Source organism: Flammeovirga yaeyamensis, assembly GCF_018736045.1.
Taxonomy (GTDB): Bacteria; Bacteroidota; Bacteroidia; order Cytophagales; family Flammeovirgaceae; genus Flammeovirga; species Flammeovirga yaeyamensis.
Map to the genome: position 1 here is coordinate 3,745,731 of NZ_CP076132.1, position 115,343 is coordinate 3,861,073.

A 115,343-nucleotide genomic window follows, 5' to 3' on the forward strand; every position below is an offset into this window, starting at 1 on the left:
AGAGGGTGCAAGGCTTGATGGAAAACAATGAATCCATCATCCCATGTCATGAAAATGCCTTTGATACTGACCACCATAGAATGGTAACGCATTTAGTCATTGATCCTAGTTTAGATAGCAAAGTGATGAGTGAAGAAGTTTTTGGGCCTTTACTTCCTATCATCACTTATAGAGATATTACCAAAGCACTCCAAATTATTCTTGACCGACCGAAACCGTTAGCTTTATATATTTTTTCTACCCACCAATCCCTCATACAAGAAGTCGAGCAAAACATGTTTTCTGGTGGACTGTGTGTGAATGATACGATTTTCCAAGCGGCCGTTGACGATGCTCCCTTTGGAGGGGTTGGCTTTTCGGGTATGGGACACTACCATGGCATCGAAGGTTTTTATACTTTTTCCCATGCTAAGACAGTCCTTGAAACGGGTGATAATTACCAAATGCAACACCTATTTACTCCTGGGAATAATCCTTTAAAAGACTCTATTTTTCAAACAATAAGTCAATAAGCGATGAAAGTAATAAAAGGAAAAACAGTGCTTATTACTGGTGGAGCTCAAGGAATGGGTAAAGCCTATTTGGATAAAGCGGTAGAGGAAGGTGCAACAAATGTAATTATTTGGGACGTAAATGAGGCTGCAATGCGTAAGGTTGATGAGGAATATAAGTACCATTCCACTCGCGTCTATACTTATAAAGTAGATGTGACTAATACAGGTTTGATATATTCCACTGCTCATGAGGTACTACTTGAAATTGGCCCCGTAGATTTATTAATTAATAATGCAGGTATCGTTGATTCCGACTACTTCCAGGATCAAACCAAAGAAAAAATTGATCTAACAATGCAAATCAACAGTATTGCTCCTATGCATATTGCTCGTGCTTTTATTGAAAGTATGGCTAGCTTAGAGGAAGCGCATATTGTAAACATTGCCTCTGGTGCCGCCTATATCTATTGTCCGAAAATCATTACGTATTGTGCGAGTAAGTGGGCCATTTTGGGTTGGTCGGAAGGTTTAAATGTAGAATTAAAAGAAACCTGTCCATCTATTAAAGTAACTACTGTAACGCCAGGACATATTGATACGGGAATGTTTGACGGAGCCCATTTTTTCTTAATGCCAAAAATCCCTACCGAAGAGATGGTCAATGCTGTTTGGCAAGGTATCAAGAAGAATAAGACGCTTATTTCTAGACCTAAAAGACTGAGTTTCATCCCCGCTTTTAAAGCATTTTTAGGTAGATCAAAATGGAATTGGATTGCTAAGAGATCGGGGTTAAACGATTTCATGGCTCATTAATTAAAGAAAAATTATTCGCATATGTTTTTTAGTAAACACCTTAAACTATTCCTCCTTATTGGAGGGATAGTTACTATGTTGGCCTCCTTTTATTTTATCAATCCCGCACTTGCCTTATCAATGTTCAACAAACTCCCTTATGATGGTAAATATCTATTTATCATCAGACACTGGGGAGTAATGGTAGGTGTTATGGGCTTTATGATTGTACTTTCGGCCTACCTCCCCTCTTGGAGAAAACCCATTATGATTTTCTCATTTATTGAAAAATCGGGAATGGTTTTTCTTTACATCGAGAATTCTTTCCAAACTGAAACAGCATTTTTAAACGCCTACTTTATTCCTTTTGCTTTAACCGATATCCTAATAGTCACCTATACAATTTTCTATTGGAAAGAACTATTAGTCGACAAGCCTTTAATGATTAAATCAATACTTAAAAAATTATGAAGAAAATCTACATTATTCTCCCATTATTTCTGATGCTCTTTTCTGGCTGTAGTTTACTTCAACAGAAAGATCAGATTAATCGACCTAATATTGTTTTAATTATAGCAGATGATCTAGGGTTTAGTGATTTAGGTATCTATGGAAGTGAAATACAAACACCAAACATCGATTTATTAGCATCTTCTGGAGTTCAGTTTACAAATTTCCACGCCGGTGCAGCATGTTCGCCAACAAGAACAATGTTGCTTACTGGAGTAGATAATCACTTGGCTGGTCTTGGAAATATGTTAGAAATTCAATCCGAAAATCAATTGGGTAAATCGGGTTATGAGGGTCATTTAAACCAAAATGTAACCACTATTGCAAGTTGGTTAAATCAAAGTGGTTATCATACGTATATGGCTGGAAAATGGCACTTGGGCAAAATACCTCAAACAAGACCTTATGCTCAAGGTTTTGATCAATCTTTTGCCTTAATGGAAAGCGGAGCTGATAATTGGGAATTAAAATCATATGCTCCTCTTTATCAAGAAATTCATTTTTATGAAAACAAGAAACGCATCAATGAACTACCTGAGGACTATTTTTCATCCGATTATTTCACTTCAAAAGTGATTGAATACATTTCTAAACAAGAAGACAATTCTCCTTTTTTCGCCTACTTAAGTTTTCAGGCCGTTCACATGCCGCATCAAGCGCCAAAATCGTATATTGATAAATATAATGGTGTATACGATAAGGGTTGGGAACAGGTAAGGAGAAACCGTTTACAGAAACAAATAGAGAACAATGTGGTGTTACCTTCCACAACATTAAATGCTACATTTGAAGAAACTACGCAACCTAATTGGAAATTAAGTCCTTGGAACAAACTAAGTGATAGAGAGAAGAAATATAGTGCTAGACAAATGCAAACCTATGCCGGCATGGTCGACAACATGGACTATAATATCGGTCGATTGGTGTCTTATCTTAAAGAAACAGGACAGTATGAAAATACCATTTTCATCTTTATGTCAGATAATGGAGCAGACCCAAATGACCTTTCAAAAAATGAGGCATTTTCCAAATGGTACAAACAGCAATATGAATATGTTTCTATAGACGATTACGATGAAACCTTTTCTCAGATTGGACAAAAAGGATCATATTCTGCTTATGGACCTAATTGGGCTGCCACAGCCAATACTCCCACAAGTTACTTTAAAACATTTTCCAGCGAAGGTGGAATGAGAGTCCCACTAATTATATCTCATCCTAAAGGTTTTAAAAGAAATAAAATAAGTAATGAGTTCATTTATGTGAAAGACATTGCCCCAACTATTTTAGAATTTGCTCAAGTCAATATTGAGCATCAAATAGAAGACAAATTTGAAATCTCTGGGATAAGTCTTCTTGATTACATCCATGGAGATAAAGACTTTGTTCATGAGGAAACCGAATATATTGGATATGAACTCTCTGGAAGTGCTGCCATTTTTAAAGGAGATTTTAAGCTTGCAAATAATCCTGCACCAAAAGGCGATGGCACTTGGAAATTATTCAATATCAAAAATGATCCATCAGAACAAACTGACTTAAGTACCTACTACCCCCAACTCAAAGCGGAAATGCTCATTGCATTTAATAACTATCAAACAGAAAATGGAGTAATTCCAGTACCAAAGGATTACAATCCCATAAAACAGTTAATCATAAACAGTACTAGGTGAGTCTATTAATCACCTAAGTTTTTTTCGATAATAAAACTACTTTTCTTTGAGGAGTAGTTTTTCTTTTTCTGCAAAAATAAGAAAATAAAAAAAGTCAGTCTCCTTAAGGAAACTGACTTTTGTATGTCTTTGGTAAAAAAGCAAAGATAAAAGATTAGAATCTTTTCTCTCTAACTTTAGCAGCCTTACCATAACGACCACGTAAGTAGAATAATCTTGCTCTTCTTACTTTACCTTTTCTCAATACCTCGATCTTGTCGATGTTTGGTGAGTTTAAAGGGAAGATACGCTCTACACCAATACCGTTAGAGATCTTACGTACAGTGAAAGTTTCACCTAAAGAACCCTTGTTACGACGTTGGATAACTGTACCTTGGAACTTTTGAACACGCTCCTTGTTACCCTCTTTAATTTTTACGTATACGTCTACCGTATCACCTGCGCCGAAAGCGGGATGTTTCTCCATGTTGGATGAAAAATCCTTTTCAACTTTTTTAATTAAATCCATTGTTTGATAAAATTTATCGTACAAAATTTTCGAAATGCAAAGATAGAAAAGATAATTTAGAAAAGAAATAAAACTTTGATATTTACTTCGTTAATGAAGCATTATGTTTTTTAAGGTAGCAGGTAGCAGGTAGCAAATTTAACGCTCCTATAAAAAAATATCTTTAGCTAGAACCCATTCTTTGAGTTAGACCACAAAAAGAGGTGGTGCAACCCCTCTTTAATTAACAATTAAGAACTTATTGATTTAATACTATAACTATATCTCAACCACCTCAAGCTACCACTCTTCCCCAAGGAGGGGTGCAACCCCTCCGAGATTCATCGATCCATAGCTATATTCCCATATAGACGTAAGGGCGAATCGCATTCGCCCCAATATTAGACTTCTAATACATTGATAATCAATAAATAAAAGGAAACACCACTTTCCTATCCTTCGGAAAATCATCAAACTTTTTGATATACCACTCGTAATGATCTCTTGCTCTTGGTAACAAATTAGCGAGGGTCCATATCAAGAAACTAAGTGATGCATAGTTAGGTACAATGAGAAAAAAGCCGGTCCATTCTATAATTTCTCCAAATAGGTTGGGAGAAGCTACTTTATCAAATAAAAATCCTTTAGGAATAACGTAATGACTCTCTCCTGGCTTTCTTAATGACAGAAGTATATTATCAGATTTTATATTGATGTACATTCCCAAGATAAAGAGGACTACCCCTACCCAAATCCACCAATCGGTCATCACATTTGTTTCATGGAATGATAAAAATATCCCGTTCAAAGATCCATTGATAATGTTAAAGAAAACAGCGGACGACATGATAATGACGGGCATTTTCTTTTTATTATTTTGCATTCTAAATGGAAAAACACATGCTCTATTATAATAGTGAATGCTCCAAAGAAACATTGCGATATAAGACCAAGAATTAAATATAGGTGTATGATTGCTTCCCCATAAAAAACCAATCCATAAAAATACAGGAGATATTATTTCCATAATAAACCACCCCCAACTATTGGAAATCAAAGGGCCCCAATCTGATCTAGTGTGTCGACCAAAAGGAGCGGTTACTCTACCAAAAAATAAGCATAGAAATGTAATGATTCCTAAAATAATCCATCCATAAGAAATAAAGAAAAAGGTATCGAATGAGGAGAGGGTGTTTAAAAAAATCATGAATATAACTTTGCTTTTAATGTTTGTTATCATGTAAATGTAATAAATATTGAATATACTTATATTGCATTCAGAAGATCACAAAAACTAAATGCATTCGTGAGAACTATGTTCTTACTTAGCTATAATTCGAATTAAAAATAGTAGTCTTGATACAAGAAATCATTACGAAAGATCAGTTCGAGGAGATGTTTAGAGCACAATATCCTAAGCTTTGTGCCTATGCAAATACGTTCCTTAAAGACATGCAAGCATCAGAAGATGTGGTTCATGATGTATTAATTAAGCTTTGGGAACAAAGAGAACAAATTGATATTGACCTCTCTTTAGATGCTTATCTTTTTCGAGCTGTAAGAAATAAATGTCTGAATGTTATTAGACACTCTGAAGTGAAAGAGAATTATAAAGTTCAAATGGAACATAATTCCTCTTCACAACATGTAGAAGAAGACCTTGAAGCTTCAGAATTGGATACTAAAATCCAATCAGCAATACAAAGCATGCCTGATAAAAGGAAGAATATCTTTTTATTAAGCAGGTTTGAAGGGCTCAAGTATTCTGAAATTGCCGATCAATTAAATATTAGTGTGAAGACGGTTGAAAACCAAATGTCGTCCGCTTTAAAGTATTTAAAATCAGAACTTTCCTCATTTATATCTATAATTATCGCATTTTTCATCATTTTTTTTGATTAAAGAATAGGGGGAAAAGAATAATGAGGTGTCATAAAAGTAACTATGGAAGAGAACCAAAAAATAGAAGATATATTAATCGCTAAACACTTGGCAGGTGATATTTCCTTTGAGGAGGAATTACAGCTGGATGCTTGGGTGAAGAAAAGCGAAGAAAACCAACTTCATTTCGAAGGAATGAAAGCGGTTTGGGAAGCAACACAGCCCGGAAAAGTTTCGGCAGCTGTTGATGTGGACAAAGCTTGGAATAAGTTTTCTGAGGAAATTGAGACTAAAAAGGGGAAAACAATTCAGTTTACTCCTTGGCAAATGGTATCGGCGGCTGTTGCTGCAATGCTTGTTATATTTTTCGGAGTACGCTTTTTCCAACAATCCAATACAACGGTTGTGGATGATGTACAACGTTTCGCCACAACTACCTCTACCCTATTGGATACTTTAAATGATGGATCTGTCATCACTTTAAATCAGGAAAGTGCATTGGCCGTACAATCTTTTGATGGTAACTCCAGAGAAATGACTTTGGATGGAGAAGCTTATTTTGAAGTGGCTCACAACGAAGATCAACCATTTATTGTTCATACTAAGTATGGAGACGTTACTGTTTTGGGAACTAAATTCAACGTAAATACTTTAGACAACAAAGTAACAGTTACAGTAACCGATGGACTAGTAAAACTAACCGCTCCAAACAAAAAGTATGTTTTACTTCCAAAAGGGAAACAAGGTATTTACGCTTCAGGACAAGCCGTTCCTCTCAAAAATGAAGTGAATGTAGTCAATGAAATGTTCTGGAAACATCAAAAATTAGAATTTAAAAACGCAGAATTTCAAGAGGTCGTAAAATCAATTGAAAAAGCTTATGATGTGAAAATTGAGGTGAATAACGAAAACCTTTACCATAAAGAAGTTACAAGTTCATTTGACCATGAATCCATAGAGGGTGTTTTACAAGTAATGGAAGCAACCTTAAACTTGAGAGTACAGAAAACAGCAGACAAACAATATTTAATTGATTAATGAAAAACAAGATATTTAGACTATTAACTTTCTTTATTTTCATTTCTACTTCAATAATTGCTGCAGATACTGAAAGTTTATTAAATAGAGTCATAAGCATAAACATAAGAAATGAACCAATAGAGGATGCACTTGAAATTATCAGTGATAAAGGAGGTTTTTTGTTTTCTTACAACTCTTCTATCATCGATAAAAATCAATTGATCTCTAAAAGGATTCAGAACAAAACTATTGAGAATATTCTTTATGATATACTTGGAGATTCCTATGAGTTTAGACAAGTAGGAAATTCTCATATCATCATAAGGGAAGCATTTACACTAACAATTCGCCCTATGGAGGATCGAAAGCGATTAACTCCTGCGGAACAAGAAAGACTTAAAGAAGACATTCCTCTTATAGGTAAAGTACTTGATGAAAAAACAGGTAAAGGAATCGAAAATGTAGTCGTATACGATAGTAGAAGAAAACTACTTACCTTAACTGATTCCACTGGTTATTATCGCTTAGATATTCCTGTCGAACAACTAAATGAAGGGGTCTTTTTTAGAGGTCGTGGGTATTACGATACCATGGTACAATTTGACCCTGACAAAGAAGCCAAGTTTATAAAATACAATGTTAACCTTACTCCTTATCTAGACCAACCTGGCCCTATTGATAAGGATTTTACGCTTACTGCAACAAACCCTCATACTTTAGGTTTAGTTCAGAAATTAGTTCCGACTAAAGTCGATGTTATTTCCAATAATATCGAGCAAGTGGAAACTAGGGTATTTCAATTTACCTTCGTTCCATTTTTAAGCAATACCAATTTCTTAGGTGGTTCTTACGAAAACCGTTTATCAATAAATACATTTGTAGGCTATTCTGCAGGTGTAAAAGGACTTGAAATCGGCGGTTTTGTGAACATCAATCGATTCAATATGAGAGGTATGCAAGTCGGTGGCTTGGTCAATATTGTAGGGGGTAATGTCAACGGTTTTCAAGTAGGCGGTATCTCTAACTATAACCTAGGTAAAGTAAACGGTGTAAACTTTGGTGGTATTCTGAATGTTGCAAAAGACACTGTATTAGGTATACACGTAGGTGGTATTGCCGATTTAACCTTAAAGAAAACAACCGGAATCCAAATTGGAGGTATTGTATCCACCTCTGTCGAGGAAACTAATGGTATTCAAATTGGCGGTATATATTCTTATGCTGAAAAATTCAATGGTATTCAAATAGGTGGTATTACCAACACAACAATAAAAAATTCGAACGGCATGCAGATGTCGGGTATCTACAACTATGGACAAAAACTAAGAGGAATGCAGGTTGCTGGTATTTCAAATACAGTAACTGATACCATTAGTGGTGTTCAATTAGCCGGAATTTACAATTACGCCAAGAATATGAATGGTGTACAAATTGGTTTGGTCAACTCTGCAAAACGAGGAAAGAACGCTTTCCCTATTGGACTTTTTGCGTGGTATGACGATGGGTATCACTCTGCCGGTATAGAAGTAGACGAAACCACTTGGGCCAATTTCTATTTCCGTTCAGGATCAAGAAAGCTGTATAATTACTTTCAAGTGAAATACAACTTTGGAAACGAATACCACCCTGAAGGTATAGGTGTAGGTTATGGCTTTGGTACATTCCTTATGAAAAGATTAAACTTCGAAGCGGGTGCCGTATTTAGCATGACTACAGATTATGATGATTGGACTTCCTTCTATGTAAATACTAAAATTAGATACGTTCAACCTATCGGAAAACACTTCAATATTTTAGTTGGCCCTACAGTAAATTGGAGTCCAGAAATAGATGGAAGAAGAATGACTGTGCCTCCTCACCTTTGGAAAAATGAATTCGAAAGCGGGCCGTTGTGGATATCGGCGAACTTTGGATTGCAGTTTACGTGGTAGGCAAAGTCTGGTGAGGAATATGGTATTCTGATAAAATATTAATACCCTAGGGTTTCTACTCTGGGGTTGTTTTTTTTAAAGTAAGAGGGAATAAGTAATAACTAATAAAGAAAGCTGGCGCAAATGTTAAGCGAAGCGACATTTGTGCCTAATAACGTTAGAGGTCTCCTGATCTCGGTTTTAATTAAGAGTTAGGAATTAGCAGTTAGGAGCTAGGAATTAGGAGTTGCTGAATTTACGCTCCCTCTACATTACGTGAGCACAAGTTTGGAAACATACTCTAGTCATCAAAAAAATCTTATTTAAACCCATACTATCCTTCACGAACCACTAACATTTCACGTTTTTCATTTTTAACTTTTCATTTTTAATTTTAAAAATCGCTATTCACTTTTACCCCTATCTCAACATTTCACATCTCTCATTTTTAACTTTTCATTTTTTCTTAAAAAAATCTGACTTTAAAATAGGGGTAAACCTCTTCCAAAGGGTCATGTTATTGAAAGCACGATAAAAATCCACTTTTAATAAGTTATTTGATGAAAAATAAAAGAAAAAATACCACTTATAGATATCAATCATTATTTGAAATTGCTCAAAAGAATTTCACTAAAGTAGAGAAAGAAGAGTTTCAAAAAACGTATCAATCTATTCTAAAACAAATCGAAATCTGTTCATAACATCTAATTATAAATTGACAAACTAATGAAAAAGCTATATACATACCTATCCATTTTCACGATATTCTTCCTTTCAAGTTGTGGAGTAGTCACTAAAAAAGCTGAGGGACCTATTATTGAAAAACAATTATTCTTAGATGCATTCGAAAGCATTAATGTAAAAGGGTCTATGAATGTTTTTGTGACCTACGGTGAAGAAGTGGAAGTTAGAGTCACAGGAGAAGAAGAAGCAGTAAATTCTTTAAATACTTCTGTATCAGGTAAAAATTGGGATATTCAATTTGGAAGACTTTTTAGTGATCACTCAGTAAAAGTATATATCACCTCTCCATTTTTAAAGAAAGCTTCAATTAGCAGTTCAGGAGATCTTGATATTGATAGAGTGGTCCAACCTTATTTTACAGTTAATTCATCTTCTAGTGGACAAATAAGAATTCAAGATGTTTCAGATGTTTCCGAAGAGTTGAGTGTTAAGACTACTTCGTCTGGAAATATTGAAATCGAAAATGTTACTGCAGAAAAAGTAAATGCAGAGATTAGTAGCAGTGGCAGTATCACATTATATGGTAAGTCACAGCAACTAACGGGTGCACTTTCATCTTCAGGAAGACTAAAAGCTGAAAACCTTGAGGTGGATCATGGTAAATTTACGATCTCATCTTCAGGAAGTGTATATACACATACCAATAAAACTTTAATTGGTCGATTATCATCAAGTGGTAGTTTGTATTACAGAGGTAACCCAAGTTTTGATGTAAACACATCCTCATCGGGAAGTTTGAAAAAAATGGATTAGAAAATAATTCTTTAAAATTGAAGTTATCAACATAGTTTATTCACATATGTTGATAACTTCAATTCATATTACAACAAATGTGAATAACTTATTTGATTTTATACTGTTCCACCATCGACTTAGGAGAAACACCATAAAAGTTTTTAAACGCATCCGAGAATTTTGATAAGCCTTTATAGCCTAAATTTTGTGACACTTCGGTGACAGTCAGCCCTTTCTCTACCAAAAGCTCTCTCGCATTCTGCATTCTCATTTTATTATAAAACTGATATACAGGAACCCCAAATTCGGTTTTAAAATCACGAATCAATTTAGAGCGGCTTAAACCAAACTCCTTGCAGATATCTTCTAATGTAGGAGGATTTGATAAATCACTACAAATATATTCCTTCACCTCAAACATTCTTTTAGTATCTTGACTAGACAAGTTATTTACGTCTTCGAAGTTACGGTTGGACATATGTTTTAACACTTCTCCCACCAAATCGATTGCATTTCCGTAGATTTTAAAATTACGGAATTGGTATTCTTCAGTTTGACTAAAAATGTCATGAAGGGCTTGAGAAATGGTATAATTCACCGGTTCAAACAATAGCCAAGGTTTATCGGATAATAAAAACTCTTTAAAACCTTTAGGTACCTCTTCTAATAACTCTAATATGAATGATTTTTTAACGACTAAACTTACCCACTCTGATTTAATATTTTTTTCTCCAATGTTAGTCAATGAGTTCATAAAGTTTGTGATCACCACCCCTTGATGACTGTCTTTCCCAAATAAAGAAATTGTCTCTTCGTTTTTAAACATATGATGTACCGCCCCGCTTTTGTGGATCACAAAGAATATATAATTTTTCTGTACATCACTGGGTATATGTTCAACACTTACTTTTTCGTTTAAATTACACCTTTGAACGACCAATCTTAATTGATCGAAATGTGTAAATCGATGAAAAAGCACATCGCCTACGCGATTATGTATTTTAAGTACTTTTTCGTTATGCAGCAGTTCTCCTCCTGCCTGATTCATTAATTGTTCAAAGAAAGTGTAGTTATCTTTATGGTCTATCGTATAATGATATTTAATATCTTGATCTGTAGACATAGAGTATTATCAGGGTATGTATATTTGTATTTTAGGTATGTGTCGTAAAATTAAGAATTTCTACAATGAAAGAAGATAAATTAATAGTATTTGATAAAATCATCCATCGAAAACCTAAGAAAAATCCTAAGACTCCTACCGACAAATTAACAAAGCTATGGCAAGAGGTTGAAAAGAAAAACAGAAGAAATAAACGACTTTATAATGATTTTAAATCACTTTTAAAGGAATATAATCAGTTTGTTAGTACCTCTCATAAGACCTATATAGAACAAATTAAATCTACTTTAGAGCATTTATTTTTTATCAAAAAGACGACCACTCTAAGTAATAAGCAATTCGAGATCTATCAATTAATTACTCAAAATTTAATGATGTCTGCTTTATCTTCTCCTTATGTTTATGAAACTAATGTTCACCGCTTAATCCCGGAATATTATCAATCTATAGAAAGTAATCAACACAGTAGAAGTAAATCTCAATTGATGAAAGAGTTGAAGCAAAGTATACTATATGAATTAAAATTCAGATCAAGATCAATCGACAATATAGAAGATTATATTACTGCTCAGGATTGGGAGTATTTGATAGAAAACCCAGATAAAGTGGATGCATTCTACGAAAAAAAAATCGCCCCGATTCTAATAGAAAAAGAAAAAAACAAGGCCATAAAAAGGCATAAAGAAGAAGAAAAATCAGTAACAAAGCGTACAACTATATATATCGATTCTTTAAATAAAATCTATAAAGCCTTGGCAAAAAAATTGCATCCTGATTTGGTACAAGACGATAATGTAAAACAGGATAGGCATCTTAAGATGTCAGAAATTATTAAAGCAAAAAATAACAACGACCTGTTTACACTCATCGTTTTTTATCAGAAATACGTTGCAGATGCAATAAATATTGGTCAACATGAAATAGAGCATATTTTGGAATCCTTGCAATCTAAATCTGATACTTTAGATCGTGAAAAAGAAGAGTTTCTTCATAGTAAGTTAGAGCAATATGTCTTTTCAAACTATACCGGATTACATGGGAATGGAATTCGAAAACATTCTTTGGCTATGAAAGAGAAGTTTCAGAAATCTACTTATCAACTACGACAACTAAAAGATAAAACTTCTTCCGATCACGAATTGAAGCAATATCTACAGACTTTAATGTAATTTTTTTAATAATAAAATCAGCTTGTCAGTTCCCCTTAAAATTGAACATTTAGCAGAAACAGATGAGTTTCTGCCAATAATAAGTAACATTTAATATGTTTATTGGAATTTTAAACTAACAAAAACAGTTTTCTAAGTACTGTAACTATTATTCTATTCAATTTTAGCTGACAACCTAATTTAGATTAGTGTTGTTTAACGTATGCACAATTCAGAAGTAAAAAAAATATTGATCACCGGTCCTGAATCGACAGGGAAAAGTACGTTGGCTCATCAACTTGCAGAGTGGTACGACACTCTTTGGGTGAATGAATATGCAAGAGATTATCTTGAGCAATTAAACCGGCCATATGTACAAAAAGATTTGGTTGTTATCGCTAAAAAGCAATTTGAGATTCAGAATATCAACTTCGAATTGGCCAATCGATTTTTATTCTGCGATACTGGCTTAGAAGTCATCAAAGTATGGTCGGAATTTAAATATCAACAATGTGATTTTTGGATTCTAGATCATTTAGACCAACAAAAATTTGATGCTGTATTTTTAATGGATGTCGATCTGCCATGGGAATATGATGAATACAGAGAAACACCAAACATAGAAACTAGAAAACAGCTACTAGAAAGCTATAAAGAAGAATTAAAAAATACTTATGGAGTATATCACCTCATCAATGGTAACATGATTGAACGATTTGAGAAGATGAAGGACATTTTGCATAAGCTTTAATAAAAAGGGTTGAATCATATTATTAGTCTTGTATGGACGTTTTACTACAACGTCCAAATACGAGAATAATTTTTGATTCAACCCTTTATACTGTATATAAAAATATAATTACGCTACAGGAGCAGTCGCTTTAAATAAAACGGCCTTATCTGTTGTTGTAATTGTATAATCAGCATCTACTAATAAAAGAACAACTTCTCCTCTCTTAATAATTACAGAAGTATCTCCTTCCGTCACTGTCGCCTCTCCTTCAGAAACAATAATAATCTGAGCTGTTTTCGCTACGCTCTTGTAATCATCACCTGCTGAAATAGCTACTCTACTTAATTCAAAGTCAGGAGCTGGAGATTTGTAGATTCTTTCGAAACCATCTTCTTGAAGTTCACCTTTCATAATATTAGGAATAGTTTCCTCGAAAGTAACGTGCTTCAATAATTCAGGTACATCAATATGTTTTGGTGTTAAACCTCCTCTTAATACGTTATCAGAGTTGGCCATTAATTCCATATTCTGACCTTCCATGTAAGCGTGTGGTAAACCTGCATCTTGGAAGATAGCATCTCCGATATCTGCTCTAACAATATTAAAGAAGTAGATCGAATAGATACCTCTATCTAAATCTGCTCCTTCTGGATTTAAAGCTACTGATTTAGCCGTCCAGTAATCAGGAGAAGATTTTTCAATTTTATTTTCGTTATATAATGGCATCACACGGTCAACCAACGAACGAAGTTTTTCGTTAATAGTTTCCGCAGAATATTCCATTACTGTTTTGTATAAACCATAATAACCTTCGGCATCAAAGATCTCTACTAAGTCGTTAAACTCTGGTACAGTCACTAATGTCTCTCTTAATTCAGCTTTTGGTTTGAAACCGTGTAATAACCAGAATTCACTTAACGCTACCATAATTTCTGGTTTATGGTTATCGTCTTTGTAATTTCTATGAGAGGCTGTTACAGGAATACCTTCAGCATTTTCTCTAGCAAAACCTTTTTCAGCTTCTACTTTTGTAGGGTGTACTTGAATTGAAAGCACATCCTTAACATCAAGAACTTTAAATAAGAAAGGTAAACGACCGAATTTATCGTTAATATATTTACCAATAGTAGCCTCTGGATTAGACTTAATCATTTCATTTAAGAATTGATCATCGCCCACTTTCGCTGGAGCATTATCATGTGCGCCCATCCAATATTCTGCATATGGTTGATCTTCTTTCTCAATACCGATCATTTCAGGAATAAAATTGGCACCGCCCCAAGCATAGTTTTGTACTTTTCCTTTAATAGGAAATAATTTTGTAGTAGACATTATTTTGACTGTTGATTTATTTACAATCACTAGAATTGTTATTGTTCTAGCATATAGTTAAGTAGTAATTCTGAATTTGGTGAAAGTTAATTTTGATAATGAGACGAGATGTCCTTATCGAATTAGTCACTGCATTCGGTTGCAAAAATAATAATAATAACGTATCAAACTATTTAACAAAACCTTATAACTCGGAAATATTCTATCGATTTAAAAAATCCTATAATTTAAATTTCATTTCAAATTCTTGATGCTTTGTTAAGTTCCTCAAAAAATAAGAATGGAATAAAGGATTTAAATTTGTTTTTTGGGATATTGAAAATGTAGTTCGTTTTATAATTTCAAATTGATGAGTAAGTACGCCTTATTTCAGTTTAAAGAGTTTTCTGTGAATCAGGAAAAATGTGCAATGAAAATTGGAACAGACGCCATTCTGTTAGGTGCTTGGGCAACAAGTTCTATGGAAAATCCAAAAGTATTAGATATTGGTTGTGGTTCTGGATTAATCAGTTTGATGTTAGCACAGAGATTTAAAGATGCAGAAGTGACAGGGATAGATATTGATGAGGGAGCCTTCGAACAATCGAAAGAAAACTTTATGAATAGTCCTTGGAGTAATCGACTTGATGCTCAAATAGGTGATTTTAGAACCGCTGCTTTTTCTACTTCTTTTGATTTAATAGTTTCCAATCCACCTTATTTTGAAAATGCATTAAAAGCAGAAACAAAAGAACGTAATCTAGCTAGACACACAGATAGTCTTAGTTTACATCAGTTAATCGAAAAGGTAAGTAAATTACTCTCTAACGATGGAACATTTTGTATGGTCTACCCTATCGAGGCTTTGGATGAAATTATTTCTTTAGCAGAATTACATCAATTAAATATTTCTGATTTAAGAATTGTCCATCATAATGCTCACAAAAAAGCGAAACGTTTATTGATTGCTTTACAGAAAAAAGCCATCAATAATAAAATAGAAGGAAAACCTTTTTATATAAGAGCGAATCACAACAACGATTACTCGGAAGAATATCAAAACCTCACCAAAAGTTTTCATCCTTTCCTATGAAAAAAGATAATAAAAGAATCTTGTATTTCGATTCTACAAGTTTCGATCGAACGTATTCTAAACTTCAAAAAGACCTTGGAGGAGAACTTCTTGAGCGTCAATTTATATTGAATGATCCTGAGATTGGACAGATGTATCTAGAGTATTTTGATATAGGAGCACCTTTTCAATTAAGTATTAATTATTGTCATATAACACAAGATCTATATGTAAAGGATACGAATGAATCCGAAACTACTCAATTGTTTATATTATTCATGAGAAAAAACTCTAGCATAAAAATTAGTGATTATGCTAGTGATGAAATGCATTTAGGGGCTAGAGGTGTAAAATACAATATCATGCTTCGTCAGAATCAGAAGGATGTTTTTATTGACATTGATAAAGATGAAGAAATGTTCTGGATTGGCATGAGGATGGACTTGGACAAAATAGGTCCACTTATCAATATTAATAAGAAAGATTCTGATGAGTTTATAGATTACTTATTAAACCAAAACTATTACGAGGAAAGTAATACTGAACTGGAAAGTATTGTTGAAGAACTGTTTCATGCACAAAAACTGACAATTGGAAGAAATGCTATTATTGGAGGACTAGGTCTACAATTAATGGGTAAACTTCTGATAAAGCTATTTGAACATAAAAAAAAGAAGCTAGAGAATAAGATTTCAGAAGAAACCCTCACAAAATATTTCGAGATTAAAGACTATATCTTGAGCGATTATAACAATATACCTACTACCAAGGATATTGCTTTAAAATTCGGTATTGGAGAGACTAAACTAAAAGAAGATTTTAAAAAAGTATTCGATCAATCTATTTTCTCATTTATAACCAGCCATAGAATGATGGATGCTCACCGTTTATTAAGAAGTACCGATGATTTAATTGGTGACATCTCTAAAGAAGTGGGTTATAGTCATTTATCAAAATTCACAGGTGCTTTCAAAAAATATTATGGGTATACACCTTCAGAATTAAGGGGATCGAAGCGAATTAAACATTTTTAATATCATCCGACAAAATTGGTAAACATTACGACCGAATTAGTAAATCCAAACCAAAACATTGCCGTTTTCAGTATTGTGTTTAGAGCAAAACAATAAAATGCTCACCTAATCATAAAAACAAAACTGAGAATATAATGAAATTTTTACACAACTTATCTGCACTTTTCATCGCTATGGTCGTTTTTGCTTCATGCTCAAACAATAACGACGAAGTAGATGCAACTCCAGAATTTGCAACAATCGACATCACAAACGTAGAAGATGGACAGATGTTCACAATTGGAGAAGAGGCCGTTATCGAAACTACCTTATATATCCCTGAAGGTACAATCGAAACACCTCAATTAGTTTTCACTTATGCTGAAACTAATGAAACTGTAACTGTTGACTTAATTGGTCAAATCCCAGAAATTGCAGGTGAACAAACTGTAAACCTTTCTGCTACTATTACACCATCTGCAGCAGGTATGTATGAATTACAAGCACAATTCTATCACTCAAGTGATGCAGAAGGTGCTCAAAATATTATTACATCTGAGGAGTATAATGTTGCTTCAGGCGCATTCCTTCCAGTAGAGTAATCAAAGATTAAAATCAGGGTTATTAAATTATAGTGAATTAAGATATAGACCTAGCAGTATTACTGTCTAGGTCTTTTTTCTTTTTATATCCAAGTAAGTACAGTTGCAATAGAGCTTACTTGTTATAAATAGTATCATTAGGTAAGGACGTTTCATTGAAACGTCCTTTCTTGTATTAGTACGTTCGTTATAGAGAATACAAAGACGAACTTTCCAAGTTGATATTATGTACAGTTATTTTACCTATGTAAAATGTACGGACATTTTACTAAACGCCTCCTCTAGTATTTTTCTACTAAATAAAACCCGCAAGTCGTTACAAAATTTCTTACCCAAGGTATATCTCCTAAAATAGGAATCTTCTTTCTTGGTTTTAATCCAAATTTATACTCATAAATAGGATTGATAAAATAATGAGTTTTCTCTTTCACTTTAAATTGCTGACGTTTACAAATTCTTTCGAAACGCTCTAAAGAAATTCCCGTGGCTTTTATATCCATCAGTTCTTTTACCAACCCTTTACTCACATCTCCATTATCTAAAATGAATTTGTAAAGAAAAGAAGGTAATAAATGATAGTAAGGTAGTTTTGATAGCAATTTGCTTTCAACAATTTGTTGATGACCTCCGAAAGGCATTTGCCAAGGTGGAAAACCGAAAAAGATTTTTCCGTGCTCTTTTAAAAAGGAACGGAAATAATGGATAATTTTTTCCTGATCAGGAATATGTTCGATGACATCTTTAAGAACAATTAAATCGAATTTTTCTCCGAAATCTTTTTCTACATCAATATCATAAACATTCTTACCAATAATTTGTGCCTGACCTTTATCAATAAAGTCTTTTAGAAAAACATTGGCTAACTCCACTCTAGGCATGCTGAGTTCAACACCTACACCAAAACATCCTTTTTCTAAAAAGGCTTTCAGAACGCCACCTTCACCACATCCAACCTCAAGTACTCTTAAATTGGGTGTAATTTTTAGCGATTGCTCAATAAATGGAAGTACATATTTATTGGCATTATCAGTTTGTATATTAAAATAGACTTCTTTGTCCTTATGAAAATCAAAAGCCATTGTTGTTTGTTCTAATTAATTATTTGGAGATACTTCTGTTTCGGTTAAAAACCCAAAATATTCACCAAAGTAAAAGATAGCTATATTCATTATGATCCCCCAAAATACGGCACTCATAAACATATAAGTGATGATTTTTCTCTTTTTTTCTCCAAAAGATAAAGCGATGAGCATACCTATGGGCGGACCAAATAAAATTGGAGTAAAAAATGCCACTCCTTTCATTCCATAATTTTGCCAAATACGAACAATCATACGGTTTCTCTTAGTAAATAGCTTTTTTGATTTACCTCTATTTAACCATAAAAGTAGTTTTTTTCTGGCCTCAGTACCTGCATAAGTAAGTGAAACTACTGTAATCATCATTCCTACAATGGTAAGAATAGTGGTTTCTACAATAGTTAAACCAGCTCCGTAGCCTACAATAGGACCAAAAAGGAACTTTAAAGCACTTGTAATTAAAGTTGATATGTATCTGGTTAAATCCAAGGTATAAATAGTTTACAAAGAAAAAACAAAAGTTACATAGTATAAGATTCTTGTCATAATAAAATTACCATCATTACTTTAAGGAAGTAAATTCTGTCATGACCTTAGGTCTTTAAACTGTTAAATATATGTATATGATAATCAGTTATTAACATAAATCAATAATAATACTAATAACATTTTGTACATTTACGATATAACTAAAAGAAAAAACGATTTAACAAATGGACTTCAGTTTCAAATCATTAATCATAGTGATCACGCTGCTATGCATTAATTTTACTAACACAACTGCTACTGATAGAGTCAAAGAAGCTCACGTTGGTGAGACCACCAATGAATTAATTCTTTCGTTATATCAAAAGGCGAAGTTACAAGATTATGGTTTATCTTTTCAAGCTTTTGCAAAAGGATTAACAGGATATTTAAATCTTTTAAATAAAGGAGAAATAAAAAACACCCGAATTCTAAGTATTGTCGATTTCTCACAGCCTTCCACAAACAAACGTTTATACATTATAGATATCAAAAGAGGAGTTTTATTAATGAACACTCTAGTGGCTCACGGAAGAAATTCAGGAACTTTATATGCTGATAACTTCAGCAACATTTTGAACTCTAAACAATCGAGCTGTGGTTTTTTTAAAGCATCAGAAACCTATTTTGGTAAGTATGGCCTATCTCTAAAGTTAGATGGATTACAAAAAAACATCAACAACAAAGCTAGAGAAAGAGCTATTGTTATCCACCCTGCCAAATATGTATCGGAAACTTTCGTACAACAAAATGGTTACCTCGGACGTAGTTTCGGGTGCCCTGCCCTATCCTATAAAGATCACAAACAAGTAATCAATACTATTAAAGGTGGATCTGTGTTTTTTATCTATTCCAACAAAAATACTTCATCTGATGACAAACTTGACGAAATTCCTAACAACGCTTTAGAGCTACTTTCGAATTATACTTCTTCGACTCCTTCGATGATGGAAAGGGATATTCCTTCGCCGAAACATGAAGTGAGGGGGGAATTAAAAATGAAAAGTTAAAAGTGAAAAACGTGAAATGTTAGATGGTTCGTGGGGGTAGTAAGTACGGGTTTAAATAAGATTTTTTTGATGACTAGAGCATGTTTCCAAACTTGTGCCCACGTAATGTAGAGGGAGCGTAAATTCAGCAACTCTTAGTTCCTCACTTCTAATTCCTAACTTCTTTATCCTAATTTATAAATCGAGGTCGGGAGACCTCTAACGTCTTTAGGCACAAATGTCGCTACGCTTAACATTTGCGCCAGTTTTGCCCCTATTAGTTATTACTTATTCCCTATTACCTTAAATAACATCCGCAGAATGAAAATTCTAGGTTTTCGCAAAACCGCTTAGTTTCTTAGTTCCTTAGTTCCTTAATTCTTTGTTGTATAAAAAAACGAGACAGATTTCTCCATCTCGTTGATAATATTTTAAAAATAATAAACTTCTTTATTTTAGCGATGTAACAGAAAGCCCATCATTTACCACAAACCCAAGTTCTGTCGCTTTCTCCAAATCCTTCTGTGCTTTTTCTTCTTTGCCTAATTTAGAGAATGTCAAAGATCTGAAATATACCAAACGTTTATCCTCTGGATTTAATTTGATAGCCGAGTTAAGGCATTTTAATGCTTTCTTATAGTTCTTCTGATTGTAAGCCACAATACCTTTTACACCGATTAGTTCTGGTGTATCTTTTTGAAGCTTTTCAATCTCTATGATTTTTTGTTGTGCTTTTGCGTTATTCCCCATCACTGCATAGTTGAAACCTAATAACAAGTGAGCAGAAGAATAGTTAGGATATTTATTGATGGCTTTTTCAAGTACATCATTTGATTTGATCAACATCCCTTTTTCCATATAGGCTACGCTTTTACCGTAAAGGTCTACATATTTTGATTTACCGATATTGTCTAACTTTTGGAAATCATGCAAAGCTTCATCGTATTGATTATTCTTAATGAATGCCCATGCTCTTTGATGTAGTACGTATGAAAAGTCAGGATACAAAGCTAGTGCCTTTGAGTAATCCTTCATTCCTTTATTAAATTCTCCTTTCGCCATATATACATCTCCACGGTATGAATATACTTTAGCAGTGTTTGAAGATAGCATAATGGATTGATTTAAGTCGGTTAACGCTAAATCAAAATCTTTCAACAAGAAGTTAACATACCCTCTTTGCTGTAATGCATACCCATATTTAGGTGATAATGCAATGGCTTTTGAGAATGCCTCTTGTGATTCTTTGTATTCTTTCTTGGCTAAATGTGCATTACCTAAAATCGTGTATAAGTAAGCCTCATTTGGATTGATTTCTTTGGCTTTTTCGAGAGTAGCTATACAGTCATCTAATTCTCTGATAGCAAGATTAGATTTTGCTTTCTCTAGTAAAGCTGAATAATAGTTAGGAGTATAAATCAATGCTGAATCAAAGTCTGAAATTGCAGATACATATCTTTTTTGATACGCATGCAATAATCCTCTTTGATAAAAAGCATAACTATATTTAGGAGCTAATTTAACGGCTTTATCAAAATCTTTTTCTGCTTGATGTAGCTTACCTGTTTTTATATTCAACTCTCCTCTTCTACAATGAGCATAAGCATAATTCGGTTGAATTTGGATAGCCCTATTGTAAGCAAAATAGGCATCTTCATAATTTAAGGCATGCACAAAAGTATCTCCTTGTAAGCTTAATAATTTGATATTATCTGGATTTACAATCAATCCTTTATCAATCACTACAATTGCTGAATCAAAACTGTTTTGTTGTACATAGATTTCAGCTAAGTGGGTATAAGCATCAATTAATCCTACCTCAAATAATGTTGCTTTTGAAAAATCTTGTTTGGCTTCCTCAATTTTACCCATACGGAATTCTACCAACGCTCTTCTGTGATAGTACATTCCTACATTTGGCTCTAATTTTAAAACTGTATCAAAATCTGCTAAACTTTTAGGCATGTTGCCAATATTGGAATAGGCCTCTGCTCTAAAAACATAAGCATTGATGTAATTTTCATCTAAATCAATAGCTGCTGAGAAATTATTAATTGCATCGGCATTTTTACCTTTGGCTAGGTCGATGTATCCTTTTAAATAATAACCTGCCGGATGCACCGCATTTAGAGATAATGCTTGATCTACATCTTCACTTGCTTTATCATATTCCCCTTTTGAAATATATAATTTCGCTCTCTCTAAGTAGGCGATATCGTTCATTAAATTGAAATCGATCTCTTTACTAAAAGATGCTATTGCTTTATCTATTTCTCCATTTTGAGATTGTTGCATTGCATCTCCCATCCAATTTTGGGAAAAGGCAACTTGACTTATTAAAAGTAGGGTGGTAAGATATAGAAATAATAATTTCATACAGTTTTGTTTTGAGGTAGGTTATACATTAGTATTAACCCTGTTAGTCGTCTATTCGATGAACTCGTTAATGTTTATTACAATATATTTAACTTACTTTAATTAGGGAAAAGAAAGTTGACGAGTAACTAATTGATCGAGTAAACTACATATTATTTTATTTATTCGTTATTCAGTACAAATTACAATATAGTATTTTTTGGGGAAGATGAGAAGCTTGTATAAGGTTTGGGTGGGTTTAGAATAAAAAGTAGACTGAAGTGATTATTATTATTGGTATTGATTTTCTTTTTGAGCTCTATTAAACAAAAGTTAGTTCTAATAATCAAACCATTCATCTACCATAAATGTGATTGATAAAGCTTCTCTTCATCTTCTGAAAAATCATCTTAATGTTCATTTAATTATCTAGTATTTCTTCCACTTTTTTTATTTTATATAGGTTTAATTTTTAAATCAGTTGAGAACAATTATAAAACAGTTTTAATATTAATATTTTTCATATTAAGAATGCTTTGAAATTCATCATAGTTTAATTTATTTGATCTAATCACCTTTATTTCATTATCATATTTTTTAATTGAATCTGGTAATTCATAGTATTCCATTAATTCAATATCCCATAAACCTACATCACTATATTCATAACTAACTCCTATTGTAGTTTTTATTGTTTCATTTTGATTAAAATAAAAATAATCTATCTCTCTTGAAAGAATACCATAATCACTTTGAATTTGCTTGAACCCATGATAATTTCCAGAATTTATTTCGATAGTATCATTATTAGTCCATTTTTGTGAATTCCAACTAAATTTTCCTTTACACTCCCAATCATTTGGTATAACTGGCACGCCTAATTCTTCCCTTTTTGAATTATAACTTAACCCATAATCTGGTTTTAGATAATAAAAAAATAAAACCGTTAATAGTATTTTTATTACATTTTTGAATGTTTTCATTATTAATCAAATAACGTAATTGAACAATCATAAAACATTGGTGCAGCATTTTAACAGCATCATTTTTTGAATTTCTTAATGATCTTTCAAAACCTAAATATATACATTTATCACTACCTTTACCCAACATCCAATAGTTATCATGAAAAAAGAAATCGAAAATAGAGAGGACATTATAGTATTGGTCAATAGCTTTTACGACAAAGTGAGACAGCACCCTACTTTAGGTCCTTTTTTTAATGAAGAAATCAAAATTAATTGGGATACTCATCTACCTATTATGTACGACTTTTGGGAAAGTAATCTTTTCTCTGTAAATAAATACAAGGGAAACCCCGTAGTAACTCATCAAAGTGTGGATAAGGTAAGTCCGATTGAACAAAAACATTTTGGACATTGGCTGCAGCTTTGGTTCAATACCTTGGATGAACATTTTGAAGGTCAAAATGCAGACACATTAAAGTCGAGAGCAAGAAATATGTCCCATATGTTATTTATGAAAATCTTTCAGGGAAGAATGTAAATCTTGGAATAATTTTAACGAATTGTTCTTCCAACGACATTTTTAAGATAGGTAACTTTGTCAATTCTAATTTTATCTTTAAACTCGTATTGAAATTATGAGAATTAAAGTAAAGACGTACATAAAAACTAGCATTGTCCTTGGCATACTTTCATTTTTTCTTACCCTATACATCAATAGCTATGTAAGTGAGAAAAGTAGTCCGTATATCTTGGAACACGACAACATGACGGTTTCTTGTAAAACTGGGTTACTCCTAGGTACAAGTAACTATCTTAGAAGTGGGGCACCAAACCCTTATTTTACGAACAGAATTGATGCTGCTACTAAACTACTTAAAGAACACGATATTGAATTTGTTATTGTAAGTGGTGATAATAATACCAACGATTATAACGAACCAAAAAAAATGTATCAGGCCTTAGTGAAACAAGGTGTGAATAAAAAAAATATTGTCTTAGACTATGCTGGGTTTAGAACATTAGATTCAGTCATAAGAGCAAAAGAGGTATTTGGTCAAGATCGATTTATTATCATCTCCCAAAAGTTTCATATTGAAAGAGCCATCTTTATTGCAAGATATCATGGCATTGAAGCCTATGGCTATGCTGCGGAAGATGTTCCCTTCGAAAAGGGATATTGGGTAAAATATCGTGAAGTACTCGCTCGAGTAAAAATGATGCTTGATCTCTATGTACTAAAGACCTCTCCTAAGTTTTTAGGGAAGGAAGAAAAAGTGGGGGAAGAATAATCTAAGATGTTCCGTGAGGACGTTTTGGTAAACCTCCGTACATATGAACTTTCTCCAAAACTTCAGAAAATACGCTCATATAAAAAATAGCCATCATTAAAATGATGGCTATTTTTATATTCTCTATGAACCAAATGCCATAGATTTTAATTCGAAGTTAAATCCTTGTGAGATCAACTCGTCGTATTTACCTTCTTCGAAAACATAATAGTAGGCCCCTTTCTTGGACACACCTTTTTGTTTTTCGTCTAATTTTTTAAGTAACCCAGTAGCTAAAATTTTCTTTCTGAAGTTACGCTTATCGAATTGCTTTTGGTGAATAGCTTCGTAAAGCGATTGTAATTCAGGTAAAGTAAACTTCTCTGGTAATAATTCGAAACCGATAGGTTGGTATCTCGACTTTCTTCTCAATTTACCCCATGACATTTGAATCATTGTTTCATGATCAAACATTAATTTTGGTAAAGCTGTAATCGGGAACCATTGTGCTTGGTTTCTTTCAAGAATTTCTTCGTCTTGGCTATCAACTTTAATCAATGCGTAATACACTAATGAAATTACACGTGCCACAGGGTCACGGTCTACTTCACCAAATGTACTTAATTGATCCATATAGATTCTATCTAAACCTGTCTGCTTTTTTAAGACACGTTCTGCAGCGTAATCTAAAGATTCTCCATAATGAAGGAAACCTGTTGCTAGACCCCAAGCACCTTTGAAAGGTTCTACTTTTCTTCTAGTCAAGAGGACTTTTAATTCTCCATCTTCGTATCCAAAAATTACACAATCTATAGCTAAGAGTGGTTTATATGCACTGTTATAATATTCGTTCATATCTTGTATGTATCTTCTACTGTAATCAGTCTATTAATCAGATATTAAGTTTCGTAGTATCAAATTATGGTGTAAAGTTGGTATTTACAACCCATCTATGATAGTATTAAATGTAAATATATAATTTTATTACAAATTTATATTATAAAGGTGTCTTAATCAATTCAAATAGTAATAACATTCAGAATATGTTAATTTTTATTTACATTTGTATCTAATTCTCTATATTTATACCTCAAAATCTAAAATACTCAAGCTTCTAGATCTACTATGATGAAGATTTACACTACTTTTCTTCTTTGCTGTCTATTCTTTATTTTAACTGCTACACCGTCTAAAGCAGATCGCGTGAACGATAAAATCGACAATCTTTTAAAGATTAGTCAGAAATATGCAGACGATGGTGAATATAAAAAGGCCTTAGAATGGAACGATAAGGCGATAGAAATTGCCAAAAAACGAGACTCTGCGTTAATCGATTTATTGTATTACCGTGCAAAGTATCAATTAGTACTTTCTAATCTACAAGAATTTGAAGAAACAACTGCTGCATTTTTAGAAATCTCTAAAAAACGAAAAAATGCTTCTTTTGGCTATGCCTATAATTTACTACGTGCCTCTTCTTTATATTTAGAATATAGTGATGTAGTAACAGCACAAGGTATGTATCAAAAAGCCATCGAAATACTTGATAATGATCCTAAGTTAATAAAATTAGCAGAGAGAGGTAAAGATGACGATCTACTGAGGGCTAAAGTCAAAACCGAGCTATATTTATCATTAGGTTATTACGATAGTGCTCAAACTTCTTTAACTCACTATCAGTTGACTGCCGAAGAATTTTATAAAAGTAGCGGTCAAACTATTTATCAATCAAGATCGAATAAACACCAAGACGTTAAATTCTCGAGTAGAGAGAAGAAACGTCTAAAAAGAGAATATGCTTTTTCTAAAACATTAGAAGGAAAGCTTTATCGCTTAATTGGCGATTACAATATGGCCGATAGTGTGCTTCTATCTACTGAAACTTGGATTGAAACCAATATCCGTAAAGACGATGAAAGCTATATCAGTAACTTTCATGAACGTACTTTAAATATAATCGAAAGTAAAATCGACCCTATCCTTCCTAAAAAGATGTTAGAAAAAAACATCTATAGAGCGGAAAGAGTGTTAGGAATCAGTCATCAGTTGTACTTTAAGATTCAAGAAGATTTAGTAGACTATTACGCTTGGCAACGTTTTCATTTTAAAGGTGAAAAAACGCAATGGGATTTTGATACCAACACTTCATTATACTTTGGTAAAAACAGTATTCAGCAAGCTTGTTCCAATCGTTTAGCTGCAAAGGACGATTATTTGAGAGGAAATTTTGAGCGTGCTGGAAAAATACTAGAAGAAGTTTTCAACGAAGGTCAACTTCCTAAAAATCATAAAGAATACATCTTGGCAAATCAGTTACTTTATAAAGTAGCTTTAGCTTTAGAAGAGGAAGAAGTTGCTCAGAAAGCTTTGGACAATTATGTATTACACACAGAAAAGAATTACGGTAAAGAGTCACTTGCTTATCACATTGCAAAAGTTGATGAAGCGACCTATTTGACCATGCATTCTGATAAATTTGAAAAAGCAGACGAACTTTTCACTGAACACCTTCCAGTAATAAAGGAGCGTTTGAGTCCTCATCATTACAAAAGATTACAAGCGGAAAAAGAAAGAGCTAATTATTATGCTTTAATGGGCGATACTCAAAAAGCGGCTGAGTTAAGTGCTTCAATCAAAAAAGCTTATGCCGATTATTACGGTACCGACCATTTAGAATACATTAATGGCCTTCAAGGTACAGCTGCTTTTGCAATTGATTTGGGTGAATATGCAGATGCTGATGCTCAGATTACTGAAATGTTGAATTTATATGATAGTCATACTTACCGTAAAGGCACTCAAAACGTTGTTCATGCTACAGCTTTAGAAACAGCGGCAAGATTTCAGGTACTTACCGGGCAATATGATATCGCTTCCCAGAACTTGAGTAAAGCCAATCGTTTATCAAAGAATTCTCCCGATAAAGTGGCTTCATCTTCTTTCGATGACACTCAGGCTCAGATTTACCTAAAGAAAGAATACTTCTCTAATGCAGAGAGAATCATCAATAAATCAATTGAACATAGAACAGCAAGATTTGGTGATCACAGCCGTTTGCTCATAGTTCCATACACTCAGTTGGCCCGACTCTCCTACCTTAAAGGTGATTACATAAAAGCGGATTCGATTGCCCAAAGTGCACACGAAATCAGTATTGAAATCTTTGGAGAGGATACCAAGCAAGACATAGAACCACTTGAGGTGAAAGCAGAAATTGCCATTGCTATGGGTAACTATGAATTGGCGCAAGAGTACACTCAAAAGAAATTAGAGATTACCAAAAAGGTCTATGGCGAACGTCACACTGAAGTGGCAAAAGGCTACACTAACCTAGCTTTAATTGGTCTATACATGGGCTACCCTGCCGAAGAGGTAATGCACCTCTTTAAAGATGCAGTGAACATTGTAGCCATTCAACTAGGAAAAGACAACCCGGTATTTGCTATTACCTTAAAGAACTTGGCTTTAGCAAAAATTGAGGTGGGCGAATATGCAGAAGCTGAAGATCTACTAAAAGAAGCCAATAAGATTTGGATCGATAAATTAAAAACAGAAAACAATACAAATACTGCCGAAATCACTTTACTATTAGGTGATTTAGAAATGAAACGTGAGTTTTATGGACAAGCAGAAGATCATTATAATTTATCTCAAAAGATTTACAGTAAGATCTTTACTAAAGATCATCCACTTTATGTAAAATCTACATTAAAGAGATCTCAAGCTTATTATGCGGCAGGTTCTTATAACAAAGCCTTAAAATATGCGAGTATTGCACTTGATCAGAATGAAATTTTCATCAGAGAATATTTCCCTACTTTAAGTGCTAAAGAGAAGGCTAAATATTGGAAATCGATTCAAAACGATTACAACTATTTTTACTCTCTAACAAACACTTATCAGAAGAAGAAACTTTATGGTAAGATGTACGACTATGCACTTCAAACTAAACCTTTGTTGTTAAGTAGCTCGGTAAAAATCCGTACTCAAATTCAAAATAGTGGTGATTCAACCCTCATTAAAGACTTTGAAAATTGGGTAGAGAAAAAAGAGTTGTTGACGAAGGTGTTTGCCATGTCTATCGAACAACGTTTAGAAGAGGGAATCAATATTAAAAACCTCGAAAAAGAAATTAATGTCCTTGAAAAGGAATTAAGTGCTCGCTCAAGTGTATTTAACAATAGAATTTCAGAACGTATTTCGTGGAAGGATATTCAGAAAAACCTTGCAGATGGTGAAGCAGCTGTAGAGATTGTCCGATTTAGAAACTTCACGAATGTATTTACCGATTCGGTAATGTATGCGGCACTTATTCTTACTCCGAAAACAAAAACGGCTCCTGTCTTTAAAATCATCCCTAATGGCAATATGATAGAAACGGAGGGCTTAGGTTACTATAAAACCAACTTAATTTTTGGTTTCCCAGATGAGGAATCTTATGCTGCATTCTGGAAACCAATTAATGAGGTTGTGGGTGATGGTACTAAAGTGTATTTCTCTTCTGATGGGGTATATAATCAAATAAACTTAGAGTCTATTCCTGTTAACCTTGATAAAGGAACCTACATCATCGACCAAAACAATATTGTACTTACAAGTTCTACGGCTGAAATTCTTTCAGAACAAGAAGATAAAAAAGACAATATGAATGTTTCGTTGTTTGGTAACCCTGTTTTCTACAAAGACCTAACACCTGATCAATATAATCAGTATACTGTTCGTCCGATTACACAGCTTCCTGGTACTTATAAGGAAGTAAAAGCATTGGATAAACTGTTATCATCTGAGGATCATACAAACGATCAAGTATTCTTAAATAAAGACGCAACAGAGACAGCTGTAAAGGGATTAACATCACCTAGAGTGTTCCATATTGCCACTCACGGTTTCTTCTTGGATGACTTGGAAAGTAATAACACAAAATCGCTTTTCAATACGCAACAAGACATCAACCCTTTATTAAGATCGGGTCTATTACTTACCAATGCAGGTGATCTAATGGATACTGATAATGTGTATGCTTTCAACAAAGAAGAAGGTGTATTAACTGCCTACGAAGCAATGAACCTTAATTTCGATGAAACTGAATTGGTCGTATTATCTGCCTGTGAAACAGGTAAAGGTGATAATAAAGTAGGTGAAGGTGTTTATGGTCTTCAAAGAGCCTTTTTAGTAGCGGGTGCTGACAATATTATCATGAGTTTGTTCGAAGTATCTGATGAAGCCACTCAGAAATTAATGATAAGCTTCTATCACCTTTGGCTAAAAGAAGGACATAACAAAAGAGATGCATTTGCTCTTGCCAAAAAACAACTAAGAGAAGAATACCCTGAACCAAAATATTGGGGTGCCTTTATTATGATTGGTAAGATCTAAAGATAAACAATAATACTTCTAAAGGCTATTATTGACTAACTGCTAGAGGCCGTCGCTTAATTGTGGCGGTCTTTTTTTGATCTTATGTTGTTATAAAACAAACTGAATTTATCAATTTCGTTACTATCAACTACTTACTTTAAATATCTTATAAATTATTGATCAAATAATTTAAATATTAAAAAATATCCTCTAAGTTTGAATAGTTTTTTAGAAGTAGACTTTACATACATCTAAACACAGTTTTAGAAGATTAATAAATCATCCTAGACAATGGCTTCACTAACAAAAAAAGAATTACAGAAAAAGTACGAAGAGTACAAAGCACAAGGACTAGCCTTAGACATGACAAGAGGTAAGCCGGGTGTTGAACAATTAGACCTATCGTTACCAATGTTAGACTTGGTAACATCGAAAGATTACAAAACTGTAGCGGGTGCTGATACGCGTAACTACGGTGGTCTTGATGGTATTCCAGAAATGAAAGAAATCTTTAAAGATTTCTTAGAAGTTTCTTCTACTGATGAAGTAATTGTTGGAGGTAACTCTTCTTTAACTTTAATGCATGATACAATTTCTCATGCAGTTACTCACGGTTTCCCAGAAAGTAAAAAACCTTGGGGTGAGCAAAAGGTAAAATTCCTTTGTCCTTCTCCTGGTTACGATCGTCACTTCTCTATCTGTGAGCACTTCGGAATTGAAATGGTTACTGTTCCAATGACATCAAAAGGTCCGGACATGGACGTTGTGGAGAAATTGGTAGCAGAAGATAAATCGATTAAAGGTATTTGGGTTGTTCCAAAATACTCTAACCCTACGGGTATCACTTGTTCTAAGAAAACTGTAAAACGTTTGGCGACAATGAAAACGGCGGCAAAAGACTTCCGTATCATGTACGATAATGCTTATACTGTTCACCACTTATCGAAAGAACAAGACGAATTAGCAAACATCTTAGAGTTAGCCAAAGAAGCAGGTACTGAGAATAGAGTTTTGATCTTCGGTTCATTCTCTAAAATCTCATTTGCTGGTGCAGGTGTTGCTGCTATGGGTGCTGCCAAAGTAAATATCGACTGGATGAAAGGTCATTTATCGATGTCTACAATTGGTCCTGATAAATTAAACCAAATCAGACACACTCGTTTCTTCAAGGATATGAAAGGTGTTGAAAAACACATGAAGAAGCACGCTAAGATTATTGCTCCGAAATTCGAAGCAGTAATCGAAATCTTAGAAAAAGAGCTAGGTGATAAAGGTATCGCTACTTGGACAAATCCAAACGGTGGTTACTTCATCTCATTAGATGTTCCAAAAGGATGTGCAAAAGAAGTAGTACGTTTAGCTGCTGAAGCTGGCGTGAAGTTAACTGCTGCAGGTGCAACGTTCCCATACAAAAACGATCCTAAAGACGAAAATATCAGAATTGCTCCAACTCTTCCTTCAATGGGCGAGATCAAATTAGCAACAAGAGTTCTAGCTGTATGTGTACAGTTGGCTGCTGCTAAGAAGTAATTCTAATTGATATAGAATAAAAGGCTGTACCAAAACAGGTTGAATCTGTTTTGGTACAGCCTTTAAGTTTATGTAGGGTTACTTTACTTATTCTTAGTATTGTATCTCCCTTATATCTCGAGGGGTTGTCACCCCTCGTTGGGGAAGATGAGTATACAGATAGAACTATGAAGAAAATGATATTTTATACGATAGAAATGTGATCGGTAAAATCGAGGGGTTACACCACCTCTCTCGTTACAACTTAGATTTACTAACTTAATTCCTTAGTTCCTTAGTTAAAAAACGAGCGTAAATTCAGCAACTCCTAATTCCTAGTTCCTAAATCCTCACTTTAATTCCCAAATTTCTCCCTATTAGTTATTACTTATTACCTACCCCAGCTTTCCAAAATAGCTATCCAAAAGTTCTTTATATTCCGCCAAGTTCTCCTCAATATGCGGATCTTTCATCACATCATAAAAGTGGTAAGAGAATGCACCGCTAATTCCGATAAACTGATTCATTTTATGAAAACCAAACATTGGGCCTGCATCTACAGATTGTTCTTCGAAGAACTCATTTTTTAAGGTAAATGCTTCTTCTGGAGCATTCCATGATGTCGTCAAAATGTATTCTTTTCCTTTTAGTAATCCACCTGTTCCATAATTTAATTTTGGATCAACACGGTGTCTCCCATCACTATTGTAAATTTTTCCTTCACCATTTGTGAGGATTTCATCCAAGTACTTTTTAAAAGCGAATGGAATAGAGAACCACCATATTGGAGTATGGTAAATGATTACATCCGCCCAAACGAATTTTTCTACTTCCTCTTGGATATCATAGCCTAGATCTATATTCGTCACCTTCACTTCTGTGTTTGGGTGATTCTTTAAATAGTCTTCGGAAAACTGTGTAATATGGATATTGAGGGATCCTTTAGAGTGCATAAACTTTTGGGATCCGTTGATTACTAAAACTTTTTTCATGAGATATAATTTGATATTCTTTCAATAAGATTACCGAAAAAAATGTACAAATGTTCTCTATTCTCTTAAGATTTAGTAAGTATTCACAAAGTGTACGCTTATCATTTTTTTATTACCTTTGTTGCTGTTCCCCAACAAAATCTAAATAACAAACAACGATTCGATATGAATCCTATTAATCATTACTTTCAAATCATACTTTCATTCTCAAAGAAACATTGGAAGCTTCTACTCGTCTCTTTTTTAGGGTTGATGGGTATTGGTATTCTTTTACTTACACTGTTTTTAGGAGGATATTTTGGCCCTACTTATTCGGATGAAGAAATCTTAAGTTTCCAGAATGATGAAGCTTCTGAAGTTTTTTCTGAAGATAGAGTATTGTTAGGAAAATATTTTTCAGAAAATAGAACAAATGCACAGTTCGAAGACCTCCCAGATTATTTGATACAGGCCCTTGTAGCCACAGAAGATGCTCGTTATTTCGAACACGAAGGTGTCGATTCTCGAAGCGTTTTAAGAGTGATGGTGAAAAGTGTCTTGTTAGGCGATAAAAGTAGTGGAGGTGGCAGTACGATAACCCAACAATTGGCCAAAAATATGTTTGGCCGTAAAGACTACGGTATTTTCTCTATGCTCATTAATAAATCTGGAGAAATTAAAACGGCCCAACAATTAGAGCGACTCTATTCTAAAAACGAAATATTAGCCCTTTACCTTAATACTATTCCTTTTGGAGAAAGTATCTATGGTATTGAAACGGCTTCACAACGTTTCTTCAATAAAAAAGTAAACGATTTGAGAATTGAAGAGGCGGCTGTTCTTATTGGGATGTTGAAGGCCAATACCTATTACAACCCCAGAAAATATCCTGAACATGCTTTGGAAAGACGTAATGTCGTTTTACATCAAATGATGAAATACGACTACATTACAAAATCACAATACGACTCATTAAGTAAACTCCCCATATCACTTGATTATGCCAATAAAGAAAATAATGGGATTGCTGACTACTTTTTATCAAGAGTAAAAATTAAGGCTCAATCTATTATCACGGAGTACAATCAGAAAAATGGAACACACTATGATATTGAGGCGGATGGATTAAAAATTCATACCACATTAAATTCCCAGCTTCAAAAATACGCTATCGAAGCAGTTGAACGTCAATTAAAAGAAAAGCAAGAAGCCTTACTTCAGCAGTATAAAATGCAGAAATATAAAACGGAGCTCCAGCAGATTATTGACAGAAAATTCAATCAACTAAATGTTGAGAATACGGTAAGTAAGCAGGAATATTTTACTTGGGAAGGAAATAAAGTCGATGATCTCTCGGTAAAAGATAGTATTAGAAATGAGTTGCTATTATTGCATGCTGGATATTTGGCGATACATCCTCAAAATGGAGAAGTGAAAGCCTATGTTGGTGGTATAGATTTCCAATCTCATCCATATGATCAAGTAATGGCGAAACGACAATTGGCTTCTACCTTTAAACCTATTTTATATGCTGTAGGACTTGAAAATGGATATTATCCTTGTAAATACATCAAAAATGAATTAGATGAAAATGAGGAAGGATGGAAGCCTAGTAACTATAGTAAGACTTCGGGAGGAATGTACAGTATGGCAGCTGCTTTAGCTAAATCATTAAACATTCCAACGGTAAGAATCTATAATAAAGTTCCATTTGATGATCTCAAAGAACTATGGGACAACCTTCAATTCGAAGAAGAAATAAAAGATTTCCCTTCTACTGCATTGGGTACCACAGATGCAAGTATTTGGGAACTATCCGAAGCATATGCCTCTTTTGCTAATGGCGGTTTTTATGTACAACCAAGCATGATTACTGAAATTATAGCGGCTGATGGCACGGTCTTATATACAGCTCCAAAAGTACCTTACTCACATCGAGTAATGCAAGAAAGTACGGCTATACAAATGACGGCCATGTTGCAAAAAGTAATGAACGAAGGTACGGGAGTAGGAATGAGAAGTAGATATGGTGTCACTTTACCATTAGCGGGTAAAACAGGTACTTCACAAAACTATGGAGATGCTTGGTTTGCTACCTACAATCCTAATTTAGTGATTATATCAAGAGTTGGTGCCTCGACCAATCAAATCCATTTTTCTTCTGGAAGAAATGGATCCGGTAGTGCATTGGCATTACCTATCACCGCTTATAGCTTGCAAAAAGTACAGAAGGATCGTCAGTTAAAACATTGGTTTATTCCATTTGATGCTACCCCTTCTTATTTATCAAATGCTATGAATTGTGAAGATTACAAAGAAGGAACTGACGTTGAGATGTTCTTTAAAAATATCTTCAAACCTAAATCCAAAGAAGAAAAACAAAAACGAAAGGAATTAAGAAAGGAAAAAAGGCAAAAAAGAAAGGAAAAACGAGGGATTTGATTAATATTACTATTCGAAATAAGCACACGCTCATAACCTTATAAAATGAACAAAATGGATTTTAAAGATCTGACCCATAAAGTGGTAAAACTAACAGAAACTGTAGGAGAATTTATTGCTATCGAAAGACAAAACTTCGATAGTTCTAAAATAGAATACAAAGGCCTTAACGATTTGGTATCTTATGTAGATAAAACTGCAGAGAAAAAACTTGTCGAAGGATTGACTACCCTTTTACCAGAAGCTGGTTTTATTGGTGAAGAAGGTACTAATAAACCTTCACAGAATGGTTTAACTTGGATTATCGATCCTTTAGATGGTACAACCAACTTTATTCATGGTGTGCCTATTTTCTCTATCAGTATCGCCTTAGTTTCTGAAAACGACTATTGTTTAGGCGTTGTTAGAGAAGTGAATCTAAACGAATGTTTTTATGCCTGGAAAGATGGTGGTGCATTTATGAATGGTGCCCCTATTCACGTTTCTAAGCAAACTAATTTGAAATCCGGCTTAATAGCAACTGGATTTCCTTATTACGATTTCAAAAAAATGCCTCAGTACATCAATATTTTAAAAGGTATGATGGAAGGGTCTCATGGTTTACGTAGAATGGGGTCTGCAGCTGTAGACTTAGCCTATGTTGCTTGTGGTCGTTTCGAAGGTTTTTTCGAGTACAACCTTAATCCTTGGGATGTAGCTGGAGGGGGAATTATTGTAAAAGAAGCTGGTGGAGTAGTCTCTACTTTTAGCAACAACGATAGTTACATAGAAGACAGAGAAATTATTGCTGCTGCTCCTTCTATCCATAAAGAAATGCAATCGATTATATACAAAAAGTGGAATAGTTAATTAACTATTCCACATTGGTAGAATCTAATTCATCTAGATACCCGTCTGTATATAACAAATATGTATCTGCATTCGAAGTTTCATCTTCAAATAATGTTTTGAACTCTAGTAAATATAATGTTGCACTGTCAAGATCGTTAAACTCTAAATCTCTACTAAGTACATTATCTTGAATTGTCAATTCATTGTATGGAACCGACGTTTGCTCTACAATTTGTGAAGTAGAATCGTTTATCAATAGATAATTCAAAGTGTAAGACGATCTCTTATCTCTATTCCATCCCAATATTTTCACTCTCACTGCTAATTGTGAAGCTGAATCTTGTACTCCCAAGACCTCAATATCATGAAAAACGTTTTCAATCGGGTCGTTAATTAGTACGTCATCTTCATCATTAAGCGGTACACAAGCACTGAAGATAAAAACGAATGAAATAGCGAATAAAATGATGTTTCTATTCATTACGCTTATGTTTGTTGCCTTTGTTTTAAAGACAATTGTAATTGCACTATGAACAACAAAAGTATGACTTTTTTGTTATATTTTTTCAAATTATTTTTTGATGTTAACGATTAGAATCAATTACACCTTCATATAATTGAAAAGATCCACTTTAAATAAATAAAGTGGATCTTTATATTTATGTCTAACTGTTTGATTATTCAACCACTAACATAGTACCTGAATTAGCAGGAACTGTAATTGTACCCGATGTTAAATCGAATGTTTTACCAGTTACAACATCAGTTGCTTTTTTCGCTCCTTCTAGTACCTCTTGATAATGATCTAAATCTACTGTTGTTTCTTCAGTATTCTTGTTAAAGATGGACATTACTTTTGTATCATCATCATATCTAAACATCACATACACCTCGTTTAATGGAGAGAAGTGAGTTAATTTACCATCTTGTAAAGCTGTAGTTTTTGTTCTAAAGTTGGTTAACTTTTTCACTAAATCCATAGCTTCTTTTTGCTGATCAGTTAAGCCTTTGCCCTCAAAAACATTGACTTTGTCGCCTGCCCAACCACCTGGCATGTCTTCTCTAATTAAACCATGGTCGCCGGCAGGATCGTTGTTACCCATCACTAATTCAGTACCATAGTAAATTTGAGGAATACCTCTAACAGTGTAGATATATACTAAACCTGTTTTAAAGTAATCGAAGTTATGGTTTACCTGATCCCAGAAACGTGGTGTATCATGGTTATCAGGGAATGTAACTAAGTTGAATGGATCTGGATACAAGAAATCGTTCGCCAACATCTCATACACTTCGTTGAATGCTTGTTGGTATGGTGCTTTTTCTTTGTTCAAAGAATTCACTAATGATTCTTGAATCGGGAAGTCCATCATAGAAGGGCTATTCGATACGTAACCGTTTTGGTTTACTTTACCTTTTTGCCATCTTGATACTAAAGCAGGATTCGAAGTCCACTCTTCACCTACGATGTTAAAGTTTGGATATTCAGCCATGATCGCACCTGACCAATCTGACATAAAATCAGCATCTGGGTAAGGGTAAGTATCTTGACGAATACCACCTAGATCAGCATATTCTACCCACCAAATTGAGTTTTGAATCAAATAAGTAGCTAACAACTCATTTCTTTGGTTTAAATCAGGCATCGTACCTACAAACCAACCATCTGCATGTCTTCTTTTATCAGATTCTGTTGCATAAGGATCTGCTAAAGTAGCTCTTTGATGTGAAGTCACTGGCTTTTCTTCTAGATCTTGGTAGTTATACCAATCTTTTGTTGGCAAATCGTTTGTCCACCAGTGATTTAAACCACAGTGATTCTCGATTTGGTCCATGATAATTTTGATACCTCTCTTTTTCGCCTCAGCTACAAGAGTTACATACAATTCGTTAGAACCATATCTTGGATCAATTTTATAGTAGTCGGTAGTTGAATAACCATGGTAAGAATAACTTTCCATGTTATTTTCTAATAATGGGTTAATCCACAATGCTGTGAATCCTAAATCTTGGATATAATCTAAATGATTAATGATACCTTGAATATCACCACCATGACGACCACCTTTATTTGAACGATCAACACCTTCTAACATACCTTCAACAGTATCGTTAGATTCGTCGCCATTTACAAAACGGTCTGGTGTGATAAGGTACATTGCATCTTTGTTGCTGAAACCTTCTCTTTCTGCAGAACCTTCTCTACGTTGTTTTAACTCATACTCGTAAGTGAAAACCACTTTGCCTTTTGAATTTTTAAACTGAACAGGGAATTTACCTGGCTCAACATCTTTATCTAAAGTAAGATTTAGGAAAAGGTAATTCGGATTATCAACTTTAATTACTTGATCTAGTAATACACCCTCATAAGAAAGGCTAACATCCAAATCAGAAATGTCATTTCCATGAACAAGTAGTTGTAATTTAGGGTTGACCATTCCTGCCCACCAAAAGGCTGGTTCTACTCTATCGATAGAAGTTTTTGTCTTAGCGGAAACTACATTAGTAAGCAATAGTAGTGTTCCTAAAATGATTGTAAGTGTTTTTCTCATTGTGGTAAGTAATAACTCTTTATATAAGAATATGAATTGTGTAATTCGTTTACACAAACATGATTTATTAGACGTAGAAACGCAACTTTTGTTGGCCATCAAAAGGTCAACATAAGCTATTACGAAGTAAACATAGAAAGAAAAAACACGCTTATTTTAGCTTTTAGAGGGTTTTTGGGGTAAACATTCAAGTTACAAGCTTAAATTGCTTTTTGTGCTTCCATTTCTTTTTTCTTCTTGGCAGCTTCTATTTTTTCGTTCATTTCTTTCTTCAATTTAATCATATATTTATTTTTTAAATAGGCTCCGTAAACAAAAAATAAAAATGACACGCCAAGACCTGAATATCTAATCAGTTCATTATCTTTAAAAACAATCCAAGATGTAACAGCAGTTATGATGCCTAGAATAGTGAATAAAAATCCAATCATTATTAATTCTTTAAATGTTCTCTCAAGAATTCATCAACACGTGATAAGTACCATCGTTTATCATTAAATGAGGTTAGAAACCCAACATGACCTCCATATTTTGGTGTTTCTAAAAATAAACATTCATTCCTTGCAGCTTTTTCATACGGATAACACTCTTCAGACAAAAAAGGATCGTCTTTGGCATTTAATAGTAATGTGGGAATAGAAATATCCTGAAGATATTGTTCTGAACTACATTGTGTCCAGTAATCTTCGGCATCTTTAAACCCATGTGCCGGACCGGTGTAAAGGCTGTCAAATTCTACAAATGTTTTTGCTTTACTTATTTTATCAATTAATTCCTGACTCTTATTATATTTTTCTAACTTAGGTATAACTTTTCCCTTCAAAGATACTAGAAAGTCTTGAAGATAAACCATATTCTTTGATTTCTGTAACACTTTTGCTGCACTATTCAGTTGAACAGGAACAGATATCCCCACTACAGCCCTAATTTTTGTAGAAAGTTGATCTGCAGATCGTCCAACATGTAGTAAAGTGATATTTCCCCCCAGGCTTACTCCCAATAAGATGATATGATCATATTTTTCATCAAGATGTTGAATTAGAGCATTTAAATCTTTTGTGTGACCACTATGATAAGAGGAATACAAGCGATTTGGAGTCCCACTACAACTCCTATGATTCATGGCCCAAACATCAAATTGATTTTCAAAATGATTGGCCATTTCTAAAATATAGGTCGATTGTGCGGAGCCTTCTAAACCATGCATCAACACAATAGCAGTAGTATGACCACCCAAAACAGTGTCCACATCATAAAAATCTCCATCCACAGACTCAAAACGTTTTCTTACATAAGAAGCCTCTTTTTGTGGACGAATTCTATTGGCAAAAATGGTATTTACATGCTTATTTCTATATAAAAACGGTGGATGATATTCTGAGTTAATATTGGGCATTATGAGATCGATTTAAATTATAAAGTTTTCAACATCCATATTTGACATGCATGATGATTTGTATTTCCTAAAGGTTTGTCTAGGGTTTCGAACCCCATTTTTTGATATAAATTGACTCCGCCAACCAATTGAGGCATTGTTTCTAAATAGCACGCATCGTATTTCTTTTGTTTTGCGAATTCTAAACAAGCTTGCATTAAGGCTTTTCCAATACCTTTCCCTCTTGTTTCTTTTGAAAGGTAAATTTTTTGAAGTTCACAAACATTGGTATCGTTTCCTTCAATTTTTCCAATTCCTGAACCACCTACCACTTTCCCTTCATATTCGGCAACGAAATATTCTATATCATCAATGTTACTATAAAACTCAGATAGCTTACTTAAGTTTTTATCATAATAAGCTGTACCGGGCAGATTTGCCTTGTGTTCTTCCAATGAAGTTTTGATAATCTGTTCAATAATAGGGTTGTCTTCACTTCGAATAGGTCGAATGTTTAACATCTTTATTTATGCTTTTGAATTGATGATTTGAATGTGGAAAAGTAAGATACAAAGATAAATAAATTTAATAACTCTTAATACGGGTAGGGTAACTAACCTTTTTGATAGTATTAGAAATGATTATCAGCTACTTATATCATCTAAACAATAATACTATGAAAAATATAATTGCGTTAATTTTCGGTTTAATATTCTTCTCATTTAATATTTATGGCTCCAATGCCATTGATGGTCATCATCCTAAACATAAGAAAAGTGAATATGACCATTTAGCAACTCCTCCAAAAGTAAAAACTGCTCCATTCATTAAGGGTGTGGCTGCAGAACCTACTTTAGAAATATATAAAGATTCAAAACATCATTTAATGTTAGTAGAGAAAACATCTGACCATATATTATTTGATGGACTTATTGAGGGTAAAGACTTCGTTAGGGTATTCAATGATACAAGAGATCACACTAAAAATATGATCATATGGAGAATAAAACATTATGATCATAAATCCAGAAAAATCACCTGGAAAAAATATACATACAAAAGAGTTGAAAATGTAGGTTGGAGACCTGTTGATAACGAAACCACTACAGTAAAAGCATTTAACTAGCATCCAAATTATATTAAAACCTTAAAAGATCGACGAATACGTTGATCTTTTTTTATGTTAATTTGTTTGAATTCAAACATCTTTAGATATCATGTAGCCGTTAACTTGTTTAAATCCAAACATTTATATCTATGAAAAACCTAATTTTAATACTATCCCTATTGTTCGTTTCATCTTTCACGTTTGCAGATCATGAAGAAGAAGGCGAGAAGAAAAAGAAAAGTGAAAAATACGATCATATGAACACTGCTCCTAAAATCAAAACGGCTCCATTTATTCAAGGTCTAGCTAACGAAACTACCTTGGAGCTATTCAAAGAAGGCAGAAAACACATGATGATTATCGACACTGAAAAGGAACATATTCTTTTCGATGGGTTAAAAGAAGAAACCGACTTTGTTCGTATTTATACAGATGAAACCGATAGTCGCGACTGTTTAATTATCTGGAGAAAAATAGATACTGATAAAAAAACGGGAGAAATTTCTTGGAAAAAATTCACTTATAAAGAGTTTGAAGACATTGGTTGGAGACCTGTAGATAACGCTACTACACAGGTGAAATCATATAAATAAGATATTTACTGTATTGGCTTTAATAAGGGCTTTTGGATTTTTTTCATCCGATAGCCCTTTTTTTGGTGACATTTTTATTTCGTCGATATAAGTAAGTGAACAATATCAATATACTATGAAAAAGTACACTTTAATATCGCTTATCTTTCTATTAATAATTAATAGTATCGCCTTTGCAGAAGGAGGAGAAGATGGTAAAAATAAAAGATCAGAAAATTATGATCATATGAATACCGCTCCAAAAATTAAAACGGCTCCACATATCCAAGGTGTGGCAGCAAATGGTACTTTAGAAATTTTTCATGATGGTAAGCATCATCAAATGATTATTGATAAAGAAACTGATAATATCTTATTCGATCATTTAGATCAAAAAACAGATTATGTTAGAATCTATACCGATAAAACAGATGGAAACAAATGTTTATTGATCTGGAGAATAAAGAAAGTGAATAAAGAAACTGGCAAAATTACATGGAAACAATTTTCCTATAAGCATTTTGAAGATATCGGATGGAGACCTGTAGATAACAGAACAACTGCAGTAAAATCTTTCGAATAGCATTATCCATACAATTTGATATTGTATTCTAGTGCTTTTTCTAACCAATATTCTAGTTGTTCATCCATATCAAATCCATCAGGAATAATATATATAAACCCTTTCATTGGTCGACCTGTAAAGTCCATTGGAAGGGTTTCTTCTTTTTCTATCTCCAAAACATATTGATCCTCCCCTATTTTAGCCATCAACAAACTATCTCCATACTTTTTATCAATATGAATCCCACAACACATTTTATTATTCACCATAAAAACCAACCCTCCCATCATTTTCTTAGGGAAGTACTCTACGTTTTGTTGTTGGAACCATCGATCGATGCGTTCACCTAAATATTCGTCGTATGCCATGATTTAAGGTTTAAGTAATAACTAATAAGGAATAGGTAATGTAGAGATCTGTGTTGGGAAAAGCAACTATGTTAAGGGAAGAGGGAAGAAGTAAGGGGGAAAGGAGGTTAAAACTAAGGAACTAAGGAACTAAGGAACTAAGGAAGGTAGTTTTTAGAAAACACTGAGACAAATGTTTAGAGACTCGACATTTGTGCTTAAATATATTTGGTATCTCCCGATCTCGTTTTAGGTTGTAGGTAGTAGGTTCGGAATTTACACTCCTCTTTTTGAGTTTTTCAACAAACCCTTATTACACCCATTACACGAACTATTTAACATTTCACGTTTTTCACTCTTCACTTTTAATTTTTCACTAAAAAAATCATTCCCCATTTCCCAATAAAACAAAAAAGCCGCTGATTATCGCTAATCAACGGCTTTATCAAAAATGATTTTTTTTTAAAATTCCGCACTTTTCGGAGCACGTGGGAATGGAATTACGTCTCTGATGTTAGACATACCTGAAACGAATAATACGATTCTTTCGAAACCTAAACCAAAACCTGAGTGAGGTGCTGTTCCGAATTTACGTAATTCTAAGTACCACCAAAGTTCTTCTTGAGGCACTCCCATTTCTTCCATTCTAGTTTGAAGTTTCTCTAGTGAGTCCTCTCTTTGTGAACCACCGATGATTTCTCCAATACCAGGGAAAAGAACGTCCATTGCTCTTACTGTTTTTCCATCATCGTTTTGCTTCATGTAGAACGATTTGATGTCTTTAGGGTAATCAGTAAGGATGACTGGCTTTTTGAATTCTTTTTCAACAAGGTAACGTTCGTGTTCCGATTGTAAATCGATTCCCCAATCTACAGGATATTTGAATTTACCTTTCTTGAATGGTTTTGAACGCTTCAATACTTCGATTGCCTCAGTATAAGTCAAACGCTCAAAGTTATTTTCTGATACAAATTTCAAACGCTCAACAAGACCTAGTTCTGATCTTTCGTTTTGAGGTTTTGATTTTTGTTCTTGTGCATATCTTTGATCAAGGAAAGCCAAATCGTCTGGACATTGTTCCATAGCGAAGTCGATCAAATATTTGATCATTTCTTCTGCTAGGTCCATGTTGTCGTCCAAATCATAGAAGGCCATCTCTGGCTCGATCATCCAGAATTCTGCTAAGTGACGAGTAGTGTTAGAGTTTTCAGCTCTAAATGTTGGTCCGAAAGTATATACTTCGCCCATTGACATTGCCCCTACTTCAGCCTCTAGCTGTCCAGATACAGAAAGGTTCACCGCTTTTCCGAAGAAATCTTCTTTGTAATCGATTTCTCCATCTTCAGTTAGTGGAGGGTTTTTAAGATCAAGGTTAGTTACCTTAAACATCTCACCTGCACCTTCTGCATCAGAACCTGTAACGATTGGAGTGTGCATATAGATAAATCCTTTCTCGTTAAAGAATTTATGGATACCATATGCTAAAGCGTTACGTACTCTGTAAACAGCACTCATAGTTTGAGTTCTTGGACGCAAGTGTGCTTTTTCTCTCAAGAATTCTAATGAGTGTCTTTTTGGTTGTAATGGATATTCATCTGGATCTGCATCTCCAAGAATTTCCAATGAATCTACAGTGATTTCGATTCTTTGACCTTTACCTTGAGATTCAACCACTGTACCGTCAATACTTACGGCAGCACTAGTCGTTAATCTTTTTAGTAAATCTTCGTCAGTATTTTCAAAATCTACCACTGCTTGCAAATTATTGATAGTAGAACCATCATTCAATGCGATGAAACGATTGCTTCTAAATGTTCTTACCCATCCTTTTACATTAACTTTGGCACCGATCTCTCCGGTTGCCAGCAAGTCTTTAATCTTTGTTCTTTTCACTTGCGTGGTAGTTTAAATTGTTCTAAAAAAAAGACAATACGGAATTGTCATAAAAATGAGCACAAATATATAAAGATTAAGCAAGTTTTGTAGTCGTTTCTAAAGGATTTAATACAAAGAGGCTAATTTCTTTTCATATGTTATAAATAGTCGATTTAAATAAGGGGGTATTTTCATCGATTAACAAAGCTTAATACTATTTTCTACGACTTTCAATGTCTATTCACAAACTTATAGTGTCAAATTATTAAATGACTAATCTATTCAATTTTTCAAATAGCAAACCAACTAATGAGTAAAAAAATAATTATAGGTAGCTCGGTCTTTCTTGTTTTAATTATTTCTATCTTCTTTTTCTCTGGAAACAATTCTGAACAAGTATTACTTACAAAAGCTAGAATTGATAATTTAAATATCAATGTAAGTACTACAGGTGAACTTGAAGCTAAAAACTTTGTAGAAATTCAAGGTCCGTTAGGCATGCGACAAGCACAAATTTGGGAAACTAAAATCAACAGCTTAGTACCTGAAGGTACAGTGGTTGAAAAAGGACAACAAGTAGCTCGTCTGGATGCTTCTTCTTTGGGAGACAAACTAGAACAAAAAGGCACCGATTTAACAAAGGCTGAATCTCAATGGGAACAAACTCAGTTAGACACTGCACTTCAACTAAGTTTAGAGCGTGATAAAATCATCAACTTAGAATTTACTGTTCAAGAAAAGAAATTAGCCCTTGAGCAATCTGCTTTTGAACCTCCTGCAACTATTAAACAAGCAGAAATTGAGGTAATTAAAGCAGAGCGAGATCTTAGACAAACCAAACAGAATTATCTTGTAAAACAAAAACAACTAAGTGCCAAAATGCGTGAGGTGAATGCCAATCTTAGTCAGGCTAAAAGTAAAGTGAAGTTTTTAGAAGATTTATTCCAGGAGTTTACCATTGTTGCTCCGGAATCTGGAATGGTGATTTATGCCAAAGATTGGGATGGCAAGAAGAAAAAAGAAGGATCAAATATTCGAGCTTGGGACCCTGTTGTGGCCACCCTACCCGATTTATCTGTGATGATCTCGAAAACTTATGTAAACGAAGTAGATATCCGTAAAATAAAAAAAGGACAAACTGTGAGTATTGGCCTCGATGCATTCCCTGATAAAAACCTTACAGGTGAGGTCACAAAAGTAGCCAATGTAGGTGAACAAAAACCGAATTCAGATGCTAAAGTATTCGAAGTAGTTATCCTTGTGAATCAATCAGATAGTACTTTACGACCTTCGATGACAACTTCCAACATCATTCAAACAGGAAGTAAAGAGAATGTTTTATTAATACCTATTGAAGCACTTCATACAGAAGGCGATTCCATCAACTTTGTATACAAGAAAACAGTAGGAGGTTTCGAAAAACAAGAAGTAAAAACGGGCTTGATGAATGATCAAGATATTGAGATCCTAACAGGTCTTTCTGAAGGAGAAGAAATCTCTTTGACGACACCTGAATCATCATCTTCCAACATAGCCTCAGTAGAATAATGCTAGACAGAATATTAATAAACCTGTCCATCGCATTAGAAGCAATTTTAGCCAACACATTACGATCTTTCTTAACTGCCCTAGGAATTATCTTTGGTGTTGGGGCTGTAATTGCCATGTTAGCTGTTGGACAAGGAGCTCAAAAAGAGATCTTGGATCAGATGAAATTGGTGGGAGTGAATAATATTGTGATTACTCCAATTAAAGAACAGAGTGAGGAAAAATTAGATGATGACAATGGAGGTGAAGATAAAAAGAAATTCTCGCCTGGTCTAAGTGTCCTTGATATTGAAAACATCGCTCACACTCTACCGAACATTCAGAAAATTAGTCCTGAAATTGAATTAGACACCTATATTATTAAGAATGGGATAAGAAGATCGACCAAGTTAATTGGAATAGAGAACACCTATTTTGAAATATATAATCATGAATTAAGCGAAGGTGCTTTATTTTCTAATACGCATTTCAAATTCGGTAAACCTGTTTGTGTGATTGGTCGTGGTTTACAAACTCGTTTCTTTAGCAAGGAAAATCCTATTGGGAAACAGATAAAATGTGGTGGACAATGGTTGACTGTTGTTGGTGTATTGAAGGAACGAATGGTTTCATCAAAAAATCTGGAAAAACTAGGAATTCGAAACGCGAATATGGATGTGTATATTCCTTTAAATACCATGCTTATTCGATATAAAGACCGAGCGAAAGTCACTAAATCAGATATTCAAAAAGCTTCTGCAGATGCTGCACAAGGAAAAGAACAAGAGAACAAAAACGTCAATTATCATCAACTGGATAAAGTGGTGATTCAGATGGCTGAATCTCAACATCTTTCTTTGGCCGCTGAGGTATTGCAAAAAATGTTGACTAGAAGACATTACGATAAAGTCGATTTTGAAATTAGTATTCCTGAGATGCTACTTAAACAACAACAGCGAACAAAAGACATCTTTAATATTGTCTTGGGTGCAATTGCATCAATTTCTTTAATTGTTGGTGGTATTGGTATTATGAATATTATGCTGGCTTCTGTCCTAGAACGTATTAAAGAAATCGGTCTTCGTATTTCTTTGGGTGCTAAAAAGCAAGATATCATTCTTCAGTTTTTATTAGAGGCTGTTTTAATCAGTTTATCTGGGGGAACAATAGGTGTTATTCTTGGATTTATAATGGCTACCGCTATTGCGAGTGTAGCCGATATCCCAACGATTGTTTCCTTTACTTCAGTATTAATTTCATTCGGAGTAGCTACCTCTATCGGGATCATTTTTGGAATTTCTCCTGCTAGAAAGGCGGCCAATCAAGATCCTATTGAATCGTTACGATACGAATAAAAAACTATTACTTACATCGACTTCAAATCATGAAAAATATATTCACTATTGTGTTTGTTTTGATGGTATCCTATCAATTACAAGCTCAAGAAATACAGTTGTATTCACTAGATCAGGTAATTAATATAGCCAAAGAACAATCACTTTCGGCCCAACAAGCTGAGAATAGAAAAGAGAATAATTATTGGCTATATAAACAGTTTAAATCGGTTTACCTACCTCAATTGGTGTTAAATGGTAATCTTCCCAACTTTAATCGTTCCATTACTCCGGTTACTCAGCCTGATGGTTCAACAGAATTTAGAGCGGTAAGTGTGGCGAACTCAGATGTTAATCTATCGCTACAACAAAATGTAGGATTAACGGGTGGTTCGGTTTATTTTGGATCGACATTACAAAGGATTGATAACTTTGAAGGTATTAATCAAGGAACAAGTTACGCCGGTCAACCTTTGGTAGTCGGGTTTAACCAACCTCTTTTTACTTATAATCCTTTTAAGTGGAATAAGAAAATTGAGCCTTTAAAATATGAGGAATCCCAAAAGAAGTTTGTAGAAGAAATGGAAAAGGTAGCTTACGATGCTACACAATATTTCTTTGATATGTTATTGGCTCAAATCAATCATCAAGTAGCCTCTACAAACTTGGCAAATAACGATACGATCTTTAAGATTGGTAAGGGACGTTATAATTTAGGTAAAATTGCGGAGAACGAATTACTTCAATTAGAATTGAACGTGATCACTGCAGAAAGAAACCTTCAATCGGCCAATTTGGATGTTGAACGTACTTCATTAAACTTAAAAACATTCTTAGGTTTGCCTCCTACAGTTGATAATACCACTTTATCCCTTCCAAAAGAATTGCCCGACCTTACAATTAGTACAGATATCGCAATACAGGAAGCACAGATCAATAGGCAGCAATATATTAGTTTTCAGAGAAGGCGATTGGAGGCGGAAAGAGATGTTGCCAAAGCAAAAGGAGATGCTGGTTTACAAATTAATTTAAGTGGTCAGTTTGGTTTAACTCAACAAGCCATGGATCCAAGTGGTGTTTATCAAGATCCAAACGACCAACAACAGTTTCGATTAGGATTTAATATTCCTTTGGTCGATTGGGGACGTCGTAAGTCGGCTGTAGAAACTGCGGTTTCTAATCAAAGACTTGTTGAGAGTACAGTACAGCAAGAGGAACAGCTATTTACTCAGAACATTTATATGTTGGCTCGTCAGATCCCGATCATTAGAAATAAAGCTTTATCAACAGAAAGAGCAAAAGTGATTGCCGAGAAGAGTTATGAAATCGCCCGTCAGAGATATTTGGTAGGAAAGATTAGTGTTACTGACTTGAACATCACTTTGAGAGATAAAGATGCGGCAACTAGAGAATATTTAGCTGCTTTAAAGGAATTCTGGTTAGCCTTTTATCAATTAAGAATGTTTACGCTTTATGATTTTATTAAAAACGAAAAGATCATGATGTATTAGAATTGGTCTTTATTTTGATATATAGTTAATCAGCTAAGCGTTTTTTCTCTTAGCTGATTAACCATCAAATTTCCGATATCCGTCATGAACAAAAAGCACTTAATATTATTATCCTTCATTTTTTTGATATTCAGTTGTGAGCAAAAAACCACCCAGAAAGAAGAGACTGAAACTACTGAATACGAAGAGTACAGTTTAGAAAAAGATGTAGATATAAACACATTAAATTCTAATGATTTACATTCGGAGTTAGATTCTTTACTAAATGAAGCGATGGCTTCTGAGAATTTAAAAATCAATTTTTCTAAGCAAATCATGGATGACTTGGTCCTTTCTGGAGTAACGATTAAACCAAAAATTAGAAAAGACCTAGAAAAAGCAATCGTTGAAGTGGAGAACCTTAAATACAACGAAATTTCTTTGGGTGATAATGATAAAATGATGGCTTATGATAAAGCTGTACAAAATTTATTAGATGCTTTAAAAAGCTTAGAAGAATCGGTAGGTGGTTTTGAAAAATATCCTCGACCAGCCATGTTGGTAGAAAGCATTGATAATTCTAGTACTAGGGATATTTTTACTAGAGGTTACTACAACGGTGCTGCTCAACAATGGAACTACTTGATAAAAGATTATGCTGATAAAGTAAAAAAAGAAATGCCTGAAGCTTCTCTACAACCCGTTCCATATTTTTATGGAGAAGAGCCTATTTAGAAAATCTCGAAAAAATATTTATTACACTAAAGTATAATTACATATTACTAAATATGTATAGAATCCCGTAATCGTAGACTTTAATAATAGGAATTAAACTACTATTTAAGTCTACGATTACGGGATTCGATACATAAAAGAGAATATCACTTATTATTCTTTCATAGCTTCCTTCAAAACTTCCAACTTTCCATCAATCTGATGATGAATCTCTAAATCTAGAAGATCAGCTATAAGTGGATATATGTGTACATTTTCGAAAGAAGGAATCACTTTATTTTTTTGAAAATGAGATCCGACACCATAAAATACAGCATGCATTTCTTTATTGGTATAAGGATCAAAACCATGCATTCCCTTACTCACTGTTTTTCCTTTGTAGGCAAAGGCTTTAGGAGGAATTCCTTCACATATCACATCAGGAATGCGACTCCCTTCAGAATAATGTAATTTTTGAGGCATTTCATTTTTTAGATACACCTTAAAATCATTTTTATATTTCCCTAAAGATTTTTTTAGCTGCTCGTCATCACCATTTCCTTTGTTGTAGAAAAATAATTGTGAACCGCCTGCATTTACTACTTCATACTCCTCAAATGTTCCTAAGTCATCGATTACAATTGGGTTCTTTTTATCTACCTCTATCATTCCATGATCGGATACTACAATTAAATCTACAGGAACATCTGCTTTATTAATCACTCCCATTAGTTTTCCAAGAATAGTATCTACCTCTTCTACGGCCTGTTTTGTTTCCTCACTCTCTGGCCCATAATGATGCCCTTGAGTATCTACCAATGAAAAGTATAAAGATATGAATCGAGGCCTCACATCTTCCTTATAACTTAACCAATTTTCTATTTGTTGCACTCGCTCTATATAAGGAGTTGACTTATTGTATTTATAAAAATAACTTCCTTGCATCCCTCCTATTCTTGCATCAGACGTTGGCCAATAATAAGAGGCAGACTTTATACCTTGTTGTTCAGCTAAATTCCACAAAGGCACTCCTTTACACCAAGTTGCATCTTTCTTCTCTAATCCTATATGATATTTTTGATCTCTATCAGGATCGTAAAAAACGTTATGCACTAAACCATGATTTTGAGGGTACATCCCCGTTACCAAGCTATAATGATTCGGGAAAGTTTTTGATGGATATGCAGGAATCATGGATACTGATTTTACTCCATTTTTGGCTATCTCATCTAGATTAGGTGTATCGTAAATTTCTGGATAATCATATCTAAATCCATCCAATGATACGAGAATAACAGTATTGTTTTTCTGATTTGATTTATGGGTTTGACAAGACATCAAAAATGTGATGGTTGCCAGAATAATTAGATTTTTCATTTAATGGTATTTTGGTCATTCGAAGATAATTGATTTTGATTAATCTTTAGATGTGTTTAAATGTTTATTATCATATATTCTTATTTATCTTAAAATATTTTTAGGCTTGTCTAAAAATTATTTTTACATTTGTATCACCAATAGTTTATAACTACTTAAATTTATAATAAATCATGAAAGTTAATATCACTTTCTTATTTGTGTTAATCACCTCATTAGTGATGGGGGCAGCGAAAGTAAATATTCGAGGACATATTACTAACAACAAAGAAAATATTCCATTTGCCACTATCTCTGTAGATGATGGGAAATTCGGTACATCAACTGATGAATCAGGACACTTCTCTCTCGCACTTGAAAAAGGGAAACAATATACTATTACCATTTCTGCAGTTGGATATAAAACTATAGAATTAAAGTATACTGCTAAAAACAATGCGGATGAGTTGCATATCAACTTAGATAAAGATTTACTTCAATTAAATGAAGTTGTCGTTTCTAGTAATCGTAGAGAGCAATCTAGAAAAGAAACCGCTGCAGTAGTCAATGTAGTCAACAAAGAAATATTTGAGATTTCAAGTTCAAAAGTAGTTGCAGATGGTTTAAACTTTGTCTCAGGTGTAAGAGTAGAAAACAATTGTGGTAACTGTGGTACAACAGCTTTAAGGTTAAATGGTCTTGAGGGTCCATACACACAAATTTTAATGGATAGCCGTCCACTATTTAATGGTTTGGTCAGCGTATATGGTTTGGAACAAATTCCAGTATCTATGGTCGATCAGATTGAAGTAGTTCGTGGAGGTGGTTCCGTTCTATTCGGTGCAAATGCCATTGGTGGTACTGTAAACATTATCACAAAAGCACCTCAATTTAATTCTTATGAAGTAGGAACCAACTTTGGTACTATTGATGGTAAATCAAATGATTACAACCTATACTTTAATACTTCAATAGTATCTAAAAACGATAAAACCGGAGCATATGTATATGGTTCATATAGAAATAGAGATGCTTGGAATGCAAACCCTAATGACGTTTGGTATCACTTAGATGACAACGAACAACCTACAGGTGATGCAATGAAAGATGATTTTTCTGAACTTCCTCAATTGAAAACTGCTTCAGTAGGAACAAAAGTGTATCATTCATTCGATGATCAAAATAAATTAACTGCCGATTTCAGGTTTATTCATGAAGACCGTCGTGGAGGTAATAAATTTGATAAAGAACCTCATGAAACGGACATCACAGAGTGGGTAAACATGAATATTGTAAGTGGTGGCTTAAATTATGATTGGTACAGTACAGATAAAAAGAAGCATTTGAATGCTTACTCTAACCTACAATATGTAAATAGAGACAGTTATTATGGTGCAGATCAAGCGTTAGATGGATACGGCTTAACAACAGGTTTAACTTATATTGGAGGTGCTCAAATGAACTTCAATTTGGGTAAAATGTTAAATGCCGATTCTTATTTAGTTGTTGGCACTGAATATATCTATGATAATATCCATGATAAGAAGTTAGGTTATTATGATCAGGATGCTGGAGAAAAAACTAACGATATTCCAATTTCTAATCAAGAATCTCAAACTATGGCACTTTTTGCTCAAAACGAATGGAAAGGCAATAAACTTTCTGTCCTTTTAGGAGCAAGAATGGATTATGTAATGATTCAAGATTTTGAAAATACAGACAATAATAAAAACGTTTCAGCTTTCAATCCTCGATTAAACCTTAAGTATAATCTTACAAAAGAGATGCAAATTAGAGGTGGTATTGCTACAGGTTTTAGAGCTCCACAAATGTTCTCAGAAGATTTACACGTTGAAGTTGCAGGTGGACAAGCAGTTCGAACAGTACTTGATCCTAACCTTAAAGCAGAAAGATCTCTGTCATACAACTTTGCGTGGGATATGGAACATAGCTTTGGTAACACACAAGCTTATTTCTTAGTAGAAGGTTTTCATACAAGAATTTATGATCGCTTCGACAATCAGTTTACTGTAGATGTAGATGAAGATGGAAACGAAATCTTTTATAACTTCAAAAGAAATTCCACTTCAGATGCTATTGTTCAAGGTGTAAATATCGAAGCTAAGATTGCTCCTTCTGAAAAATTCAATATTCAAGGTGCTTATACCTTCCAATCGTCTAGATATGAAGAAGACAATCAATGGGGCGATGAGGAAACAAGTGTTTCTAAAGAAATTCTAAGAACTCCTAACCAATATGGTTCTTTGACATTGAACTTCCAACCTGCACAAAAATGGACAACATCATTGACCGGAGTTTATACTGGTAGCATGTATGTTCCATTACTTCCTGGTGGTTTCATGAATGGACAACCTGTAGAAAATGAGACTTTAATTAAAAGTGAATCATTCTTCGATATGGGTGCTAAAGTATCTTACAGAACTAAGTTAGGTAAGAATGCAAACATTCAGATTGGTACAGGTGTTAAAAACATCTTTAACCAAATGCAAAGTCAATTTGTAAGTGGTTCTGAAAAGGATGCAGCATTTGTGTATGGTCCAATTACTCCAAGAATGTATTTTATCGAAATTAAAATTGGTAATCTTCTGTAAGAAGATAATTGAATAGATTAGTAAGTGTAAAGGTGATAGAGTTGCTGACTTTATCACCTTTCTTATTAATTAAGTATCTGATTTCTATTGGCTATTTCCCAAATCATCATCATTCCTAACTTGGTTCTTTGATATAAAACCTCATAATTTATTTTATCTGAATCATCAGAAGGTAAATGATAATCTTTCATGCAGTGATCCGTAAAAAATGCAATTGGAATTTTATTTATTAAAAAATGATATTGATCGGAACGTTTATATAAATTCTCAGGATCTTTTAGATCGACAGTAAACTCCGGCATATACCTTTGATGTACCTCATTATTGACCTTATAAAATTGTTTCGACTGTTCACCCGTTCCTAAAAGATAGGTATAATTTGGATGATCATCGTATTTTTTGTTGATTCTACCGACCATATCAAAATTATAATTTGCTACAATTTTCTCCATGGGTACTAATGGATTTTGGCAGAAAAATTCAGAACCCAAAAGACCTACTTCTTCAGCTGCAAAAGCAATAAAAAGTATCGACCTCCTTGGGCCTATTCCATTTTCCTTTGCTTTTTTAAAGGCTTCGGCCATTTCCATGATTGCAGATGTGCCAGATGCATTATCATTAGCTCCATTAAATACCACTCCCTCTTTTGTCCCTAAATGATCATAATGTGCAGTAACGACTATAAATTCATCCTTTAAATCAGTTCCCTCAATATAACCTAGTACATTTTCATTATTATACTCAAGATTTTCATACTCTAATTCAATGGTTACTGAAGTACTCAACTGCTTTCTTTCTTTTTTTGATAAATTGTCGTACTTCTCAATTAGTGCTTGTTTTTCTTTTCCTAATAAAGAAAATATATCTTCTTGTTTTAAAGCAAGGCTATTTAAATCATTAAAACGTTCTTGAGGTGAAAGGTACATTCTATTGCCCATCATCGAACTAAATCGAATACGATGGACTAATAAATCTTTTTGATCTTTCGCAATAAAAATAACAAATTTAGCATGGGTATCCGGCACTTGTATTTGTTGATCCATAGGATTGTACTCTTTGAGTGCTAATGCTTGATTTTTCAATTTCCTTCCTGCAATATCTTTTAAGGTTAATTGATTCAAATAATGTAATTCAACCTCTGAAGTAGATGTCTCCTGCCCGAACATCATCAAAATATTCTCTTTCGTAATAGTATCATTTTCGTTAAATATATTCATTTTAGAATATCCCGGCTGATATACATTAAAAATTTGTGTCCAAGAATTATTTAGTTGTTTTAAACCTATCTTATGAAAATGATTTTGGATATATGATGATGCTTTAGAGTTCCCCAAATTCAGCATTCCTCTCCCTCCCAAATCATCGGATGCCAAATACCTTAAATGAGATTCAATATTGTCTTTTGATAAATAGCTGATTAACTCTTGTGTTTTTACAGAGTCTGCCTCTAGATTTGCTTTTTGTGAAAATACCTCAGATGATAATAATAATAGTGCAATAAAATTGAATTGAATAATTTGTAATACTCTCATAAGAAATAGAAGTTTATTTTAGTTTTCCCTCGAATGTAATACAATTTTCACCAACCTACAAAACACAAAAAAGTGATACAGTTTTCACTGCACCACTTAATTCATTAAAATTTATGTTTAACGATTAAAATCGCATTTTTCCGTTTTCAGCTTCTACCATGGTAGGAATAAAGAAAAGATCTACTATCCAACCGATACCAAAGATACCTCCTGTAAACAAGTAAAGTAATCCAGATAAAGGCCTACCTAAATAAAAACGATGGATGCCTAAGACACCGAAAAATATACATAAAATGTACGATACTGCTGTTGATTTCATGGTTTAGTATTTTAATTTGACACTTATACAATTATACGTAAATCAATTGTAAACAGTTGCTAATTTTACACTATTAAACCATCAAAATTTAATAGAATTTTATTTGGCATCCGAACATTGGAGAATAGGTCGAAAATGGCTGAATATTTAGTGACATTACTAATATATCTGTTTGAATTTCTCCAAATAAAGAAAACCTCTTCGTTACATTCACATTCAATCCTGCTCCACCTGAAAATGCTAAATCATTTTTACGAGTACTCGGAACATGATAATAGTTAAAGCCTAAATTTAATCTAGGATTAATCACCCCTTTACCAAATCTATATTCAAATTGAATTGGAATAATAGCTAAATCCCCATACTCTGTTGTTGCCTCATCTTTTTCTACCTCATAGCCATAAATAAATCCTGTTCTCACATAAAGATGCTCGCTTGAATTTGGTAACCATAGATAAAGTAATGCTCCCACATTATTATATTGAGTTTTGATTGTTGGATATACCATATAACCCATTGTGGGAGCAATAGAAACATTCAGTTTCCCTTTATCTTTTCTATAAACAACACAAGAATTTTCACCACAACTCTCGTTATGATATTGCTCTGTGATATTTGTTAAACTTGATGTTGATGGATTTTCTAAATACTCTATTTTCTTTTTAACATTATCTGAAGCATCCTCAAAATACATCAAAAGAGCAGTGTTCATTCTCCTATCTTTTTGAAAATACTTTACATCTTCTATTTTAACTTCTTTCTTTCCATAATGAAGCTGCAACAATTTATTTTCATCGTAATCAATGTAATACTTAAAGGCTCCTTTATGTCGAATTACATATAGATTTTTGACTCCTTCAACAAGGTATTCTACAAACCTTTGTTCATACTCATCATCGTTTACAGGAATTGATTTAGAGATATAATGTGCTCCATCGTTGAATAGATAACCTTTTATTTCAGAAGGTGAATAGTTTAATGTTTGTCCATCTTGCTCGTAAGTACATTTCTTATAATTCAGAATGTCTTTATGGTAAATCATGGCATCAATAGTGTCATTTGATAAGGTAACTAGTTTTCCTTTTCTTAATGACTTATCTTGCCCAAAAGAAAAGAAGACAAGTAACGAAAGAGAGATCGTAATAATTAGTTTCATTTTAAAAAAATAGTTTGCTTGTAAAATTAAATCGATCAAATATATAAAAAATCGATTTAATAAAAAACACTCATTATTAATAACTTAATCAATTCTTTTTTTATAAAACTGAAGATTAGTAAACGACTTTTCTTCAGATAAAATCATGCGTCGTGTTACCTTCATTATACCATTATCAGCAATTATTCTTTTTGCCTCTACAATTAACTCTCCTCCCTTATAAGTATAAGAATTCAATTGATTATAAGATATAAACTCAGACATCACTTCATTCGCTTGGGCTTTGTTTTCATGATCGTAACGTTTGCCATCAGGGGTGATAGTATAATCAATAGTAAATGATTGATCTTCTGCATCAATCCATTGAATGCTGACATCTAATTTCCCTTCTTTTCCTTCCTTAAATGTATAACTCGCTGATTTTGGCGGTATGCCGTTTTCGTAAATAGATAGCTCAGGTATCAATTCCCAAGTATGTAGAAATAGGTTTTTCATAGTTTTTGTTTGATGATACTTAAAAGTAAACACAAAAAAGGGCTAAGCAAAAAATGCTTAACCCTTCAATATATAACTAAAACGTTAAATTAGTTCGTATAGTCTGTTTCAGATCCTGAGAATGCTGCACGAGTGAATTCTCTGTTCAATCTTGCGATATGAGTGATAGAGATTTCTTTCGGACAAACAGCCTCACATGCACCTGTGTTAGTACAAGCACCGAATCCTTCAGCATCGTGTTGCTCCAACATTGCTAAAGCACGACGCTTACGCTCTGCTTTACCTTGTGGTAACACTGCCAATTGAGATACTTTAGCAGCTGTAAATAACATCGCTGATGCGTTTTTACAAGCGGCAACACAAGCACCACAACCAATACACTGAGCAGCATCCATTGCTTCGTCAGCTACAGTTTTAGGAATTGGAATCTCGTTAGCGTCAGGTACACCACCAGTAGAAACGGTAACGTAACCACCTGCTTGTTGGATTCTTTCGAATGCAGTACGATCCACCATAAGGTCTTTCAATACTGGGAACGCAGATGCTCTCCATGGCTCAACAACGATAGTTTCACCATCTTTGAAAGTACGCATGTGCAACTGACAAGTTGTGATACCATGCTTAGGTCCGTGAGGTTTACCGTTGATGTAAAGAGAACACATACCACAGATACCTTCACGACAATCGTGGTCGAAGTGTACTGGGTCGTTACCTTTCTTTAATTCGTTCTCGTTAAGAACGTCTAACATTTCAAGGAAAGACATATCTACTGATACATCATTTACTTCATATGACTCAAACTTGCCAGGTTTATCTTGACCTGCTTGACGCCAAATTTTAAGCTTAATATTTATTGTTTTTCCTGCCATGATCTTCAATTGTATTAGGTTGTTTTTTGTCAACAACCTGTTTGTTGAATTGTTTCAGACAGGCTGATGATCAAGTAATTAACCACCAACCTGATGATTAGATTACTTGTAAGAACGTTGAGTTAATTTCACGTTTTCGAACTCAAGTGTCTCCTTAGTTAACTCAGGATCTTTACCTTCTCCTGCGTAACCCCAAGCAGCTACATAAGCAAACTCGTCGTCTTTACGAAGTGCTTCACCTTCTTCAGTTTGTGATTCTTCACGGAAGTGACCACCACAAGACTCAGAACGGTTGTGTGCGTCGATAACCATCAACTCACCCAATTCTAAGAAGTCCTCTAAACGTAACGCTTTTTCTAACGTCATGTTTAACTCTTCATTTACACCGATCAATTTCAAATCACGGTTGAATTCAGCACGCAATTCTTGAATCATACCACGAGCTTTTTCTAAGCCCTCTTTGTTACGTGACATACCACAGTATTCCCACATAATATGACCCAATTTCTTATGAAGATCATCAGGAGTTTGGTTACCCTTGATGCTTAGAAGTTTGTCGATACGACCTTGTGCCGCTTTCTCAGCTTCAGCAAATGCTGGATGAGATTTATCAACTGCAACTCCTAGAGGTAGTGTAGCAATGTAATCACCGATTGTGTAAGGAATTACGAAGTAACCATCTGCTAGACCTTGCATTAATGCAGATGCACCTAAACGGTTAGCACCGTGGTCAGAGAAGTTCGCTTCACCTAAAGCGTAAAGACCCGGTACGTTAGTAGATAAGTTGTAATCTACCCAAAGACCACCCATTGTATAGTGAACAGCAGGGTAAATCATCATTGGTACTTCGTATGGATCATCGTCAGTAATTTGCTTGTACATATCAAACAAGTTACCGTATTTCGCTGCAATCGTAGCTTTACCATCACGCTTGATAGCATCAGCGAAGTCTAGGAATACTGCAAGACCAGTAACACCTACACCTCTTCCTTCGTCACATACCATCTTCGCGTTACGAGATGCTACGTCACGAGGTACTAAGTTACCAAATGATGGATATCTTCTTTCCAAATAGTAATCTCTTTCTTCCTCAGGAAGTTTAACAGCGTTAGCTGCAGTGATCTTTTGGTTTTTCTTGTCTTTTGGAACCCAAACACGTCCGTCGTTACGTAATGACTCTGACATCAAAGTTAACTTCGATTGGTAGTCACCATGTACTGGAATACAAGTTGGGTGAATTTGTGTGAAACAAGGGTTAGCGAATTTCGCTCCTTTCTTGTATGCTCTCCAAGCTGCAGAACCGTTAGATGCCATAGCGTTTGTAGAAAGGAAGAATACGTTACCGTAACCACCTGTACAAAGCAATGTAGCGTGACCTGCATGAGATTCGATTTTACCCGTAACCAAATCACGAGTTACGATACCTTTAGCAGCGCCATCAATAGTAACAACATCAAGCATTTCTTTACGCAAGTGCATTTTTACTTTACCAGTGTTGATCATTTTTGATAACGCTGAGTAAGCACCTAATAGAAGTTGTTGTCCCGTTTGACCACGAGCATAGAACGTACGGGATACTTGAGCACCACCGAATGAACGGTTGTCCAATAACCCACCGTAATCACGAGCGAAAGGAACACCTTGAGCTACACATTGGTCAATAATTTCAGTAGAAACTTCAGCTAAACGGTGAACGTTAGCTTCACGCGATCTGTAGTCACCACCTTTAATTGTATCGTAGAATAAACGGAAAACTGAGTCACCGTCATTTTGGTAGTTCTTTGCTGCGTTAATACCACCTTGTGCTGCAATTGAGTGTGCACGACGAGGTGAATCTTGGAAACAGAAAGCTTCTACGTTATAACCAAGTTCTGCTAAAGTTGCAGCTGCAGAAGCACCTGCTAAACCTGTACCCACAACAATGATAGTAAACTTTCTTTTGTTTGCTGGGTTAACAAGCTTTACGTTGAATTTATGTTTTTCCCACTTCTCGGCCAATGGACCTGCAGGGATTTTTGATTCTAATGACATTCTATTCTAATTTAAATGTGTTAAGTAAATAACTAATTGTCCCGATTATCCTCTGATAAACATTGCTACTGGAATTGCAGCAAACAATAAAGGAACAATAATAGAATATGCTTTACCTACAAAAGAGATGATTGGAGTGTATCTCTTATTGTTGATACCTAACGTTTGGAAAGCACTAGCGAAACCGTGCCATAAGTGATAAGCTAGGATGATCATTGAGATCACATAACCTGCTACAATCACTGGGTTTTGGTAAGATGTGTTTACTACTGCATACAAGTCTTTCATTTGTACTCCATCAACTGATGTCATACCGATAGTACCTGCGTACTCGTGCATTACTGCCCAGTATTGGCTTAAGTGAATCACTAAGAATACTGCGATTACAGAACCTAATACACCCATGTATTTAGATACCGATGAACCATCTTTGTTTGTCACTTTGTAAGCTTCACCACCTCTCGCTTTCTTGTTTTGAAGCGTAAGTACTGCTGCGTAAAAAATGTGACCTACGAAGAATAGTTTAAAAACATTTGCGATAACTTGAACTGCTGGATTCGTAGACATAAAGTGCGCGTATGCGTTAAATGCGTCTGCTTTTCCTAATAATAAAGTCATGTTACCTGACACGTGACCTGCTAAAAACAGGATGAGTAAGATACCTGAGAGAGACATCATAATTTTTCTCCCGATTGTACTACTCAACGATTTCTGCCAACTCATAAAAATTTAACGTTTAGATAAAATATTTGTTTGAGATAGTTCTCTGATTAATTCGATTGCAAAATTATACCTCAATCGTATCTGATACAATAATCCTTATCATAAGAGGGTTATTTTGAATGAATCTAAACAAGGTCGTCTCATTGACTTTCATTAAGATGTATCTATATATTTATTCATTGAATTTCAGACTTTTAAGACGTGTTATTTATACATTATTAATCATACTAAAAGTCTGTTCAAGGTAAATGTTTCCAAAAAAAGAAAACAAAAGTCATCTTTTCTAAAAGGGTAAATTCAATAAAAAACGCTACCAAAAATGAATTCTTGGTAGCGTTATCGTTGTAATGATTTTTTATTAGTCCAACTTTCCGGACCAAACCATATACTCAGTATAATTACTTAGATCTATTTCATCATCAAAAATGCCAAAAACGGTCGACCCTGAACCCGTCATGGAAGCATAAATTGCTCCTTTCTGATATAAGGATTTTTTGATGTTATCAATCACAGGATAATTCTTCAATAAACTATGTTCAAAATCGTTGACTACATTTCCTTTCCATTCATTAATTGATGATGTCAACAATTGCTTGAGATCGACTGATAATGGAGTTGGAGTAACACCACTGTAGGCTTCCTTGGTTGAAATATGAATATTCGGATTGACTAATACGATGTACTTCCCTTCAAGACTTAAATCTAAAGTATCAAATACTTCTCCTCTTCCGGTAACATACACGGGTTTGTTTTCGATAAAGAAAGGGCAATCGCTTCCTAATTCTGTCGCAAACCCTTCCATTTCTTCTATGCTCAACCCCAACTGATTCATATCATTTAGCATTTTGATAGCAAAAGCACCATCTGCAGAACCACCACCTAAACCTGCTCCAATAGGAATAATCTTATGAAGATGCATCTGTACAGGTGGGATATCGTACTTCTCATTTAATAAATGATATGCTTTTAGGCATAAATTTCCATCGGGGTTACCAGGGATTTCTATTCCAGTACTTTGAAATGACAATGTTTTTGCCGGAATCATTTCCAACATGTCACACCAATTCACTGGGTAAAAACATGACGCGATGTTGTGAAAGCCATCTGATCTTTTTTCTGTGATACCTAAGCCGATATTGATCTTAGCATTAGGGAAGGTAATCATGGTTGTATAGTTTAAATAGTATAGTGCAATATTAAGAGGATTAATTGGCTTCAACAAACTTCTTATACAACCACTTGTTAAAAAGTACTCCTAATAGTAAAACTATACTCCATTGAGTTACAATAGTTGCATTCGAATACACATCTATCATATTCCATTGTCCTTCTTCCGTAAACCAAGGATTGTTAGAATATCCTTGAGACATCCACCACCAAATTAAAAACAACCCAATCGGAATATTCACGATCATAGCTGTTTTATACATCCAATTCGGCAATATCACCGAGGAGTCCTTATCTATAAAGTTTTTCTTAAATGATGATATTCCATTTTTATGAACTGCGAAAACGATAAATATTCCTGATATCAATAAACCTAGCCCCCATACCCAATCTTGGTTAGAAAAGAAGTCCAAAGAATAAGCTGATGGAAACCCGAAAATCATACAAAGTAAGGCGGTGATGATACTTGCTTTGGTTCGATCAAATTTAAGATCAGTAAACGTACGAATACACAGTTCTGTCATACTTATCAAACTACTAAAAGCAGCCATGGCAAAAGCGACAAAAAACACCATCCCTAAGAATTCACCATAAGGAATCTTAGCAAAAAGTAATGGGATGATTGTAAAAGTCAATGCTGTATTACCCGATTGTAAAAATGTGATGGCTTGCTCATCCGAAGCAGCAATAGCAAAAACGGAAGGAAGAATAGCTATTCCTGCTATCAATGAAGCAATATTATTCCCTATTCCACTTACTAATATATTAAAGGTAACATCTTCCTTTTCTCTAGAATAGGAGGCAATGGTTAACATTAAGCCCCAACCTGCACCTGTACTCCAAGCCGATTGTGTAACAGCTTCTATCCAAACCCTTGAATTAAAGAATAAATCAGGATCTATGGAGAACATATACACTAACCCTTTTGGTCCATTTTCAGTAGACAAGGCCACAGCTGAAACCAATAGAATTAATATCAACAAAGTAGGAATTAAAATTTTATTTACTCTTTCAAGACCTTGTTGGACGCCTTTATATAACATCACAACAGCTAAAACCACACAAAATAAATGCAGACCTACGGTGGTGAAATTACCAGTAGAAATATTTGCCCAATAGTCTTCTAAAAACGATTGGGATAATCCTTCTAACATTTGAGGCGATTTGACTAAATCAAAAGTAAGTCCAACATAAGAAAGTCCCCAAGCCGTAACTACAGAGTAATAAAAGGTGATTCCTAAAGTACATAAGGTGATAAAAAAGCCCATCCAGGTGTATTTCTTCCCTGCCGCTTGAGCGAAGGCTGAAATTACTCCTCGTTTATATTTTTTACCAATCGAAAATTCTGATAATAGAATGGGAATAGACCAAACAAAAAGAAATAAAAACCAAAGAATAATAAAAGTTCCTCCATACTGACCGGCTAATCTAGGAAATCGCCAAAGGTTTCCTGCACCAATAGCCATGCCCAATGAAGCCAAAATCACTCCCCATCTGCTACTAAATTGTTGTTTATTTTCTTGTTTAGTCATAAAGTACTTTCTTTGCTCATCGATAAAAAATCGATAGTGTTTAAATATTTGAAGTTGGTATGTGGAACAAAGTTAAAGATTATCTGAAAAAATACGTGAGTATTCGCTATGGTTTGGCTGGAGCATTATTTTTGGGAGTAATGGTTTTTTCAATCAATTACTACAAAAGCGATCATTTGATGCTTTCCCTTACTGCTGCATTAAAACAAGCTGCATATACATTTCTGTTTGGTGGATATGTCTCTGCCTTATGCGAAAGATATACCGAAAAAAAGAAATATATTTTGGCAGTACTTCTGCCATCTTGCATTGCTATTGGAGCCACTTTCTTAGTGCATTCATTAAAGGGAACTCCAAACCCGGTACTTTCTACCATTCCAACAATGGTCTTTGCTCCTCTAGGCTTTTACTTTATTGGTTTTCGTAAAAGAAAAGAGTTACAAAAAGAGATCACTTAAAGTGATCTCGCTAATCTTAAACCAATAAAGCTTTGCTTTATCTGAGGTTCATCATAATTTCTGTAAGCAGGTCGACAAAATTCTTCCTCACTCATATAAGATCCACCTCTGTATACTTTCTCTTTACCATTCTGTACTCCTTGAGGATCATCAGACATTGATTTCTTGTATGAATCTACAGCGTACCAATCGTTTACCCATTCCCAAACATTACCTTGTAGATCATAAATTCCTAATTCATTTGGTTGTTTACTACCTACGGCGTTCAATTTTCCTTCTGAGTTATCTAAAATCCATGCCCTATCTGTGATATTGACATTACCTGTCTCTTCATCACTATGTTTTTTACCTCCGCGAGCCACATATTCCCATTCTGCTTCAGTAAGCAAACGGTAATCTTTACCCGTCAATGTATTTAGCTTTTTGATAAAATCTTGACAATCGTTCCAAGAAACCGTTTCCACTGGAAGATTACCCATTTTAGTTTCACTTGGATTTTTTCCCATCACCGTTTCCCAAAGATTTTGAGTCACTTCAAACTTACCCACAAAAAATCCACTAATCTTTACATTATGAAGCGGTAAAGAAGGATTCTCTCCAGTGTCTAAAACTAGATCTCCTTTTCTATCACCCATTTGAAATTCTCCACCCTTAACGTAAATCATATCAAAAGTGACTTCATCCACTTTTTCAGAATAATTCTTTTTCTTTTGAGCGTAGGTGTGTAGTGATACTAAAGAAAAAAGTAGAATAATAAATTTGTTCATAGTGTTCATCAGTTTATAAAAACATTGCAAAACCATTTCACTTGTAAGTCCTTACTTCAGCGATCTAGTTTTGCAATAGTTTCTTACTTAAATATTAATAAGTTTATAATAATTTCTTTATGATATCTACAATAGAAATACCCTCCGCTTCTGCTTTAAAGTTTCTCACTACTCTGTGTCTTAATACAGAAACAGCTACTGCTTGAATATCTTCGATATCCGGAGAATACTTACCAGAAAGGATAGCATGACATTTTGCTGCTATCACTAAATACTGAGAGGCTCTTGGACCTGCTCCCCAATCGATATATTTATTGGTTAACTCCTCCGCATATTCAGTATTCGGACGAGTTTTATGCACCAACTTCACTGCATATTCTACCACATTATCAGCAATAGGCACTCGACGAATAAGATGTTGGAAGTATAGAATCTCTTCTGCACCCATCACTTTACTTACTGTTTGCTTCTCATCATTGGTTGTTGTTTTCACCACATTTACCTCATCCAAATACGAAGGGTAATCCAAGATGATATTAAACATAAAACGGTCTAGCTGTGCTTCAGGAAGTGGATAAGTACCTTCTTGCTCAATAGGGTTTTGTGTTGCCAGAACAAAGAAGGGTTTTTCTAACAGAAACTCTTGATTAGCAATTGTTACTTTATATTCTTGCATCGCTTCCAATAAAGCCGACTGCGTTTTTGGAGGAGTACGGTTAATCTCATCAGCCAAAATGATGTTGGCAAAGATAGGTCCCTTGACAAATTTAAACTTACGGTCTTGATCCATCGTTTCAGCACCCAAAATGTCAGATGGCATTAAATCGGGAGTAAACTGAATTCTACTAAAGTCTAAATCTAAAGCTTGGGCAACAGTATTAATCAATAATGTTTTTGCTAGTCCAGGTACACCTTGTAACAAGGCATGTCCTTGACTAAAAATAGCAGTCAACACAAAATGAACGGTATCTTCCTGACCGATCACCACTTTTCCAATTTCGTCTTTGAGCTGTAAATATTTCTGATGTAAAGCGTCTGCCGCGTCTTTGTCTGAAGCAAAAGTTACTTTTGATGTCATGTCTTAATTGTTATTTCAGTTTTCGCCCAAATAAATTGATTTGCTTAGAGCACATTAGTTTTTTTAACCTATGACCTAATTGAAAGGGGGCGATCACAATCTTTATTGAAATTAAGGTATTTTCTTAAATAAAAAAAGGGCTTTCTGAGGTAATCAGTAAGCCCTTTAAAAATAATGCGTTGTACAGTCCTAAAATAACGATACACTAAAACAATCGTTATCATGGAAGAAAATAAAAATCAGTTCATTAAACGTACCCAAAAGGATTATCCAATGTCCTTAAAGCTTCAAATTGTCTCGGAAGTTGAAAACGGTCAACTAGGTCTTAAAGCAGCTCAACGTAAATATGGTATTCAAGGGAATCAAACTGTAAAGATTTGGTTACAAAAATATGGTAACTTTGACTGGAACCATAAAGTAAGTGCCATGAAGAAAAAAACACCTGAACAAGAGTTATTAGAGCTTAAACTTGAGTTGGAAACAGCAAAAAAGAAAATCAAACGATTAGAGGCTGAAGCAGAAAAAGCTGACCATAAATCAATTATTTTCGATATGATGATTGATTTGGCTGAAAAGGAATATAAAATTGATATAAGAAAAAACTCTTCACCCAAGTAGTAGACCATTTCAGAGGTGAGTATTCTAAAGGTGTAGAATATTCAAGTCAATTACTTGGGAAAGACCGTCAAGTGTATTACCGCTCTATTAAGCGAAAAGAAAAAGATCTGAAAATTTCTGAGCAAGTAGTATCACTCGTAGAAAACGTTAGAATAAAGTTACCCAACAGTGGTCATAGAATGTTGTACACTCTACTGTACTCTGATTTGAAATCTCTGGGTGTAGGACGAGATAAATTGCTGCAGATTTTGAAAGCCAATCACTTAGATATAAAACCTAAGAGAGCATATCATGTAACAACAGACTCAGATCATAGATTCAAAACTTATCCAGATTTGGTTGATGGCTTAGAAATTACTAGGCCTGAACAAGTCATGGTAGCTGATATTACATATGTTGGCACAAGAGATAACCCTTGGTATTTAGCTTTAATTACGGATGCTTATTCTAAAAAAATTATGGGATATGACTTATCTAGGTCGTTAGATAAGCAAGGTGCAATTAGGGCATTAAAAATGGCAATAAAACAACGTGAGTATAAGGGGGAAAAGTTAATTCATCACTCAGATAGAGGTGTACAGTATTGCAGCAAAGCTTATCAGAAATTGCTTAGAAAAGCAAAAATTATAACGAGTATGACTGAGACTTATGATCCATATAAAAATGCTATTGCAGAACGCATCAACAGAACCATAAAGCATGATTTTAATCTGAGTAAATATGTTAATTATGAAATAGTCTTTGAAGCATACTTAAAAGAATGTATAAAAACTTATAACTTAGTGCGACCTCATATGTCATGCTATATGAAAACACCAATTCAAATGCATAAAACAAGAGGAAAAAGAAGAAGAACTTACCAAAAGGTAAAGGTAAAAGCAACATAACAAATTTTAGAAACCTTTAATGGTGGAAATATGTTAGGCGAAAAAAAGACCCAATAACTTTTAAATTATTGAGTCTTATATTTAAAATAAATTTAGTAAAAACCTGTATCGTTATTTCAGGACTTTACACGTTTTAATTAGATGCCATCTAAAACATCACAAGCATCAAACTCTGGATCAATTTCGATGAAAACATCGTTTTTAGCCGATTTAATCCATTTCTCTAAAATCTGATTTTTCTGAGAATTCAGCGTAGCTTGCTGTAATTTTTGATAATCATCTTTCAAGTTAGCGTAATGCGGAGGTTTGTATTCTGAGTAGTAAATAATACGTACCGCTTGCTGACCATCTTCTGTTCTATACTTTAAAGGCTTAGAAGTATTTCCAACGCTCATTGTATCAATAGCGAAGAATACTACCGGATCCAATTCATCCGTTGCCATGTAAGACGATCCTGTTACTTGGTTTTTAAAGTAACCAGCATTTGATCTTGTTGGTTGATCGTCTGAATATAAGTTTACTGCTTTTTCGAATCCTAAAGTATCCGATTCTGCAATTAATGTTCTAATACTATCCAAGAAAGACACAGCGTCTTTTACATCTTGGTAATTTGATTTTGGACGAATCAAAATGTGTCTCGCTCTGAATCGGCCACCTCTTCTTTCCAATAATTGAATCAAGTGGAAACCGAAATCAGATTCTACAGGATCAGCAATTTCATTCGGATCGATCGTCAAGGCAATTTCTTCGAATTCTGGTACAAGTTCACCTCTACCGTGCCATCCTAAGTCACCACCTTTTCTAGCAGAACCGTAATCCTGAGAATACTGTTTCGCTAAAACGCCAAAATCTTCTCCTGCTTCAATTCTCTTTTTGATATCCAATAACTGCTGTCTTGCTTTTTCTTTTTCCGACTCAGAAACTTTAGGGTTACGTACAATCTGTCCCACTTTTACTTCTGCCGCTAAAAAAGGAATACTGTCTTTTGGAATCGACTCGAAGTATTTCTTCACCTGTTTAGGTGTAATTGACACATCCGAGATAATTTGTTGTTGCATAGTCTGAACCGTCATTTGTTCTTTCACCTGATCTCTCAAGTCGTCTCTCAAATCGTTCACCGATGCACCCAAAGTTTTTTCTAATTTCTCTTGAGATCCCGCCTGAAGAATAAAGTATTGCATACGTCTTTCTAATTCTTCAGCTACACGAGCATTATCTACCTCTACAGAGTCAATTTGTGCCTTTGCATACATGATCTTGTTTACAATAAGGTTTTTTAAAACCTGACACTTGGCTGCTTGTTTGTCTTTAGGATACTCACCACTACTCAACATTTGTTGGTAACCTGCTTCTACTTCAGATAATAGAATGATGTTATTATCCACTTTAGCGATGATCTTATCTACTGGAACAGCGTCTGTTTGTGCAAAAGAGGCTATGGAGATCAACGTTAAAATCCCTCCTAATATAGTTGATAATTTGATATTCATATTTTTGATCACTTACTTCTTTAAGTAGTTTAGTACTTAGTTAGAAATATAAATTTCTTAATGTGTTTAGCGTTCTTCTTTAAAATAAATTTCGTATTCCTGATTCTTAGTAGCTTCATCAAACAACTCGTTTTCCAACTCTGCCCTTAACTGAAGTTTTCTTCTTCCAAGAATTACATTTTTCACCTGTGGTTCTACGAACTGTAAAGGTGGAACCTGATCGACGATTTTATAATCTTCAATTTTGTAAAAGTACGTATTATTTTCGTCCGATACCTCCCAAAAATTGTCTCTTTTCAACAATTTTGTTACTTCGGCTTGAGATTTCATAAATGGAGTACCAAAAAGTAGTTCATCAAGATCCAACCAAACCGAATCTTCCAAATGTACAAAATCCGCATAGGCCAAAGCAGAAGACTTTAATTTATCTTTATCTCCTTCTTTTTTCGACATCATCAACTTTTTCACCTTCTTTAAATCAGGTGCGTTGTTGGGATAACGAAGAAAGATTCCTCTAACGATATTGGTTTTCAGAATAAAATCATCAGAATTAGAATTGTAATGCTTTTTGATCTGATCCTGTGTTACCAATGTGTCCAAGTTTTGAGCAATAAATTGTCTTTCATACTCGTGCATGATCAACTGATATTTATACTCCTCTAACCTTCTGTTAAGGTCTAATTTTTCTACATCTACCTTGGTTTGTGCTCTTTCCAACATAATGGTTTTTCGCACCCAAGTATTCACATATCTCTCTTTAATATTCAGTGAATCTTTAGAGGACATTCGTTCAGTAAAAAGATTACCTAATTCCGTATCGTATAAAACTTTGTCGTTTACCTTAGCCAAAGCTACACGTGTACTTTTTATGTTCTCTTCCTCTACCGCTTTTTCGAATGCACCTTTAATTTTATCACAAGAGCAAAGTGACAATGCAAGTAAAATTGAGGTTAAATATCTTCCGTTTTTCAAGTTCATAACGGCAAATTTATAAATTTAGCGTTGGCATTCATTATTCCCGACACACATTAGAGGCTTTTTGATAAAAAAAATCTCTTAAAATTTTCTAAACAGAGGAACTTTTCCTTCAATTCGACATCAAAATGTTGTTTACCTCCTAAAAAAAATCTCCTATATTTGATTTTTTAAATGACAAATACACTTGCCCACCGGCAGTTTTATATATAAAATATGAATTCAGCGCAGCTTAAAGAACTTATCGGGAGAGTCAACGACTTGGAGAGATATCTTGATATTGAGAATAAAAAATCAGAAATAGAGGAGAAGGAAAAGGTGACAACTGCCGCAGGTTTTTGGGACGATCCAAAGGCAGCTGAGGTCGTATTGAAAGAAATTAAAGGCTTGAAATCTTGGGTCGTTAAATTCGAAGAAATCAAGGGTATGACAGAAGATTTGGAAACCTTATTTGAGTTTTTCGAAGCTGGAGATGTCGACCAAGAAGAGTTGGATGCTGAAGGTTTAAAAACTGAGGAAGCTATTGAAGCTTTGGAAGTAAAGAAAATGCTGGATGCTGAAGAAGATGGTCTTTCTGCTATTATGGAAATCAACTCTGGAGCTGGTGGTACCGAATCGAATGATTGGGTAGAAATGCTTTTCCGTATGTATAAAATGTGGGGAGAATCGAATGGTTACAAAGTAAAAACTGTAAATATCCACGAAGGAGAAGTTGTTGGTATGAAACAAGCTACTTTAGAATTTGATGGAGATTTCGCTTACGGTTACCTTAAATCCGAAATTGGCGTACACCGTATGGTTCGTTTAAGTCCGTTTGATTCAAGTGGAAAAAGACACACTACTTTCGGTTCTGTATTCGTCTACCCCATCGTAGATGATTCGATTTCTATTGAAGTCAACCCTGCCGATATCACTTGGGAAACATTTCGTTCTGGTGGTGCTGGTGGACAAAACGTAAACAAGGTAGAAACTGCCGTTCGTTTACGACATACTTCTGGTATTATCGTTGAATGTCAGCAAGAGCGTTCTCAATTGCAAAACAAGGAGAAGGCAATCAAAATGTTGAAATCGAGATTATATCAACAAGAAGTAGAAAAGAGAAATGCGGAAAGAGCAAAAGTGGAAAGTTCTAAGAAACGTGTGGACTTCGGTTCTCAGATTAGAAACTATACCATGCATCCCTATAAATTAGTAAAAGATATTAGAACAGCTGTTGAGAAAACAGATGTACAAAAAGTATTGGATGGAGATTTAAATGACTTCATCAAAGCGTATTTAATGATGAACTAGTTAGAATTTTAGGGAAGAAATAAATCCCTTCTATCCTGCATCAAATAGCTTTTTGATAAAAATTAGTGAGATTTCCCGCAAGTCTCACTTTTTTTATACAACTTTACAGCAAGCATATAAACAGAAGATAGAGGTACACATCACCCTATCTCATGTTATAAACACATACATAACTATAACACCATGAACATCACTCTTGATTTTTTAAAAGAATTAGGAATTGAAAAACGTAACCCTGCCTTTTCTACAGGTAGAGTTTTTGCCGAGTTAAATTCAAAAAGAGAGACTCGTAAGATCTATTCACCTACCGACGGACAATTGATTGCTGAGGTTGAAATGGCCGATCAATCAGATTTGGAACACATCGTTCAAACTGCTCAATCTGCATTTGAAAGCTGGAAAGTTTTACCGGCGCCAAAACGTGGAGAGATTGTTCGTCAGATCGGAGAAGAATTAAGAAAATACAAAGAGCCTCTAGGTAAGCTCGTTACCTATGAAATGGGTAAGATCTATCAAGAAGGACTTGGTGAGGTGCAAGAAATGATCGATATCTGCGATTTTGCTGTTGGACAATCTAGACAATTGTATGGTTTAGAAATGAAGTCTGAAAGACAAGACCACAGAATGTTCGAGCAATGGCATCCGCTTGGGTTAGTAGGAATTATTTCTGCTTTCAACTTCCCTGTTGCCGTTTGGTCATGGAACTCAATGATTGCGGCTATCGGTGGTAATGTTTGTATCTGGAAACCTTCGGAGAAAACACCTCTTACGGCAATTGCTTGTCAACACATCCTACAAGATGTGCTAAAAAACAACGACCTCCCAGAAGGTTTATTTAGCTACATTATTGGTGATGCAGAAATTGGTGCTTCTATGTCGCACGATTCACGCTTCCCGCTTGTTTCGGCTACAGGGTCGACAAGAATGGGTAAGAAAGTAGGTGCTGCAGTAGGTGCTCGTTTGGGTAAATCACTTTTAGAACTAGGCGGAAATAATGCTTTAATCATCACAGAGAATGCTAACATAGAAATGGCTATTCGTGCTACTGTATTTGGTGCAGTAGGAACATGTGGTCAGAGGTGTACTTCTACTCGTCGTTTGATTGTACATGAGGCGGTTTATGATCAAGTAAAAGAACGTTTATTAAAAATATATCCGTCATTATCTATTGGACACCCTTTAGATGAGACAAAGTTAGTTGGGCCGCTAATTGATGAAGACTCGGTAACTGCTTTCAAAAATGCAATTGAGAAAGCGAAAGCTGAAGGAGGAAATCTTTTAATTGGCGGTACATCTTATACACAAGATGGCCTTTCGAACAATTATGTTCACCCTGCTATCGTAGAGGCTTCAAACGATTTTGAGATCGTACAAGAAGAAACATTCGCTCCTATCCTTTATTTAATTAAATACTCTGGGGAAATTGAAAATGCTATTTCCATCCAGAATAATGTTAAACAAGGGTTATCTTCTGCAGTGTTTACCAATCACTTACTGGAATCAGAAGCCTTTTTGAGTGCAGCAGGTTCTGACTGTGGTATTGCCAATGTAAACATCGGTACCTCGGGAGCTGAGATTGGAGGAGCCTTTGGTGGTGAAAAAGAAACTGGTGGCGGCAGAGAGTCGGGATCAGATGCTTGGAAAGCTTACATGAGAAGACAAACAAATACTGTCAACTATGGTAAAGTGTTACCACTAGCTCAAGGTATTAAATTTGACCTCTAGACTACATAAAAGCGTACAATTAAACGTAGAATACAAATTCAATCGTTGATTGTACGCTTTATTTTTCCAACTTTGTAATTCAACCTTACATCAAAATCAATATACATCTAGTTATTTTATTGACAAATCCTTTGTTGTTCGAGAGTGTTTAGTTATATTGATTAAAGATTAAATGCTGAATAGCAAGTATTTGCTTGCTCATACAAGTAGGTAAACATGTTTCATTAACTCTTATTCCCTATAGCTTTACTTTTACCAGATGGCTCAAAAAAAATATTACTCAGTTATGTTGATTGACGATAATGAGATTGACAATCTTATTAATCAGAAAATGATTGAGGCTTCAAAAATTAGCGATAACATATTTATACATTCAGGTGCAAAAAGTGCTATTGAGTTTTTGCGTAATATCGAAAAGCTTGGTGATGTAGCTGATCAAATTTTGCCCGAATTAATATTCTTGGATATTGATATGCCTCTAATGGATGGTTTCCAGTTTCTAGACCTCTTCAATCAATTGGAAGAAAAAACAAAAGAAAAATGTAAGATTATAATGCTTACATCTTCTATCAACCCTCAAGATATCAGTAGATCTCAAAACTACAGTTATGTAAAGAAATATGTCAATAAACCTCTTACTCAAAAGAATTTGAGTGGACTAGAGGTGTAGACATAATAGTATTCTATAAAAAGAGGTTATTACATAATTTAATGTGATAACCTCTTTCTTTTTTTAGTAATCTAGATGACATTTTTTATATGTCATATAAAATAAAAATGGTTGTCCATATTTAAATGAACAACCATTTTTTTCTATTTGAGAAATCTTAATATTCCATTTCCCCGCTCACCAATCGAATAAATCGATCATCCATTCGGATGGTTCGTGTTGGAGCAAATATATATGGTGACTTTATCTGTGTATATCGAGTAATAATGTTCGATACTTTAGACATTTTATCTCTTTTTGCTTCTGACATTCCTGTTTTTAGCATCTTAAGGAACAATGTAATCGAAGGACAACTTTCCTTACCCATCAAACGGATTTGTCTTTGTATGCTATTGGCTAACTGATTAAACAATTCAAAATCACGAATACACACATATTGTAATGCGAGTAAACATTTCACCTCTAAGAATGCATGAGGGTATTTCTTCAAGCTTATTTCGTTCAATAAGTTATTTAAGAATCTTGCTGCCTCATCAAATTCTCCAGAGTAATAAGCTGATATGGCTCTGTAAACGATATAAGAAACATAGTTCGGTATATCATTTATGTCTGGTTCAAAATCATCAAACGTAATCTTGTTTTGCTCAAACAGTTCTCCTTGAGTTTCTGTTTGCAAAGCACGTTGCATCTTTGTTTGAAGGAATTGTGATGGGAAAGTATACTGACCACTATGCATTAATAAGGCTTGTACATCTTCATTTACTGCATCAAAATATTTACTTGCCTTTCTGAATACGCCATAGTGAGTATAGTATTCTAATTTCAGGAATTGGAATACATTATTCATATGGTAGTAAATAGAATCCATATGGTATTGATCAAAAATTTGATCGATCTTATGGAAAATATCTTCTATTGGTTCTTCCTCATCTACATGATTAACGGCATTAATAGCCACCTGTCGCTCATCTTCGATAAATAAACGGTGAAAGATGCTCATACAGCTTTGGTACACAAAAGGTCTGTGCGACTCATAAAGCTTACAAGTATTCTTTATCTCTTGATGTAAGAGATCCAAACCCATTTTATCTGCCTCATCACCTGTAAAAGCGTACACTCCAAACTTTTTAAAGTAATCGGCTAAGATATCTTCTATCTTATCAACAGCTAACATGTACGCAACATGCTTATTGTATAACTGAGAATAATTAAAGAAATCTGGGGAGTTGATATGAAGGCGTTTTAATGCTTTGTATACAACCGTTAATTCGTTGGATAAATCATAATCTAGTAATTCCTTCTCCAACTTCTTTAAAGTAACTATTGAGATTGCTCGCTTCTTCGTAAAAACCATCTCATGAATATTGGCTACTTTCTTTAACAAATCAGCCCTTGGACTTTCCATTTGTTGAAGTAAGTAATCCTCAATCTTTTGATTAAGACGAGATCGCAAAGTATAGTAAGCGTTAGTATTCACATCCAACTCATTCATTATCTGTTGATCGGATGCTTTTTTCTCCCTCATCGAAGAAAGTAAATATGCTGACTTATCAGCATTACTATCTACCAGACTAGTTCTGATAGACTCATAATCTTTTTCTGATAATTGTTTAACAATATGCTTTAGCCTCGCCATAAAAGTTATTTGAGTGCTTTATTTTTTTCAATTTCAAAGTGCCTTGAAAAGATGATGTCATAGTTGAGCTATAAAGAAATATTTCTAAGGCAAAGAATAACCGATTTAAGTATCAAAATTATTCACTATAAATATAAGCATAGATTTAGAATAATCTTATGTACTTTAATAGGTCTTTTTTGGACAATTTAGGAAAAATGATAAAAAAAGGTAATTTTCTACCAAGAACTTATCCAATTTTTCAAAATGTCTAGTCCGAATTCGGTTAAAATCGCTTCTGGGTGAAACTGAACACCATAGATGGGTAAGTGCTTATGTTGAATCGCCATTACTTCATTTTGCTGGGATTGTGCGATCACTTCAACTTCCTCAGGTAAGTGATCTAAAATTAAAGAGTGATACCTCACTACAGTAAGTTCTTCAGGTATTCTATCAAATACTACAGTCGATGTATCACAGCTTATTCTAGACATTTTCCCGTGCATGGGCTTTAGTGCTTTATGCACTTGCCCTCCAAAAAACTCCCCTATTGCTTGATGCCCCAAACAAATACCCAAAATTGGGTGTGTTTTATGGTAATGTTTAATCACCTCCATCATATTCCCCGCTTTATCTGGGGTCTCTGGACCTGGAGAAAGTACCACCGCCTCATATTTATAAGGAGTAATTTCATCCAAAGGAGTATCATTTCTTACAACTTCTACTTTTTTACCTAATTGTGTAAAATAATCTACAAGGTTGTAAGTAAATGAATCGAAATTATCTAATAATAAAATCATCGTTGGTGATTAATGGAAACATACAATAAATAGCTTTCCGAGAAAAGCCATGCAAAAATAAAAAAGGGAAGCATTATCCCTCCCTTTTTTTATAAATTTTGTTCAAATAATTCGTGAATTTCTTTACTGTACCGTTTCATGCTTGGCATTATGGTACCTCCTGCATCTAAAACCCAATCATTTAAGTCTAACAATTTAGGATAAACTACAGAATCTTCCGTGACATCTTTTGGTAATCCTAATCCCGCAGAATTAAACAAACCCAAGATTACTGATAATGACAAGGCATACTTAAAACCACCTAATAATAAAGCGGCGACATTGTCCAAGTCGTCCAGTACAGAATAATCGATTTTGTTCTGTAACCACTTCCCTAATAAGTTAAGGGCCATAGTTCCACCGAAGAAAAGCACAACATAAGCAAAAAACACTGTTGATTTTGGTGTCTCAAAGTAAGATTTTGATGAAGAAAAAGCTCCTGCCACTCCAAAAAATATCAGAGAAGCACCAATGATGAATACCACTGTCGAAATAATTTCTAATAAAAATCCCCTTCTAAAACCTTTATAGGCTCCATAAACAATCGTGCCGAGTAAAAAAATATCGGTTACTCTTATGTATGAAGTCAAAAAACCTAAATTTTGCTCCACTTTTTTATGCTTTAGTTTTACGAATTATACAAGATATATTTTAAACCTGAATTGGTTAAATATCAAAGTTATGATAAAGCTGCTTTCACTTTAGCAGAAACTACTTTCATATCAGCTACACCTGCAAACTTTTTGTTTGCCGCTCCCATTACTTTACCCATATCTTTCGGCGAAGTGGCACCTACTGCTGCTACTAATTCTTTTACAGCCGCCTCTACTTCTTCCTCTGACATTTGTTGTGGCAAATACGATTCTATCACTTTCAATTCAGCCAATTCTACTTCAGCCAAATCTTCTCTTCCACCCGATTTGTAGGTATCGGCAGATTCTCTTCTTTGTTTTGCCTCTTTCATTAATAGTTTCAACTCTTGCTCTTCAGTTAAAACAGTACCTACTCCCTCTGCAGTTTCTGCAAGTTGTATTTTTGCTTTTAGTTGTTTTAAAGTACCCAATGTGGCCTTGTCTTTTGCCTTCATTGCCGCCTTCATAGCGTCTTGAATTTTGTCTTTTAAGCTCATTTTCTATTACGTTTATTTTTTGTCTTAATCTTATTTTGACACAAAAATAACAACTTATGTTACGTTTGCTATGAATATACATAAATCATTAAAAATTCCTATTGACTTCAATGAATAATATGCATTGTGATATCAAAAACTAGATTTATTTAATTTTCATGCATGAAAAAATCAAAAATTTGAGATCAACAAAGAACTATTGCATACTTTTGTGTTATCAATAATAAAAAGAGGAAAATTATGACACGCTTAAGTGTAAATGTAAATAAGATTGCCACTATTAGAAACGCTAGAGGAGGCAACAACCCTAACTTGGAACAAGTAGCAAAAGATGCGGAAAGATTTGGTGCTGAAGGAATTACTATTCACCCTAGACCAGACGAAAGACACATTACAAGAAAAGATACGTACGACCTTAAGAATGTAGTAACAACGGAATATAATATTGAAGGAAATCCTGAGCCTCGCTTTATGGAGCTAGTACTTGATGTTGTCCCAGAACAAGCCACTTTGGTTCCTGATGCCGACGACGCCATTACTTCTAATGCAGGTTGGGATACCATTACACATAAAGAGTTCTTGACAAAAGTAACTGCCGACTTAAAAGCCAAAGGTATTCGTGTTTCTATTTTTGTAGATCCTGATCCTAAAATGGTTGAAGGCGCTGCTGCATGTGGTGCTGACAGAGTAGAGTTATATACAGAACCTTATGCGGCAAACTTCCATAACGATAAGGAAAAAGCCATTGCACCTTATCAAGAAGCAGCAAAGAAAGCGGTTGAACTTGGTTTGGGTTTAAATGCTGGACATGATTTGGATTTAGACAATTTGGCTTATTTCCATCAAAATATCGAAGGTCTAGATGAAGTATCTATTGGACATGCATTGGTTTGCGATGCTTTATACTACGGTCTTGAAAATACTATTCAACTTTACTTAAAACAATTAAAGTAATGCGTTGGGAAAACATCATAGCGGATGCAAAGCATTTGAGTGATGATGAAGAAAGTGTGCTTCAGTTAATAGAAATGGGGCACACTTTCCCTTTAAGGGGGATTCATGTTTCTCCTTATTGGGTAAAAAAAGCCGCAAGAGATTTAGAAAATGATGACACTCTAATTTATACCACTATCGGTGGTGAAGAAGGATCTTCTCTAACTCAAGTAAAACTTTTTGAACTGGAACAAGCCATCAAACAAGGCGCTTTTGATATTGGTGTACATTTAAATATGAGTGCTTTTAGAAGTAATATTCAATGGTGTAAGATTGAATTTTTACAACTCTCTAACACGGCACATGAAAAAGAAAAATGCATCAGTTTGTCAGTTCCTTCTAAAATCTTCGACCAAAAAGAAGCTGATCAGATTTCAGCATTGATCAAACAAAATGGTGTGGACGGCATCACTTTATCAGAAGACAATATCAATTATCTTCCTACTTTCGAGAAGTTGGATATTGAAATCAAATTAAAGACAAATAATCTAACAAAGTTTCAGCATTTGTTACAACAAAATGAGACAGCTTTAATGCTTCCTTATGTCAATCTGTCATAAATTTTCAAAAGGCATTTTTATTGTAAAAAAGAACTGAAAAAATTAGACATGAAAAAAACACTTCTTACCATTATCATTAGTGTTTTAAGTGGTTTATCGGGTGCATTTTTATACATAGAATTTTTACAGCCCCAACCAACTGAAAACAACTTCGCTTTCGCTTCCAATACAGAAGCTGAACAACCTGTTATATCTTCTTCAAAAAGTGTATTTCCAAGAGACATTAATGCTGATCAATTGGAATTATCTGCTTTTGCAGACGCAGCAGAAGTAAGCACACAATCCGTAGTTTACATTGTTACCTACATTAAAGGGTATTCCAATAGAAAATCTTGGATGGAATTGTTCTTTGGTCCACAAGGGCGTCAGAATAATTCTAGAATGGCCATGGGATCGGGCTCTGGTGTCATCTTCACAAAAGATGGATACATTGTAACGAACAATCACGTAGTGAAAGGAGCCGATAAAATTGAAGTGATTTATAATAAAAGATCTTATGAAGCGAAATTAATCGGTATAGATCCATCTACTGATATCGCTTTACTTAAAATTGATAAAGAGGATCTTCCTGCTATTCAAATCGCCTCATCCAAAGCGGTAAGAGTGGGTGATTGGGTATTAGCAGTAGGTAATCCATTTAACTTGACAAGTACCGTAACTGCTGGTATCGTGAGTGCAAAAGGCAGAAAAATTGGGATTATGAATGATGTCTTCCCTATTGAATCTTTTATACAAACCGATGCAGCAATTAACCCTGGTAACAGTGGTGGTGCTTTAGTAAACCTTCATGGTGATTTAGTGGGGATTAATACTGCTATTTTATCAAAAACTGGAAGTTATGCTGGTTATGGTTTTGCCGTACCTTCTGATATTGTTGCCAAAGTGGTGAATGACTTAAAGAAATATGGTGAAGTTCAGAAAGCATTCCTTGGGGCAAGCATCAAAGAGGTGGACGAAAAAATTGCTGAGAAGCTTCAGTTAAAAACTATTGAAGGGGTGGTTATCACCAAAATTGAAGGAGGAGCAGCTGAGAAAAATAAATTAGAAGTTGGGGATGTTATCATCTCAATTGACAACTTTCCTATTGATTCCGAAGCGGCTTATGATGAACAGTTAAGCTACTATGTCCCTGGAGATAAGATTAGTTTAACCATCAAAAGAGAAAATAAAGAAATAGAAAAAACAGTTGTTTTAACAAATATTGATGGTACAACTGAAATTTCTGAGAAGAATGTGTACGACGCCAAAGAAATTGGTGCTAAATTTACGCCGCTCTCAAAAATAGAACAATCCAAGCTTGGTTTATCAAACGGTATTAAAATCGAAGAAGTAGCCAATGGAGGATTAATTTCAGAGATGGGCTTGAAAAAAGGGATGATCTTGGTATCAATTAATCGATATCCATTAGAAAACCCTAAAGATTTTTCAAAAATAGTATCTCGAATTCGTGGTCGAGTGATTTTAGAAGTTGTGAAACAAGATCGATCACACAGATACTTTAGTTATTATTTCTAGAATTAAAGATTTTATAAAAAATACATCATGGAACACGTAAAAACCCTAATTGTAGGTTCAGGACCTGCAGGCTACACAGCTGCAATTTATGCTTCAAGAGCGAACCTTAAACCACTTTTATACCAAGGCCCACAGCCTGGTGGTCAGTTAACTATTACTAACGATGTTGAGAACTTCCCTGGTTACCCTAAAGGAATCATGGGTCCTCAAATGATGATGGAACTGCAAGCACAAGCGGAACGTTTCGGAACAGATATCAGAACAGGTTTAGTAACTGGTGTGAAGTTTAACGAAAAAGGTCCTCATGTAGCGACTATCGACGAGAAAACTGAAATCTCTGCAGATACAGTAATTATTTCTACTGGTGCTTCTGCTAAATGGTTAGGTTTAGAGTCTGAAACTCGTTTGAACGGACAAGGTGTTTCTGCATGTGCAGTATGTGATGGTTTCTTCTACAGAGGTCAAGAAGTGGCTGTAGTTGGTGCTGGCGACTCAGCAGCTGAAGAAGCACACTACTTATCGAACTTATGTTCTAAAGTACATATGATTGTTAGACGTGACGAAATGAGAGCGTCGAAAATCATGCAAGATCGTGTGATCAAAAAAGAAAACATCGAGATTCACTGGAACAGCGAAACTCAAGAAGTTTTAGGTGATGACGTTGTAAACGGTGTTAGAATCATTAATAATAAAACTCAAGAAACTACTGACCTTCCTGTTACTGGTTTCTTCGTCGCTATTGGTCATAAACCTAACACTGACATTTTCAAGGGTCAGTTGGATATGGACGATGCAGGTTACTTGATTACTCAACCGGATAGCACAAAAACAAACATTAAAGGTGTTTTTGCTGCTGGTGATGTTCAAGATACGATTTACAGACAAGCAGTTACTGCTGCAGGTACTGGATGTATGGCCGCTTTGGAGGCAGAACGCTACCTTACAGAATTAGAAGACTAAATCACTTAGTTGATTCAAAATACAAGACTCATCTCTTTGGAGATGAGTCTTTTTTCATTCAAATGGCTTCTGTATACAATTTGTTTTCAAAAATAACGTTAACCAAGAAGAATATTAAAAGTAAATGATTGTCTTTTAGTTCATTATTTTTTAACCTTGTAAATTAGAAATTAAACAGATAGACAAGCTTCAACATTGTAGCTAAGTGTATTATAAATAGATTATGTATTATACTTTTTGTAATGTGAGACCAAAAATCTCACAAGTACTTTTTTTAGCAACCATAGGTTTATTTTTATCTTCAGCATCTTTTGGTCAAGGATTCATCAAAAAGCTTTTTAAGAAAAAAGAAAAAGCCGAGATTCAGACTGCTACTATTGAAAAAGAAACTGTTGTTGAGGAAATCGCATCTACTCCTTTCTTATTAAGTAATGGAGAAATAGATTGTGCAGAAACTCAACTATTAGAACAACTCCCTACCCCTTATCAAAGAGAAAATTTAAACGAGAAAGAAACTTGCCCTGAATTGATAGAAATTCAAGCAGGGAAATTTGTTGATGCTACTTATATTAATGGTTTCGACTATTATAAAGCTTGGGACAACTATAACGTTAATCCGTACAACATCTCACATAAAGTTTTGAGCGATTCTGTACGACTACACCTTTATGACAGTGCTGATGCTGCTACGGCTTGGGCTTATCCTTTAGACAAACCAATGAGAGTGACTTCTAAATATGGTTTTAGAAGATGGAGGTTCCACCATGGTGTAGATGTAAAGGTGGCTATCGGCGATTCTATCCGTTCAATGTTTGATGGTGTTGTTCGTATTGCCAAGTACAATAGAAGAGGCTATGGTTACTATGTTATGGTTCGTCATAAAAACGGTCTTGAAAGTCTTTATGGGCATATGAGTCGTTACATTGTTAAACCTGGACAAGAAGTAAAAGCTGGAGAAGTAATTGGACTTGGTGGAAATACAGGTAGAAGTACTGGACCGCACCTTCACTTCGAAATCAGATACCAAGGGTATGGCTTTAATCCATCTGACATGGTTGATTTTGCAGAACATAAAATCGAGATCCCATCAGATTTTGATCTTACTGCTAAGAACTATGAATTACTTATTGAGTCGAAGAAAAGTGTTTATCACAGAATTCGCCCAGGAGATTCTCTTTGGAAAATCAGTAGAAAATATGGTACATCCATCACAAAAATATGTCGCTTAAACGGAATGTCTAAAAGAACTACTTTAAGAGTAGGCAGGACGATCCGGGTGAGATAAATAAAAAAACCTTTCAATTTAAATTGAAAGGTTTTTTTATGCATTTTAATTTTTAATCAGCTGCATTATATCCTCTTTTGTTCATCAAATAATGAAGGATACCATCTTTTAAGCCTACTCCTGGAACAATAATCTTTTCTGATCCTGCAATTTTCATCACATTAGTATAAATCTTTGAAGCAGGAATGATGACATCTGCTCTATCGTCATTCAACCTTAATTTTTTGATTCTTTCTTCAAGAGTAAACTCACTCAGCCAATCTTTCAACTTAAGTAATTCTTCTAGAGTTGTTGTCCGATCATCACTTTTCTTGTGTTTAGATAAATTAAACAACTTATTGATATTACCGCCAGTCCCTAAAGAAATCACCTCCTCATTAGGTGAAAAATAGGGTGCTGACTCTTTTTTATACCATTCTTCTATGTTATTAAATACAGCAGCAGCATCTTCTTTATCCAATTGTCGAACACTACCCATCTTGAAAGATTTTGAAGCTACTTTGGTATTATGCTTATAAAGGTTCAATTCTGTACTTCCTCCTCCAACATCAATATGCAAAACATTCCCCATCGGAATATGTGGATCGAGCGCATAGGATATCATTTCAGCTTCTACTTTACCGTCGATGATATCGATTTTAAGACCATCCTTATAATACACTCTATCTACAATTTCTTTTCCATTTCTAGATTCCCTCATGGCAGATGTAGCACAAGCGATATAATCGTCCACATCAGTAAGATCAAAAAGAGTAGAGAAAACTCTCATTAGTTTGACAAACTTTTCTTCTGTTGGACGAAGAATTTTACCAGTTTTAAATACATCTGTTCCTAGTCGAAGAGGAAAGCGCATATATTCAATTTTCTTAAATACAGTTTTTCCTGCTTTATCTTCATGGGTGGTCACCACTTGAAAACGGATCGCATTCGATCCTATATCTATAGATCCTAGTCTCAAAATATTAAGTGAAATTTATTGTAGTTATTTATTGTTCCTTTATCAAGGTTTTACCTTTTTCTAAACAAATCAAAAAAATGAGCTGCAATGTTTAGTTAAGTTGAAATATATAAAATATCAATGAGAGATTAAAGCTTGAAGGCTGACTTAACAAAGTGTGAGATGTTAAGCACAAAAAAAGAGGCACACTAAAATGTGCCTCCTTTGAACTATATCAACAAATAATAATACTTAGTCAATATAATGCATTGACAATCGTATCAATCAATTTCTTAATTAAATAGAGTCGAATGAACTTTCACCGTGGAAAGCCTCATCTATACCTTCTTTTTCTAGTTTGTCATCTACACGACCACCTTGTGTGATTAATGCAGTGATCTTAAAGATGATTGCAGAAGCAACACCAGAATAAATGATTGTTACTACAACTGCTTTTAACTGAACTAACACTTGACCAGCATTACCATATAAAGCACCTGCTGCACCGTTTACTTCAGGGTTAGCAAATACACCTGTTAATACTGCACCTACAATACCCACCAAACCATGGATACCGAATACATCTAGTGTATCATCATAACCTAATTTTTCTTTTAATTTGATTACACCCCAGAAACCAACTGCTCCAGAAACCAAACCAATAACTAATGCACCAGAAACATCAACATATCCAGATGCGGGAGTAATACCTACCAAACCGGAAATTACACCAGATGCTGAACCTAATAAAGTTGGTTTTTTCTCCATAGTTAACCATTCCATAAGCAACCAAGCCATACCACCTGCTGCTGCTGCAACGTTAGTAACCATCATAGCATTCGCTGCAATAAAATCAGCTGCTAATTGAGAACCACCATTAAATCCAAACCATCCGAACCATAATAATGCTGAACCTAATACCATTAGTTTAATTGAAGAAGGCTTGTTTGACGTTTCATCTTTCGATAAACGCTTACCTAACATTAACGCTAAAACAAGTCCTGAAATACCTGCGTTAATGTGAATTACAGTACCACCAGCAAAATCTAATTCACCATCTTGACTTAGGAAACCACCTCCCCAAACCCAGTGGGCAATTGGAGAATAAACAAGGGCTACCCAAAGAATTGAGAAAATAATCCAAGTAGAGTATTTTACTCTTTCGATAATTGAACCACTTACAAGTGCAACTGCAATTGCTGCAAAAGTACCTTGGAACATGATAAATAAGATTCTAGGAATAGTACCTTCTACATCTGTAATTTTTACGTCTGCTAAAAGAAATGAAGTGAAATCTCCGATGTAAGCATTACCTTTTCCGAATGCTAGGCTATAACCAATAATTACCCATACTAGAGTACCTGTACAGAATGCAGTATAACTCATACCAATAGTATTCAATACTGTTTTTCTTTGTGCAAGACCTCCATAGAATAACGTTAAACCTGCAGGTGTCATAAGCATAACCAATGCTGTTGCAATTAACATCCAAGCAGTATCGCCAGTGTTAATAGTAGCTGCATCTGCAGAATAGCCTAATGTAGGCAAAAGGAGAACCGATAGTAATAACGCCACACTTTTAGCGTTGAAACTTTTTAATGAAATCATAATTTAAATAGGTGAGTTGTGTTAGTATTTTTCAATTTTACAGCACAAACTTATGAAGTTTTCAACATAAAGTCCAAATATTTAACTAATTAATATTCCTACTTAGGTTGTTTTTCAACCCAAATAATAGTTAACAATATGTTTTTAAACATAAATTAGGTTGATTTTTTACCATAAAAATCAATTTCAACCGATAATTACCAACAAATAGATTATTTAAATAACTAAACCTTTATTTTTATCAAAAAATTTAAACTCGCCATCCATTTTTTAGCTTAAAAACAAAAAAGTCACCCATTTTCATGGATGACTTCCTTATTTATGGAGCAAGTCTTGATCTTTCCCAAATTCCCTGCTCATTTAATTCATATTGTATTCGATCGTGTAACCTCGAAGGTCTACCCTGCCAAAACTCTATTCTTGTGGGCTTCACTGCGAATCCTCCCCAATGTGGTGGTCGAGGAACTTTAGTGATAAACTTAGCTGCATATTTTGCGAAACGAGTAACAATCACATTTTTTGATGAAATCTTAGAACTTTGTTCCGAAGCCCACGCCCCTACTTTACTTTTATAGGGTCTTGATGCAAAGTAGGTATCCGAAACCTCTTCCGATACTTTCTCTACTGTTCCTTCTATACATACCTGCCTTTCCAGTTCGGGCCAAAAGAAGTTCATAGCTACTTTTTTTGTATCCTGAAGAGCTTGCCCTTTTCTACTGTTGTAATTGGTATAAAAAACAAAAGCATCGTCTTCCACTCCTTTTAATAGCACAGTTCTAGAAGAAATTGTTCCCTCCTTAGATACTGTTGCTACATTAACAGCAGTGGGTTCCATTACTTCTGCTTTAATAGCTTCTTCTAACCAAATTTCGAATTGTTGGATTGGCTGCTCTAAAACATCGGATTCTTCTAATGCTTTTTTAGAGTAATCTTGACGAATGTCTGCTATTTTAGATTTCATATATTTATTATTTTGATGCGGCATCTTTTACGCCACAATACATTTCTGCAATTCTATTCGCACACAATTCACCGTCCATTGCAGCTGACGCAATACCGCCAGCATAACCTGCTCCTTCACCAGAAGGGAACAATCTTTTTAATTGTGTATGCTCACAAGTTTCCTTTTCTCTAGGAATTCTAACAGGAGACGATGTTCTACTTTCCACACCTACGATTTGTGCTTCGTTGGTTAAGTATCCTTTCATCTTTTTACCAAAATCTTTAAAACCAAATTTTAAACGATGGGCTAAAGCTTCTGGTAAAACCTCTCTCATATCTACTGATAACAATCCAGGTTGATAAGATGTTTCGTTTAATTCTTGAGAAACTTTCCCTTGAACAAAATCAACCAATCTTTGTGCTGGAGCTACTTGAGTTCCTCCTGCAACCACACAGGCTTGCTTTTCTATAGCTGCTTGAAACTCCATGGCTGCCAATTCTCCATATTTTTCGATATATGGTGCGAATTCATCATCATCCACAGAAACAACAATTCCAGAATTAGAGAATTTTGAATCTCTTCGAGAAGGTGACATACCATTGACAACCACCTCACCCGGCGCTGTAGCTGAAGGAACAATAAATCCACCCGGGCACATACAGAAAGAAAACACTCCTTTTTTCTGTCCTTTGTACCCTACTTGAGAAACCAACGAATACGCTGCTGCAGGTAGGAATTCACCTCTATCTCTATCTTGCAAGTGATATTGCACCTTATCAATTAATCCTTGAGGATGTTCGATTCTCACACCTAAAGCAAATGGCTTTCTTTCAATTTGTATTTCCTTTTGATGCAATAACCTGAAAATATCTCTTGCTGAATGCCCTGTTGCTAATAACACTGCCTCTCCTTCGAATTTATCTCCATTTTGAGTAACAACTCCTTTTATTTCATCTTTCTCTAAGATAAAATCAGTTACTCTGGTTTCGAAATGAACCTCTCCGCCAGCGTTTAATACACTTTCTCTCATCTCTGCAATTACCTTTGGTAATTTATTGGTACCAATATGAGGATGAGCATCAATTAATATTTCTTCTGAAGCAGAGTGAGCAACAAAAATTTCACAGATTCTTCTAAAATCACCTCTCTTTTTAGATCGAGTATACAGTTTACCATCAGAATAGGTACCTGCACCACCTTCACCAAAGCAATAATTAGAATCTTCGTTGACTATATTTTTCTTATTGATGTTAGCAAGATCTCTTCTCCTTTTCTGTACATCGTTACCTCTTTCAATAATGATAGGTTTGATACCTAGTTCTAGAAAACGAAGTGCAGCAAAAAGACCAGCAGGACCTGCTCCAACAATAATTACTCTTTTACTATTACTTACTTCTTGATAATCCTTCTTATAACTGATCGACAAAGAAGGTTTCTCGTTCACAAAGATTTCCGCTTGAACGTTCACCTTCACTTTTTGCTTACGTGCATCTACAGAACGACGCGTCATTCGAACAGTCACATCTTTCTCGTTTTGCAACTTTTCTTTTCTAAGGACAAACGTTTTAAAGTTGTCATCATCAAAAGCCACATTTGGAGGTACTACGTATTGAGAAACTTTTTTCATGTAAAAGCGGATTTATTAATCATTTAAACGAAATGCAAAATTAGCTAATTCGCGTGAAGTTATGGATATGCAAAACATCATTAACAAAAAAAGCAGTCGAAATTTCGACTGCTTCTCTCATTATCAAAGGTAAACGTTAATTAGTTCACTTTTTCTGATAACTCTTGTACTTTATCGTAAGCATCTTTTTTACCTGCTTCGAAAGATTTTTTGTACAACTCTAAAGCTTCTTTATAAGTAGCTTTCTTTTTCTTTGGAGCTAATTTAGTTCTGTTTGCCGCTTCTTCTAAAGCTTCTGCTTGTGCATAGTATGCATCTGCTTCGGTTTTCTTTGCTTGAACCATCAACTCTTGAATTCTATTTTTCTGAAGAGTAATTTCTTCATTGTTTTTCTGAATTTGCACTTCTTGATCAGAAAGTTCTTTGGCTTGTAAATCAACTGTTTTGATTAACGCTTTATTTTCTGATTGTAAGTTAGCTACATTTTCCTTCAGCTTTTCGATCTCTTGAGATTTCTGATCCAACTGTTGTCTTAACTTTCTAATGGTATTAGCCAATGCACTGTTCTTCGCATTTGATTTTGCCAAGCTAGTTTCCATTTGCTCCATACGTTGCTCTGATTCTTTCATGTAAGCATCGATAGCACGGATTTTCTCTTCGTATGTTTTTCCTGAAATACCTTTCTCCATATCAATGTACAGAAGGTTTCTCGAGGCATCTATAGAGTCGATTAAAGCTCCTACTTCGTTTAATGTCTGAGCTGCCGCCTCTGCTCTTGCTAAATCTTCTTGAAGTTTTGCGTTCGTCTCCTTTAATTGTTCGTTTTCTTCTTTAATGCCACATGCACCAAAAACAAATGCTAACGCTACAATCAATAGAGCTTTAGTTTTTGTAAAATTCTTTAGCTTCATTTTTTCTCGTATTAGTATAATCTATTACTTCAGACTATGACAAATGTAAATTCTTTTATGTAACTATCAAAAATAGTCTCATTTTTTTCAAAACTTTAAAAATTTTCATCAAACACATGGAAACATTGATATTAAAAGGGAAATATCTATAAATTTGTACCGAAAACTATCATTTCTCCTGCTACTATTTTTTTAACTCAGGAGATTTTTCACATGGAGAAAAAGAAAATACTAAGGATTATTGCTCGACTTAACGTTGGAGGTCCTGCTATTCACACATCGATATTATCTGAACAATTCAAAAACAATGAATTCGATACACTTTTAGTTGCTGGAAAAGTACCAGACAATGAAGGAGATATGAGTTACATTGCTAAAGATCGAGGGGTTGAGGTAACTTATTTAAATACGTTACAAAGGGAATTATCTCCCTTTAATGATATTAAGTCTGTTCTAGAAATTAGAAAAATCATTAAGGAATATCAGCCTGATATTGTACATACTCATACTGCAAAAGCAGGATTTGTAGGTAGAGCTGCTGTTATTTTATCAAACTTTTTCTCAAGAAAAAAAATAAAATCAGTCCATACATTCCATGGTCATGTTTTTAATGGATATTTTTCACCTTTAAAAACAAAGGTTTTTCTATTAATAGAAAGAACGCTAGCTAAGTTCACAGATGTAATCGTTACAATTACGGATAAACAACAAAAAGAGATTTTATCGTTGGGTATCGGAAAAGAAGGTCAACATCAAATGATTCCATTAGGGCTAGATTTAGAAAAATTTTACCATAATTCGGAAAAAAACTATCTTTTTGACCAATATAATATCAAGAAAGATATTAAATTAGTTGGCGTCATTGCTCGATTTACTCAAATAAAAAACCTTAAACTGTTTATTGATACTGCCAAAATAATCCTTAATACTCGGAACGATATTCACTTTTTTATGGTTGGTGACGGTGAGGACAGAAGTATTCTGGAAGATCATGTAAAAGAATTAAATCTAGAAAAAAATATCACTTTTACTGGTTTTTTAAAGGATCTTCCTGCTGTTTATTCAAGTTTGGATTTAGTTTTGCTTACTTCTAACAATGAAGGTTCCCCTGTTTCGATTATTGAAGCGATGACCAATGGAAAAGTTGTTGCTTCCACTGCTGTTGGGGGAGTCCCTGATTTATTCACTGATTTTGGGAAAAAATATTTAGTAAATAAAAATGATGCTAATGCACTTGCTGTTGCGGCGTTAAGCCTACTCGGAGATACTTCTACATACAAAAGATTTATCGAAGAACATCAAGACCCAACATACAAAAAATATAATTACAGTCGACTCGTTACTGATTTGACAAAAACTTATAAAGAATTAACATGAACCAATCCACATTATTGCTGAGCTTAACAATTGGTGCAATTATCTCCTTTATTATTACCAGAATACTTATAAAACAAGCTATCCGTTATAATATTGTAGATAAACCTCGAGCCGATCGTTTTCACACAAAAACCACAGCCTTAATGGGTGGCATTGCTATCGTAATGTCTTTTATTATAGGAGCTACACTTCTAGAAATTCTACCTCTATTATGGTCTTCAATAGCTGTATGTGGTATTACTCTTTCAATCTACTTATTATTTAACAATAAAAGGAGAAGAGCTATTGCGAGCTGTTTTATAACAGTATTACTTTGTACTGCTTCTATATTATATTTATATCCTGAGAATGTCGTAGAAAACCAATACGTTTGGTTATTTACAGGTGGACTTATCATTTTCTTCACTGGAGCATTTGATGACAAGTCTAAAGCAATGGAACCTAAAGTAAAATTGTTCTTCCAAATTGTAGCTGGCTCAATTGCTATTACTGTTGTTGGAAGTGCAGAATTTCTACCTCCAGTTTTAAGTCAACTTTTCACCTTCTTTTGGATTATCGGTGTAATTAACGCCCTTAATTTAATTGACAACATGAATGGTTTATCACCAGGAGTGGCTGCTTTAATTGCATTATCATTCGGTATTTTTGCCAATATTTATTTCAATAATGTTGAAGTTGCCGCGGTAAGTTTAATGCTTGCTGCTGTTCTAATCGGATTTCTACCAAACAACTTCCCTAATGCCCGTATTTTTATGGGAGACTCGGGTAGTATGTTTTTAGGATATATATTATCGATGATTGGTGTTTCTTTATCATGGCAAACACCAGAGATTAACATTGGTATCCTTACTCCTATTTTACTTATTTCATATCCAATATTTGATGTTACTTTTGTTACTATTAACAGAATTAGATCTGGAAGACCTATTTATGTGGGCGGCAAAGATCACTCTTCACATTTATTGGTGAAGTATGGTTTATCTCCAAGAAATGCTGTCTTATTAATATATGCACTTTGCACACTAACTGCATTTATTACCTATTATATTAATACATTGGACTTTGCTTACGCTAGCACAGCTTTAAGCGTGATTGTATTCACTTTTTCTATCTTAGGTTTGATGCTCACAAAATTGCATGATAAAGAATACATGAAAAAGAAAAATGAAACGGTGATCGGACAAGAATCTGAAGACGTTACTCGAATTACTTCGATTACTCCAAATGTTTCTAAGAAATATAGAAAAGTGGATTAGACTTGAAGATCCTACGAATAAAAATACTTTTGAGAACACCCACGATTGAAATTGTGGGTGTTTTTTTATTGTTTGAATTAAACAAGACTATTGCATTGATGATGCACGTAGAGAAACAGTGCAAGGTCCTTACAAAATGTTTCCGATAATAAAAAAGGTCATCTCACAAAAGCGTGAGATGACCTTTTATATTTTTAAAGCATCTGATGATTAACCAGCTACTTGCTCATTCTTTGCAGTTAAGAACTCTTCGAATTTCGCTAAATCAACTTCTTCAGTGTTTAAAGAAACTTTTTCTTTAGCAGCACCAAAGATCTTCTCGTTGTAAACTTGCTCATAAGTTTGCTCGAAGTACTTACCGTTTTCAGCAGTTAAGTAGTTTTGAACGAACTCACCCATTCTGTCATCTTCATCACCCATGAAGTTACCGAATTGAGCTTTGATTTGTTCTAAAGCAGCTGCTTCAACATCTTCTTTCTCTACTTTGATCTCAGCAGTTTCAGCAATTGCGTCAGAGATTGCTCTCCACTTCACTGCTTCTTCGAATTTACCGATGTTGTTTTCAACTTCCTCGTCAGTTGACTTAGGGTTGTTTTGCTTGAATACTGTTTTCAATAATTCAGCAGGAAGAGCGATTGGGTTAGCCTCAACTAATGCAGTACGAACGTTTTCGTTTGTTACGTTGTCAATTGCTTGTTGGTTAACTTCACCAATTGTCTTTTTCAATTCAGCTCTGAATTCTTCTTCGTTAGAAGCTTTATCAGGACCGATTACCATGTTAAAGAAATCTTGATCTAATTCTGGCTCGTGGTTACGAGTGATTTTAGTGATTTCGATAGAGAAGTTACCAGTGAATTTGTCAGCATCTTCTGTACCCAAGAACAAACCTAAACGCTTGCTATCTTCGTACATAGTGTCGATATCCAAAGTAACAACATCACCTACTTTCTTACCGATGAATTGATCAGCAATACCTTCAGCTAATTTGTCGTCTACATCAAATGCAGCACCTTCTTTAGAATACTCACCTGCTTCAGCTTTGAAAGTAGCAGTAACAACGTCAGCTTGAGCTACTTCTTCAGCGTCTTTCTTCGTTGGGTAAGACTCTTTTAACTTAACGATTGTGTTATCAACGTCAGCATCAGTAACTGTTAAGTTAAATGTATCTGCAGAAACACCTTCTGTTTTAAGTTCAAATTCTGGTAATAATAATTCGAATTCAACAGTTTGATCAGCACCCAATTGTTCTGGAGTGATAAAATCACCTTTGTAAATTGGTTGGAACAATGGTTTAACGTTATTGTCTTTCAAGTAAGTATCAACAGCTTTTCCAACAGTTTCGTTGAAAGTATCCATTTTCACTTGCTTTCCGTACATTTTTTCCACCATTGAAAAAGGTACTTTACCCGGACGGAAACCTTTCATATTAGCCGTTTTAGCATATTGCTTCAACTTGCTTTTATACTCAGTCATGTAATCCGCTTCAGTAACATTTACAGTTAACAAACCGTACGAGTTCTCCTGTTTATCTAATTTGAATTCCAAAGTTTTATGATTTTTGGTGTGACAAAATTCTAATTTTAATCAGAAAAAAAGACGAAATCTAACTTTCTGAGGTCGTATTTTGAAATTAGAGCAATAACAACAACTTTTTCCGCCATCAAATATTTGCCCTCCTTTCCTCTATATCAAGAAATTCCTTTTGTTTTTAACCTATTGATTTACAATAAAAAACAATCAATCCTCCTCTAGAGTTTTACCATAAACAAAATACCTAAAATAGACATTTTAATTTAAAGCGATGCAAAGGTAATGAACTCATTTTTAAAATCATTGATGTTAGGTCAAAAAAATGTAAACATCTGTTACTTACAATTTTATTTTATTATCTGATAAAACTTTGACAACACTACATTTTTTTACCTATTTTTATAGTTCTAAAATTTCAAAAAATTACATTATTGTTCGGTCATAGAATTAAGAGATGAAGATTGATTTAGAAAAAGAAAGGTTCGAGCTACTCAAAATGTATGGCAATTTGCTTAGGAAAGCACGCCCTTTTTTAAATGACCCTGATGATATTAAACAGATAAAAGCCGCCTTCTTGTTTGCTACCGATGCACATCAAGATATGAGAAGAAAATCGGGCGAACCTTTTATCTATCACCCTGTAGCGGTAGCAACCATTGCGACAGAAGAAATTGGTCTTGGTACCACTTCTATTATTGCTGCCCTTTTACACGATGTTGTTGAAGATACAGACTACACCCTAGAAGATATAGAAGAACGTTTTGGTCCTAAGGTAGCCCTTATTGTAAATGGCTTGACCAAGATTTCTGGTGCTGCACAAAAAGGTGGTTCACTGCAAGCAGAAAACTTTAGGAAAATGTTGCTTACCATTGCTGAGGATGTCAGAGTGGTATTAATTAAAATAGCCGACCGTTTGCATAACATGCGAACATTAAAGTCGATGCCAAAAGACAAGCAACTTAAAGTAAAAGCAGAGACAGAATATATCTACGCTCCGCTCGCCCACCGTTTGGGATTATACAATATTAAATCTGAATTAGAAGATTTAAGTTTAAAGTATTCTGATGGAGTTTTATACGACGAAATTTCTAGAAAACTAAGGGAATCAGAGGAAGCTCGAGAACACTTTACTAATGAATTTAAAACTCCCCTTATCGAGACTTTAGATAAGCAAGGATATAAATACACTATTAAATCAAGAACGAAATCCATCACTTCGATTGCGAATAAAATGAAAAAGCAACAAGTGCCGTTCGAGGAAGTTTTTGATTTATTCGCTGTTAGAATCATTTTTGATTGTCCGCGTGAGGTTGAAAAATCTACATGTTGGCACGTCTACTCTATTGTTACTGACTTCTACACTCCAAATGTAAGTCGTTTACGAGATTGGATTAGTATGCCAAAAGCCAATGGTTATGAGTCGTTACACACCACTGTAATGGGACATAATGGCCACTGGGTAGAAGTTCAAATCCGCTCGCTTCGAATGGATGAAATTGCCGAAAAAGGATATGCTGCCCATTGGAAATATAAGGAACAATCTGGCGGAGATGTAAACAAAGAAAAAGGTATCGAACATTGGTTAAACGAGGTTCGTTCCTTGATGGAAAACGATAAAGTAAATGCTGTTGAATTCTTAGATGATTTCAGAACAAGTTTATTCAACAAAGAAGTTTTTGTGTTTACTCCTAATGGCGATTTAAAAGTATTCCCACAAGGAGCAACAGTTTTAGACTTTGCTTTTGATATACATACAGAAGTTGGTGCCAAATGCTTAGGAGCAAAGATCAATGGTAAACTTGTTCCTTTGAGTTATCAATTAAATAATGGTGATCAGATAGAAATTCTTACTGCCAATCAATCTAAAGCAAACGAAGGTTGGCTTAAAATTGTAAGAACATCTAGAGCAAGAGCCAAAATCAAATCACACTTAAAAGAAGATCGAAAGAGAGTCGCTTCTATTGGACGTGAGATTATTGATAGAAAGTTCAAACAACTTAAAATCAAATATGATGATAGGATTGCTCAACAATTGAGAGACTTTTTCAACTTAAACAGTGAAACTGATCTTTATTATCAAGTAGGTGAAGGAATTATTGAACACAAAGAAATTAAAAAGTTCAAAGACCACCTAGAGCATAACAATCAGGTTAAGAAAAGAAAAATTGTTCCTGATTCTGCGAAAGAATTTAAAAATAAAATCAAGAATATACGTCAGGATGATGATGAGTTAGTGATCGGCGAAGATATGGATAACGTACATTATTCTATTGCCAACTGCTGTAACCCTATTCAAGGTGATGATATCTTTGGTTTTATTACTATTAATAATGGCATCAAAATACACCGTACCAACTGCCCTAACTCCATTGCTATGATGGCCAATTATGGTTATCGTATCATTAAAGCACGTTGGGCTTCGGAAAAAGAATCAAGTTTCGTTTCTAAGATTTCTATTGAAGGTACCGATAGAATAGGTTTAGTCAACGATGTAACTAGAATCATTACAAGTCGCTTGAAAGTAAATATCCGATCGATATCAATTGATACTCAGGATGGCATATTTAAAGGAACCATAGAAATTGCTGTAAAGCATCTGGATGAATTCGAGAAAGTAATTACAGAAATTAAAGCTATCGAGGGCATTATTCGAGTGAAACGATTCGATAATTGATTTTTTTTACTAAAAATATTACGCTGCAATGTGTTTACTCATATTGTGGCTTTTTTTTTGCCAATAACATAATGGATTTTAAGATTAAATTTTAGCATTTAAATAATATTAATCGAGTTAATTCGTTATTACATCAAATCAAAAAGTGAAATATATCATTGGTGATTTTTTCATCAATTATGCATATATCAATTAGCTGCAACAGACATGAAAACAGGATACTTAGATCAGGCATTATCTATCTACCAAGATCTTTCAAGAGCGTTAACTACTAAAGACTTGAGTAAGAAGATATTACAAACCATCCACTCTAGATCTATAGCGGAGAAGGCGTCTATAATTATTAAATCGGGTGATGATTTTATTCTGAAAGCATATAAGAAAAGAAATGAAGAAGACATTCATTTCTCTGATGAACATATTCAGGCAGAGAAAAATGAACTTCCATTAGCTATCCTACGCCAAATAAAGACACCAAAGTCGACCATTGTGGTAAATATGGATAAGGTCAATGAGCAAATCAAGACGGATGCTTATATCACTGAACATCAACCGCAATATTTAAATTTCATTCCTCTTTGGAATCAAGATACTATGATTGGCTTTTTGATGTTGGATCAATATCAAAATATCAATACGCCATCAGAACAAATTAAATTTTTGCAAGTACTAGCCCCTCAAATGGCTATTCTACTTCAAAAATCTTTCTTTGATATCACACATCAAGAAGTAAAAGAGGAAAAAGAAGACATACAGGCTAATAATACACAAATTAAAGGTTTTGAAATTCAGGCCATCCAAGAAGTGGGTCAGTTAATTGCAGCAACTGATAGCTTAGATAAGATGACGGTGACTGTATATGAAAAAATCAATCAAATATTAGATGCCAAAACATTGGATATTGGTGTGGTGAACAAAGAGACACATATGCTTGAGTTCCCAGCCACTTATGACAATGGCAACAAACTTCCTTTCAACTCATGTTCTTTAAACGAAGAGGATCGTTTATCTACTCTTTGTATCAAAAGTAATAAACCGATTCACATCAATAACTTTGATGAAGAAATCAGCAGCTACCTTCCTAAGTTCTACAGTAAATTCGATCATGAAGCAGAGAGTGCAGCAATTCAATCTCTAATTTATGTGCCTATTCAATATAAAAATGAAACGGTAGGTGTATTTACTGTCCAAACGGACAAGAAAGATGCTTATTCACTTCAGGATAAAATTCTTGTTCAGGGTATTGGTTCTTATATTGGTATTGCCATTGAGAATATTCGTCTAAAGGCAAAAACCAACGTTCAGTCTCAGGTATCTGAGGAACAAGAAGAACAGTTGACAATGGCCTACAATGCCTTGAAGAATTTGGGTGAAATTGGTCAGGACATTACGTCCAACCTTTCCATCGAAGGTATCTCGAATACAGCTTACGAGAGTTTGAATTCGATGATCGAAGCCCCTCTTTACTCTATGGGTATTTACAATAAAGAGAGAGGAGTCTTAGAAATTACGACGAATATTGAAAATGGAGAAAAATTACCTCCTAAAACAATTCGTCTTACTGATAATGACAAACTTTCGGTGATCTGTTTTAAACAGTTGAAAGAGATTGTTATTAACGATATCATGGTAGATTATAATCTTTATCTTCCAGATCAAGAATTACCAAAATCAGAATTATCAGGATTACCACAATCTTTGATTTATATTCCACTAATTGGTAAGGAAGGTACTTTGGGATTTATCACGATACAATCTTACCAAGCAAATGCGTTCGGCGAAAGAGCATTGAACTTAATGAAAAACATCGCGATCTATATTGGTATCGCCTTGGACAACGCATTAACATACGAAGGTCTTGAAGAAATTGTAGCCGACCGTACTGCCGAACTTCAACATCAAAAACAAGAAATCGAGAACAGTCGTGATCAAATCGAGCAATCGTATAAAAACGTACAATTGATCTCGAATATTGGTATCGAGCTATCATCAGACTTAAATACAGAAAATATCATCAAAACGTTGTATCAAAATATCTCCGATTTGATGAAAGTTGATTCTTTTGGTTTAGGTATATATCACCATAGAAGACAAGAAATTGAGTTTATTGGAGCTATGGAAAAAGGTAAGCAACTACCTGATTTCACCCACTCTATGGGGGACAATACTCGATTATCATCTTTATGTTTGAGGGAGAACAAGGAGGTGGTAATTAATGATATTACTACTGAAATATCCAATTACCTTGATTTAGGTGAGGATGCAGTCATTGATGTAAAAGCAGGTGAAATGCCAATGTCAGTGATTTATATTCCTTTAGTAACTAAAGAAAAACTGATGGGGGTAATTAGTGTACAAAGTTTTGATAAGAATGCATACACTGATAGACACGTAGATATCTTAAGAAACATTGCCGTATTATCTGCGATTGCGATTGATAATGCGAGTTCTTACGAAAAGATTGAAAGACAAAAAGAAGAACTTCAATCTACTTCTCAGAAAATTACGCAATCCATTAAGTATGCAAAACAAATTCAGGGTTCTATCTTGCCTAACCGTACTTTAATCAGAAGCTTATTACCTGATTCATTTATCTTCCACAAACCAAAAGATATTGTATCTGGCGACTTCTTCTGGTTCTTGGAGCATGGTAATAAAATATTCATTTCTACAGTAGATTGTAACAGTAATGGTGTACCGGGTGCGATGATGTCCATTATTGGTATTTCTTTATTCAGAGAGATCGTAGAAATTAGAGGTATTGTTTGTCCAGGAGAGATTTTGGAGGCAATGAATACCCGCTTGATGGCACATCTAAATCAAAGTACTAGCGATAATTCTGACTCTTTAGATGTATCGATGGTAGTCATTGACAAGGACAAAAATGTAATGGAATTTGCTGGAGCCAATACACAAATGGCTAGAGTTGTCAATAATAAGTTTTTCATCATCAAAGGTTCTAAACATACTATTGGTGGGGATCAACCTCAAAAAGGCGAAGCAATTAAATTCCAAAAGCATAGCTTCAATCTTGATGAAGACGCCAACTATTATTTATTTACGGATGGTTATCAGAAACAAATTGGAGGTAAAGACAAAGGGGAGTTTGGTAAAGAAAATTTCTTGAAATTGCTTTATCAAAATCATAAAGAAGAAAAAACGAAACAAAGAACAGCTGTTCGTAGAGCTTTCAACGACTGGATGGAAAACGAATTAACACAAACAGACGATGTTTTAGTGTTAGGTTTTAATCCTTCGAAAAGCTAATAAGAAAGATATAAGAAAGGCGATCATTACTGATCGCCTTTTTATTTATCTATAGATTTTAAACAATGACTATTTCATTGCTTGTTTGATATCTGCAATAATATCATCTACATGCTCCAATCCTACAGAGATTCTGATTAAACCAGGAGTAATACCTACTGCCAATCGTTCTTCTTCTGTCAATTTAGAGTGGGTAGTCGATGCCGGGTGTGTGGCAATTGTTCTTGTATCACCAAGGTTAGACGACTTAGAAATTAACTGTAAGCTGTTCCAGAATTTCTTTCCTGCTTCAACTCCACCTTTAATTTCGAAAGAGACCAATGCTCCACCTAATCTCATTTGCTTTTTAGCTAACTCGTGCCCAGGGTGTGATGGCAAGAATGGATATTTCACTAACTCTACTTCGTCCATTTGCTCTAAAGCTTTAGCTACTTTCATTGCACTCTCACAATGTTTTTCCATTCTGATCGATAAAGTTTCTAACGACTTAGAAAGAATCCAACCGTGGAATGGAGATAAAGCCGGTCCAGTGTGTCTAGACATAAACTTCACTTTATCCATTAATTCTTGAGAACCTAAAATTGCTCCTGCTAACACTCTACCCTGCCCATCAATAAATTTAGTTGCTGAGTGTGTAACAATATGTGCACCATGCTTCAATGGGTTTTGCAAATAAGGAGTAGCAAAACAGTTATCTACATTAAGGATGATGTTGTGTTTATCTGCAATTTTAGCCAATGCTTCAATATCGATAATATCCAACGCAGGGTTAGAAGGTGTCTCGATAAAGATCATTTTAGTCGTCGGCTGAATCGCTTTCTCAAAACCTTCCAAATCGTGAATATCCACATATGTATGCGATACTCCCCACTTTGGTAATAATTGTGTTAAGATCTGGTGAGTTGAACCAAATAAAGATCTTGAAGCCACAATATGATCACCTTGACTTACAAAAGAAGCAATACTTAAAAACATGGCTGCCATACCAGAAGAAGTAGCAATACCTGCTTCTGCTCCTTCCAATAATACCAATTTATTGATAAACTCGTCGTTATTCGGGTTAGAATATCTAGAGTAAATATTTCCGTCTACCTCATCAGAGAACAACGCATTCGCATGATCTGCATCTTCGAAAGTAAAACTCGATGTTGCATAAATCGGCACTGAATGCTCTCTGTTATGCGATCGCTGAGTCTGAGCTCTCACCGCAATCGTTTCAAACTTCTTATCTTCTTGGCTCATGTATTTTCTGTAAGTTAATTCTAGTTATAAATAGTATATGTTGATGTTTGGATGTCAAGAGTAACGCACACTTTATTTCTTTGATCAACTCAAAGACGTTTTATAAACATCAAATGTTCTTTCAAAATTAAACTATTATTTGATGATATTGAAAGAATGTGTAATTGTCGCAGTCGATTTCACCATTTCTGCTACAGAACAATATTTTTCTACCGCTAATTCTACTGCACGGGCAGCCTTTTTCTCATCAATTTCTCCGTAAAGATCAAAATGTACATTTACTTTCTCGAAAGGAGCTGGAGTACCATCTACTCTATCACCTTCTACATTAATCTTTACGTCTTTTACCTCTTGACGTTGTTTCTTTAATATATGGATCAGATCAAAAACTGCACAACCTGCTACTCCTGTTAATACTAATTGCATTGGAGAGAAAGCTGAACCTTGTCCCATACCGTCCATTTTTCCTTTACCTGCATCTATATGTAAAGTATTTCCTTCTTCTGAAGTTGCTTCAAAACGCACACCTTCATTTACTCTTTTTAGTTCAATTTTCATGAGTTTGTAAGTTTTTTTCTCGTTTAAATTTGTTACTAACACAAAGGTTTGATAAAATTACGTAAATGTAAACTAATTTAGGTACTATGAAAAGTATTACTGTACAAGAACTGAGAGAATTACAAGAATCAGGCGCAGACTTCCAACTAATTGACGTACGTGAAGACTACGAATTCGATGAGGCCAACCTAGGTGGTGAGCTTATTCCTTTGGCTACTGTAATTGATGAAGCTGATAAAATCAGTAAGGATAAAAGAGTAATTGTTCACTGTAGAAGTGGCAAACGTTCTGCTAACGCAATTGAAGCTTTAGAAGGAATGAAAGGTTATACTAACCTTGAAAACCTTGAAGGAGGTATCCTTGCTTACATCGACGAGTTTGGTCTAGAAGACTAATCTGTCAAGATATAATCGTATTCACCTTTTTTTACGATATTTGTGCCGGCCTATTCATTAGGCCGGCTTTTTTATTGACCATCAAAAATAAATTAAGATGTCAGATTCATTATCGGTAGTATTTTTAGAGGGAACATCCTCTGAGTTTTGGCCTGCAGTAATGCAGATCCGTAAAGAGGTTTTTGTTGATGAACAACAAATTGATATTTCATTAGAATTTGATGATATCGATGCTACTGCACATCATTTACTAGTACTTGATGATGGTCGCCCAGCAGGTGTTTGTCGTTATTTTAAAACTGAAGAAGGTTATAAAATGGGTCGTTTTGCCGTAACGAAATCTTTTAGAGGCCAAGGTATTGGCAATGCACTTATCCAAGCTTCTTTAAGTGAGATCGAAGAAATTGCCCCTGAGGGAACTCGTGTTTATTTACACGCTCAAAAAACAGTAACAGGGTTTTATGAAGAAGAAGGTTTTGTAATTAAAGGTGGAGAATTCATGGAAGATGGAATTATTCATGTTTTGATGGAACAAACACTTTAATTCTTATATATGTTTCGTGGGGACGTTGCTATACAGCGTTCCTACGGTGCCTTACAAAATTCGTTAAATACTACTTGATTCTATACCCTACCACTTTTTCGGAGTATTTTTTGATTTGTATTGATCAATTCAATCAAACAAATACAATATCATGTTACTAACTATTCGATACCTTTTCTTAATTATATCCCTAATTTTCTTCTCTACTAATAATTCATTTAAAGAAGATCAACTTCGATATTCTCGAGTTCGAAATGCGTACAATGAAAAAGAAAATACGCTAGACCAACTATTGGAAAAATCAGCCATCAAAAAATCAGAATTAAACATTTATCTAAGAGCCTTCAAAAGTGAAAATCTCATTGAATTATGGGGAAAGAATACTTCCGATACCAAATATAAATTGATCAAAACATATGAAGTTTGTAACACATCAGGTCGTTTAGGACCTAAAAGAATGCAAGGTGATTATCAAATTCCAGAAGGTTTTTATCATATTGACAGATTCAATCCATACAGTAATTATCATTTATCATTAGGCATTAATTACCCCAATGCATCTGATATAATCTTAGGCGAAAAAGGACGATTGGGAGGAGATATTTTTATACATGGTGCTTGTGTAACGATTGGATGCTTACCCATCACCGATGAACAAATAAAAGAACTCTATATATTTTGTGTGGAAGCGAAGAATAATGGACAATCTACTATTCCTGTAACTATTTTTCCGGCAAAATTATCCGATGCACGTTATCAATTACTCTCTAACTCTAAAATTGCAACAGAAGAAAAAGTGGGGCTTTGGTCTGATCTTAAGAAAGGGTACCAACTTTTTAATGATACGAAAACATTACCTTCCATTAGTTTTAAAAATGACGGAAGGCATATAGTTAACTAAAACAATTGTATTGTTTGTATGCTTATGGATATAATTTGAAGATGTTATGAGGTTGAATGATTTTTAAATAACTAATCAACTTCTTAAATAAGTTATTTACTTCTATAGAAAAAGATATTTTTTCATCACTTCAGCATAATGTCCGATATAAGATTGCTGGTTATTTGTGATTTTTTCGAATGCATTACTATTCACTAACTGATTAATAAACGTGATGATAGATACGATATGAATTATTTCTTCTGCCACTTCTATTTCAAAACCTTCTTGTACAAATTGATTTAGAATTTCTTTGGACATAGATTCATTCATCACTTTAGAAGCAAAAGAGAAAAGAGGGCCGAATTCTTTATCATCGAATGTAAAAATATCTAATACACCACAGTAGCCTAATTCCTGACAAATAGCTACATGTGTAAGAAAGCAAAGTTCAGAATTATTCTTTTTCGAAACATAAGCCGCAATAATTTCACGATAGGAAATGGGTAGTGCACCCTCTCCTCTCATAATTTCATGAGCTAAAATATATACAGCTGGTTCTTTAGTTTCCTTTTTCTTCTTTTTATGAACAGTAAACTTTTGATTCATATTGATAGAGCAGTTAAGTAGACACGGTTTATATAAGAATAAATCTATAGATATATCAGTATTATATGTATTATAAGAACGAGGAATTAATCACATTTGTTTATATAAGAATGAAAATCAAATAATTAATACATGTAATTTCACTAAACATCCTAAATTCATTTGCTTTGATCAGTAATAAGTATTCTTTTTTCAGTAATTTGTTTTAACTGAAATAACATACACTTCCGACCTTTGATTTATCAATAAAAAAAAGAAAATATGAAAGTTATTATCACAGGAGCAACAGGAATGGTAGGTAGAGGAGTTTTGTATGAGTGCCTCGAAGACAATAGAATAGAAAAGGTGTTAATGATTAACCGATCGTCTTTAGATATTAATCATCCTAAACTCGAAGAAGCATTACTTAAAGATTTTACCGAGGTTGAAGTCATAAAAGATAGATTATTGGGATATGATGCTTGTTTTTATTGTATGGGAATATCTGCGGTAGGTTTAAGCGAAGAAGAGTATACAAAAATCACTTATGATACGGCTAATGCTTTTGCCAAAACATTATTTGATATCAATCAAGAATTAATTTTCAATTATGTTTCCGGTACTGGTACAGACGAAACAGAAAAAGGAAACAGTATGTGGGCAAGAGTAAAAGGAAAAACAGAAAATATGCTCTTAAAAAAAGGATTTAAAGATGCCATTATGTTCAGACCAGGTTTTATTATCCCAGAAAAAGGGATTAAATCAAAAACCAATTGGTATAACGCCTTCTATGTAATAACAAGGCCACTTTTTCCTTTAATGAAGAAGTCTAAACAAATTACAACCACTACGAATATTGGAAAGGCGATGATTAATAGTTTATTCTTCCCTCCTAAATTAAAGCATCTAGAAAATAGAATGATAAATAATCTATCTCAAGAAAACGGATAATTTCATCTTTAATTAAAGAATAAGGCATGTATAAAGGCAGATCATAAAAAGTCTGCCTTTAATATTTTAAACTTTTTTATAAAATTTTTATATTAGAATACTAATTATCACATGTCCTTTATGATTAAATATTCAACTAACGCCACTCAACCACTTGTTCAAAAAAAGAATCTGTGGGTTTTGATGTACTACATACTTTTTGGCATATTTATTTTTTCTTTCATCACTTGGGTAGTTGTTTGTATCACTGTAAATAAGTTACTACCCCAATACTTAGTGTTCCTATGTATAGGTTTTCCTATATACTTTATAAACAAAAAAATTGATCTCCTGGAAAAAGAGATCAATAATTTAGAGAATGGGACTTCTCTGTAGATTTTATATGTGGAAATAAATTATAGTCTTGTAAAAGTAAAAGTACTTTTTCCGTTTCTTACTTTAGATAAAGTATCAAAATGAAAATTCTTAGGAAGCTTCTTAGAAAAATCTATCAATAAATCATTTAAAGTAGCTTCAGGAATTATAGTTGATTCATTGTTATATAACTCCATAAAATATTTAAAAGAAGCCAAATTAAGATGCTTCTTAAAATAAGCTACCTTCCATGCATCAATTTTTTGAGGTAATCTATTTAATTTATCCTTAATTACATTCTCTTCCCAAGCAGTAGCACCTGTAAGTAAAAATTGTTTTAAAGCCATTGAAAACTCTTGATGCAATTCTTTCTCCATCAATAAAGAGGATTTATAGTGCAATGCACTATTGGTCAATTCCCCACCTTTAACAATGTTATCTTCGTAATCCAAATTAGGATCTATATCAAAATAGATTACTTCTTGATCTAAATAAAATGGATAAACTATCTCTTTCTCAGAATTTTTTACTTTAAGAACAAAAGCATCATATAAAGTGGTAGACTCCACAATTATTTCAAAAGTTCCATCACTATTTAATGAAAATTCTTTTTCAAAAGAACGAGTTGTATTTGCTATCAAAAAGCTATTTGATGCTGCATTGACAATTGTACCTTTTAAAGTTGTAGTCAACACCTTTTTCTCTTTTGCGATTAAGTTTGTAAGGGTGGCAAAGAGGGTTATTAGTAAAAGTAAATAATTAAATTTTTTCATGAGTTAGTCAATTGTGTGTATTTCTTTCAGGTAAAATCAATGGAGTAAAGTTTTCTTTGGTTAGTTTCCATCATGATATCAATCAATATCACTAAAAACAATAAAAAAATACACGGTTCAGAAAGTTTTATCTAATTGATAACAATATAGTTAATCAATAAAACTCCAAAAAAATATTATTAGAATAATACAATTTTTCTCCTTATTATTATCAAAAAAAATTATAATTGAATGGTTTTTTAAATAAGTAAGCTATATTTATACATCAACTACAACTCTTTTAATTATGAAACCAAATAAAGAACTAAGCAAGCATTGTCAACTTTGTGACCACAAACTTTTTAATATCACAGAAGGTACAAAGTGTGGATTGACCAATGAATATCCTAACTTCAAAAACAAATGTTCTAATATTCTTCTAAACGAAGAATGCGATGCTAAAATCAAAGAAATCAACATTGATGTATTCAAAACCAATGGTAAAAAGAATTTGGCCTACCTTAACTTAGTCGTATTTTTGATAGTTACAGTAGCTGTTTTTTACTATTCAATATTTCTTGAGTTAGTTGCCCTAGAAAAAGGTGTTTTTGCGTTTCTTCCTGTATTCATTTTTATATCCGGTTTAGGTTTTTTAGGTTTAGCATTTAAACCACTTCTCTCTTATCGTCAAGAAAAAAAGGTAAACGATAAAAAGAAGAAGGATTTGGATGCTACAATGGCTTTATACAATAAGGAATATGATATTGACATCACATTTGATAAAGATGTACATGGAAACAAGACGTATCATTCTGAAATAAAAATGTACTAATAAGAAAAGAATATGTTATAATATAGTTATTTAAAAAGATGTGCTTGATAAATATTTTTATCATGCACATCTTCGTTATTTTTAAAGAAATTATCCAACATAATATTTATTATAATTATCTACGAATGAGAATTTTATTTTTCTTCATTTTATCAATGACCACTGCTTATGGACAGGTAAATCAAAAAGATATTCACAAGTTTGAGAAATATGTGAACAAGTTATTGACAGATTCACAAAAAGCTCCTGTAGCTAATATTTTCTGCTACATAGAAAATGACTCAATTTTAGTACACAAAGGGTTTGGACATTTAAATGTTAAAGGTGATGAAGTAAATAAGAACTCTACTTTTAAGATCGCTAGTATTACTAAAATGTTTACCTCTACGGTCATTCTTCAAATGATGGAAGAAGATTTAATTGATCTTGACGCCCCTGTTTCTAGGTATTTATCTGATATAAACTATTTACAGTTCGATAGTCTTCATCTGTATCAAGGAAAATCTTATGGTAATACAATTACTATCCGACAGCTTTTACAACACCGCTCTGGCTTAGGAGATATTTTTATTGACACATATGAAACATTTGTGGATCATATGAAAAAACATTCTCAAAAAGAATGGACTCCAGAAAAGCTTTTTGAGTTTTACTATAAAAATGAGGTAAATCATATGACTCATTTTCAACCTGATTCTGGCTATTATTATACAGACGTTGGATATTTTCTATTAGGATTAACCATAGAAAAAGTCACCAAAAAATCGTTAGCAGAAAATTACAGAGAAAGAATACTTGATCCTCTAGAATTGACCTCTACTTACTTTGAATATCACGAAGAAAATCCTTCCAAAAACAAACAAGCTTCTGCTTATATTGGAGATTGGGAAATTACAGGAAATGTCAATACTTCTTACGATTGGGGTGGAGGTGGCCTCGTTTCCAACACCCAAGACTTAAGCAAATTCATCCATGGGTTATTTGATCAAAAACTCTTTCAGAAAAAAGAAACGCTAGAGATGATGACAGAAGCTCGATCTATTGGAAGAAAATACGGAATGGGTATCACTACCTACAGCTTTAACGATAGAATCTATTATGGACATGGCGGTTTTTGGGGTAGCTTAATGGCTTATGACCCTATTCATAATTCAACCATCATATTATCCATTAACCAAGTAGAACCTCCTTTTCAAGAAATAAAATTGATAAAAAAAGCGGTGGCGTTGGTGGAGTAAAAAAGCAGAGAGGAGTATCTTTTTAAAGATACTCCTCTCTGCTTTTTTAAGTGAAGAGTGAAGAGGGAAAAGTGAAGAGCGTTTTTAACTCTGCAACTCCCTTACTCTTAACGACATGTTATTCTGACTAACTACTTCGACTTCAGTTCCTTTTTCTATGAAACCTCCTTCGGTTGTTGCGTCATAATAGTCGTTATCTATTTTAATCTTTCCTGAGGGTCTTAATACAGTATGTGCTATCCCTACTTGTCCTACAAAAGAGGCTTCGAATACATCTGCTGAATAACCATCTTCGGAAGTCATGGACTCTCTTAAACCTACTTTGTTGAACATTGGCATATCCATAATCTTATGGGCGAAAGTTAGAATAAACATTCCTGCAACGAACATTGCGCCCATCACACTAATTAGAGATGTCCAAATTCGAGTTGAATCAACAAAAGTAAAATCTAGGAAGTCGTTTTCTAGCATTACGAGTACCAATCCTATCACTAATAAACTAATACCTGATACTCCTGTGACACCAAATCCTGGGACGACAAATATTTCCAATATGATCAATACTATACCTAACGCAATTAGTACAATTTCCCAGTTGTCGGCCATACCATTTAAATAGTAGGGAGTTAAATATAAAATTGCTGCTACAATTGCTGCAATTAAAGGGAAACCTACACCTGGAGATTGTAATTCGAAGTACAAACCTCCTAAGATGATTAGAATTAAAATACCACTAATTGCTGGGTTCAAGAATAAAGAGATAATGCTTTCGGTAGTCGATTGCTCATAATTTACAAGCGTGTAACTATCTACTCCACTCCTTTTCATGATATCTTTTACTCCAGCTACTTTGGCTTCGCAATACCCATTTTTAATGGCTTCAGAAACGGTAAAAGTAATTACTTCTCCTTCTTCTGATATACCTTCTACCACCAGATCTTGATCGACCATGGCTTCTGCAATATCCGGATTACGTCCATTACTTTCTGCAGTTGAACGCATCATTGAACGCATATACGATTGGTATTTATCTGGGGCTGCTTCTCCAGTGCCTCCCATCACTACGGTAGCCGCACCAATGTTTGATCCTGTTTCCATGTAGATCGAATCACATGCTATGGAGATTAATGCACCTGCACTTGCTGCATTTTTATTAATAAATACATACACCGGCGTTGAGTAATCTAAAATCATTTGTCTGATCTTATCCGCATCATTTACAGCACCTCCATAGGTATCCATATCAATGATGACATAATCTGCTTTTTGCTCTGTAGCTTCATCCAATGCCAATTTCACTTGTCGTGACATCACTGGATTAATATCTTCTCGAATTTCGAATTGAAACACCACCGGGTCCTTTTCTGCAAATACATTGATACTCTGAAAGGTGAATAATAAAGTGATGATATAGAAAATTTTCTTCATACTATTGTTAGTCAATTACACCAAAAAGTAGAAACTCTGTTTCTGTTTAACTGAATGGATATTTTTTAATTGGAAATTTTTCATCTCCTTCAGTTATTTTAATCCATTGATAGTGATATTGTTTCATTTGAATTCATCGATTTCACCTTATCACATATCAATTGATGTGTACAATTTACAAAGTAAATCATTAATATAGCACTAAAACGATACTTTGATATCAATTATCGAATGATGATCTTTGAATCATCACTTATACTATTCTTTATGGCATCACTTTCAAAAACTTTAAATTATTTAGCCTACGGACAAGTTTGGAGAATACTTTATGATCATCAATTAAAAGTATTACTTGTCGAAATGCGTTCTTCCGAAGAAAAAGAGGTTTGCTTTTCGTGTATACGATTAGAGAATCAGGAAGTCGTTTGGGAAGGCTTACAATTAAAAGAAAAGTGGTGGGTAACGATGGCTGGCGTAAAAGACGGATTCTTATATTTTAATGAATTCGCTCACGATCAGCGTATGCCTAAAGTAAAGAAAATGGAGAAGTTGGATATCCTTGAAGCCATTATTGTTCAAGATAATGAAAAGGATCCTGAATTGGTAGATACGGCTTTGGGTATTCAAAATCCAGTCATTTATCCATCGGATTCAGAACACACTTCTTCTTTGGTAGAATTTTTAGAAGGTCAAGGGTTTCATCCAGAAAGAGACAGTAGTATTCATTATTTGGAAACAGCATCGAGTATCAATTTCTGTTTTATGGAAAAACAGGGAGATCAATTATCTCGAAGAATGCTTATTTGTTCTATGGAAGGTGATATTTTATATAATCAATTGATGGATAAAGAGGTAAAAGAGCAAATTATGGATAGCTTCTTTGTGATCGATCAAATGCTTGTTTATATTGAAGACAAAATCACACTTTGTGGCATCCCCTTACCACCGACAGACAATTAACTATCATGAAATTTGTAGCATACATATTATTTTTTCTGTGCTGTAATGCCTCTATACTTTTTGCTCAGACAAATACTTCACATACTGTTCAGGCATCAGAAACTTTGTATTCTATTTCTAGAAAATACAATGTCTCTGTTCAGGATATTATTAAAGCCAATAATATCGAAAACAATGTGATTAAAATAGGTCAGACATTACAGATCCCTACTATTTCTACAGAGAATAATACTGAAACAGTAATTACTCCTCAAGAAAATAATTTCGATAAGGTGGCTGTTGCAGAAGGTAGTAACCCTGTATACTATAATGCTAAAGATGGAGAAACATTAAGAGCCATCGCCTTTTCACATCAAGTAGTCGTAGATAGCCTTTCTGTTTGGAACGGAATATTACCGGATAAACCATTAACAGAAGGCCAACAGATTATAGTAAGTGTGACAGGTGAATTGAAAAATATCGACCAAAAAGCCATAGAAGTACACTCAAAGTCTTATGCTGATTTAACCATTGAAGAGGCCAAAGATTACAATATTCCTATGCAAAAGGTTGAAAGAGGTAATGGTCAAGTGGTAGATTTACCAAATAATACCAGTAAACTGATGGCGTTGCACAGAACGGAAACAGTAGGGTCTTATATCAAAGTGATTAACCCAAATAATGACCGTCAAGCGATTGTTCGAGTGGTGGCCCCATTACCTGATGCTGCCATTGAAGATGGTATTATCATTAGAGTTTCAGAAGAAACCGCTAAAAAAATTGGGGCAGTAGGATCAGATTTCAAGGTAAGAATAGAATATAATCAATAAGAATGAGGATAGCGATTTTATCGACTTTTTATCCATTTAGGGGAGGAATTGCACAGTACGGGAATGCTTTATTTACAGCTTTAGAACAGTTAGGACACAACGTAAAAGCATTTACTTTTACAAGACAATATCCTAACTTTTTATTTCCAGGATCTACACAGTATGTTACAGATAAGGATACTACAGAACAACTTCAATCAGAAGAAGTTTTAGATTCCATTAACCCCATTACCTATTATACAACCGCAAAAAGCATTGAAAAATTTGCTCCAGACCTTGTCATCACACAGTATTGGATGAGCTTTTTTGGTCCCTCTTTAGGAACAGTAGCGAAGCTTTTAAAAGATAAATATAAAGTCATCAGTATTCTACATAATGTCATACCACATGAAAGTAGAGTCATCGACAAACCTTTTACTTCTTATTTCCTGAAGCAACATCATGGTTTTATTACGATGAGTGCTTCTGTAGATCAAGATTTAAAAGCATTTATACCTAATGCTTCTTCTTTAGAACGACCTCATCCCTTATACAATCATTTTGGAGCAATAGCTGATAAAGAAGCTTCAAGAAAGGAATTGGGATTACAAGAAGATAAAAAGACACTCTTATTTTTTGGGTTTATCAGAGAATATAAAGGTATTGATTTACTGATTCAAGCATTTGATGAACTCGACGATTCGTATCAATTAGTTATTGCAGGAGAAGTATATGGTTCTTTTGATGTATATCAACAGCTGATCGACCAAAACAAGAATAAGGATAGAATACATTGTTTCAATCAGTATATTTCAGATCAAGAAGTGTCTACTTATTTTTCTGCTGCCGATGTTTGTGTATTACCTTATAAATCAGCCACTCAAAGTGGTGTGACCGCCGTGGCCTTACACTTTGAATTGCCGATTATTGCCACTGATGTGGGAGGGTTAAAAGAGTTGGTTATACCAGGTAAAACAGGAGAGATAATCTATAAGGCAGAAAGTAAATTGATTGCTAAAACGATAATAGAATATTTTGATAAAGATACTTCGGAGTATTCAAGTAATATTAAAGCTTTAAAGCAGGAAATGTCTTGGGATAACTTCGCAAAAAAGTTGGTCAACTTTTCTAATACGTTACCTACTCCGGAGGTTCTTTAAGTTGGTCCTTCACATCGTCTATTATTTGATTCACCCACAAACCATACAATTCACCTGAGGGATGTAATCCATCACTTGCGGTTAATTCTGGCCTCTCTCTTACTTGACGTGTGGTAGAAGTAATATTATAAAATTTCACTCCTCTATTATTTGTAATTCTTTCTTTTAGATTATTGTATTGATCTATTTCTTGAGTGATTTGAAAATTGGGTTGCGTGTAGGTGTATCCATAATCTGGTATAGATAAAACGATTACATTTTTGGTACCTCCTGCAAAATTTATTGCCGTGGTCAACAACTCATTATACTCCTCTTCAAAAATTCTAATATCCCTTCTTTGAAACTGATTATTCACTCCGATTAATAAGGTAACTATATCATAGTTTTCTTCTAAATCGCTTCTATTTATGGCATCTATTAAATTAGATGTCGTCCATCCTGTTTGTGCCACATAAACAATATCATCCTCTATTGTGTATCTACGATCTTCTAAAGCTACCTTTAGTTGTTCTGTCCATCGGTCCTCTTTACTTACACTTGCCCCTATTGTATAAGAATCTCCTAATGCTAAAAATGACATTACTTTACGTGGTATGCCATCGTCAACCACTACCTGAGTGGTATCGTTATCATCAAATAGTGTGGTAAAAATTGGTTCTTCTTTATCACTACAGTTAGTAAGAAGGAATAGAATAGAAAAACTCAAAAATAGAGCAATTTTTTTCATGGTAGACAAATAGAAGAAATGATCAATAGTTTATATTAGAAATAGATCCGTATCTTTATTGTGAGTTTTCGAACTCATGTATATCAGATATTCTTTATTTACTAATGATAGAACAAAAAAAGCCTGGTTTTGTTTGTCCTACCAAGACGAAAAGATGTCTTTACTTATAATCATGGTATTTAACACAAACTCATCAAACTGATCATGAAACAACTATTACTATCTCTTTTTATCCTGTTAGGTTGTCATGTATATGCACAAAAGACCATTATGGTTATTCCTAAAATAGATCAAGGTGCCTCTATTTGTAACTCTTTTGAGATTTACCATAACAAAATTGCACTTAAATCAATTGAGACAGTGTATAAAAAAATGGGGTATAATGTAATTAGTTCTTATAATATAATTAGAGGTTATGCCACCTCAGGACAATGTTACATTGGAGAGGAAAAGGTAAAAAACAATCTGATTACGCAATTTGGTTTAAAGTATTATACAGAAGTTGATGTATCATTTCATAATACCAACAAAGGAAGTTATGCCACAGTAACTGCCACCGTATATGATACAAAGTCCCAAAGATTTCTTGCTCAGGCAACAAACGACTCTCCCACAGAATTTACATCTGATAAGGGAAGACAAATTACTATGGCTTTCAATAAAATTGTCAGACCATTGATGTCGGCAGCATCTACCAACTTAAAGAAAGGACCTCAGGCAGTCACTAAAAAAGAAAATGTAAATATAGTTACCACTCCTCCTGTAGTTATAACTAAAAAAGAAGATGTTAAACCTGCAAAACCAATAAAGGAAGAACCTTTAACAGTAAAGCAGCCAGAGGAAGAAGTAAAAGAAGTAATATTACCTCCATCTGATGTTGACATCAATATCCCACAAGGTGGAAGAGTAAATGAAGATGCCGTAGCCGTTGTCATAGGCAATAAGAACTATAGAAATAATGATGTACCAGAAGTAAGCTTTGCTCTAAGAGATGCTGCCACAATGAAAAAGTATTTGATGCAGACTTATGGATATAGAGAAGGTAATATTATTTATGTAGAAGATGCCACTCAAGCCGATTTCAACGCTATTTTTGGTATTAAAGGTAATCCTAAAGGAAAGTTATACAACTATATCAAGCCGAATATGTCCGATGTGTTTATTTATTACAGTGGACACGGAGCACCTAATCCGGAATCGAACGAGGGATATTTTGTACCTGTAGATACCGACCCTTCCTTAATTCAGTTTAACGGATACGGTGTAAAAACATTGTACGATAATTTAGAACAGATGCCTTTTAAATCACTTACCGTAGTGATGGACGCTTGCTTTAGTGGATCTTCTGATGGCGGTATGTTACTTAAAAGTATCTCTCCTGTTTTTATAAAGACGAAGAGTAAGGTATTAGAAGGTGATAATAGTGTGATTATGACAGCCACAGCTTCTGAACAGGTGGCTTCTTGGTATAACGAAAAAGGACATGGTCTTTTTACTTATTTCTATTTGAAAGGTCTACAAGGAGCTGCAGATTTAAATAAAAATGGTCAAATCACCATCGATGAGATGTCTGAGTACATTACTGAAAATGTTCAGTACATGGCTAGAAGGTTAAATAACCGAGAACAAGTTCCTCAGATTTCTGCTAAATCGAATACAAGAATAAAGTAAGGATTAACTCCCTCATTAAGAGGGAGTACCTTCTCATTCATTAACAATTAAATAATCTTAAAACCTCTATTTTCATCAACTGATTTTTTAGTTTCGTAGTTGATGAATAATAACCCCACTATATCATTTAGATTATTTCCATTGTTGATGGCTTTTGCTATCCTCTTTTCATTAGGAGGAGAAGCAGTGCATGCCCTTAACCAAGCTTCTAATGGTACGGAGATAACGGTTCTTCATCAAGAGGACACTTTTGTGGACGGTACTGACCTTGCTCAGGACTTCCCAAAGACCATCTCTCATAACACTCAGAAGTTTCATTGGAATAATCAATTCCTTAACACATTCCACTCATCTTTTGATTTTACCTTAGAATGGGTTAATCAACCTATTTTTAAAGAAGTAATCAGAGAATCTTTACGTCAGCTGTATGCTGGAAAGGAATGTATAGTGCAACACTATATTGCTCCCAATGCTCCCTAAATAAAACCTCACTCCTATTTATTGTTTGTGTTTTCGCGATCAAAAATATTGATTGACTGAATTCTTGTACACAAACTTTTTTAAATCAATCATTAATACTTAGGACTTAACCCTTTTATCAAAAAAAGGGAGGGGAAACCTATGTCCAAAAATTGACCTAAATATGAGAAATAGAGGTTTTATAATGTTCATTGCAACATTAGTTACACTACTTAGTATATATAACTTATCCTTCACTTGGATGTCCAATCGTGTGCAATCAAAAGCTGAGACACACGCTACAAATCAAAATGGAATAGTCGATTATCAGAAAAAACAAGCCTACTTAGATTCTGTTTGGAAAGAGCCTGTGGTGGATTTAGGTTTTGTAGACTACACCTATGAGGAGATAAAAAATAAAGAGTTAACCAAAGGTTTGGACTTGCAAGGTGGTATGCATGTTACATTGGAGGTATCTCAAAAAGAAATTATCGAAGCTTTAGCCTCGAACAATATCAATGATGCTTTTGAGAACGCTTTATCTCAAGCTGACCGATTGACGAAGGAAAACAGAAAGTCATTTTCTCAGAATTTCTTCCAATCGTTAACCGATCAAGATGATATTTTACTAGCAAGTTACTTTGCGAATTCGACCAATAAGGATAAGATCACGTTAGCTTCAAATAATAGTGCAGTTATTAATTATGTAAATCAAGAAATTGATGGAGCTGTTGAGAGTGCTTTCGAAATTATAAGAACACGTATTGATAAGTTTGGTGTAACTCAGCCGAATATTCAGCGTATTAAGGGAACGAATAAAATCACTATGGAACTTCCAGGTGTAAACAACCCGGAACGTGTTCGTAACCTTGTGCAAGGAATGGCTAAGTTGGAGTTTGTGGAAGTTTGGGATCTGAATGACGCCTTTCCACACTTGCAAAAGATAGAAAATGAATGGGTCAAACATCAAAAAGTGACCAATAAGAAAGTAATAAGTGAGCACCCTGAAAAACAATTATTTATAGATGAAGTGGAACCTATCACTCAAAATGAGGAAAATGAAAGACCTTCATCAGCATTAATGAAAACGCTTTCTCCTTACAGTCTAATTTATGCCCTATCCGATACTGCTGATGTCAATAAATTATTAAATGATAAAAACTTAATGTCTATCATTCCTTCCAACATGAAGTTTGCTTGGGGACATAAATCCTTTAATAAAGTGGAGGGAGTAGAGTGTATTGAACTATTTATCATCAAAAAGGGACACGAAGCCAAAATTACCGGTGACTATATAGCGGATGCGGAACAAACGTACAATCAGAATAATCAGGCGGTAGTTTCTATGGTGATGAATAATGAGGGTACAAAGAAATGGAAAAAGATGACCTCAGAAAATTATGGAAATCGTGTGGCTATTGTTTTAGACAATGAAGTGTACACTGCCCCAACTGTACAAGCGGTGATTGATGGAGGTCGTTCTGAAATTTCGGGTGATTTTGATGTGGAGGAAGCGAAAGACTTGGCCAATGTCTTAAAAGCCGGTAAGCTTCCTGCCCCAACTCACATTATAGAAGAAGTAGTGGTTGGCCCTTCTTTAGGTGATATTGCACAGGCAGACGGTATACAATCTGTTGTGATTGGCTTATCGCTTGTTTTATTATTTATGACACTTTACTACGCCAAAGGTGGTTGGATTGCCAATGCTGCCTTAGCTCTGAACATCTTATTAATATTTGGTATTCTTGCCGAATTAGGCGCGGTGCTCACTTTGCCGGGTATTGCAGGAATTGTGCTTACCATTGGTATGTCGATTGATGCCAATGTATTAATCTTCGAAAGAATTAGAGAAGAGCAAAAGAAAGGAAGCTCATTTCTAGAATCCATATCTAAGGGTTATAACAGTGCCTTCCGTACCATTTTGGACGCCAATGTAACTACATTATTTACAGGTTTCTTCCTATACACTTTTGGTATTGGACCAATTAAAGGATTTGCTGTCACGTTAATCATAGGCATTATCTGTTCGTTCTTTACT

102 protein-coding genes and 1 pseudogene (2 of these 103 cut by a window edge) are annotated in these 115,343 nt (G+C 34.3%); 56 read left to right on the forward strand and 47 right to left on the reverse strand.

What is annotated here, in order from left to right; translation table 11 throughout:
- The 4 genes in view from KMW28_RS14705 to KMW28_RS14720 are tightly spaced (at most 21 nt apart) and all read left to right on the forward strand, a layout consistent with a single transcriptional unit that may run on beyond the window.
- Nucleotides 1-512, forward strand: partial view of a coniferyl aldehyde dehydrogenase gene (locus KMW28_RS14705; RefSeq protein WP_169665217.1) — the end only. It extends 874 nt beyond the left edge of the window; 512 of the gene's 1,386 nt are visible here — the last part of the coding sequence; the start codon falls outside the window, past its left edge; its stop codon occupies nt 510-512.
- 3 nt (nt 513-515) lie between these two features.
- Nucleotides 516-1,307 carry an SDR family NAD(P)-dependent oxidoreductase gene (locus KMW28_RS14710; RefSeq protein WP_169665218.1) on the forward strand — a complete coding sequence of 264 codons (792 nt, stop codon included), beginning with the start codon at nt 516-518 and terminating at the stop codon, nt 1,305-1,307.
- 21 nt (nt 1,308-1,328) lie between these two features.
- On the forward strand, nt 1,329-1,757 hold the full coding sequence (locus KMW28_RS14715; RefSeq protein WP_169665219.1) for a hypothetical protein: 429 nt from the start codon (nt 1,329-1,331) through the stop codon (nt 1,755-1,757).
- Entirely contained in the window at nt 1,754-3,469 is a 1,716-nt protein-coding gene (locus KMW28_RS14720) for an arylsulfatase (protein WP_169665220.1), read from the forward strand. Before KMW28_RS14715 ends, KMW28_RS14720 begins: the two co-directional genes overlap by 4 nt.
- Nucleotides 3,470-3,623: 154 nt before the next feature.
- Here the strand turns inward: KMW28_RS14720 and rplS are convergent, their stop codons facing one another.
- Complete coding sequence (gene rplS, locus KMW28_RS14725; protein WP_066205370.1) at nt 3,624-3,977, reverse strand: 50S ribosomal protein L19; 354 nt, start codon at nt 3,975-3,977, stop codon at nt 3,624-3,626.
- Nucleotides 3,978-4,380: 403 nt separating this feature from the next.
- On the reverse strand, nt 4,381-5,163 hold the full coding sequence (locus KMW28_RS14730; protein WP_169665221.1) for a DUF1295 domain-containing protein: 783 nt from the start codon (nt 5,161-5,163) through the stop codon (nt 4,381-4,383).
- Nucleotides 5,164-5,312: 149 nt separating this feature from the next.
- Here KMW28_RS14730 and KMW28_RS14735 point away from each other — a divergent pair, with 149 nt between their 5' ends.
- From KMW28_RS14735 to KMW28_RS14755, 5 genes are all read left to right on the forward strand, one after another.
- A complete protein-coding gene (locus tag KMW28_RS14735; protein ID WP_084005722.1) occupies nt 5,313-5,858 on the forward strand; it encodes an RNA polymerase sigma-70 factor in 546 nt (181 codons plus the stop codon).
- Between the two features lie 42 nt (nt 5,859-5,900).
- The gene (locus KMW28_RS14740) at nt 5,901-6,875 is read left to right on the forward strand and encodes a FecR family protein (RefSeq protein WP_169665222.1); all 975 of its coding nucleotides are present in this window, start codon (nt 5,901-5,903) and stop codon (nt 6,873-6,875) included.
- Nucleotides 6,875-8,788, forward strand: a complete 1,914-nt coding sequence (locus tag KMW28_RS14745) for a hypothetical protein (RefSeq protein WP_169665223.1) — start codon at nt 6,875-6,877, stop codon at nt 8,786-8,788. Before KMW28_RS14740 ends, KMW28_RS14745 begins: the two co-directional genes overlap by 1 nt.
- 539 nt (nt 8,789-9,327) lie before the next feature.
- Nucleotides 9,328-9,468 carry a hypothetical protein gene (locus KMW28_RS14750; RefSeq protein WP_169665224.1) on the forward strand — a complete coding sequence of 47 codons (141 nt, stop codon included), beginning with the start codon at nt 9,328-9,330 and terminating at the stop codon, nt 9,466-9,468.
- A 25-nt stretch (nt 9,469-9,493) separates the two neighbouring features.
- Nucleotides 9,494-10,264: a head GIN domain-containing protein gene (locus tag KMW28_RS14755; RefSeq protein WP_169665225.1), complete on the forward strand. Its 771-nt coding sequence runs from the start codon at nt 9,494-9,496 to the stop codon at nt 10,262-10,264.
- An 88-nt stretch (nt 10,265-10,352) separates the two neighbouring features.
- On the opposite strand, the gene KMW28_RS14760 is transcribed toward KMW28_RS14755, so the two are convergent.
- On the reverse strand, nt 10,353-11,369 hold the full coding sequence (locus KMW28_RS14760) for a helix-turn-helix transcriptional regulator (protein WP_066205357.1): 1,017 nt from the start codon (nt 11,367-11,369) through the stop codon (nt 10,353-10,355).
- A 65-nt stretch (nt 11,370-11,434) separates the two neighbouring features.
- Here KMW28_RS14760 and KMW28_RS14765 point away from each other — a divergent pair, with 65 nt between their 5' ends.
- Nucleotides 11,435-12,538 (forward strand): hypothetical protein, encoded by a 1,104-nt coding sequence (locus KMW28_RS14765; protein ID WP_169665226.1) that lies wholly within the window; start codon nt 11,435-11,437, stop codon nt 12,536-12,538.
- Between the two features lie 202 nt (nt 12,539-12,740).
- Nucleotides 12,741-13,268: an AAA family ATPase gene (locus tag KMW28_RS14770; protein ID WP_169665227.1), complete on the forward strand. Its 528-nt coding sequence runs from the start codon at nt 12,741-12,743 to the stop codon at nt 13,266-13,268.
- 108 nt (nt 13,269-13,376) lie between these two features.
- Here the strand turns inward: KMW28_RS14770 and manA are convergent, their stop codons facing one another.
- Complete coding sequence (gene manA, locus KMW28_RS14775) at nt 13,377-14,582, reverse strand: mannose-6-phosphate isomerase, class I (protein WP_169665228.1); 1,206 nt, start codon at nt 14,580-14,582, stop codon at nt 13,377-13,379.
- A gap of 349 nt (nt 14,583-14,931) precedes the next feature.
- Between manA and KMW28_RS14780 the strand changes: the two genes are divergently transcribed.
- The 3 genes from KMW28_RS14780 to KMW28_RS14790 all read left to right on the forward strand — a co-directional run bounded on the left by KMW28_RS14780 (nt 14,932) and on the right by KMW28_RS14790 (nt 17,248).
- A complete protein-coding gene (locus tag KMW28_RS14780; protein WP_169665229.1) occupies nt 14,932-15,654 on the forward strand; it encodes a tRNA1(Val) (adenine(37)-N6)-methyltransferase in 723 nt (240 codons plus the stop codon).
- The gene (locus KMW28_RS14785) at nt 15,651-16,667 is read left to right on the forward strand and encodes a helix-turn-helix transcriptional regulator (protein WP_169665230.1); all 1,017 of its coding nucleotides are present in this window, start codon (nt 15,651-15,653) and stop codon (nt 16,665-16,667) included. Before KMW28_RS14780 ends, KMW28_RS14785 begins: the two co-directional genes overlap by 4 nt.
- A 134-nt stretch (nt 16,668-16,801) precedes the next feature.
- Entirely contained in the window at nt 16,802-17,248 is a 447-nt protein-coding gene (locus KMW28_RS14790; RefSeq protein WP_169665231.1) for a hypothetical protein, read from the forward strand.
- A gap of 281 nt (nt 17,249-17,529) precedes the next feature.
- Here KMW28_RS14790 and KMW28_RS14795 read toward each other — a convergent pair whose 3' ends face one another.
- Nucleotides 17,530-18,327 carry a class I SAM-dependent methyltransferase gene (locus KMW28_RS14795; protein ID WP_169665232.1) on the reverse strand — a complete coding sequence of 266 codons (798 nt, stop codon included), beginning with the start codon at nt 18,325-18,327 and terminating at the stop codon, nt 17,530-17,532.
- Nucleotides 18,328-18,342: 15 nt separating this feature from the next.
- Nucleotides 18,343-18,816 carry a hypothetical protein gene (locus tag KMW28_RS14800; protein WP_205958210.1) on the reverse strand — a complete coding sequence of 158 codons (474 nt, stop codon included), beginning with the start codon at nt 18,814-18,816 and terminating at the stop codon, nt 18,343-18,345.
- 224 nt (nt 18,817-19,040) lie between these two features.
- Here KMW28_RS14800 and KMW28_RS14805 point away from each other — a divergent pair, with 224 nt between their 5' ends.
- Nucleotides 19,041-19,862, forward strand: coding sequence for a murein L,D-transpeptidase catalytic domain family protein (locus KMW28_RS14805; RefSeq protein ID WP_169665233.1), 822 nt, complete (start codon nt 19,041-19,043; stop codon nt 19,860-19,862).
- A 429-nt stretch (nt 19,863-20,291) separates the two neighbouring features.
- On the opposite strand, the gene KMW28_RS14810 is transcribed toward KMW28_RS14805, so the two are convergent.
- Together KMW28_RS14810 and KMW28_RS14815 are read right to left on the reverse strand one after the other, a co-directional pair.
- Complete coding sequence (locus KMW28_RS14810; protein WP_169665234.1) at nt 20,292-22,217, reverse strand: tetratricopeptide repeat protein; 1,926 nt, start codon at nt 22,215-22,217, stop codon at nt 20,292-20,294.
- A 470-nt stretch (nt 22,218-22,687) separates the two neighbouring features.
- A complete protein-coding gene (locus KMW28_RS14815; protein WP_169665235.1) occupies nt 22,688-23,179 on the reverse strand; it encodes a hypothetical protein in 492 nt (163 codons plus the stop codon).
- Between the two features lie 142 nt (nt 23,180-23,321).
- Here KMW28_RS14815 and KMW28_RS14820 point away from each other — a divergent pair, with 142 nt between their 5' ends.
- Both KMW28_RS14820 and KMW28_RS14825 read left to right on the forward strand, forming a co-directional pair.
- On the forward strand, nt 23,322-23,702 hold the full coding sequence (locus KMW28_RS14820; RefSeq protein WP_066205319.1) for a group III truncated hemoglobin: 381 nt from the start codon (nt 23,322-23,324) through the stop codon (nt 23,700-23,702).
- Nucleotides 23,703-23,799: 97 nt separating this feature from the next.
- Entirely contained in the window at nt 23,800-24,453 is a 654-nt protein-coding gene (locus KMW28_RS14825; protein WP_169665236.1) for a SanA/YdcF family protein, read from the forward strand.
- A 123-nt stretch (nt 24,454-24,576) separates the two neighbouring features.
- Here the strand turns inward: KMW28_RS14825 and KMW28_RS14830 are convergent, their stop codons facing one another.
- Entirely contained in the window at nt 24,577-25,287 is a 711-nt protein-coding gene (locus KMW28_RS14830) for an NUDIX hydrolase (protein WP_066205310.1), read from the reverse strand.
- A gap of 270 nt (nt 25,288-25,557) precedes the next feature.
- On the opposite strand from KMW28_RS14830, the gene KMW28_RS14835 reads away from it, so the two are divergent.
- Both KMW28_RS14835 and KMW28_RS14840 read left to right on the forward strand, forming a co-directional pair.
- On the forward strand, nt 25,558-29,808 hold the full coding sequence (locus KMW28_RS14835) for a CHAT domain-containing protein (RefSeq protein WP_169665237.1): 4,251 nt from the start codon (nt 25,558-25,560) through the stop codon (nt 29,806-29,808).
- Nucleotides 29,809-30,081: 273 nt separating this feature from the next.
- Nucleotides 30,082-31,320 (forward strand): aminotransferase class I/II-fold pyridoxal phosphate-dependent enzyme, encoded by a 1,239-nt coding sequence (locus KMW28_RS14840; protein WP_169665238.1) that lies wholly within the window; start codon nt 30,082-30,084, stop codon nt 31,318-31,320.
- Between the two features lie 374 nt (nt 31,321-31,694).
- Here the strand turns inward: KMW28_RS14840 and KMW28_RS14845 are convergent, their stop codons facing one another.
- Nucleotides 31,695-32,291 (reverse strand): NAD(P)H-dependent oxidoreductase, encoded by a 597-nt coding sequence (locus tag KMW28_RS14845; protein ID WP_169665239.1) that lies wholly within the window; start codon nt 32,289-32,291, stop codon nt 31,695-31,697.
- 165 nt (nt 32,292-32,456) lie between these two features.
- Here KMW28_RS14845 and KMW28_RS14850 point away from each other — a divergent pair, with 165 nt between their 5' ends.
- Nucleotides 32,457-34,712: a transglycosylase domain-containing protein gene (locus KMW28_RS14850; protein ID WP_169665240.1), complete on the forward strand. Its 2,256-nt coding sequence runs from the start codon at nt 32,457-32,459 to the stop codon at nt 34,710-34,712.
- A gap of 54 nt (nt 34,713-34,766) precedes the next feature.
- Nucleotides 34,767-35,561 (forward strand): inositol monophosphatase family protein, encoded by a 795-nt coding sequence (locus tag KMW28_RS14855; protein WP_169665241.1) that lies wholly within the window; start codon nt 34,767-34,769, stop codon nt 35,559-35,561.
- A gap of 4 nt (nt 35,562-35,565) precedes the next feature.
- Here KMW28_RS14855 and KMW28_RS14860 read toward each other — a convergent pair whose 3' ends face one another.
- From KMW28_RS14860 to KMW28_RS14880, 5 genes are all read right to left on the reverse strand, one after another.
- Nucleotides 35,566-36,024, reverse strand: coding sequence for a hypothetical protein (locus tag KMW28_RS14860; protein WP_169665242.1), 459 nt, complete (start codon nt 36,022-36,024; stop codon nt 35,566-35,568).
- Between the two features lie 196 nt (nt 36,025-36,220).
- Nucleotides 36,221-38,095, reverse strand: coding sequence for a glycoside hydrolase family 13 protein (locus KMW28_RS14865; protein WP_066205287.1), 1,875 nt, complete (start codon nt 38,093-38,095; stop codon nt 36,221-36,223).
- A 200-nt stretch (nt 38,096-38,295) separates the two neighbouring features.
- Nucleotides 38,296-38,526, reverse strand: coding sequence for a hypothetical protein (locus tag KMW28_RS14870; protein WP_066205285.1), 231 nt, complete (start codon nt 38,524-38,526; stop codon nt 38,296-38,298).
- A gap of 2 nt (nt 38,527-38,528) precedes the next feature.
- Complete coding sequence (locus tag KMW28_RS14875) at nt 38,529-39,491, reverse strand: YheT family hydrolase (RefSeq protein WP_169665243.1); 963 nt, start codon at nt 39,489-39,491, stop codon at nt 38,529-38,531.
- Nucleotides 39,492-39,508: 17 nt separating this feature from the next.
- Nucleotides 39,509-39,991, reverse strand: coding sequence for a GNAT family N-acetyltransferase (locus KMW28_RS14880; RefSeq protein ID WP_169665244.1), 483 nt, complete (start codon nt 39,989-39,991; stop codon nt 39,509-39,511).
- A gap of 155 nt (nt 39,992-40,146) precedes the next feature.
- On the opposite strand from KMW28_RS14880, the gene KMW28_RS14885 reads away from it, so the two are divergent.
- The 3 genes from KMW28_RS14885 to KMW28_RS14895 all read left to right on the forward strand — a co-directional run bounded on the left by KMW28_RS14885 (nt 40,147) and on the right by KMW28_RS14895 (nt 41,733).
- A complete protein-coding gene (locus tag KMW28_RS14885) occupies nt 40,147-40,596 on the forward strand; it encodes a hypothetical protein (RefSeq protein WP_169665245.1) in 450 nt (149 codons plus the stop codon).
- Between the two features lie 131 nt (nt 40,597-40,727).
- On the forward strand, nt 40,728-41,171 hold the full coding sequence (locus tag KMW28_RS14890) for a hypothetical protein (RefSeq protein ID WP_169665246.1): 444 nt from the start codon (nt 40,728-40,730) through the stop codon (nt 41,169-41,171).
- A gap of 115 nt (nt 41,172-41,286) precedes the next feature.
- The gene (locus tag KMW28_RS14895) at nt 41,287-41,733 is read left to right on the forward strand and encodes a hypothetical protein (RefSeq protein WP_169665247.1); all 447 of its coding nucleotides are present in this window, start codon (nt 41,287-41,289) and stop codon (nt 41,731-41,733) included.
- Between the two features lie 2 nt (nt 41,734-41,735).
- Here the strand turns inward: KMW28_RS14895 and KMW28_RS14900 are convergent, their stop codons facing one another.
- Both KMW28_RS14900 and asnS read right to left on the reverse strand, forming a co-directional pair.
- Nucleotides 41,736-42,083 (reverse strand): TfoX/Sxy family protein, encoded by a 348-nt coding sequence (locus tag KMW28_RS14900; RefSeq protein WP_066205263.1) that lies wholly within the window; start codon nt 42,081-42,083, stop codon nt 41,736-41,738.
- Nucleotides 42,084-42,524: 441 nt separating this feature from the next.
- The gene (gene asnS, locus KMW28_RS14905) at nt 42,525-43,955 is read right to left on the reverse strand and encodes an asparagine--tRNA ligase (protein WP_169665248.1); all 1,431 of its coding nucleotides are present in this window, start codon (nt 43,953-43,955) and stop codon (nt 42,525-42,527) included.
- Between the two features lie 291 nt (nt 43,956-44,246).
- Here asnS and KMW28_RS14910 point away from each other — a divergent pair, with 291 nt between their 5' ends.
- From KMW28_RS14910 to KMW28_RS14925, 4 genes are all read left to right on the forward strand, one after another.
- A complete protein-coding gene (locus KMW28_RS14910; RefSeq protein WP_169665249.1) occupies nt 44,247-45,485 on the forward strand; it encodes an efflux RND transporter periplasmic adaptor subunit in 1,239 nt (412 codons plus the stop codon).
- On the forward strand, nt 45,485-46,819 hold the full coding sequence (locus KMW28_RS14915; protein WP_169665250.1) for an ABC transporter permease: 1,335 nt from the start codon (nt 45,485-45,487) through the stop codon (nt 46,817-46,819). The genes KMW28_RS14910 and KMW28_RS14915 overlap by 1 nt, the downstream gene beginning before the upstream one ends.
- A 29-nt stretch (nt 46,820-46,848) precedes the next feature.
- Nucleotides 46,849-48,309 carry a TolC family protein gene (locus tag KMW28_RS14920; RefSeq protein ID WP_169665251.1) on the forward strand — a complete coding sequence of 487 codons (1,461 nt, stop codon included), beginning with the start codon at nt 46,849-46,851 and terminating at the stop codon, nt 48,307-48,309.
- Nucleotides 48,310-48,393: 84 nt separating this feature from the next.
- On the forward strand, nt 48,394-49,023 hold the full coding sequence (locus KMW28_RS14925) for a hypothetical protein (RefSeq protein WP_169665252.1): 630 nt from the start codon (nt 48,394-48,396) through the stop codon (nt 49,021-49,023).
- A 153-nt stretch (nt 49,024-49,176) separates the two neighbouring features.
- Here KMW28_RS14925 and KMW28_RS14930 read toward each other — a convergent pair whose 3' ends face one another.
- Nucleotides 49,177-50,379: an alkaline phosphatase family protein gene (locus tag KMW28_RS14930; RefSeq protein WP_169665253.1), complete on the reverse strand. Its 1,203-nt coding sequence runs from the start codon at nt 50,377-50,379 to the stop codon at nt 49,177-49,179.
- A 173-nt stretch (nt 50,380-50,552) separates the two neighbouring features.
- Here KMW28_RS14930 and KMW28_RS14935 point away from each other — a divergent pair, with 173 nt between their 5' ends.
- The gene (locus KMW28_RS14935) at nt 50,553-52,970 is read left to right on the forward strand and encodes a TonB-dependent receptor (RefSeq protein ID WP_169665254.1); all 2,418 of its coding nucleotides are present in this window, start codon (nt 50,553-50,555) and stop codon (nt 52,968-52,970) included.
- Nucleotides 52,971-53,035: 65 nt separating this feature from the next.
- Here the strand turns inward: KMW28_RS14935 and KMW28_RS14940 are convergent, their stop codons facing one another.
- The 9 genes from KMW28_RS14940 to KMW28_RS14980 form a co-directional block, all read right to left on the reverse strand.
- The gene (locus tag KMW28_RS14940; protein ID WP_169665255.1) at nt 53,036-54,502 is read right to left on the reverse strand and encodes a M28 family metallopeptidase; all 1,467 of its coding nucleotides are present in this window, start codon (nt 54,500-54,502) and stop codon (nt 53,036-53,038) included.
- Between the two features lie 124 nt (nt 54,503-54,626).
- Nucleotides 54,627-54,821: a TM2 domain-containing protein gene (locus KMW28_RS14945; protein WP_066205239.1), complete on the reverse strand. Its 195-nt coding sequence runs from the start codon at nt 54,819-54,821 to the stop codon at nt 54,627-54,629.
- Between the two features lie 88 nt (nt 54,822-54,909).
- Nucleotides 54,910-55,977 (reverse strand): hypothetical protein, encoded by a 1,068-nt coding sequence (locus tag KMW28_RS14950; protein ID WP_169665256.1) that lies wholly within the window; start codon nt 55,975-55,977, stop codon nt 54,910-54,912.
- Nucleotides 55,978-56,061: 84 nt separating this feature from the next.
- Nucleotides 56,062-56,472 (reverse strand): hypothetical protein, encoded by a 411-nt coding sequence (locus KMW28_RS14955; protein ID WP_169665257.1) that lies wholly within the window; start codon nt 56,470-56,472, stop codon nt 56,062-56,064.
- Nucleotides 56,473-56,561: 89 nt separating this feature from the next.
- Nucleotides 56,562-57,326: a succinate dehydrogenase/fumarate reductase iron-sulfur subunit gene (locus tag KMW28_RS14960; protein WP_066212934.1), complete on the reverse strand. Its 765-nt coding sequence runs from the start codon at nt 57,324-57,326 to the stop codon at nt 56,562-56,564.
- 117 nt (nt 57,327-57,443) lie between these two features.
- Nucleotides 57,444-59,372: a fumarate reductase/succinate dehydrogenase flavoprotein subunit gene (locus KMW28_RS14965; protein ID WP_169665258.1), complete on the reverse strand. Its 1,929-nt coding sequence runs from the start codon at nt 59,370-59,372 to the stop codon at nt 57,444-57,446.
- Between the two features lie 45 nt (nt 59,373-59,417).
- Nucleotides 59,418-60,095 carry a succinate dehydrogenase cytochrome b subunit gene (locus KMW28_RS14970; RefSeq protein WP_066205227.1) on the reverse strand — a complete coding sequence of 226 codons (678 nt, stop codon included), beginning with the start codon at nt 60,093-60,095 and terminating at the stop codon, nt 59,418-59,420.
- Nucleotides 60,096-60,453: 358 nt separating this feature from the next.
- Entirely contained in the window at nt 60,454-61,260 is an 807-nt protein-coding gene (gene ispE / locus KMW28_RS14975) for a 4-(cytidine 5'-diphospho)-2-C-methyl-D-erythritol kinase (protein ID WP_169665259.1), read from the reverse strand.
- 40 nt (nt 61,261-61,300) lie between these two features.
- Nucleotides 61,301-62,794 (reverse strand): sodium-dependent transporter, encoded by a 1,494-nt coding sequence (locus KMW28_RS14980; protein ID WP_169665260.1) that lies wholly within the window; start codon nt 62,792-62,794, stop codon nt 61,301-61,303.
- 59 nt (nt 62,795-62,853) lie between these two features.
- On the opposite strand from KMW28_RS14980, the gene KMW28_RS14985 reads away from it, so the two are divergent.
- The gene (locus tag KMW28_RS14985; RefSeq protein ID WP_169665261.1) at nt 62,854-63,252 is read left to right on the forward strand and encodes a hypothetical protein; all 399 of its coding nucleotides are present in this window, start codon (nt 62,854-62,856) and stop codon (nt 63,250-63,252) included.
- Here KMW28_RS14985 and KMW28_RS14990 read toward each other — a convergent pair.
- Both KMW28_RS14990 and KMW28_RS14995 read right to left on the reverse strand, forming a co-directional pair.
- A complete protein-coding gene (locus tag KMW28_RS14990; RefSeq protein ID WP_169665262.1) occupies nt 63,249-64,019 on the reverse strand; it encodes a formylglycine-generating enzyme family protein in 771 nt (256 codons plus the stop codon). The genes KMW28_RS14985 and KMW28_RS14990 overlap by 4 nt on opposite strands.
- Before the next feature lie 103 nt (nt 64,020-64,122).
- Entirely contained in the window at nt 64,123-65,097 is a 975-nt protein-coding gene (locus KMW28_RS14995; RefSeq protein ID WP_169665263.1) for an AAA family ATPase, read from the reverse strand.
- A gap of 222 nt (nt 65,098-65,319) precedes the next feature.
- On the opposite strand from KMW28_RS14995, the gene KMW28_RS15000 reads away from it, so the two are divergent.
- Both KMW28_RS15000 and KMW28_RS15005 read left to right on the forward strand, forming a co-directional pair.
- Nucleotides 65,320-65,715, forward strand: coding sequence for a transposase (locus KMW28_RS15000; RefSeq protein ID WP_205958251.1), 396 nt, complete (start codon nt 65,320-65,322; stop codon nt 65,713-65,715).
- A 41-nt stretch (nt 65,716-65,756) separates the two neighbouring features.
- Nucleotides 65,757-66,602: pseudogene (locus KMW28_RS15005) on the forward strand (IS3 family transposase); the annotation flags it as partial.
- Between the two features lie 137 nt (nt 66,603-66,739).
- Here KMW28_RS15005 and KMW28_RS15010 read toward each other — a convergent pair.
- Both KMW28_RS15010 and KMW28_RS15015 read right to left on the reverse strand, forming a co-directional pair.
- Nucleotides 66,740-68,092 (reverse strand): peptidylprolyl isomerase, encoded by a 1,353-nt coding sequence (locus KMW28_RS15010; RefSeq protein WP_066205211.1) that lies wholly within the window; start codon nt 68,090-68,092, stop codon nt 66,740-66,742.
- 66 nt (nt 68,093-68,158) lie between these two features.
- Nucleotides 68,159-69,070: a hypothetical protein gene (locus KMW28_RS15015; protein ID WP_169662554.1), complete on the reverse strand. Its 912-nt coding sequence runs from the start codon at nt 69,068-69,070 to the stop codon at nt 68,159-68,161.
- 213 nt (nt 69,071-69,283) lie between these two features.
- On the opposite strand from KMW28_RS15015, the gene prfB reads away from it, so the two are divergent.
- From prfB to KMW28_RS15030, 3 genes are all read left to right on the forward strand, one after another.
- Nucleotides 69,284-70,357 (forward strand): peptide chain release factor 2, encoded by a 1,074-nt coding sequence (gene prfB / locus KMW28_RS15020; RefSeq protein ID WP_066205206.1) that lies wholly within the window; start codon nt 69,284-69,286, stop codon nt 70,355-70,357.
- A 183-nt stretch (nt 70,358-70,540) separates the two neighbouring features.
- Complete coding sequence (gene amaB, locus KMW28_RS15025) at nt 70,541-72,082, forward strand: L-piperidine-6-carboxylate dehydrogenase (protein ID WP_169662555.1); 1,542 nt, start codon at nt 70,541-70,543, stop codon at nt 72,080-72,082.
- Between the two features lie 259 nt (nt 72,083-72,341).
- Nucleotides 72,342-72,752: a response regulator gene (locus tag KMW28_RS15030; protein WP_066205201.1), complete on the forward strand. Its 411-nt coding sequence runs from the start codon at nt 72,342-72,344 to the stop codon at nt 72,750-72,752.
- A 157-nt stretch (nt 72,753-72,909) separates the two neighbouring features.
- On the opposite strand, the gene KMW28_RS15035 is transcribed toward KMW28_RS15030, so the two are convergent.
- The 4 genes from KMW28_RS15035 to KMW28_RS15050 all read right to left on the reverse strand — a co-directional run bounded on the left by KMW28_RS15035 (nt 72,910) and on the right by KMW28_RS15050 (nt 76,335).
- Entirely contained in the window at nt 72,910-74,388 is a 1,479-nt protein-coding gene (locus KMW28_RS15035; protein WP_169662556.1) for a hypothetical protein, read from the reverse strand.
- A 218-nt stretch (nt 74,389-74,606) separates the two neighbouring features.
- Nucleotides 74,607-75,167 (reverse strand): anthranilate synthase component II, encoded by a 561-nt coding sequence (locus KMW28_RS15040; protein ID WP_169662557.1) that lies wholly within the window; start codon nt 75,165-75,167, stop codon nt 74,607-74,609.
- 89 nt (nt 75,168-75,256) lie between these two features.
- Complete coding sequence (locus KMW28_RS15045; RefSeq protein ID WP_169662558.1) at nt 75,257-75,796, reverse strand: CvpA family protein; 540 nt, start codon at nt 75,794-75,796, stop codon at nt 75,257-75,259.
- Between the two features lie 89 nt (nt 75,797-75,885).
- Nucleotides 75,886-76,335 (reverse strand): GatB/YqeY domain-containing protein, encoded by a 450-nt coding sequence (locus KMW28_RS15050; protein WP_066205194.1) that lies wholly within the window; start codon nt 76,333-76,335, stop codon nt 75,886-75,888.
- A 240-nt stretch (nt 76,336-76,575) separates the two neighbouring features.
- Here KMW28_RS15050 and KMW28_RS15055 point away from each other — a divergent pair, with 240 nt between their 5' ends.
- The 5 genes from KMW28_RS15055 (at nt 76,576) to KMW28_RS15075 (ending at nt 81,648) form a co-directional block, all read left to right on the forward strand.
- Complete coding sequence (locus KMW28_RS15055; RefSeq protein ID WP_169662559.1) at nt 76,576-77,289, forward strand: pyridoxine 5'-phosphate synthase; 714 nt, start codon at nt 76,576-76,578, stop codon at nt 77,287-77,289.
- Entirely contained in the window at nt 77,289-77,888 is a 600-nt protein-coding gene (locus tag KMW28_RS15060) for a beta/alpha barrel domain-containing protein (RefSeq protein WP_169662560.1), read from the forward strand. The genes KMW28_RS15055 and KMW28_RS15060 overlap by 1 nt, the downstream gene beginning before the upstream one ends.
- A gap of 48 nt (nt 77,889-77,936) precedes the next feature.
- A complete protein-coding gene (locus tag KMW28_RS15065; protein ID WP_169662561.1) occupies nt 77,937-79,403 on the forward strand; it encodes a trypsin-like peptidase domain-containing protein in 1,467 nt (488 codons plus the stop codon).
- A gap of 27 nt (nt 79,404-79,430) precedes the next feature.
- Nucleotides 79,431-80,363, forward strand: coding sequence for a thioredoxin-disulfide reductase (gene trxB / locus KMW28_RS15070; protein ID WP_169662562.1), 933 nt, complete (start codon nt 79,431-79,433; stop codon nt 80,361-80,363).
- Between the two features lie 244 nt (nt 80,364-80,607).
- Complete coding sequence (locus tag KMW28_RS15075; protein WP_169662563.1) at nt 80,608-81,648, forward strand: M23 family metallopeptidase; 1,041 nt, start codon at nt 80,608-80,610, stop codon at nt 81,646-81,648.
- Between the two features lie 52 nt (nt 81,649-81,700).
- Here KMW28_RS15075 and KMW28_RS15080 read toward each other — a convergent pair whose 3' ends face one another.
- The 5 genes from KMW28_RS15080 to KMW28_RS15100 form a co-directional block, all read right to left on the reverse strand.
- Nucleotides 81,701-82,606, reverse strand: coding sequence for a Ppx/GppA phosphatase family protein (locus tag KMW28_RS15080; RefSeq protein ID WP_169662564.1), 906 nt, complete (start codon nt 82,604-82,606; stop codon nt 81,701-81,703).
- A gap of 276 nt (nt 82,607-82,882) precedes the next feature.
- Entirely contained in the window at nt 82,883-84,193 is a 1,311-nt protein-coding gene (locus KMW28_RS15085; RefSeq protein ID WP_169662565.1) for an ammonium transporter, read from the reverse strand.
- A 319-nt stretch (nt 84,194-84,512) separates the two neighbouring features.
- Nucleotides 84,513-85,154 carry a pyridoxamine 5'-phosphate oxidase gene (pdxH, locus tag KMW28_RS15090; protein ID WP_169662566.1) on the reverse strand — a complete coding sequence of 214 codons (642 nt, stop codon included), beginning with the start codon at nt 85,152-85,154 and terminating at the stop codon, nt 84,513-84,515.
- Between the two features lie 7 nt (nt 85,155-85,161).
- Complete coding sequence (locus KMW28_RS15095) at nt 85,162-86,763, reverse strand: NAD(P)/FAD-dependent oxidoreductase (RefSeq protein WP_169662567.1); 1,602 nt, start codon at nt 86,761-86,763, stop codon at nt 85,162-85,164.
- Between the two features lie 140 nt (nt 86,764-86,903).
- Nucleotides 86,904-87,674, reverse strand: a complete 771-nt coding sequence (locus KMW28_RS15100) for a hypothetical protein (protein WP_066205166.1) — start codon at nt 87,672-87,674, stop codon at nt 86,904-86,906.
- Nucleotides 87,675-87,887: 213 nt separating this feature from the next.
- Here KMW28_RS15100 and KMW28_RS15105 point away from each other — a divergent pair, with 213 nt between their 5' ends.
- A complete protein-coding gene (locus KMW28_RS15105; RefSeq protein WP_169662568.1) occupies nt 87,888-89,051 on the forward strand; it encodes a glycosyltransferase in 1,164 nt (387 codons plus the stop codon).
- On the forward strand, nt 89,048-90,307 hold the full coding sequence (locus KMW28_RS15110; RefSeq protein ID WP_169662569.1) for a glycosyltransferase family 4 protein: 1,260 nt from the start codon (nt 89,048-89,050) through the stop codon (nt 90,305-90,307). The genes KMW28_RS15105 and KMW28_RS15110 overlap by 4 nt, the downstream gene beginning before the upstream one ends.
- Nucleotides 90,308-90,517: 210 nt before the next feature.
- Here the strand turns inward: KMW28_RS15110 and tig are convergent, their stop codons facing one another.
- Nucleotides 90,518-91,852 (reverse strand): trigger factor, encoded by a 1,335-nt coding sequence (gene tig, locus KMW28_RS15115; RefSeq protein WP_169662570.1) that lies wholly within the window; start codon nt 91,850-91,852, stop codon nt 90,518-90,520.
- 439 nt (nt 91,853-92,291) lie between these two features.
- Here tig and KMW28_RS15120 point away from each other — a divergent pair, with 439 nt between their 5' ends.
- Nucleotides 92,292-94,511: a RelA/SpoT family protein gene (locus tag KMW28_RS15120; RefSeq protein WP_066205155.1), complete on the forward strand. Its 2,220-nt coding sequence runs from the start codon at nt 92,292-92,294 to the stop codon at nt 94,509-94,511.
- A 207-nt stretch (nt 94,512-94,718) separates the two neighbouring features.
- The gene (locus KMW28_RS15125) at nt 94,719-97,778 is read left to right on the forward strand and encodes a GAF domain-containing protein (RefSeq protein ID WP_066205153.1); all 3,060 of its coding nucleotides are present in this window, start codon (nt 94,719-94,721) and stop codon (nt 97,776-97,778) included.
- A gap of 69 nt (nt 97,779-97,847) precedes the next feature.
- Here the strand turns inward: KMW28_RS15125 and KMW28_RS15130 are convergent, their stop codons facing one another.
- Together KMW28_RS15130 and KMW28_RS15135 are read right to left on the reverse strand one after the other, a co-directional pair.
- Nucleotides 97,848-99,020 carry a trans-sulfuration enzyme family protein gene (locus KMW28_RS15130; protein ID WP_169662571.1) on the reverse strand — a complete coding sequence of 391 codons (1,173 nt, stop codon included), beginning with the start codon at nt 99,018-99,020 and terminating at the stop codon, nt 97,848-97,850.
- 135 nt (nt 99,021-99,155) lie between these two features.
- Nucleotides 99,156-99,578, reverse strand: a complete 423-nt coding sequence (locus KMW28_RS15135) for an OsmC family protein (protein ID WP_169662572.1) — start codon at nt 99,576-99,578, stop codon at nt 99,156-99,158.
- A gap of 86 nt (nt 99,579-99,664) precedes the next feature.
- Between KMW28_RS15135 and KMW28_RS15140 the strand changes: the two genes are divergently transcribed.
- From KMW28_RS15140 to KMW28_RS15150, 3 genes are all read left to right on the forward strand, one after another.
- Nucleotides 99,665-99,973: a rhodanese-like domain-containing protein gene (locus KMW28_RS15140; protein ID WP_066205147.1), complete on the forward strand. Its 309-nt coding sequence runs from the start codon at nt 99,665-99,667 to the stop codon at nt 99,971-99,973.
- A 97-nt stretch (nt 99,974-100,070) separates the two neighbouring features.
- Nucleotides 100,071-100,517 (forward strand): GNAT family N-acetyltransferase, encoded by a 447-nt coding sequence (locus tag KMW28_RS15145; protein WP_066205145.1) that lies wholly within the window; start codon nt 100,071-100,073, stop codon nt 100,515-100,517.
- A gap of 151 nt (nt 100,518-100,668) precedes the next feature.
- Nucleotides 100,669-101,418, forward strand: a complete 750-nt coding sequence (locus KMW28_RS15150) for a L,D-transpeptidase family protein (protein WP_169662573.1) — start codon at nt 100,669-100,671, stop codon at nt 101,416-101,418.
- A gap of 102 nt (nt 101,419-101,520) precedes the next feature.
- On the opposite strand, the gene KMW28_RS15155 is transcribed toward KMW28_RS15150, so the two are convergent.
- Nucleotides 101,521-102,006: a carboxymuconolactone decarboxylase family protein gene (locus tag KMW28_RS15155; RefSeq protein ID WP_169662574.1), complete on the reverse strand. Its 486-nt coding sequence runs from the start codon at nt 102,004-102,006 to the stop codon at nt 101,521-101,523.
- A gap of 261 nt (nt 102,007-102,267) precedes the next feature.
- On the opposite strand from KMW28_RS15155, the gene KMW28_RS15160 reads away from it, so the two are divergent.
- The gene (locus KMW28_RS15160; RefSeq protein WP_066205137.1) at nt 102,268-102,936 is read left to right on the forward strand and encodes an NAD-dependent epimerase/dehydratase family protein; all 669 of its coding nucleotides are present in this window, start codon (nt 102,268-102,270) and stop codon (nt 102,934-102,936) included.
- Nucleotides 102,937-103,331: 395 nt separating this feature from the next.
- Here the strand turns inward: KMW28_RS15160 and KMW28_RS15165 are convergent, their stop codons facing one another.
- The gene (locus KMW28_RS15165) at nt 103,332-104,063 is read right to left on the reverse strand and encodes a hypothetical protein (RefSeq protein WP_169662575.1); all 732 of its coding nucleotides are present in this window, start codon (nt 104,061-104,063) and stop codon (nt 103,332-103,334) included.
- Between the two features lie 286 nt (nt 104,064-104,349).
- Here KMW28_RS15165 and KMW28_RS15170 point away from each other — a divergent pair, with 286 nt between their 5' ends.
- Entirely contained in the window at nt 104,350-104,874 is a 525-nt protein-coding gene (locus KMW28_RS15170; protein WP_169662576.1) for a hypothetical protein, read from the forward strand.
- A 125-nt stretch (nt 104,875-104,999) separates the two neighbouring features.
- Nucleotides 105,000-106,112 carry a serine hydrolase domain-containing protein gene (locus KMW28_RS15175; RefSeq protein WP_169662577.1) on the forward strand — a complete coding sequence of 371 codons (1,113 nt, stop codon included), beginning with the start codon at nt 105,000-105,002 and terminating at the stop codon, nt 106,110-106,112.
- An 84-nt stretch (nt 106,113-106,196) separates the two neighbouring features.
- On the opposite strand, the gene KMW28_RS15180 is transcribed toward KMW28_RS15175, so the two are convergent.
- Nucleotides 106,197-107,540, reverse strand: coding sequence for an NfeD family protein (locus KMW28_RS15180; protein ID WP_169662578.1), 1,344 nt, complete (start codon nt 107,538-107,540; stop codon nt 106,197-106,199).
- 267 nt (nt 107,541-107,807) lie between these two features.
- Between KMW28_RS15180 and KMW28_RS15185 the strand changes: the two genes are divergently transcribed.
- From KMW28_RS15185 to KMW28_RS15195, 3 genes are read left to right on the forward strand one after another with little or no spacing between them, the layout of a single operon-like run.
- Nucleotides 107,808-108,500, forward strand: a complete 693-nt coding sequence (locus KMW28_RS15185) for a DUF4905 domain-containing protein (protein ID WP_169662579.1) — start codon at nt 107,808-107,810, stop codon at nt 108,498-108,500.
- Between the two features lie 5 nt (nt 108,501-108,505).
- Nucleotides 108,506-109,309 carry a DPBB and LysM peptidoglycan-binding domain-containing protein gene (locus KMW28_RS15190; RefSeq protein WP_169662580.1) on the forward strand — a complete coding sequence of 268 codons (804 nt, stop codon included), beginning with the start codon at nt 108,506-108,508 and terminating at the stop codon, nt 109,307-109,309.
- A gap of 2 nt (nt 109,310-109,311) precedes the next feature.
- Complete coding sequence (locus KMW28_RS15195) at nt 109,312-110,448, forward strand: glycosyltransferase (RefSeq protein WP_169662581.1); 1,137 nt, start codon at nt 109,312-109,314, stop codon at nt 110,446-110,448.
- Here KMW28_RS15195 and KMW28_RS15200 read toward each other — a convergent pair.
- Nucleotides 110,429-111,175, reverse strand: coding sequence for an SGNH/GDSL hydrolase family protein (locus KMW28_RS15200; RefSeq protein WP_169662582.1), 747 nt, complete (start codon nt 111,173-111,175; stop codon nt 110,429-110,431). The two genes, KMW28_RS15195 and KMW28_RS15200, sit on opposite strands and share 20 nt — an antisense overlap.
- Nucleotides 111,176-111,379: 204 nt before the next feature.
- Here KMW28_RS15200 and KMW28_RS15205 point away from each other — a divergent pair, with 204 nt between their 5' ends.
- The 3 genes from KMW28_RS15205 to secDF all read left to right on the forward strand — a co-directional run.
- Nucleotides 111,380-112,846, forward strand: coding sequence for a caspase family protein (locus KMW28_RS15205; RefSeq protein WP_169662583.1), 1,467 nt, complete (start codon nt 111,380-111,382; stop codon nt 112,844-112,846).
- A 147-nt stretch (nt 112,847-112,993) separates the two neighbouring features.
- Complete coding sequence (locus tag KMW28_RS15210) at nt 112,994-113,326, forward strand: hypothetical protein (protein WP_183363925.1); 333 nt, start codon at nt 112,994-112,996, stop codon at nt 113,324-113,326.
- Nucleotides 113,327-113,489: 163 nt separating this feature from the next.
- Nucleotides 113,490-115,343, forward strand: partial view of a protein translocase subunit SecDF gene (gene secDF, locus KMW28_RS15215; RefSeq protein WP_169662585.1) — the 5' portion only. 1,065 nt of this gene lie beyond the right edge of the window; 1,854 of the gene's 2,919 nt are visible here — the first part of the coding sequence; the start codon lies at nt 113,490-113,492; the stop codon falls past the right edge of the window.

Excerpts from the sequence above, each read along its gene's own strand:
- KMW28_RS14710 (WP_169665218.1), top strand. The coding sequence starts at position 516 with ATGAAAGTAATAAAAGGAAAAACAGTGCTTATTACTGGTGGAGCTCAA.
- KMW28_RS14715 (WP_169665219.1), top strand. The coding sequence starts at position 1,329 with ATGTTTTTTAGTAAACACCTTAAACTATTCCTCCTTATTGGAGGGATA.
- KMW28_RS14720 (WP_169665220.1), top strand. The coding sequence starts at position 1,754 with ATGAAGAAAATCTACATTATTCTCCCATTATTTCTGATGCTCTTTTCT.
- rplS (WP_066205370.1), bottom strand. The coding sequence starts at position 3,977 with ATGGATTTAATTAAAAAAGTTGAAAAGGATTTTTCATCCAACATGGAG.
- KMW28_RS14730 (WP_169665221.1), bottom strand. The coding sequence starts at position 5,163 with ATGATTTTTTTAAACACCCTCTCCTCATTCGATACCTTTTTCTTTATT.
- KMW28_RS14740 (WP_169665222.1), top strand. The coding sequence starts at position 5,901 with ATGGAAGAGAACCAAAAAATAGAAGATATATTAATCGCTAAACACTTG.
- KMW28_RS14745 (WP_169665223.1), top strand. The coding sequence starts at position 6,875 with ATGAAAAACAAGATATTTAGACTATTAACTTTCTTTATTTTCATTTCT.
- KMW28_RS14750 (WP_169665224.1), top strand. The coding sequence starts at position 9,328 with ATGAAAAATAAAAGAAAAAATACCACTTATAGATATCAATCATTATTT.
- KMW28_RS14755 (WP_169665225.1), top strand. The coding sequence starts at position 9,494 with ATGAAAAAGCTATATACATACCTATCCATTTTCACGATATTCTTCCTT.
- KMW28_RS14760 (WP_066205357.1), bottom strand. The coding sequence starts at position 11,369 with ATGTCTACAGATCAAGATATTAAATATCATTATACGATAGACCATAAA.
- KMW28_RS14765 (WP_169665226.1), top strand. The coding sequence starts at position 11,435 with ATGAAAGAAGATAAATTAATAGTATTTGATAAAATCATCCATCGAAAA.
- KMW28_RS14770 (WP_169665227.1), top strand. The coding sequence starts at position 12,741 with ATGCACAATTCAGAAGTAAAAAAAATATTGATCACCGGTCCTGAATCG.
- manA (WP_169665228.1), bottom strand. The coding sequence starts at position 14,582 with ATGTCTACTACAAAATTATTTCCTATTAAAGGAAAAGTACAAAACTAT.
- KMW28_RS14780 (WP_169665229.1), top strand. The coding sequence starts at position 14,932 with ATGAGTAAGTACGCCTTATTTCAGTTTAAAGAGTTTTCTGTGAATCAG.
- KMW28_RS14785 (WP_169665230.1), top strand. The coding sequence starts at position 15,651 with ATGAAAAAAGATAATAAAAGAATCTTGTATTTCGATTCTACAAGTTTC.
- KMW28_RS14790 (WP_169665231.1), top strand. The coding sequence starts at position 16,802 with ATGAAATTTTTACACAACTTATCTGCACTTTTCATCGCTATGGTCGTT.
- KMW28_RS14795 (WP_169665232.1), bottom strand. The coding sequence starts at position 18,327 with ATGGCTTTTGATTTTCATAAGGACAAAGAAGTCTATTTTAATATACAA.
- KMW28_RS14805 (WP_169665233.1), top strand. The coding sequence starts at position 19,041 with ATGGACTTCAGTTTCAAATCATTAATCATAGTGATCACGCTGCTATGC.
- KMW28_RS14810 (WP_169665234.1), bottom strand. The coding sequence starts at position 22,217 with ATGAAATTATTATTTCTATATCTTACCACCCTACTTTTAATAAGTCAA.
- KMW28_RS14815 (WP_169665235.1), bottom strand. The coding sequence starts at position 23,179 with ATGAAAACATTCAAAAATGTAATAAAAATACTATTAACGGTTTTATTT.
- KMW28_RS14820 (WP_066205319.1), top strand. The coding sequence starts at position 23,322 with ATGAAAAAAGAAATCGAAAATAGAGAGGACATTATAGTATTGGTCAAT.
- KMW28_RS14825 (WP_169665236.1), top strand. The coding sequence starts at position 23,800 with ATGAGAATTAAAGTAAAGACGTACATAAAAACTAGCATTGTCCTTGGC.
- KMW28_RS14830 (WP_066205310.1), bottom strand. The coding sequence starts at position 25,287 with ATGAACGAATATTATAACAGTGCATATAAACCACTCTTAGCTATAGAT.
- KMW28_RS14835 (WP_169665237.1), top strand. The coding sequence starts at position 25,558 with ATGATGAAGATTTACACTACTTTTCTTCTTTGCTGTCTATTCTTTATT.
- KMW28_RS14840 (WP_169665238.1), top strand. The coding sequence starts at position 30,082 with ATGGCTTCACTAACAAAAAAAGAATTACAGAAAAAGTACGAAGAGTAC.
- KMW28_RS14845 (WP_169665239.1), bottom strand. The coding sequence starts at position 32,291 with ATGAAAAAAGTTTTAGTAATCAACGGATCCCAAAAGTTTATGCACTCT.
- KMW28_RS14850 (WP_169665240.1), top strand. The coding sequence starts at position 32,457 with ATGAATCCTATTAATCATTACTTTCAAATCATACTTTCATTCTCAAAG.
- KMW28_RS14855 (WP_169665241.1), top strand. The coding sequence starts at position 34,767 with ATGGATTTTAAAGATCTGACCCATAAAGTGGTAAAACTAACAGAAACT.
- KMW28_RS14860 (WP_169665242.1), bottom strand. The coding sequence starts at position 36,024 with ATGAATAGAAACATCATTTTATTCGCTATTTCATTCGTTTTTATCTTC.
- KMW28_RS14865 (WP_066205287.1), bottom strand. The coding sequence starts at position 38,095 with ATGAGAAAAACACTTACAATCATTTTAGGAACACTACTATTGCTTACT.
- KMW28_RS14870 (WP_066205285.1), bottom strand. The coding sequence starts at position 38,526 with ATGATTGGATTTTTATTCACTATTCTAGGCATCATAACTGCTGTTACA.
- KMW28_RS14875 (WP_169665243.1), bottom strand. The coding sequence starts at position 39,491 with ATGCCCAATATTAACTCAGAATATCATCCACCGTTTTTATATAGAAAT.
- KMW28_RS14880 (WP_169665244.1), bottom strand. The coding sequence starts at position 39,991 with ATGTTAAACATTCGACCTATTCGAAGTGAAGACAACCCTATTATTGAA.
- KMW28_RS14885 (WP_169665245.1), top strand. The coding sequence starts at position 40,147 with ATGAAAAATATAATTGCGTTAATTTTCGGTTTAATATTCTTCTCATTT.
- KMW28_RS14890 (WP_169665246.1), top strand. The coding sequence starts at position 40,728 with ATGAAAAACCTAATTTTAATACTATCCCTATTGTTCGTTTCATCTTTC.
- KMW28_RS14895 (WP_169665247.1), top strand. The coding sequence starts at position 41,287 with ATGAAAAAGTACACTTTAATATCGCTTATCTTTCTATTAATAATTAAT.
- KMW28_RS14900 (WP_066205263.1), bottom strand. The coding sequence starts at position 42,083 with ATGGCATACGACGAATATTTAGGTGAACGCATCGATCGATGGTTCCAA.
- KMW28_RS14910 (WP_169665249.1), top strand. The coding sequence starts at position 44,247 with ATGAGTAAAAAAATAATTATAGGTAGCTCGGTCTTTCTTGTTTTAATT.
- KMW28_RS14915 (WP_169665250.1), top strand. The coding sequence starts at position 45,485 with ATGCTAGACAGAATATTAATAAACCTGTCCATCGCATTAGAAGCAATT.
- KMW28_RS14920 (WP_169665251.1), top strand. The coding sequence starts at position 46,849 with ATGAAAAATATATTCACTATTGTGTTTGTTTTGATGGTATCCTATCAA.
- KMW28_RS14925 (WP_169665252.1), top strand. The coding sequence starts at position 48,394 with ATGAACAAAAAGCACTTAATATTATTATCCTTCATTTTTTTGATATTC.
- KMW28_RS14930 (WP_169665253.1), bottom strand. The coding sequence starts at position 50,379 with ATGAAAAATCTAATTATTCTGGCAACCATCACATTTTTGATGTCTTGT.
- KMW28_RS14935 (WP_169665254.1), top strand. The coding sequence starts at position 50,553 with ATGAAAGTTAATATCACTTTCTTATTTGTGTTAATCACCTCATTAGTG.
- KMW28_RS14940 (WP_169665255.1), bottom strand. The coding sequence starts at position 54,502 with ATGAGAGTATTACAAATTATTCAATTCAATTTTATTGCACTATTATTA.
- KMW28_RS14945 (WP_066205239.1), bottom strand. The coding sequence starts at position 54,821 with ATGAAATCAACAGCAGTATCGTACATTTTATGTATATTTTTCGGTGTC.
- KMW28_RS14950 (WP_169665256.1), bottom strand. The coding sequence starts at position 55,977 with ATGAAACTAATTATTACGATCTCTCTTTCGTTACTTGTCTTCTTTTCT.
- KMW28_RS14955 (WP_169665257.1), bottom strand. The coding sequence starts at position 56,472 with ATGAAAAACCTATTTCTACATACTTGGGAATTGATACCTGAGCTATCT.
- KMW28_RS14965 (WP_169665258.1), bottom strand. The coding sequence starts at position 59,372 with ATGTCATTAGAATCAAAAATCCCTGCAGGTCCATTGGCCGAGAAGTGG.
- KMW28_RS14970 (WP_066205227.1), bottom strand. The coding sequence starts at position 60,095 with ATGAGTTGGCAGAAATCGTTGAGTAGTACAATCGGGAGAAAAATTATG.
- ispE (WP_169665259.1), bottom strand. The coding sequence starts at position 61,260 with ATGATTACCTTCCCTAATGCTAAGATCAATATCGGCTTAGGTATCACA.
- KMW28_RS14980 (WP_169665260.1), bottom strand. The coding sequence starts at position 62,794 with ATGACTAAACAAGAAAATAAACAACAATTTAGTAGCAGATGGGGAGTG.
- KMW28_RS14985 (WP_169665261.1), top strand. The coding sequence starts at position 62,854 with ATGTGGAACAAAGTTAAAGATTATCTGAAAAAATACGTGAGTATTCGC.
- KMW28_RS14990 (WP_169665262.1), bottom strand. The coding sequence starts at position 64,019 with ATGAACAAATTTATTATTCTACTTTTTTCTTTAGTATCACTACACACC.
- KMW28_RS14995 (WP_169665263.1), bottom strand. The coding sequence starts at position 65,097 with ATGACATCAAAAGTAACTTTTGCTTCAGACAAAGACGCGGCAGACGCT.
- KMW28_RS15000 (WP_205958251.1), top strand. The coding sequence starts at position 65,320 with ATGGAAGAAAATAAAAATCAGTTCATTAAACGTACCCAAAAGGATTAT.
- KMW28_RS15010 (WP_066205211.1), bottom strand. The coding sequence starts at position 68,092 with ATGAATATCAAATTATCAACTATATTAGGAGGGATTTTAACGTTGATC.
- KMW28_RS15015 (WP_169662554.1), bottom strand. The coding sequence starts at position 69,070 with ATGAACTTGAAAAACGGAAGATATTTAACCTCAATTTTACTTGCATTG.
- prfB (WP_066205206.1), top strand. The coding sequence starts at position 69,284 with ATGAATTCAGCGCAGCTTAAAGAACTTATCGGGAGAGTCAACGACTTG.
- amaB (WP_169662555.1), top strand. The coding sequence starts at position 70,541 with ATGAACATCACTCTTGATTTTTTAAAAGAATTAGGAATTGAAAAACGT.
- KMW28_RS15030 (WP_066205201.1), top strand. The coding sequence starts at position 72,342 with ATGGCTCAAAAAAAATATTACTCAGTTATGTTGATTGACGATAATGAG.
- KMW28_RS15035 (WP_169662556.1), bottom strand. The coding sequence starts at position 74,388 with ATGGCGAGGCTAAAGCATATTGTTAAACAATTATCAGAAAAAGATTAT.
- KMW28_RS15040 (WP_169662557.1), bottom strand. The coding sequence starts at position 75,167 with ATGATTTTATTATTAGATAATTTCGATTCATTTACTTACAACCTTGTA.
- KMW28_RS15050 (WP_066205194.1), bottom strand. The coding sequence starts at position 76,335 with ATGAGCTTAAAAGACAAAATTCAAGACGCTATGAAGGCGGCAATGAAG.
- KMW28_RS15055 (WP_169662559.1), top strand. The coding sequence starts at position 76,576 with ATGACACGCTTAAGTGTAAATGTAAATAAGATTGCCACTATTAGAAAC.
- KMW28_RS15060 (WP_169662560.1), top strand. The coding sequence starts at position 77,289 with ATGCGTTGGGAAAACATCATAGCGGATGCAAAGCATTTGAGTGATGAT.
- KMW28_RS15065 (WP_169662561.1), top strand. The coding sequence starts at position 77,937 with ATGAAAAAAACACTTCTTACCATTATCATTAGTGTTTTAAGTGGTTTA.
- trxB (WP_169662562.1), top strand. The coding sequence starts at position 79,431 with ATGGAACACGTAAAAACCCTAATTGTAGGTTCAGGACCTGCAGGCTAC.
- KMW28_RS15085 (WP_169662565.1), bottom strand. The coding sequence starts at position 84,193 with ATGATTTCATTAAAAAGTTTCAACGCTAAAAGTGTGGCGTTATTACTA.
- pdxH (WP_169662566.1), bottom strand. The coding sequence starts at position 85,154 with ATGAAATCTAAAATAGCAGACATTCGTCAAGATTACTCTAAAAAAGCA.
- KMW28_RS15095 (WP_169662567.1), bottom strand. The coding sequence starts at position 86,763 with ATGAAAAAAGTTTCTCAATACGTAGTACCTCCAAATGTGGCTTTTGAT.
- KMW28_RS15100 (WP_066205166.1), bottom strand. The coding sequence starts at position 87,674 with ATGAAGCTAAAGAATTTTACAAAAACTAAAGCTCTATTGATTGTAGCG.
- KMW28_RS15105 (WP_169662568.1), top strand. The coding sequence starts at position 87,888 with ATGGAGAAAAAGAAAATACTAAGGATTATTGCTCGACTTAACGTTGGA.
- KMW28_RS15110 (WP_169662569.1), top strand. The coding sequence starts at position 89,048 with ATGAACCAATCCACATTATTGCTGAGCTTAACAATTGGTGCAATTATC.
- KMW28_RS15120 (WP_066205155.1), top strand. The coding sequence starts at position 92,292 with ATGAAGATTGATTTAGAAAAAGAAAGGTTCGAGCTACTCAAAATGTAT.
- KMW28_RS15125 (WP_066205153.1), top strand. The coding sequence starts at position 94,719 with ATGAAAACAGGATACTTAGATCAGGCATTATCTATCTACCAAGATCTT.
- KMW28_RS15130 (WP_169662571.1), bottom strand. The coding sequence starts at position 99,020 with ATGAGCCAAGAAGATAAGAAGTTTGAAACGATTGCGGTGAGAGCTCAG.
- KMW28_RS15135 (WP_169662572.1), bottom strand. The coding sequence starts at position 99,578 with ATGAAAATTGAACTAAAAAGAGTAAATGAAGGTGTGCGTTTTGAAGCA.
- KMW28_RS15140 (WP_066205147.1), top strand. The coding sequence starts at position 99,665 with ATGAAAAGTATTACTGTACAAGAACTGAGAGAATTACAAGAATCAGGC.
- KMW28_RS15145 (WP_066205145.1), top strand. The coding sequence starts at position 100,071 with ATGTCAGATTCATTATCGGTAGTATTTTTAGAGGGAACATCCTCTGAG.
- KMW28_RS15150 (WP_169662573.1), top strand. The coding sequence starts at position 100,669 with ATGTTACTAACTATTCGATACCTTTTCTTAATTATATCCCTAATTTTC.
- KMW28_RS15155 (WP_169662574.1), bottom strand. The coding sequence starts at position 102,006 with ATGAATCAAAAGTTTACTGTTCATAAAAAGAAGAAAAAGGAAACTAAA.
- KMW28_RS15160 (WP_066205137.1), top strand. The coding sequence starts at position 102,268 with ATGAAAGTTATTATCACAGGAGCAACAGGAATGGTAGGTAGAGGAGTT.
- KMW28_RS15165 (WP_169662575.1), bottom strand. The coding sequence starts at position 104,063 with ATGAAAAAATTTAATTATTTACTTTTACTAATAACCCTCTTTGCCACC.
- KMW28_RS15170 (WP_169662576.1), top strand. The coding sequence starts at position 104,350 with ATGAAACCAAATAAAGAACTAAGCAAGCATTGTCAACTTTGTGACCAC.
- KMW28_RS15175 (WP_169662577.1), top strand. The coding sequence starts at position 105,000 with ATGAGAATTTTATTTTTCTTCATTTTATCAATGACCACTGCTTATGGA.
- KMW28_RS15180 (WP_169662578.1), bottom strand. The coding sequence starts at position 107,540 with ATGAAGAAAATTTTCTATATCATCACTTTATTATTCACCTTTCAGAGT.
- KMW28_RS15185 (WP_169662579.1), top strand. The coding sequence starts at position 107,808 with ATGGCATCACTTTCAAAAACTTTAAATTATTTAGCCTACGGACAAGTT.
- KMW28_RS15190 (WP_169662580.1), top strand. The coding sequence starts at position 108,506 with ATGAAATTTGTAGCATACATATTATTTTTTCTGTGCTGTAATGCCTCT.
- KMW28_RS15195 (WP_169662581.1), top strand. The coding sequence starts at position 109,312 with ATGAGGATAGCGATTTTATCGACTTTTTATCCATTTAGGGGAGGAATT.
- KMW28_RS15200 (WP_169662582.1), bottom strand. The coding sequence starts at position 111,175 with ATGAAAAAAATTGCTCTATTTTTGAGTTTTTCTATTCTATTCCTTCTT.
- KMW28_RS15205 (WP_169662583.1), top strand. The coding sequence starts at position 111,380 with ATGAAACAACTATTACTATCTCTTTTTATCCTGTTAGGTTGTCATGTA.
- KMW28_RS15210 (WP_183363925.1), top strand. The coding sequence starts at position 112,994 with ATGGCTTTTGCTATCCTCTTTTCATTAGGAGGAGAAGCAGTGCATGCC.